The sequence below is a fragment of the Nocardioides luteus genome (assembly GCF_015752315.1).
GTDB lineage: Bacteria > Actinomycetota > Actinomycetes > Propionibacteriales > Nocardioidaceae > Nocardioides.
Map to the genome: position 1 here is coordinate 4,763,865 of NZ_JADOVJ010000001.1, position 113,256 is coordinate 4,877,120.

Here is a 113,256-nt window from a genome sequence, read left to right on the forward strand (position 1 = left end):
GAGCCACCCAGGGCCCGGTCCCCAGCGGGAAGGTCCCCGTAGCCCAGCTCGACCCGGCCGTCCTCGAAGAGGGTGACCGAGAAGTCGAGCGCGTCCGTCGTGCCGAGCAGGAGGATGTCCCGCCACTCGATGACGAACGCGTCCTCACCGTCGACGGTCGTCGCCCCGGTGAACACGTCCGCGTCGCCACGGGCGTCCAGGTCGTCCCAGAACGGGTAGATCGCCGCGTTCGGCACGCTCGCCGACGGGATCCCACCGTTGGCGTAGGCCGTGCTCGAGGCGAGGAAGTTCACGTGACCGTTCGAGGTGACGTACGCCTTGGCATAGCTGCCGCCGTAGAGCGGGAAGCTGAACGGCAGGTCCACCGAGGCGGCCACGTCGTCGCCCTCGAGCCCGAGAGCGGTGGTTCCCGAACGTACGCCGCTCGAGCCCTCGGAGCAGAAGTACCCGTAGTCGTCGTAGGAGAAGACCACCTTCACGTGGTGGGTCTTGTTGCCCGTGACCTCGATCTCCGAGCTCGTGGCCTCGGCACAGCCCGACCCCTCGGTGAAGATCGTGTACGTCCCCTCCGGGACGCCCGCGAACGAGTAGGTGCCGTCGGCGCCTGCGGTCGCGGACAGGTTGCCCGGCGACAGCTGGACCTCGGCCCCGGCGACCGGGGCATCGGTGCCGGCGTTGGTGACCGTGCCGCTGACCGTGTACTTCGGAGCCTCGGCGAGGTCGAAGTCGACGGTCGTGGTGGCGTCCTCGGTGACGGTCGCGGACCCGGTCTCGGTGATGAAACCGAAGGCCGAGGTGGTCAGCTCGTAGTCGCCGACGTAGACGTCGGCCGAGAAGTGACCCTCCGCGTCGGTGGTGAGGGTGCGGTCGAGGGTGTCACCGTCGAGCTCGACGGTCGCGCCCGCGATCGGGTCGCCGCCGCTGGTGACGGTGCCGGCGACCGTGCCGCCCTCGGCCGGGGCCAGGGCGATCAGGCGTGCCAGGTCGAGGTAGCCCTCGCCGTACACGTTGTTGTTCGCGGCGGTGCCGCCGCAGGTGGTGTCGTCGACGTCGGTCGCCGCCTCGTTGAGCAGGCGGCGGGTCTCCTCGACGTTGCCGATCAGGGTCGGGTTGTAGCTCCACAGCGCCGCGACGGCGCCGGCCAGGTGCGGCGCGGCCATCGAGGTGCCGTTGTAGCTGGCGTACCCACCACCCGGGACGGACGAGCGTACGTTCACGCCCGGTGCCGCGATGTTGGGCTTGACCAGACCGTCCTGCCCCGGGCCGCGGCCCGAGAACGAGGCGACCGTGCCGGAGGAGTCGACTGCGCCTACGGAGTAGGTGAGCGTGTTCGCGCCCGGCGAGGACGTCCCCTGGCACATGGAGCCCGGGTTGCCCGAGGCCCACGAGGAGAACTGGCCGGCTGCGTTCCAGGCGGCGTTCACGTCGTCGAAGAAGGAGTCGATGTAGCCGACGCCGTTCCAGCCCCAGGAGTTGTTGATGACGTGCGGACGCTTGGACACGTCCGGGTTCTCGCCGTCGGCGTCGGTCGGCTCCAGCAGCCACCAGCCCGACTCGAGGAGACCGGCGTCGGTGCCGCAGCAGCCGTTGGTCTCGATCCACTCGGCGTCGGGGGCGACACCGATCTGGTTGCCGGCGCCGTCGTCGCCGACCATGGTGCCCATGGTGTGGGTGCCGTGGCCGTCGAGGTCACAGGGACCGCTGGAGCAGTCGCCGTAGGCGTCGAACCAGTTGTAGTCGTGGGTGAAGGTGCCGTCGCCGTTGTTGCCGCGGTACTGGCCGACCAGGGCCGGGTGGGTGTAGTCGGTGCCGGAGTCGACGCTGGAGACGACGATGCCGGCGCCGGTCGCGCCCTGCGCCCAGGCCTCGGGAGCATGGATGAAGTCGATGCCCCACTCGGTGCCCTGCGGCGCCTTGGTGGCCGTCTCCTCCTTGACCGGCTCGACGAGCGAGAGCTTGGCCCGTTCGTGGACGGTCTTGATCTCGGGGTCGGCGGCCAGCTTCAGGGCCAGCTCCTCGGAGCCGCCCTTGACCAGGATCGCGTTCGAGATCGCGTACGTCGTGTAGCTGGCCTTGGCGGCGTCGAGCTGCGCGACGGCCCCGGCCTGGGAGGCCTTCGCCGTCTTCTCCAGCGCGTCGACGACGTACTGACCGCGCTCGGTCCAGTCCTTGATGGACGTGGCGGGCCCGAGGTTGGCCTTGTCGGAGAACCGGAGCCAGAAGTCGGTCGAGTCCGACTTCTCGAACTTCGACTCGAGGGTGGACGAGAGCTTGGCCGCGGGGGCCTTGTCGTCGGCTGTAGGGGTGCCGGCGAATGCGGGGGTGGCGGCAAGCATCGCAGCGGTTGCGGCGAGTATGCCCGTGGCTGCTACGGCCGATCGGCCGAGGCGTGAATATCTCAAGGTGGGTCTCCTTGCGGAAACCGTCGGCAAAGCCCGTGACAGATCGTGCGCGTTTCCCGGGTGATGCGGACGGATCGAATATTGCCGCCCGAAATCGTTCTCGGGATTTGTTACAGGTAAAGACACTCCGGCCACCTGAGCGCGGCAGATACCTGCCAATGTCGTAAAAGCGTCACGCAGACTAGACAGGTTGGCGAGTCAAATATGACACGGGCGCGTCATTGACACCGGGCCCGGTATCCACGCCGATCGAACGGCCCCTCGCTGACCGCGGGTCGTTGGGGCAGGTCCGCTTTCCGTTCGCTGTACGTTTTTGTGAAAGGAGGGGCATGTCTGCGATCAAGCGCGTGACGAACACGTCCGAGGCCGAGGCGCTGGCGGCGTTGCTCAACGGCGACACCCGCACCAAGCCGACCGTGGTGGTGACCGTCGCGTCCGGACACACCGATCCCTACGCCGACGTGGAGCGGATCGCCGCCGAGATCGGCGACCTCGCCGACCTCTACCTCGTCACGACCGGCGGCCACACCTGGGCCTTCTCCAACAAGATGACACCCGGCACGCAGGTCTACGGCGGCGCCGGGCGGGTCTACCCGATCGGCCTGGGGTGGAACGTCGACCTGAAGCAGGCGCCGCTGCGCTTCGCCTGGAACAAGTCCGAGGGCAAGAAGCTCACCGGGCAGCTCATCGACGACGCCCTCGACATGGCCGCGGCCGCCGGCCTCTTCGACAGCGCCCGCACCGCGTCCACCCGGGAGCGCCGTGCCGGCACCGTGCGCTCGATCATGAGCGAGCGTGCGCTGGTCGACCTCGTCGGTGGCGACATGGCGTCGATCCCGCCCCAGCTCGCCCAGGCCGGGGTGCCGATCGAGCGGGTTCTCGCCCCCGGGATGCACGTCGACGGCGTCCTGGAGAAGAAGTCACGCTGGCTCGACATCCGGGAGAGCCGCCCCACCGCGGACGAGGCACTGAAGACGTACGCCGCCGGGGACGTCGTCCCCGCGCAGGTGCGCTCGGTCCTCGCCGGCTCCGCGGATCTGCGCCTGCATCCCGACGTCACCGTCGAGCTCTTCCGCTCGGACGTGACCGGCGACCCCGACGACGATTTATCGGCGCTTCTCACTCCTGGTGAGGTCGTGCTCGCGCGCGTCATCGCGACCGGCCCCAAGTGGCGGCTGTCGCTGCGCGAGGTCCGCGAGCACGACACCGCGCGCGAAGCCCTTTCCCTGTACGCCGGTGGCCCGCCCTGGCTCGACCCGGATGCGCCGCCGCCCGCCATCGTCGAGCACGTCGAGACCGTGCCCTCGGCTCCGGAGCCCGACGAGAGCGTGCCGGACGCCGAGCCAGTTCCCGAGGCGCCGCCCAGGCCGGCGGTGCCGAGCCCGGCGATGATGCCGCGCCGCCGGGGCGAGCCGGTCCGGGCGGTCCGGCCCGCACCTGCGCCCTCGCCGGAGCCGATGCCCGCGAGGGAGCCCGCGCCGGCGAAGAAGGCGGCGGTGCAGTCGATGTCGCTGCAGGTCACCGCGATCAAGGCCGAGAAGGCCCATCTCGAGGCCGAGCTGGCCGAGCTCCGCGACCAGGTCTCCGGGCTGCGCAACGAGCGCGTGCAGTTCGCCAAGGACCTCGCCCGCGCCGCGCGCCAGGTCGAGACCCGCGACGCCGAGCTCGCCCGGATGCGCTCCCAGCTGCGCCGAGCCAAGCAGCGCACCGCGCCGCCCGACGTCGCCCTGCCCGTGTTCGCCGACCGCGAGCGCGGCTTCCGCCACCTGGTCGAGGCCGCCTGGGCCCGCCGGATCCCGGTCGGCGAGCAGCCCACCCGCCCGCTGCCCGAGTTCGCGATCGGCGACCGGTTCCTCGACAGCGTCGACGCGCTCGAGGGCATCACCGTCGACAAGATCGCCGACGTGGTCATGGAGGTGCTCACCGGCCTCGCGGAGCAGTCGACCGGGCGCGAGCTGCACCAGCTGCGTACGTCTGCCGGGGGTAATGCCGCGCCACAGTCCCGTCCCGACGGCGCGGTCTGCTACCGGGTCTCGATGCAGATCCACACGCCCAGCGCCCGCCGGCTGCACTTCTGGAAGTGCCCCGACGGCACCATCGAGCTCTCCCGGGTCGTCGTCCACGACGACATGGAGCCTTAGGTCAGCCCCAGCACCAAGTCAGCAGACCGACGAGCGGGTCCGGGATGTTCTCGATCTCGACGGCCTCGCCGAGGATCGTGCCGTAGCGGATCTTGCGTCCCGAGGCGGTGCCGAAGAAGCGGTGCAGCTGGTCGGCGACCTCCTCGCCGCGGTGCTCGGGCTGGTTCTGCAGCGTACGGAACTTGCCGCCCTCGCCGTTGGCCTCCAGGATCTCGACGATCCGCGCCGCACCGATCGCCCGGATCATCTCGTCCTCGAGATCGCGGCGGCACGCGAAGAACCCCTGCCCGGAGAGGTCCTCGCCGAGCTGGCGGCCGAGCGCGTTGGCGACGAAGCGCTCCTCGGCCTCGTCGTAGAGCCCGCCGACCCGGTGCCCCGCCGCCGTCGTCTCCTTGATGAACCGCCCGGCGTTCCCGGCACCGTTCATCGAGACGACCTCGATCCCGAGCTCGACCAGCTCGACCCCGTACCTCGGCGCCAGCGCCTCCACCAGAGCCTTGTCGGACTCCCCCTCGACGAGCAGCGTGATCGGTCGCGTCATGGCGGACACCTTAGAAGAACGTACGTCGGCACGCCTGTTCCATATATGCAACACCCTTTACTAGGGTTGCATATATGGAACAGGACGTCGGGCGGCTCGTCGCGGAGTGCATCGAGCGCTCTGGGCTGAGCGCTCGGCAGGTGGCCGCTCGCGCAGGCGTGTCGGCCTCGACGGTCCACCGGATCGTCAACGGCGTGGTCAGCCCATCGGTCGACACGCTCGACACCATCACCACGGCGTGTGGCGCGGGGCTGACGATCATCGCCGCTCCGCTGGCGACGCCGGCGGCCGCGGCAGGTGCGCGCGCGATTCTGGATCCGCTGTATCCGACCGAAGTTGCTCCTGACATCGAGCATTGGGCCGGCCGGCTCGACGCCTGGGCCGACGGCGACCCGGTCGAGATCGTCGAGGAGGCCGCGCGGGCCTCCGGCGTACTGCACCGGCCGGAGGCCGTCCGGCTCAGCGGGGAGACCACCATCGGCCGGCTCGCCTCCGCCGGCGACGCGTCGGGACAGCGGTGGGCGCTCTCCGGCGCGGCCGGCCTGGACCTGCCGTCCTTCGACGAGGCCGTCCCTGCGATCTCGGTGATGTGGTGCGAGGACCCGAGCGTTCTCGTACCCGTTCTCGTCGGCGGGGCCCTCCGCCCGGCGTCCGCCCCCGACGGTGCCACCGTGGTCGTCGCCGCCGCCGAACCGGACCTGTTCCTCGGTACGTTCGAGCGCGACCGGGTCGTCTACGCCGCCCCGATCCAGATCGCCATCGACGCCATCTCCGTCGGCGGCGACGCCGCGGACCGAGCCCGCGAGGAGATCCGGACGTGGTGACGAAGCAGCCCCGCTGGGCACCGGACCCCGAGACGTACGCCGCCCGCAAGCCGGCCACGGACGACACCTACCGCGTGGTCGCCGACCGCGAGGACCAGGTGCGCGACACCGGCGTCTGGTGGACCGAGGTCGACCTCTCCCGGATGCTCCCCGGCGACACCGAGCGGGCTTGGCGTCGGTTCCGCGCACACCTCCCCGAGCTGGTCTGGAACGCTGCGCGGCTCGAGGGCAACAGCTTCACCCTTCCCGAGGTGCGCACCCTCCTCGCCGGCATCACCGTCGGTGACCACCCGGCCGAGGAGGAGCAGCAGGTGCTGGCGCTCGGCGAGGCGTACGGCACCCTCCGCGACCTGGTCGGCTACGGCAGGTTCCATATCGACAAATCGACGTCCGACCGCCTCAACCGCATCCTCGCCCGCCACGAGACGCCCGACGCCGGAAGGTTCCGCGGCGAGGGCACCCTCCGCCGCGGTGGCAGCGAGCTGCTCCGGACCCGCTTCGCGGCGCTGCGGGAGCATGTCGCCGAGACCGGTGACCCCCGGCTCCAGGCGCTGATCTACTTCTGCTCCGCCGCCCGCACCCGGTTCTACACCGCCGGCAACAAGCGCACCGCCCTGCTGATGATGACCGGCATCCTGATCTCGAACGGCTTCGACCCCGTGACCGTCCCCCACGTACGACGCCTCGAGCTCGACCACGCCCTCGACACTCTTGTCACCACCGACGACGCCACCGAGCTGATGTCGTTCCTGGTCGACTGCGCCGCCTCCTCCGAGAACTGACGGCTCACAGCACGAGGTCCGCCCGATCCCGGGTCGCCCGCACCAGCGCGGCGTTGCGCAGATCGCTCTCGGCTATCTTCGCCTCGGCCTCCTCCCGCGACCTCCCGCCGGCGAGGAACCGCTCGAGCAGCCTCGGCACCAGGACCGCGTCCGGGACATCGAGGAACCAGACCTCATCCAGCAGACCGCGTACGTCCCGCCACGGCCCCTGGTCCAGCAGCAGGTAGTTCCCCTCGGTGATCACGATCGGCTCGTCCTCGATCACGACCCCGCCGGGCACCGGCTCGTCAATGACCCGGCTGAACGTCGGCCACTCGACCCGCCCCTGTCCCGCGCGAACCCGTCGCAGCGCGGCCACATATCCCTCGGCGTCGAAGGTGTTCGGCTCCCCCTTCCGCGCCCGCGCCCCCATCGCGTCCAACTCCGCGTTGCTCCGGTGGAACCCGTCCATCGGCGCCACCACCGCGATGTGTCCGTCCTCATTGAGCACGTCCCGCAGCCGCTCCGCCAACGTCGACTTCCCCGCCCCCGGCGGCCCGACAATGCCGAGCAGAACCCTGGCGCCGGCCGTTTCCTTCAGCTGCTCCGCCAGCCGACGGAGCCCACTCTCACTGAGAGCCAAAGTAAACCTCCACGACCCACCGAGCCGATCGGCAATCGGGCCTTTTACTAGACGATGACACTCTGCGGACGACTCACAGAGTGTCATCGTCTAAGTAAAAGGCATGGCGTAACCCCGCTCTCGCCGAGGGATCCCAGCCATACGTACATCACCTCAACCCCCAGGCCGAACGGCAACCGCTTGTGATCCCTGCATCCCCGATTCGGTGGATACCTTGCGACGCCGATCGCCCACGACTCGATCACGAGCGCCAATGGAAAACATGAGGTCCCGAAGGCCACTCACCCGATGAGCACGGCGCTCCTCATCGGCGCAGGTATCGGCTACCTGCTGGGCATCCTCGTCGGCGTGTGGATCGCCCACGGCCGCCGGACCGCTCACTAAGGCGCCTCAGCGCATTTGGAGAAGTACTCCGAGAGAGCTGCTCCCCACATTTGAGGACGAAATTTGCGAAGTTCCGACCATCCAGTGACACCGTTAGAGAAGCTGGACAGGTGTCAGACCTCGGATCGCATGATGGCCTCTACGAACTGCTCGTCACCAACGACCTTCATGACCAGCTCAGACGAGTAGCCGATCGCGACGTCGAGACCGGCCACGTGGACCAGGCCGACCAGCCACACGTACTTGCGCGCCACGTCTACCAAGCAGCCGTACGCAGCCTTGAGGCCGTGAAAGATCCCGAGCTTCGGGTGAAGGCCGCCAACCAACTCATCGCCCAGCTCGAGACCGGCGATGCGGACCACATCGTCACTCCCCCGACCGAGCTCCGGCGGATCAGCAGCCCACAGGCACCAGGCACGATCACCTACCTCAACACCCGCCCGAAAACCCCACTCACTGAGGCGGCCCTGCTCACAAACTCCAAGGAGGAGCCCAGCCTCGCCGCCGAGCTCCGCGCCGAGATCGACACCTCCGACGAGGTAGATCTGCTCTGCGCCTTCGTGCGCTGGTACGGACTCCGCCTCGTCGAGCCCGAACTGAGACGCCTCCGCGACCGGGGCGGACGGCTCCGAGTCATCACCACCACCTACACCGGATCAACTGAGCGTGACGCGCTCGACCGACTCGTTCGAGACTTCGGTGCCCAGGTGAAGGTTCAGTACGACGCTCAGCGCACCCGTCTGCACGCCAAGGCATGGATGTTCCGCCGCAACACCGAGTTCGACACCGCGTACGTCGGCTCTTCCAACCTCACCCGGACGGCCATGGTCGAGGGCGTGGAGTGGAACGTACGCCTGTCTCGCAAGGGAACGCCTTCCCTGTTCGACAAGTTCACGGCCACGTTCGATACCTACTGGAACCACGGCGACTTCGAACTGTATGACCCCGACCGAGACCGGGATCGGCTGGACGATGCGTTGGCCGAGGCATCCGGGCGGAGCCGTGGAGATCGAGTCACGATCTCGCTTTCGGGCCTTGAGGTCAGGCCATATCCGTACCAGCAGAAGATGCTCGACGACCTGGACGCGGAGCGTACGCTGCACGACCGGCATCACAATCTCGTGGTCGCTGCGACTGGGACTGGAAAGACCGTCGTCGCTGCACTCGACTACAGACGACTCACCGAGAACAACGCCGATGGAAAGCGGCCCAAGCTTCTGTTCGTGGCGCATCGCAAGGAGATCTTGCAGCAGTCTCTGCGGACCTACCGCGAGGTCCTCTCCGACGCGACCTTCGGCGAGCTCTACGTCGACGGAGCTCGCCCAGAGCGTTGGGAGCACGTCTTCGCCAGTGTGCAGTCACTGAAGTCGTATGGCGTCTCGCAGATTCCGTCGGAGGCATACGACATCGTCGTCATCGATGAGTTTCATCATGCCGAGGCGAAGTCGTACCGAGAGCTCATCGACCATCTGAGACCCGCAGAACTGATCGGGCTGACCGCGACGCCGGAGCGCGCGGACGGGGTGAACGTCGCTTCGTTCTTCGACAACCGCATCGCCACCCAGCTCCGGCTGTGGGACGCACTGGGCGCAGACCTCCTCTGTCCCTTCCACTACTTCGCTGTCTCCGACAACACCGACCTCCGAGCTGTGAAGTGGGTGCGCGGAAAGTACGACGACACAGCACTCTCCTCGCTATATACCGGTAACGACGCTCGCGCCCGGATCATCCTCAACGAACTCCGCGACAAGATGCCCGACGTGTCGCAGATGCGTGCCCTCGGCTTCTGTGTCGACGTCGCTCATGCCAACTACATGGCGGACGTCTTCAACAAGGCTGGGATCCCTGCCGGAGTGGTCACCGGCACCACTGCCTCCGCCGTACGCCGCGACTCCATTGCCGCTCTGCGAGAGCGACGACTCAACGTGCTGTTCTCCGTCGACGTCTTCAATGAAGGCCTCGACATCCCTGACGTGGACACCGTGCTGTTCCTTCGGCCTACCGACTCTGCAACGGTCTTTCTGCAGCAGCTTGGTCGCGGCCTGCGGCGCACCCGCGACAAAGCAGTTCTCACAGTTCTCGACTTCGTCGGCCATCAGAACAAGCAGTTCTCCTGGGACCGGAAGCTGCGAGCGATGACCGGACTGACCCGAGCCGCCCTACGCCGCGAAGTGGAACGCGGCTTCCCATTCCTGCCCGCCGGTTGCCAGATCGTCATGGACCGCGAGGCACAGGCGCTGATTGTCGACAACCTCAAGTCGCAGATCTCGAACCGCTGGCCCTCGATGGTTCAGGAACTGCGCTCATACGGCGACCTTTCCCTTTCTGAGTACCTCAACGAGTCGGGGATGGAACTGCCCGACGTTCTGCGCAAGGGCCAGCACTCATGGACAGAGCTGCGCCGCATGGCTGGCCTGCCAGTTCCGGACGGCACCTCTGCCGAGGCGAGATTGCTGCGTCGCGTACGCGCGTTTTCACACGTAGATGACCCGCTCCGTGCGGCCACCTTCTCTCGGCTGCTCGCCGACGATGCGCCGTCGTATTCAACGCTTTCCTCCGGCGAGCAACGATTGGCCAACATGCTCTTCTTCTCGCTCTGGCCCGATGGCGGCGGATTCGATTCGATCGATGCCGGCTTCAGGGCCCTCCGAGCAGAGCAGGCGACACGGTCCGAGATCAAGGCTGTTGTCGACCTCGCCTTCGACTCCGCGCGGCACCGCCTGTCCGACCTTTCCGGTCCTCTTTCCAAGGTGCCGCTTATGGTCCACGCGCGCTATCAGCGCGAAGAGATCCTGGCAGCCCTTGGCTACGCGAGCCTCGATCGCAAGCCGAACTCGATGCGCGAAGGGGTCAAGCACATCCCCGAGCTCAACGTGGATGCGTTCTTCATCAACCTCAAAAAGTCCGAAGCCGACTTCTCCCCCACCACGATGTATCGCGACTACCCGATCAGCCCGACGCTGTTCCACTGGGAGACGCAGTCCACGACCTCGGTGACGAGCAAGACCGGCCAGCGCTATCTGACCGGCGCAAGCAACGTGCTGCTCTTCGCACGCGAACAGGCCGACGGAGTTTTCGGAACGTCGCCGTACCTCTTCCTCGGCCCGGCCACCTACGTCTCCCACACAGGTGATCGCCCCATCGCGATCACCTGGCGCCTGGATCACGCCATGCCGACCGATTTCTTCACCGCAGCCTCAGTCGCCGCAAGCTAAGCCATTAAGGGCCTACCGGCCATCGAACCCGCTAAGCCGACGCTGTGCACCCTGCGCGCGAGATTCTTGGCTTGATTCGGTTTAGATGTCGGTGCACACGGGTAGAACACTTCACGTGAAGGCTGCTCGGGCGGCACCGAGAGATCAGGCAGGCAGGCGGGCGCTTAGCCGTCTGCTGGCCTTGGCGACTCTCCTGCTCGCGTCGCTCGTCGCGGTCCCGGCCACAGCGATCGACGTACCGTTCGACCCGTTGCCGATCCCGGGCGAGGACGCGTGCAACAACCTCGATGCGCCGATTCCGGCTTCACCTCATGGGTTTGGATCGTTCGTCGTCAAGCTCGACATCGATCGAGCGGGGTGGTCGGCAGATCCGTTTGCCGACGAGCACCCGGCGTCGATCGAATCGGTCTATGGAACTTCGCCGCAGTGGTTCACCTATGACAACGGCTGCACCGGGCAGTTCGTAGCCGAAGCCGGGACAGCGCTCAGCAACATCCTGCTTGAGCTCGCCGGCCTGCTGCCGAACTGGTCCCACGCCCTACTTCACTCAGTGCTCTCCCCCAGCTCGTGGCTCATCGCACTCGAAGAACCCGTCGTTGAGGCCACCACCGCGACCGCGCAGGGCGTGTGGTCGCCATGGCTGCCGATCGTCCTGCTTCTCGTCGTCGTGATCATCATCCTGCGGTCGCGAGCCGGTCGTTTCGCGGGCTCAGCCACTGCAGCGGCGTGGGCTCTCCTCGTACTCGGCCTCTCCTCCTGGCTGATGAACTACCCGTTGGAGGCCGTCCACCTCGTCGATGACGGCGTGCGCGGAACGACCGAGCTAATCGCCACGTCGTTCAACGACGACAAGGCTCTCCCGGAAGACGCCGAAGACCTCGGCGACGAGTCGGCGGTCGTCGCGGTGGACATTCAGTTCGACCACATCGTCCGAACGACGCAGTACCGCACGTGGGCCACTGGAGTCTTCGGCAATCCTGACTCGGCGACCGCCAAGGAGTACGGGCCGAAGGTCTTCGCCGCAACCCACTTCTCCTGGGACGAGTACGAGACCTACCGGAATGACCCTGAGGACGCCGGGGCGAAGATCGTCGAGAAGAAGGCCGACGACTTCAAGACGTACGCCGAGCAGATCAAGGAGAACGATGCGCTGGCGTACGACCACTTCAAAGGCGGCCATTGGTCACAGCGAGTCACGACATCACTGGTGAACCTAGCCATGATCTTGGTGACCTGCGGTTTCTTGCTTCTGGCCGCTCTCGCCACGCTGCTTGCGTACGCCCTGGTGCGGCTTCTCGTCCCGTTCTCTCCGGCGCTGGGTGTGCTCTTCATGATCGATCGCACCCGCGATGCGGCGGTCGCGATGCTCAAGCGTGTCGCCGGGCCGCTGGTGATGGGCCCGATCTGTTTCCTCGTGGGACTTCTGCTGCTGCGCTTCTTCGCCGCCATCCTTGCGACCGACGCCCTCTGGTTCGTCCTCAAGCTCGGCCTCATCGGCGTGCTGACGTACGTCGCCTGGAAACTGGTTCGACCGCAGGCCTACACCGTCGGGCCCGTCCTGAATAGCGTCTTCGCACCTCTTAGGGCGGCGTTGGCGGCTCGCATGGGCACCGCCACGGCCGACGTCGGGACGAGCCCATCGAACAGGACCGAGGTGGCTCCGACATCTGGGGCGTCATCCAGTTTCGTTCTCCCTTACATGTCGCCGACCGGATCAGCCTGGACTGATCCAGATGCAGCAACCTTCGTGCCGTACGTGCCCCGACAAGTCGAGGCGGCCTCAGCGGGTGCGGTCCCGTCCTGCGAGACTGCGATGCAATCAGCCCAACGTGTGCAGCGCACGCTCAGACTCTCGTCTACCGACCCGGCCCACAGAAAGACACTGGCGAAACCGCCGCCGGAATCTACGGTCCTGGTTGACGATCGCTTCTTGTACAGGACCGACGAGGTGAGTCGGGTTTGGCAGGCAGAGGCGACTCTGAGCGAGTACGACCCCAACCATCCGCGCAACGTAGCGGCGCAACGCAATCTCGAGGACAAGATCAAGAACGTCGACCACGCAGGCCACCTGTTTGCCCGGATCTTCAAGGGCCCTGGCGACCTGATCAACCTGGTCCCCATGCATGGCAGCAAGGTGAATCAAGGGCAATACCGACGGCTTGAGAATCTCTGGTCAGACCAGATTCAGGAGGGGAAGACGGTCGAGGTGACGATCGATCTCGACTACGACGGATCTAGCCGTAGACCAACCGACATCGTCGTCACGCACGTGGTCGACGGCGTTGAAGCGACTACATTTATCGAGAACGAAGAGCCCGATTCAGGAGGCACAGATGCTTGACACCAGTAACGAGTTGCTGGAGTCCATCGGGCATGTCGCCCTGGACTCGGCTCCAGCCAACTGGCAACGCATCACGATCACCATGTCGGGTATGGCGAACTCCACGACTGTGCGGGCCGAGGTCTCGACCCCGCAGGGCAGTCAGAGTCTTTCGTTGGGCGCGGCGGGGGCACGCAACGCACACAAGCTCAGAAAGTCTATGTACACCGACGATGCGGGCACTTGGTATCGCGCAACCATGACGATCGATGCGCAGCGGCACCTCGAGGCTGACTTCGACTACTACGGGAAGCCCTACGACGAGTCCGAAGAGGGCAAGGACTTCATTCGAGATCTCCTCCTGCAGGACCAGGCCAAGTACCCACGAACCCCCGATCTCCTGCCTGAGTGGCATCCGTCCAAGCAAGTCGTGTAAGGCGCCTGCCGCGACTCACCCCTCCCGGCGCCAACGGTCGGGGGTGGTGCCGTAGCGGGCCTTGAAGCGGCGTACGAGGTAGCCGGGGTCGGTGAGGCCGGTGCGGGTGGAGATGACGGACAAGGGGAGGTTGGTTTCGCGGAGGAGGCGGCGGGCTTCGGTGAGGCGGCGCTCGGTGAGCCAGTCGAGGAGGGTGCGGCCGGTGCGTTGGCGCAGGACGGTGGTGAGGTGGCCGGGGGTGTAGCCCAACGACCGGGCTAGGTCGCCGGCGGAGACCTTGGTGGCGTACGTCCTCTCGATCTCATCGAAGACGCGACTGACCAGCGGGTCGGGGGCGATGGGGGCGGTCGGGGCCAAACGGGCCGAGGCGACCAAAAGATTGGTGAGAGTGGCGGTGACGGCGTCGTGGGCGCCGAGGCGGTCGGGGTGGCGTAGCTCGTCGGCGAGCTCGACGAGCCAGGCCTGCCAGCGTGGGCGCTCCTCCTCGGGTACCACCGCATGACGACCGTCGGCGGCGAAGAGGGCGAGCAGGGGGTGGTGGGCCCAGGTGAGCGGGGAGATGGAGGCGAGGGCGGGGATGGCGTCGGGGGTGAAGGCGACCGACCAGGCACGCGCATGGGTGAGCTCGGCGAGCGACTCGGCGGCCACGACCTCACCGGGAGCGATCGCGTGGACCTCGCCGTCGCGCAGCGCCACCTGCCGGCCGTCGAGGCCGACGGCGCCTCCGCCACGCTCGACGTAGGCGAGCACCCAGAAGTCGTGGGCGTGCCGGTTGTCGGGAGGCAGGTGCTCGGTGTCGCAGTCGGGATCGAGAGGTACGACCCTGACCGCCGGCATCCCGGGGCTCTGCTCCCAACGGTAGATCGGGGTGCCGTCGGCCCGGACCGTACGCACCGAGCGCGACAGCGTCGCGGCCGAATCCGAAGAACGTCCCATCGCCCCCTACTTCCCTCCCACCGTAGATCCGCAGAATGTCCCATTGTGGAACCATGACCACGATACAGATCATCGACGGCCGCGCCGAGAGCGATCGGGACCGCGAGTTCCTCCCCGGCATGGGCCGCACCTGGCTCCTCCCGCTCTACGACCTCTTCACCCGGTTCGCCCGCGTGCGCCCGCTCCACGAACGGACGGTCGAGCTCGCCGGCATCCAGCCCGCCCAGACCGTCCTCGACGTCGGCTGCGGCACGGCCAATCTCTCCTTCGCGGTGCTTCGCGCCGTCCCCGGAGCCGTCGTCACCGGGCACGACCCCGACGCGAGCGCGCTGCGGCTGGCGGCCCGGAAGGCGGGTCGGCGAGGCGTACGTCTCTCGCTGGTGCAGGGGTACGCCGACCGGCTGCTCCCGAAGGACGGCAGCGTCGACCACGTCGTCTCCTCGCTCGCTCTGCACCACGTCGACGACGCCGGGCGCGAGGGGTTCGGGCGCGAGGCGTACCGGGTGCTCAAGCCCGGCGGGCGGGTGACCATCGTCGACTTCGGTGCCCCCGACCACGGCCACGGCGGTCACGGACACGGGAAGGGACACGAGGGTCACCGTCACCGCGGCATGAACGCCTACACCGAGCGCAACCTCGACAACGGGATCGTCACGATCCTGACCGACGCCGGGTTCACCGACGCCCGCGAGATCGACCACATCGAGCACCGGTTCGGCCCGATCACGATCGTGCAGGCGACCCGCTGACGACCGCGGAGGTTAGGCACGCGCCGCGCGGACGGGCAGTCTGGCCTCATGCACTTCATCGGAGTCGACCTCGCCTGGGGCGTGCGCAGGCCGACCGGCCTGGCCGTCCTGGACGAGGAGGGCCGTCTCGTCCACGTCTCGGCCGCGAAGACCGACGACGAGATCGTCGCTGCCCTGGAGCCGTACGTCGGCAGCGACTGCCTGGTCGCGATCGATGCTCCCCTGATCGTCACCAACCCGACCGGGAACCGTCCGGCCGAGGCGGCGCTCAACAAGGACTTCGCTCGCTTCGACGCGGGCGCGCACCCCACCAACACCAGCAAGCCGGAGTTCGGCGAACAGCCGCGCGGCGCCCGGATCGCAGCCCGGCTGGGACTCGACATGAACCCGAGGTCGGGCCGCCGGCGGCGGGCGATCGAGGTCTACCCGCACCCCGCGACGGTCGCCCTCTTCCGCCTCGGCCGGACGCTGAAGTACAAGCACAAGTCCGGGCGTGAGATCGACCAGCTCCGTGCCGAGCTGCTCGTACTCCTCGGCCTGCTCGAAGGTCTCCAGAGCTCCGAGCCGCCGCTGCTGCTCGACGACCCGGCCTGGCTCGCCCTTCGCACCGCCGCCGAGAACGCCGTACGCAAGAGCGAGCTGCGCGCGGTCGAGGACCAGGTCGACGCGGTGCTCTGTGCCTACATCGGCCTGTTCGCGACCCACGCACCCGACCGGACCACGACCTACGGGGACTTCGCCACCGGCTACATCGTCACGCCGACGCTGCCCGACGACCTCCGCCCCACACCGCGCGGGCAGGCCGGGGCGAAGATCCACGACCCCGGGACCGCGGTCCGCGAGTACGCCGCGATCCAGCCGACGCTGCAGGAGGCGGCCGACCAGTACGTACAGCTGGTGACCTCGATCCTCGACGAGGCGGGCATCAACTACCTGACCGTGACCTCGCGCGCGAAGTCGGTCGCGTCGTTCGCGGCCAAGGCGGCTCGCACCGTCGACGGACGGCCGGTCTACGCCGACCCGCTCCGCGAGATCACCGACCAGATCGGGCTGCGGGTGATCACCTACGTCCACAGCGACGTCCAGGCGGTCGCCGAGCTCCTCGACGACCAGGTGGTGGTCCTCGACGATCGCGACATGGGCGAGGAGACCGCGAGCGAGGGCCGGTTCGGGTACGCCAGCCGTCACCTGCTGGTCAGCCTCGACCCCGCTCGCGAGGGGCAGGCGGCGTACGAGCTGTTGCGCGGCCGCCAGGCGCAGATCCAGATCCGCACCGTGCTGCAGCACGCCTGGGCCGAGTTCGAGCACGACATCCGCTACAAGGGCACGATCCCCAGCGAGCACGTGCCCGACTTCGACCGCCGGTTCACGCTCGCCGCGGGCCTGCTCGAGCTCGCGGACCGTGAGTTCTCCACGATCAGGGACCGGCTGCGGCAGGGCGTCACCGGCGCCAGCACCGAGGCCGTCGACGACGACCCGCGCATCAGCCCCCGAGAGCTGGCGGCCTACCTCGCCGGGCAGTACGCCGACGCCGGCTGGTCGCGCACCGACCACTACGGCTGGATCTCCGGTGTCATCCTCGAGCTGGGCATCACCTCGCTGACCGAGCTCGGCGACGCGTTGCGCTCGGTGGACGAGGACACCCTGATGGCCCGGATGGACTACCGCTACCCGCCGGGTGCCGTGCGGCGGCTCGACGACGCCCTGCTCTGGGTCTACGGCGACGCCTACGTCGAGCTGCGCGCCAATGCGCACCGGGTGCCGGCGCTGCGGGCCAGGCTCGCCAAGATGCGCGACACCGACTGAGTCGGCCGCTCGCTGAAATCCGATCCGGGCGCGGGCGCGAATCCCCGCCATGAGACACCTGGATCGCCATACCCTCGCCCATGCCGCCGCCGGTGTGCTCGCCGGTGCCGTCGGAATGTCCGTCGCGCACCTCACGGCCGCGCTGCTGACGCCGGCCTCGTCCCCAGCGCTCGCGGTCAGTACCGCGGTCATCGACGCGACGCCCACCCCGGTCAAGGAGTGGGCGGTGCGCGAGCTCGGCAGCGCGGACAAGCCGATCCTGATCGGCAGCGTGCTGCTGGTCACGATCGCGTTCGCCGCCGTGATCGGCGTCATCGCCCGACGGCGGCTGAGACTCGGCGTCGGGCTCATCGCCGGCCTGGTCCTGCTCGCCGGAGCCGCCGTGGTCCGCCAGCCGCTCTTCCAGATCACCGACCTCGTGCCCACCCTGGTGGCGCTCGTCCTCGGGCCCGCCGTGCTGGTCCTGCTGACCCGCGCCCTGACCCGCGCCCTGACAGCTGAGCCCGCGCCGAGCCACCGGCGAGAGGTCCCGAACGACGGCGCGGCCACCCGCCGCAGCGTCCTGATCGGGTTCGGGGCCCTGGCCCTGCTCTCGGCCGCGGCCGCGACCGGCGGGCAGCTGATCGTACGCAGCCGCACGGCGCTCGCCGACCTGATGCTGCCGCGCGTCCGCGACCCGTTGCCCGCGCTCCCGGCCGGGCTGGAGGACACCCACCAGGGCATCTCCCGGTTCATCACCCGCAACCGCGACTTCTACCGGGTCGACACCAAGCTGGCCGTCCCGATCGTCGACCAGAACAGCTGGTCGCTGACCATCGACGGCGACGTCGAGCGCGAGCTGACCTTCAGCTACGACGACCTGCGCGAGCGCGAGAACGTCGAGCACGACATCACCCTGACCTGCGTCTCCAACGAGGTCGGCGGCAAGCTCGTCGGCGCGGCGCGCTGGACCGGCGTACCTCTCAAGGAGCTGCTCGAGGAGGCCGGCGTCGGCAGGAACGCCGACCAGATCCTCTCGACCGACGTCGAAGGCTTCACGATCAGCACCCCGCTCGAGGCGGCCCTGGACGGCCGCGACGCGATGGTCGCCCTCGGCATGAACGGCGAGGTCCTCCCCCGCGTCCACGGCTTCCCGGCCAGGCTGGTGGTACCCGGCCTCTACGGGTACGTCGGCGCCACCAAGTGGGTCACCAAGCTCACCCTGACCCGCTACGACGAGGCGACCGCCTACTGGACCGACCGCGACTGGGCCGTCGATGCCCCGATCAAGCTCTCCAGCCGGATCGACACGCCCCGGCCGCTGAGCAACATCTCCGCCGGCCGCACCGTCATCGGGGGTGTCGCCTGGGCCCAGCACCACGGCGTGGCCAAGGTCGACGTACGCATCGACGGCGGCCGCTGGCAGCCGGCCGACCTCGGCCCCGATGCCGGGATCGACTACTGGCGCCAGTGGTTCCTGCCCTGGGACGCCGAGCCGGGGAGCCATCAGCTGGCCGTGCGGGTCACCGACCGCGACGGCACCGTGCAGAGCGACGAGCGGGCCACCCCGTTCCCCGACGGGTCGAGCGGCATCCAGCAGATCGTCGTCACGGTCGCCTGAAAAAAGACGAAATCCGATCCGGCCACCGCGCCGAAGCCCTCATGACAGCAAGACGAACCATCCCTCGAAAGGCCAATCCATGAAGACCAACACGCTCACCCGCACCGGCGGCGCGGCTGCCACCCTGGCCCTCCTGATGGGTCTCGGCCTCTCCGCATGTGGCTCCGAGGACACCGAGTCCACGGACAACGGCGGCTCGAAGACCTCCGAGACCACCGAGGCCGCTCCCGAGGAGACCGAGGAGGCCGGCGCCCAGACCTTCGGCGAAGGCTGCAAGCTGATCCCCGCCGACGGTGCCGGCTCGTTCAACGGCATGTCGACCGCACCGGTCGCCTCGGCTGCGAGCGCGAACCCGCTGCTCAAGACGCTGGTCTCCGCCGTCGGCCAGGCCGAGCTCGTCGACACCCTCAACAGCGCCGACGCGCTGACGGTCTTCGCCCCGACCGACGACGCCTTCAAGAAGATCCCGAAGGCCGACCTCGACGCGGTGCTGGCCGACAAGGCCATGCTGACCAAGGTCCTCACCCACCACGTGGTGGCCGGACAGCTCGGCCCGGACGAGGTCGCCGGTGAGCACGAGACCCTGGCCGGCGACATGATCACCGTCGAGGGCTCGGACGAGGAGTTCACCGTCGGCAAGGAGAACGCCAAGGTGCTGTGCGGCAACATCCCGACCGCCAACGCCACGGTGTACGTGGTCGACACCGTGCTGATGCCCTGATCGGGACATCGGACCGGATATCCGCAAGGATCGACACATGAGATCGCTCAGCTCAGTTCCCTCCGGCGACCCGTCGCCGGAGGGAACCGGGTCGTCCCCGGGCCTGGCCGGGCTGCTCCGCAGCATCGCCCGAGGCGACGAGGCCGCCTTCGCCGCTCTCTACGACGCGACCTCCGCCCGCGTGCACGGCCTGGTGCTGCGGGTGGTGCGTGACCCGGCTCAGGCCGAGGAGGTCACCCAGGAGACGTTCCTGCAGGTGTGGCGTACGGCCAGCCGCTACGACGAGAGCCTGGGCAGCGCCCAGTCCTGGCTGCTGACGCTGGCCCACCGTCGCGCCGTCGACCGGGTCCGGTCCGCGGAGTCGGCCGGCCGCAACGACACGGCCTACCACGGCACCACCCAGACCCCACCTCACGACACGACGGCAGAGGCCGTGGAGGCCTCGCTGGAGGCCCGCCGCGTCCGGTCCGCACTCGAGACACTGACAGCAGTGCAGCGTGAGGCCCTACAACTGGCGTACTTCGGCGGTTACACCCACACTGAGGTCGCCACCATGCTCGACCTGCCGATAGGCACTGCAAAGACCCGTATCCGGGACGGGCTGATCCGCTTGCGCGACGCGATGGGAGTGAGCCGATGACCGCGCACGACATTCACGCCCTCTCCGGCGCCTACGCCGTCGACGCTCTCGACGACATCGAACGCGCTCGGTTCGAGGAGCATCTCGCCGTCTGCGCGGACTGCCGCGACGAGGTGGCCAGCCTGCGCGACAGCGCTTGGACGCTCGGCAGCCTGACCGACACCGCGCCGCCGCCCGAGCTGCGCGACCGGCTGCTGGCCGGCATCAAGGAGATCCGGCCGCTTCCGCCCGAGACCACGCCGAAGCACAGGGCCGTCGAGGCTCCTGAGCCCGCGGACGAGTCGCCCGGCCGTCGTCGGTTCGGGTGGCGTACGTTCGCCGCCGCGGCCGCGGTGCTGGCCGTCGTCGGCACCGGGACGGTCGCCGCGGTCGAGCTGATCCGCGACGACCCCAGCCAGACGATGACGACCGCGGAGCGGGTGCTGAGCGCGAGGGACGCGACGACCGTGGCCGTCGACCTGCCCGGCAAGGCCCGCGCCCGGGTGGTCCGCTCGGTCTCGGAGAACAGGGCGGTGCTGGTCACCTCCGGCATGCCGGCCGCTCCGACCGGCAAGGTCTACGAGCTGTGGCTCCAGCACGACGAGGTCATGGTCCCGGCCGGGCTGATGCCTGCCGGCAGCGACCAGACCTTCGTCCTCGAGGGCGACGCCGCGGATGCGAGCGCGGCCGGGATCACCGTCGAGCCCGAGGGAGGCTCCGACGAACCGACCTCGGCCCCGATCGCCCTGTTCGACTTCTCGCAGGCCACCTGACCTGCGAGAAGTCGAGACCGGCCGGGGTCAGGCGTACGGGGCGAGGGAGCCCCCGGCCGGCTTCCGACCAGCAAGGGCGTACTGTCGCAGGATGGAGCCATTCAGGCTTCCCATCAGAGAGATCCCCATGAGCGACAAGTCGCCGCGGCAGAAGATGTCCAAGAAGTCCGGGAAATCCATCAAGGCGAAGCGCGCCGAGAAGCGCAGCTCGGGGTCCACGGAGACCCTTGCCGACAAGATCCATCCGCCGAAGAAGAAGTGATGCACCTAGGGCTCGGTGTCATCGGCTCGTCGGCGAAGGAGAACGAGCACCGGCTGCCGCTCCACCCCGAGCACATCCCGAACCTGGACGCTGACATCCGGTCCGGAATCACGCTCGAGGACGGCTATGGCGCCCGGTTCGGGGTCAGCGACGAGGCTCTCGGGACGTACGTCGCCGGGTTCGCGTCACGTGACCAGATCTTGGCCGACTCGGACGTCGTGCTGCTCCCCAAGCCGCAGCTCGAGGACGTCGAGGCGCTGAGCCCGGGGCAGACGCTCTGGGGCTGGCCACATTGCGTACAGGACCCGGAGCTGACCCAGGTCGCCATCGACCGGCGCCTGACCCTGATCGCCTTCGAGGCGATGAACCACTGGACCCGCGACGGTTCGGTCGGTCTGCACGTGTTCCACAAGAACAACGAGATGGCCGGCTACTGCTCGGTCCTCCAAGCGCTCGAGCTGGCCGGGTTGACCGGCGACTACGGTCGCCGCCTGAGCGCGGTGGTGATCGGTTTCGGAGCCACCGCACGTGGCGCCGTGACCGCCCTCAACGCGCACGGTGTGCACGAGGTCGCGGTGCTCACCAACCGAGAGGTGGCCGCGGTCGGTTCGCCGATCCACTCGGTGCTGATTCGGCAGTTCGACCACGAGCCGGACGGCGAGCACCTCAGCCACGTGATCACCGAGCGGGGGCGCGAGCCGCTGGCGCCGTACCTGGCGGAGAACGACATCGTCGTCAACTGCACCCTGCAGGACACGGCCAACCCACTGGTCTTCCTCGAGGAGGAGGACCTCTCCGCCTTCCGCCCCGGCAGTGTCATCGTCGACGTCTCCTGCGACCTGGGCATGGGCTTCACCTGGGCCCGGCCCACCACCTTCGACGACCCGGCCTTCCTGGTCGGCGACAACGTCCTCTACTACGCGGTCGACCACAGTCCGTCGTACCTGTGGAACTCGGCGACCTGGGAGAACAGCAACGCGTTGATCCCGTTCCTGCGCCCGGTGCTCGAGGGACCGACCGCGTGGGACGCCGTCGAGACGCTGCGCCGAGCGATCGAGATCCGCGACGGCCGCGTGCTCAACCCCGCCATCCTCGCCTTCCAGGGGCGCGCGACGGAGGCGCCTCACGCTCTGGTGTGACCGTGGGTCAGGCGTACGGATCCAGAGTGACCGCGGCCGGCTTCCCGCCCGCCAGCGCGTTGCCGAAGCGGGCGTCGGTCAGCTTGAAGGTGGCGGCGCCGAAGTCGGCCGCGACGAGGCGGTCGCGGATGCCGGCCGGGTAGTTGTCCCAGCCGACCAGGCCCTTGACCTGCCAGACGCCCTCGTGGTTCTCGGGCGGCTCGTCCCCGCCACCGGTCTTCGGGAAGCGGAAGCAGTGGGTGCTGCCGCCGTCCTTGTGATAGACGGCCTTGGGGTGCGTACCGCCCTCGAACTGCAGCTCCGCCTCGGGCTTGATCTCGTAGCCGGAGTGCTGTGAGACCGACATGTAGCGCGCGTGGCCGTCCTGCACCCACACGATGATGTGCTCCCAGTCGTGCCGGTGGCCGGCCGACCCGGGCCCCCAGGAGACCTGGTCCTTCTCGAAGTAGTAGCCGTAGAGGTAAGCACACCAGCCGTTGTTGCACTTCGAGCGGGAGTACACGTTGGTGTTCTGCAGGTCCGAGAGGTCGCGGCACTGGCCGTTGACCGTGCCGCCCATCGCGAGACCGCCGTTGAGCGTGCCGTCCGGCCCGATCGCCGGGGTGCTGTAACAGCCGTCGGTGTCGAAGTCGAGCGCCGGCTGCCAGGTGCGGTCGGCCTCCGGCGCGGAGGCCGGCAGCGCCGGCGGCGGAGCCGCCCAGGCTGCCGCCGGAACGACGGAGAGAAGTGCGGCGAGCGGGAGCGCGAGGGCGAGCCTGCGCGTGAGTCGTTTCCCGAGAGTCATGTGGGGTCCCTTGTGAGTGGGGGAAGGGGGCGCACTGATGCAACCAGTGCCGCGATCGCGTGACAACCCCGTGCGCGTGAACGCGCCGGTAACGCTGCCCGCCGACCCTGGTTGGATGGGCGGGTGGACGCGACACAGTGGCAGCAACGGATCACCGCGGACCTCGCCGGCCTCGGGCAGCAGGAGTTCGTGATCATCAGCGAGCCCGAGCCTTCGGCGCCGGAGCCGACCGGCTTCCTGGCCCGGCTCCGGTCGAAGGCATCACGGTCGGTCGCGCCGTCGCGCTGGGGACAGGTGCTGTGCGAGGACGAGATGCTCTCCGCCGAGTTCGCAGGTACGCAGCACATCGGTGGCACCTGGGAGGCCTCCGCCGAGCAGCACGAGGCGCTTCGCGCGGCCGGCTGGCTGACCCCCGACGAGACCGACCCGATCGCGCCGGCGCCGGGGGTGCCGCACTACTGGCGCACCGTCCCCCAGGCCGACGCAGGCCGTGTCGCCGGCCTCCTCGTCGAGGCCTTCGGCATCCTCGGCGCCGACCTGGCGACCCTCACGCTCCGCCGGGATCAGTAGTCGCCGAGCTGCTCGCACAGCAGCCGGTAGAAGGCGGTGTTGGTGATCGGGGTGAGCCTGTCCTCGAGCGCCAGATGGAGACCGTCGGGTCCGTTGATGCCGGCGAGCTGCCACTCGCCGACCGTGATGGACCAGGCGGTGCGGGCGCTGAGCTCGTTCAGGGCCTCGTCGCGAGAGCGTTGGTCCTCACCCAGCAGCACGGCCATCCGGGCCGTCGGGAACGGGCGGACCGAGCCGGTGGCACCCTTGACCGGGCGGATCTTCAGGGTGCGGACCAGGCTCGGGACGAGGTGACCGCGCGGGGCGTCGAGGGGCTGCGTACGGGTGCCGTCGAGGCCGAGCTCGAGGTGGATTCCGGTGGGGTCGACCACGGCGCGGTGCTCCAGCCGTCCGCCCGGGCCGGCGAGGATCCAGCCGACCTCCGTCGCCACGGTCGTCGTCTCGGCGCTCATGCCGGGCTCCAGGTCGCGGCGGTGGCATCGAGCTGGGCCGCCCAGGTCGCATAGTCGCCCGTCGGCACGGTCGCGGTCAGGGTGTGGCCGACGCCGTCGATCGCCACGAACCACTGCTCCATGGTCAGCGCGGAGCCGCCCGGCCCGTCGTACATCGCCAGCCGCCGTCCCGCCTCCTGCCCGGCGATCGTGAGGCGCTCGAGGTCGATCGGCGTGTAGCCGGGCATCATCTGGGTGAACGCCATCTCGGAGCCGACCTGCCAGTCGCGGAACCCCAGGTCACCGTTGGTCTGGGCGGTCACGGTGATGTTGGCGCGGAACGTGCCGTGGGCCGGCGCGAGCGCCAGGAAGCGTACGCCCTCGGGCGGGTCGACGCTCTCCCAGCCGTCCGGGAGCGTCAGGGTCGTCCGAGCCTCAACCACGGTCACTTCTTTCCCGCGGTGCGCTTCTTCGGGCGCGACTCGCGATACCACTTCGGCTTGATGAACGACGGGGTCGGCAGGATGACCAACAGCGGGTAGACGACGCAGGTCAGCAGGAAGAGTCCGCCGATGATCGTCCACGCCACGGTCTGCTCCGGCACCAGCCCGAAGGCCGTCGAGCCCGTGATCGCCAGCGCGGAGATGCAGGGCAGGTGGATGAGCACGACGTCCTCGCCCACGCCGCCCCGATTCCACGCGTTCGCCCAGGAGCGGGCACGGGCCGAGAGCCCGAGATGTTGCCAGATGCTGACGCCGGCGCCGATGACGCCGACGGCCAGGATGAGTACGGCCCAGATCATGGTGGTCCTAGTCCCAGAAGGTGATGGCGTCGCCGACATCGGAGGCTACCTCGCCGGCGCCCTCCGCGAAGTCGCTGACCCCGTCGACCACGGCCTCACCCAGCTCACCGGCCTCGTCGACCACGAAGTCGGCTGCCTTGCCGGCCAGCCCGGAGCCGATCGCGCCACCGATCACACCGCCGACGACTCCACCGATGACCGTGCCCGGGCCGGGGAAGATGCTGCCGATCGCGGCGCCGGCCTGAGCCCCGGCCCACGCTCCACCCGCGGCACCGGCGGTCGTGATCGCTGACGTGCTCACGGTGCGGCTCACCCGCTCCGTCGTCGACAGCGACGGGTCGTCGGCGTCCTTCTGCCACTGCTCCCACGCCGAGCTGCCGGCCGTGACCACCCAGCCCGCGCGGGTCGCCCACTTGCCCGCGGTCAGCCACTTGCCGCGTACGGCTGCCTTGTTGGCCTTCGCGTGCCAGTTCTTGTCGCTGAGCACCTTCGCGGCACGCTCGAGCTTGGTCAGGCTCGCGGGGCTGGCGAACCGGCCGTTCACCCGCGGCTGGAACGTCCCGTAGCGACTCTTCACCATCCAGTCGACACCGGCGCCGGCTCCGAGACCGGCCAGCCCCAAGGCGTACGCACCGATCTGCATGCCGTCGGAGAAGTCCTTCGGCAGCAGGCCCAGGTCCTCGAGGCGGTCCTCGATCCAGCCGTCGCCGGTCGACTTCGAGATCGCCTTGCCGAGGTCCTCGTGGGCGTTGTCCTCGTCCTTGCGAGCGGTCTCGACCCGGCTGACCAGGTCGTTCCACTTCTCGACCTTGGTGTTGTGGGCGTTGACGTCGCTCTCGGACGCATCGTCGCCCGGGTCGGTGGGCGGCGAGATCATCGTGCCGCTGACCGTGAGCCCCGCACCGCTGGCCTCGTCGCGGATCGTGGACATCTTGGTCTCAACGGCCTTGAGGTCGCCCGAGAACGTCGTGAGTCCCTTGCCCATGGCCTCGATCCGCGACTCGAGCTGACGCAGGTCGCTCTTGCGCTTCTCCGCCTTCGACTCGAAGGCGGCGCCGGCCTGACCCTTCCAGGAGCCGGCGGTCTTGATCGCCTTGCCGAGATCGTCGAGAGCGTCCCCGACCGCGTCCTTGGCGGTCGTGCAGGCGTCGGCCGCGGTCTGCGCCGCGGCGGCGTCGCCGTAGACCTTCGTGTCCATCGCCTCCGGCATCAGCTGCCCCTCACCCTCTGCTCGTGGCGCCGACCCGCATCGCCGCTGGCGTCATCGGTCGTGGTCGCGTGGTCGAGCGCGTTCTGGACGCTGTCGCCGAGCGATCCCAGACCCTCGGACATCCCACCGACGGCCGCCGCCAACGACGCCAGCGCGGTCGCGACCTCGGAGGACGACTCTCCGACGTCTGGGGTCTTCTGCAGCGGCTCGGCCTGCTTGAAGAGGTCGCCGCCGGCGGTGTCGAGCGTGTTCTTGATGGACCTGAGATCGTCTGGATTGACGTGGATGTCATCGTCGGTCATGCCCTCGTCCTACCCGCTCTCGCGGATTTCAAACACGGACGAAAGTAAAAAGCCCTAGGAGGTGGCGCCGGCCGGGCTCAGGTCGGTCTCGCCCTCGACGATCTTGCGGGAGAGGACCGCGAGCGCCTCGTCGAGCTTGGCGTCGTCGGCACCCCAGTCCGCGAGCTCGGTGGCCAGCCACTCCTTGAACGCCGCGACCAGCTTGCCGAGCTCCTCCTTGCCGGCCTCCGTCAGCGCGTAGCCCGCCTCGTCCCCGTAGAGGTAGCCCTCCGCGGCCGCGGAGGCGAAGGCAGGGGCGAGCACCTCGCCCGGCATCCCGAGACGGTGGCCGATCGCGACCAGCGACCGCTCTCCGCCGACCCATTCGCGGATCCCGATCTGGCGTACGCACCAGGCGGTCGCCGCGTCGAGATCGACCGCCGACTCCCGGAGTCGGGTGAACGTCTCGGGCGGCTGGCGGCGCACCAGCTGGGCGACGGCGGCGTCGAGCCGGATGGCGCTGTCGGAGGAGTTGGGCATCGCGAACCCGTCGCCCGGGTCGGTCGCGGCCGCCCTCGAGGTGCCTCTCAGGGGCACCTCCTTGAGGAAGAGGGCGAGCAGGAACGCCAGCCCGGCGACCGGGACCGCGGCGAGGAAGACGACCTGCAGCGTCTCGGCGTAGGCACCGATGATCGGCTCGCTCTGGGCCTCGGCCAGCGTGTGCAGGAGCGCGGGTGTCGCGACGTCGTCGGCGGAGACGCCGGCCGCGGCGAGCGCCGCGGGCAGCCGGTCGGCCAGCTCGTTGGCGTAGACCGTGCCCATGATCGAGGCACCGAACGAGCTGCCCATCGTCCGGAAGAAGGTGACGCCGGAGGTGGCGACGCCGAGGTCCTCGTAGGCCGCGGTGTTCTGCACGATGATCGTCAGGATCTGCATGCTCAGGCCGACGCCCATCCCCATGATCAGCAGGAACAGCGACATCATCAGGGTGCTGGTGTCGGCGTCCATGGTCGAGAGCAGATAGAGCCCGAGCGCCATGATCAGCGCACCGGCGACCGGGAAGATCTTGTAGCGCCCGGTCCTTCCCACGATCGAGCCCGCCAGCGTCGAGGTCACGAGCAGGCCGATGACCATCGGCAGCGTGCGGATCCCCGACGATGTGGCGGAGACGCCGTGGACGTACTGCATGTAGGTCGGCAGGTAGGTCATCGCTCCGAGCATCGCGAAACCGACGATGAACGAGAGCACGACGCTGACCGTGAACACCCGGTCCTGGAACAGCCGCAACGGCAGGATCGGCGAGACCGCCCGTGACTCGACCCAGACGAAGATCGCGAACGCGACCGCGGAGCCGATGAACAGGCCGATGATGGTCGCCGATCCCCAGGCGTACTCCGTCCCACCCCAGCTCACCGCCAGCGTCAGCATCGAGGCGCCCAGGCCGACGAAGAGGATGCCGAGGTAGTCGATCGACGGACGCTTGCCGCGGGCGATCTGCGGCAGCGTCAGGCTGGCAATCGCGATCACGGCGATGCCGAGCGGGAGGTTGATGTAGAAGGCCCAGCGCCAGGAGAGGTGGTCGGTGAAGAGGCCGCCGAGGAGAGGGCCGAGGACGGTGGTGGCGCCGAAGACCGAGCCGAGCGCACCTTGGTACTTCCCGCGGTCCCGCAGCGGGATGACGTCGCCGATCAGTGCCGTCGCGGTCACCATCAGGCCGCCGGCGCCGATGCCCTGCACGGCGCGTGCCGCGATCAGCCAGACCATGTCCGTCGCGAAGCCGCAGGCGGCCGAGGCGAGGATGAAGAGCCCGGCGGAGACCTGCAGCATCAACTTGCGGCCGAAGAGGTCGCCGAACTTGCCGGCGAGGACGGTCGCGACGGTCTCGGCCAGGAGGTAGGAGGACACCACCCAGGACAGGTGGCCGGCACCTCCGACGTCGGCCACGATCGTCGGCAGCGCGGTCGACACGATCGTCTGGTCGAGCGCCGCGAGCAGCATGCCGAGCAGCACGGTGCCGAAGATGAGGTTGATCCTGCGCCGACTCAGCTGAGGCTCGGTCTCCGAAGCCGCCTGCGGTGCTGCCATTCCGACCCCCACGTCTCGACTGGGATCAAACTAAGCCAAACGGCACGTTTGAGCGAGAGGCGTCACGGAGTGTCAGGCGGCCTCCTCGTGGTGGTCGACCAGGTCGTGGATGAGGCTCGCCGCCGGCTCGTGGACGAACTCGGCGAAACCGACGAGCGCCGCACGACCCTCAGGCGGCAACCCGCGGCGCAGCGCAGTGATCGTCTGGGGACGGACCAGCCAGGCGGCGAGGCAGGCCGGGTAGTCGGCGGGATGGGTGAACAGCTCGGCGAGCTCTTCGTCATCAGGGTTGTGGAACGCGTGCAGGCCAGCATCCATCGCGAGGTTGATCAGGGTGTGCGGAATGTCGGTGAGCAGTCCGTAGTCCCGCAGTCCCCGCCTGACCCAGATCTCGTCCGGGTCCTCGGCACAGGCGTCCCGCAGCACCTCGGTCCATCTGTCGGGCTCGTCCGCGACTGCGTACGCCACCTCGTCCGGCACCCGTAACGGCGCCGTCTCGAACATCGCCGCGCTCTCCAGCGGCACGATCCGGCCGATCGCGCACTCGCCGTCCTCGACGAGCATGCCGGCGCCGATGTTGATCGTACGCACCTGCTCCCCGGTCTCGGGATCCTCCCACAGCAGGTGTCGGGGCTCCCGCTCCAGAAGTCGTACGCCGCGCATCGGCGCCCGCGCCCACTCCCAGATCCGGTCCGCGCCGGCGATGAGGGCGCCGGAGGCGTTGTGTCGCAGGAACGCCTCGAGCCCGCCGAGCTCGTAGAGGAACGACTGGCGATAGACCCAGTCGCGATCCATGATCCGGATCCGGTCGTCCTCCCGGTCACGATCGGGATCGGGGCCTCCGTGGACGTCCAACGCGACCTTGATCGCCTTCGCCATCCGCAACTGGTTGCGCGGGTGGGTCCCCTGCATCGCCTGCGCGACGATCCACCGCGAGTGAGCCCATCGCGGTAGGAGCGACCCGAGCAGCCGGATCTGCTCCAGCCGCTCGAGCCGCGAGGGATGCCAGAACTGCTCGTCGTCGAGCTGACGGGCGGTCTTGCAGACGATCTCCAACGCCGCCTCCACGTCTCCACGGGACTCGGCATCGTTCACAGCGAACATCGCTGGCCAGTAAGGACTGCCGACGACCTTCTCTGCGAACGACCGCCGCCGCGGGTCCCCGAACCTGTTCGGTGGTCGAGGTGATCTTCCGTGCTTCTTTGGTTTGGGCATACCCCCAGCAGACCCCGGGATCTCACGGTCCCGCCACCGTCATTCGCGAGACTGTGGACAACCCGGTCCCGAAGGTCGCCTGTGGACGGTAATCGGCCCGGCAGCTCAGGCCAGCGCGAGGAAGAGCTTCTCCATCTTCTTCGTGTCCACGCTGTCGCGGCCCCCCTCGGCCAGGCACTTCTCCAGCCCGGTCGCGACCAGCGCGTAGCCACCCCGGCTGATCGCCTTGTTCACCGCCGCGAGCTGGGTGAGCGCGTCCTCGCACTCCGAGCCCTCCTCGAGCATCCGGATCACCGAGGCGAGGTGTCCGTTGGCGCGCTTGAGTCGGGTGATGACGGCCTTGATCTCGTCAGGCTCGAGCTGCATCGTCGTCCTTCTTCTCTCCAGTGAGTGCTGCCAACATGCCGGTGAGGCGCTGGCGTGCGTCCGCCGCGACCTCGGCGACGCCGGCGTCCGAGCTGAACGAGGTCATCGCGGCCGGGTCGAAGATCTCGACCCGGGTCTCCTCCCCCTCGGCGGCGACCACGACGTTGCACGGCAGCATCGTCGCGATCCGCGGGTCCGCCTCGAGCGCGCGATGCGCGAGCTGAGGCATGCAGGCGCCGAGGATCACCTGCTGCGGGATGTCCACGCCGAGCTTGGCGTGCAGCGTGGCGGACAGGTCGATCTCGGTGAGGACGCCGAATCCGGCGTCGCCGAGGAGGTCTCGCACGCGCGCCAAGGTCTCCGCGTACGACGCGGGAACGGTGGCGCTCAGCGTGAAGCTGGTCATCGGTCTCCTTCTTTCCTTGACGATTCTATAACCCCCCGGGGGGTTATGCTACCGTCGACATCGTAACCCCCCGGGGGGTTATAGATGGAGATGCCACCCCATCACGGCAGCAGAAAGGAACCGACATGACCACGACGACCGACACCGACTCGCTCCACACCGACTCGCCCCACGGCAAGAGCGTCCTGCGGGAGCTCGGACCGCTCCACCAGGAACTGCGCCGCGCGATCCCCGACGTCTACAAGGGCTGGGGCGGGCTCTCCAAGGCCGCCTTCGCCGACGGGGCGCTCGACCGCAAGACCAAAGAGCTGATCGCGTTCGCCATCGGCGTGGTCGAGGGCTGCGACGGCTGCATCGCCTCCCACGGACAGGCCGCCGCCCGGGCCGGCGCCAGCCCTCAGGAGGCGGCCGAGGCCATCGGTGTCACGTTCCTCATGCACGGCGGCCCCGCCACCATCCACGGCGCACGTGCCTTCGACGCGTTCTGCGAGTTCGTCGACGCCCTTGACGCCGGCGAACCTCCGGCCTGAGCCCCGACCAAATCCAGAAGCAGGAACCGAAACATGTGTCGCCCCGTCCGCTGCAAGAAGTGCAAGAAGACCACGTGGGCCGGCTGCGGCCGCCACGTCGCCGACGTCAAAGCCTCCGTACCCACCGGGCAGTGGTGCTCGGGACACTCCGCCGACCCCAAGGACCCGAACGGCACTTGGCTGAGCCGCATCCTCGGCCACTGACTGTCGGCGGTCGCGCCTATCGTGCAGAGCGACCACCACTTTCGTACGACGCCGTTGACGTCGACAGGGCCCCAGGAGTTTTCGTGACCGCGCTCGTCGATCCAGAGCTCGCCGCGCGCGACCTGGAAGCGCGCCGAGCCTGGGTCGCGCGCGAGCTGGAGCTGCAGGACGGCGTGGCCAGCCGAGCACAGCTCACCTTCGGCGGCTACACCCCGAACGACGTCCGTCGCGCGATCAGGCGCCGCGAGATGCAGGCGGTCCATCGCGGTGTCTACGTCACCCACACCGGCCCTCTCACCTGGCCTCAGCGCGCCTGGGCGGCGGTGCTCTACGCCGAGCCCGCAGCACTGTGTGGCCCATCCGTGCTCGAGCCACAGCGCACCGGTGAAGCCGAGGCACCCATCCACGTGGCCATAGAGCACGCCCGCCGCCTCGACCCACCACCGGGTGTCGTCATCCACCGCGTCGTCGGCCTCTCCCGCCAGACCTTCGCCGCCGCTCGCCCACCCCGCCTCAAGCTCGAGGACAACGCCCTCCTCCAAGCACGAGGCGCCACCTCCGAGATCGACGTGATCGGCCTTCTCACCGACACCATCGGCCGCCGCGGCGTGACCACCGATGCCGTACGCGCCGCGCTGAAGCGCCACCCGCGACTCCCCCGCCGCGCGTTCATCCGCGACCTCCTCTCCGACGCGGATGCCGGCACCTGCTCAGTCCTCGAGCACGCCTATCTCGCCCGCGTCGAACGCGCTCACGGCCTTCCGGCGGGAACTCGGCAGAGCCAGAGGCTGACACCGACGGGCAAGGAGTTCCGCGACGTCGAGTACGAGGCGTACGGCCTCGTCGTCGAGCTCGACGGCCGCCTCAACCACGAGTCCTGGAGAGCCCAGGGACGCGACGCCGACCGGGACCTCGATGACCTGGCCCTCGGCGGCCGGGCCACCGCCCGCCTCCGCTGGCACCAGGTCTTCAGCACCTCCTGTCGAACCGCAGCCAGGATCGCCCAGATCCTGAAGGCCAATGGATGGAAAGGGGATCCGATCCCCTGCGGCGAGGGGTGTGACCTCTCGACGTGGGAGTCCTGAGGTCACCCAGTGGCACCAGAACTCCCACGTCGGCCTACACCTCCACGCGGACTGACCGGACATCCGGACCACATCGCCTGCCACCACGCCGTCGCTCACGCCCTGGCAGCGGCGGATCACCGCCCTCGGGTCGCGCTCGGCACGGTCCTGGACCACCGTCCCGTCAGGGCAGCCACCGAGACCGCCCGAGCAGTCACCGGCTGCCCCGTCGGGTCCGGGCGAGTCACCGAGGTGGCTCTCGACAACTCGGTCATCACGCTCACTGGGCCGCCCGGAACCGACGACCGCCGCAGGCGTGCCCTCGACGCGTACGTCCCGGCCTGGGGACCTCGAACGCGACCGCGGTCGACACCGAGCTCATGGGAACGGGCGACTCGGTCCTGCTCCGCTTCGTCTTGGACACCGACGGCTGGAGCCAAGACCGCTTTGTCCCCTACACCTCCCACGTCACCCCTGATCCAGGCGCCCGCCGCTGTGGATGTGGACGTGGAGGTGCATGGAGTCCTGGTAGGCACCCAGGTTGGTGAGGACTGCCGCAGCACCGTGCTCGCGCTCCACGTCCCGGGCAACTGTCTGGACAACGTCGAACAGCTCACGTACGTCGGTCTCGTCCTCGGCGCTCACGGTCGTGAGCGACCCGATGTGACGCTTGGGCACCACGACGATGTGGACCGCCCAGAACGGTCGCGTGTGGTGGAACGCCAGCACGTGTTCGTCCTCGTACACCACGTCCAGGCGGTCAGGGTGCGGTATCGCGACATCGCAATAGAAGTCCGTCCCCCGCATTTGCGACGTCAGCGCCATCTGACCTCATCCCGAAACCCTACGCTCCACCCGACGCGGGAGTCCTGAGGTCACCCAATGACACCAGGACTCCCAGGTCCTGAAAACGAGTCCGGTCCCGCGCCCTTCGGGCACGGGACCGGACTCAGTCAGTCGTCAGGTTCAGCTGCAACCAGAGGTCGAGCCGCAGCCCTCGCAGACGTAGCAGGAGCCGGCGGGGCGCATCTTGGTGCCGCAGGTGAAGCAGAGCGGGCTGTCGATGGCCATGCCGCTGATCGACTCGAGCAGCTCGGCGGTGGTGTGAGCCGTCTTGGGGGCCTCTTCCGCGACAGCTGCCTCGGCGGGAGCCTCCTCCTTGACGTCGGCCTCGACGACCTCGGTCTTCGCCTCGACCTTGCGCTCCGGAGCCGGCCTCTCGACGAGCTCGGCGGCGGTGGTGCCGTTGCCGAGCTGCTCGTAGGAACCGGTCTCGAGGTAGCGCTGACGCTCGTCGGCGGAGTAGATGCCGAGCGCGGCACGGTCCTCGAAGGACATGTAGTCCAGCGCCAGCCGGCGGAAGACGTAGTCCATGAGCGACTGCGCCATGCGTACGTCCGGGTCGTCGGTCAGGCCGGCGGGCTCGAACTTCAGGTTGGTGAACTTGGAGACGTAGGTCTCCAGGGGCACGCCGTACTGGAGGCCGACAGACACCGCGATGGAGAAGGCGTCCATGACACCGGCCAGGGTCGAGCCCTGCTTGCCGAGCTTGAGGAAGACCTCACCGAGCTCGCCGTCGGCGTGCGCGCCGGAGGTCATGTAGCCCTCGGCACCGCCGACCGTGAAGGAGGTGGTGCGCGAGACGCGGGACTTCGGCAGGCGCTTGCGGGTCGGGGCGTAGACGATCTTCTCGATGATCTTCTCGACGACCTCGGGCTCGACCTCGGCGGCCGGAGCCTCCGCAGCAGCAGCCGTGGAGAGACCCTGGTCCTTCTTGGCGTTCTCCGACTTGCCGTCGGCCAGCGGCTGGCCGACCTTGCAGTTGTCGCGGTAGATCGCGGTGGCCTTCAGGCCCAGCTTCCACGACTCCATGTAGACCTGCTCGATGTCCTCGACGGTCGCGGTCTCGGGCAGGTTGACGGTCTTGGAGATCGCACCGGAGAGGAACGGCTGGGTCGCCGCCATCATGCGTACGTGGCCCATCGGCTGCAGGGCGCGCTTGCCCATCGCGGTGTCGAAGACCTCGTAGTGCTCCTGGCGCAGGCCGGGGGCGTCGACGACGTGGCCGTGCTCGGCGATGTAGGCGACGATCGCCTCGATCTGCTCGGCCTGGTAGCCCAGCTTGGTGAGGGCCCGCGGGATCACCTGGTTGACGATCTGCATCGAACCGCCACCGACGAGCTTCTTGAACTTGACCAGCGAGAAGTCCGGCTCGATGCCGGTGGTGTCGCAGTCCATCATGAAGCCGATGGTGCCGGTCGGCGCGAGCAGCGAGGCCTGGGCGTTGCGGAAGCCGTTGACCTTGCCGATCTCGACGACGTCGGACCACACCCGGGTCGCCGCGTCGATGATGTTGCGGTCGACCGGGTTGATCGAGCGGACCGCGTCGTTGGCGGCCTGGTGCTTGCGCATGACCCGCTGGTGGGCCTCGGCGTTGCGGGCGTAGCCGGCGTACGGACCGACGACGCCGGCCAGCTCGGCCGAACGCTTGTAGCCGGCACCGGTCATCAGCGAGGTGATGGCGGCGGCCATGGTGCGGCCACCCTCGGAGTCGTAGCCCAGACCCATCGCCATCAGCAGGGCGCCGAGGTTGGCGTACCCGATGCCGAGCTGGCGGTAGTCGCGGGTGGTCTCGCCGATCGCCTCGGTCGGGAAGTCGGCGAAGCAGATGGAGATGTCCATCGCGGTGAAGACGATCTCGCAGGCCTGCTGGAAGCGGACCGCGTCGAAGGTGTCGTCGTCCTTGAGGAACTTCAGCAGGTTCAGCGACGCCAGGTTGCAGGAGGAGTTGTCCAGCGACATGTACTCCGAGCACGGGTTGGAGCCGGTGATCCGGCCCGTCTCCGGGTTGGTGTGCCAGTCGTTGATGGTGTCGTCGTACTGCAGACCCGGGTCGGCACACTCCCACGCCGCGATCGAGATCTTGCGGAACAGCTCGCGGGCGTCGATCTCCTCGATGACCTCACCGGTCGTACGCGCCCGGAGGCCGAACTTCTTGCCCTCCTCGACCGCACGCATGAACTCGTCGGAGACGCGCACCGAATTGTTGGCGTTCTGGTACTGCACCGACGAGATGTCCTTGCCGCCCAGGTCCATGTCGAAGCCGGCGTCGCGCAGCGCGCGGATCTTGTCCTCCTCGCGCGCCTTGGTCTCGACGAACTCCTCGATGTCGGGGTGGTCGACATCGAGGACGACCATCTTCGCCGCGCGGCGGGTGGCGCCACCGGACTTGATGGTGCCCGCGGAGGCGTCGGCACCGCGCATGAAGGAGACCGGGCCGGAGGCGGTGCCGCCGGAGGACTTCAGCAGCTCCTTGGAGGAGCGGATGCGGGAGAGGTTGAGACCGGCACCGGAGCCGCCCTTGAAGATCAGGCCCTCCTCCTTGTACCAGTTCAGGATCGAGTCCATGGAGTCGTCGACCGAGAGGATGAAACAGGCCGAGACCTGCTGGGGGGACTCGGTGCCGACGTTGAACCAGACCGGCGAGTTGAAGGCGAAGTGCTGGTTGACCAGCAGCCAGGTGAGCTCGCGACCGAAAAGGTCGGCGTCGGCCTCGGAGGCGAAGTAGCCGTTCTCCTTGCCGGAGGCGACGTAGGTGTTCACGACCCGGTCGATCAGCTGCTTCAGGCTCTGCTCACGCTTGTCGGTGCCGAGGGCACCGCGGAAGTACTTGGTCGTCACGATCGTCGAGGCGTTGATCGACCAGAAGTCGGGGAACTCGACTCCGGTCTGCTCGAAGACGGTCTCACCCGTCTTCCAGTTCTTCTGGACGACGTCGCGTCGCTCCCAGGTGATCTCGTCGTAGGGGTGGACGCCCTCGGTGCTGAAGATCCGCTCGATCTTCAGCCCGGCGCCCGCCTTCGACGATGCCTGTGCCTCTGCTGCCGTGTCTGTCATTTCGTTCCCCCTGTTGTCATCGATCGCTGTGCCGTACTGCTGGTCGGTGCTGATGGTGGAGTCTCCTGTTGCGCCCGTTCGGGCTTCGTGCGTCGTGCTGTGCTGTTTTCGCTGGATGGCCCGGACAGGTCGCTTCCCCACGGCCTGCCCGGGCCGGTCTGTGTGCCATCGTTGCGAATGGCCGTGGGATCTAGTCGCTGCCCACCGGGGCCTCGACCGGATGTTCTGCCTCGAAGTCCTGGACTTCCCGTTCCGTACGCAGCATCTGGATCTCGCGCTCGAAGTCGTCCGCCGAGCCGAAGGCCCGGTAGACGCTCGCGAAACGCAGGTAGGCCACCTCGTCGAGCTCGCGCAGCGGCGCGAGGATCGCCAGCCCCACCTCGTGGCTGGGGACCTCGGCCAACCCCTGGCTCCGCAGCGCCTGCTCGACCTCCTGGCCGAGGCAGGCGAGCTGGTCCTCGGTGACCGGACGCCCCTTGCACGCCTTGCGTACGCCGTGCACCGCCTTGTCGCGGCTGAACGGCTCCGCTGCGCCGGAGCGCTTGGCCACCATCAGCTGCATCTGTTCGACGGTCGTGAACCGCTTCCCACATTCCTGGCAGACCCGACGGCGCCGGATCTGGCCGCCGTCCTCGGCCACACGGGAGTCGAGCACCTTGGTGTCGCTGTGTCGGCAGAACGGACAGTGCACGGTCGAGCCCCTCTCGTGAAGCCTTGTGGATCCAGGCCGTCTCAGCGGCGGCCCGAGCCTGTGGAACCTGTGGAATTGAGCGTGAGTCCCTGTGGAACAACACCCTCGGGGCTGTGGGTCATCCGCCCGTTCATGTGAACTAGATGTGGATAACTACAGCGGTGTAACTACTAGATGTAGTGGTAACCGTACGCCCGCCCCCCAGCCGATGCAAGCGAGCGCCGCGTTTCCCCGTGCGCCCGGCGTGTCGCCGGTCAAACACCGAAAGATTCCGGTTCAGCGGCGACGGGCTGGCCCAGATGGGTAAGAATGACCCCGTGACAAACATCTCCGGAGGTAATCGCGTCGGGTCGCGGAGAGGCACGCGCCCCAGAAGCGGTCCCCGGCCACCGTTCATCTTGCCTGCGATCGCGACGCTGGCATTCCTCGTCATCTGGGGAGTGCTCGTGTGGGTCGCCGTCGGTTTCGGGGCCGACGCACGAGGAGGCGATTCCGGCGCCTGGGTGAAGCTCGCCATCGCGGCCGTCGTCGCAGTCGCCTGTCTCTTCCTGACCTTCACCTTCGCCGGGAAGGCCTGGCGGGCCCTCACCGGCTCCCCCACCCCACCGCCCGCCGACGACTACACCGGAAGCCACTCCAACGCCTACGTCGAGGAGCAGGACTACCCGGAGCAGCCCTACGGCGACCCGACCTACACCGAGCAGGACTACTACGGCACCGGCTCCTACGGCTACGAGGACACCAGCTCCTACGGCCGGCACAGCTCCGACACCGGGAGCCAGTCTCCGTACGACACCGGCAGCCAGTCTCCCTACGACACCGGCAACCAGTCTCTGTACGGCGACACCGGCAGCCGCTCGGCCTACACCGACACCGGCTCGCAGTCGCCCTACGGCTACACGAGCAGCTCCCCGGACTTCGGCAACACCGGGAGCCGGTCGGCCTACGGCGCACCGAGCTACCAGCCGCCGGCCCCGACACCGCCGAGTGCTCCGCCCTACTACACGAGCCCGCCGACGCCGACCTCCACGCCGACAAGCTCCCCGGCATACGGCTCGCAGGGCTACGGCACGGACAGCTACCCCACCCAGCAGGCCGGCTCGTCGCCATATCAGTCGGGCGCTTACCAGGCTCCGACCAGCTACGGCCAGACCGGCTCGAGGGCTCGGCTGACCCAGGACCCCGCGGCGACGCAGGCGATGCCCGCCCAGCGCCAGCCCCAGGACCCGCCGGCCGCCGAGCCGGACGACGAGTGGCCGCCGCGCCACAGCTCCCGCAACAAGCCGTGGCCGCCGGCCGAACCGGACACCCCCTACCGCGGGCGTCACTGACGACCGCCAGGACAGCGAGAGTGCTGCAGACGCTTCCCATCGTCTGCAGCACTCTCACTTTTCCCCGGTTGCCGGCTGCCAGGGTCGAAGGAGCAGCCGGACATCTGTGGGCGCCTCTACGGCGCGGTCGGAATGATCAAGGTCTGCCCGGACACGAGCATCGAGGACTCGAGACTGTTGAGCTCCTTGATCCTCTGCTCCATCTCCCGAATCGAGGCGTCTGTCCCAGCGACGGCTTCCGCCGAGATGTCCCAGAGCGTGTCGCCATCGCCGACGACCATCGTGTGGGCGGAGGGAGCGGGGCTTTTGTCGGCACCGTCCTCCACCGCGAAGGCCACCCGCGCCCCGATCAGCGCGATCCCGAAGAGCACCACGAGCGCGAACGCGAACACGACGATCCGGCCCCGCCGAGTGAGCCGCACGGTCGAGCGACGCACCTCCCGCACGGGCCGGGGCGGCTCGGCTACGGGCAGCACATAGACGGTTGCACTCATCACGGCCTCCAGTTCACAAGTCTCTCGATCACGTGTTCGATCGAGCACATGTTCGAAGGTAGATCACGTGTTCGAACAACGCAAGTAGCGACCCCAAGAATTTTCGAACGCCGACACGCACTACCGAAGAGATCGAACAGATGTTTGATGTAGTGGTGCCAGAGGGACTAATGTGATGACATGACCACGCAGAAGACAGGCACCGGATCAGGCGGTTCGAAGAGCCGCGTCCGCGAGCTGCCCGACGGGCCGCCGGACGCTACCGGGCTCACGCCGCGTCAGCAGCGCATCCTCGCTCACCTGCGCGACAGCATCGAGCAGCGGGGCTACCCGCCCAGCATGCGTGAGATCGGCGCCGCGGTCGGGCTGACCAGCACCAGCAGCGTCGCCCACCAGCTGCGGGCGCTGGAGCAGCGTGGTCTGATCCGCAAGGACCCGAAGCGGCCCCGCGCCCTCGAGGTCTTCCTGCCCGAGGTGATGGCCCACCGCAAGGCGATGTCCGGCGAGGAGACCGAGCCGACGATCACGGCCGAGGCCGTCGTCAACCCCAACCCCGACGCCGCCATGGTTCCCCTGGTCGGTCGGATCGCGGCCGGTGGCCCGATCCTGGCCGAGGAGACCTCGAGCCAGCAGAGCGTCGAGGACGTCTTCCCGCTGCCCAAGCAGCTGGTCGGCAACGGCGACCTCTTCCTGCTCTCGGTCTCCGGTGACTCGATGGTCGACGCGGCGATCTGCGACGGCGACTTCGTGGTCGTGCGCCAGCAGCCCACCGCCGAGAACGGCGAGATCGTGGCCGCGCTGATCGACGGCGAGGCGACCGTCAAGACGCTCTCCCGCAAGGACGGCAAGGTCTGGCTGCTGCCGCACAACGCGGCGTACGAGCCGATCGACGGCACCCACGCGACGATCCTCGGCAAGGTGACCGCGGTCCTGCGCAGCCTCTGAGTCCTGCCTCACACCTCCCGGAACCGGAGGGCATGTCTGGCAAATCCACGCCCGCTGCGCTGTCTTTCCCAGACATGCCCTCCCCGGGAACACTGCGTGAAATCCAGCCGCCGGCCCATGACAGGGCCGGCGGCTGCGTCGTTCCATACAGCGTGACTCAGACGCAGATCGACCGCCGCACCCTCATCGCCGCCGGACTGGCCACCGCCGCAGGAGCGGGAGCCGTGGCGCTGCCGGCACCCGCCGAGGCGGCCGGCGACACGCTCAACCACTTCCAGCACGGTGTCGCCTCGGGCGACCCGCTCCCGCACCGCGTGGTCATCTGGACCCGGGTCACACCCACGGCCGAGGCGACTCCGGGATCCGGCCTGGGCGAGGAGGTCCTGGTCCGCTGGGAGGTCTCGCCGACCGCGGACTTCGGTCGCGTCGTCGCCAAGGGCTCCCAGCAGACCGGCCCCGACCGCGACCACACCGTGAAGCTCGACGTCACCGGCCTCTCGCCCGAGAGCTGGTACTTCTACCGCTTCAGCTACAACGGCCAGACCAGCCGCGTCGGCCGCACCCGCACCGCTCCGGCCGCGGACGCGACCCCGGACAACGTACGTTTCGGGGTGGTCTCCTGCTCCAACCTGCAGGCCGGCTGGTTCGCCGCCTACCGCCACCTCGCCGCCCGCGACGACCTGCACGCGATCCTCCACCTGGGCGACTACCTCTACGAATACGGCCCCGGTGAGTACGGCTACGGCATGGCCAACGAGGACATCCGCTCGCACGAGCCGGCCCACGAGATGCACACCCTGGCCGACTACCGGATCCGGCACGCGCAGTACAAGCGGGACGTCGACCTCGCCGACGCCCACGCCCACCTGCCCTGGATCGTCACCTGGGACGACCACGAGTCCGCCAACGACGCCTGGCTGCTGGGCGCGGAGAACAACGAGCCCGGCGAGTACGACTGGATCGACCGCAAGACCAACTCCAACCAGGCCTACGACGAGTGGATGCCGCTGCGCGTCGACGGCACCGCCACGGTGGAGACCGACGACCACCTCCACGACACGATCTACCGGAGGCTCCGCTTCGGGACCCTGCTCGAGCTGAGCATGCTCGACCTGCGGTCCTACCGCTCCCAGCAGGTCGCCCGCACCGACCTGGCCGGGGCCGACGACCCGGACCGCACGATCACCGGCGACAAGCAGCTGGAGTGGCTCAAGGAGGGCCTGCTCACCGACGCCCGCTGGAAGATCGTCGGCAACCCGGTCATGATCGCGCCGGTCACCTTCGGAGCTCTTCCGAAGAGCCTGATCAGCCCTGTCAACGATGTCACCGGGCTGCTGCCCGACAACGGCATCGCCCTCAACGTGGACCAGTGGGACGGCTACACCGCCGACCGCACCGACCTCTTCGAGCACATCCGCAACAACGCGATCACCGACACCGTCTTCGTCACCGGCGACATCCACTCGGCCTGGGCCTGCGACCTGCCGTACGACTCCGCCGTCTACCCGCTCGGCAGGACGGCCGGCGTCGAGTTCGTCGCCACCTCGGTGACCTCGAACAACCTCAAGGACATCCTCGGCGCCCCACGCCGCACGGTCAGCGTGACCGTCGAAGAGATCATCAGGACCGCCAACCGCCACGTCCGCTACCTCAACTTCGACGACCACGGCTTCTCGGTCCTCGACGTGACCCGCAACCGCGCCCAGATGGACTGGTACGTCATCGGCGAGCGCAAGGACGCCAGGACCACGGCCACCTGGAGCAGGTCGTACGCCACCGCGACCGGGAGCAACCGGCTCCATCACGTCACCGAGCCCGTCTAGGCGTTTCACCGGTGTGGCCGAGTCGTCGTGCCCTTAGACTGCCCTGGTCTGCCTTCCCGAACGTCTGGTATCTCATGCGAAACATTGCCCGCCGGATCAACCGCAAACAACGCTCCTTCGTCTTGATCGCAGGGATGGTAGTGGCCACCTTCGCCGCCACCATGCCCGCAACCGGATCGACCCAGGCGAGCTCGGTGCGCACCGGCGGTGACACCAGCGCCGCGCAGCCGGTGACGGAGGAGGCGGCCCGGGAAGCTCTCGCCGAGGCCAAGAAGGTCAAGCGCAACCAGTCGGTCCGCGGCGCCCGCCAGGTCGTGCCGGGCCGGCACGTCGCGGGTCGGCCCGACGCGACCATCGCCCTGACCAACCTCTGGAACGCCAAGGACGCCCTGGACGGCTCCAGCCAGAAGGCCGCCCGCCAGCTGCTCGCCCGCCCGCGCACCGCGACCCAGACCTGCAGCGACGTCGTCTGCGTCCACTACTCGCCGGGCAAGGGCGGCGACAGCGCCTCGGTGGCGTACGCGACCCAGGTCCGTGACGTGGTCACGAAGGTCCACAACGTCTATGTGCAGGCGGGCTACCGCAAGCCGGCGGCCGACAAGACGGTCACCCCGGGCAAGGTCGACATCTACCTGGAGAACCTCTACGACGAGGGCTACTACGGCTACTGCGCGCCCGAGACGAAGGTCTCCAAGACCGCTGCGACGGCCTACTGCGTCCTGGACAACGACTACGCCACCGCTGAGTACGGCACGGCCAACACGCCCACCGAGAACCTCCGGGTCACCGCCGCCCACGAGTACTTCCACGCCGTCCAGTTCGCCTACGACGCCGGCGAGGACCGCTGGATGATGGAGTCCACGGCGACCTGGGTCGAGGACGAGGTCTACGACAGCATCAACGACAACCGGCAGTACCTGGCCTACGGTCAGCTCGAGGACCAGCGCAAGCCGCTGGACAACTCCAACGTCTCCAACCTCGGCATCTACGGCAACTGGATCTTCTTCCGCTACCTCTCCGAGCGCTTCGCCAAGGAGCGGGGCTCCCTGCCGGAGGTGGTCCTCGGCGTCTGGAACCGGGCCCCGTCGACCTACTCCACCGCTGCCATCCGACAGGCGCTCGCCGCGCGCGGCACCACGCTGAAGCTGCAGTACGCCCGCTTCGCCGCCGCCAACCTGGCCCCCTCGAAGAGCTACAGCGAGGGCGGGGCCTACTACCCGCCGGTCTACGACGGCCGCACCGCGCTGCCCGCCAAGCGACAGACCGTCGACGGCCAGTTCACCCTCAAGCACCTCACCTACGCCTCCCAGCGTCTGGTGCCGAAGAACGTCGGCAAGGGCTGGAAGCTGCGCATCAAGGTCGACGTCGCCCGACCCAACGCCAACGCCGCCGTCGTCAGCATCTTCCGCACCGACGGCACCCGCGGCGTCTACTACCTCAAGCCCAACAGCAAGGGCATCGCCACGAAGACGATCGAGGGCTTCTCGTCCAAGCGGATCCGCAAGGTCGAGGTCACCTTCGCCAACGCGAGCAGCAACTTCACGTGCGGCCAGGGCACCGCGTACTCGTGCCACGGCATCGCCACGCCCGACAAGGCCACCCACCGCTGGTGGGCCAAGACCTACCGCTGACCCGTTGAAGCACGCCGAGTCGGCTCGTCACAACGAGCCGACTCGGCGTGCTTCTCGGTCAGGCAGAGGCTGATTCGGAGAGCCGCTTCAGGGCCTGCCGCACGATGGCGGGGTCGGTGGTGGCCCACATCGGCGGCAGGCTCGCCTTGAGGAAGCCGCCGTAGCGGGCGGTCGCCAGGCGGGGGTCCAGCACCGCCACGACCCCGCGGTCGGTGGTGGTGCGGATCAGCCGGCCGGCACCCTGCGCCATGAGCAGCGCTGCATGGGTGGCGGCGACCTGCATGAAGCCGTTGCCACCGGCCTTGTCGGCGGCCTGCTGCCGGGCCGACATCAGCGGGTCGTCGGGCCGCGGGAACGGGATCCGGTCGATGATCACCAGCTGGCAGGTGTCGCCGGGGACGTCGATCCCCTGCCACAGCGACAGCGTGCCGAAGAGCACCGTGTGGGGGTCGGCGACGAACTGCGCGGCGAGCTCGGGCAGCTGCGCGTCGCCCTGGGCCAGCGTGGTCAGGTGAGGCAGCTTCTGGCGCACGACCTCGGCCGCCGCCTCGGCCGCGCGGCGGGAGGAGAAGAGCCCGAGCGTACGCCCGTCGGCGGCGTCGACCAGGTCGACGATCTCGTCGAGGGTCTTGGCGCCCATACCGTCGCGGCCGGGAGGCGGCAGGTGGCGGGCGACGTAGAGGATCCCCTGCCGGCCGTAGTCGAACGGGCTGCCGACGTCGAGCCCGACCCACGGCAGCACGTCGTCGGTACGCTGCGCCCCGGCGCCCAGCTCGGTGCGCTCCTCCGCCTTGAGCCCGAGGGATCCGGCCACGGGGCCGAAGTCGCCGCCGAGCTTGAGGGTCGCGGAGGCGAAGACGACGGTCTTCTCCCGCAGCAGCTTCTCGCGCATCTGCGCCCAGACCTGGAGCGGCGCGACGCAGAGTCGCGGCGGGATCCGGTCGCTGCCCTCGTTGAGCCAGATCACGTCGGACCCTGCCGAAGCGGAGCCCGAGGCATCAGGCGGAGCGGCCGCGGCCATCCGCTCGGCGGTCGTGAAGACCTCCTGGAGCCCGCCCTTGGCCTGCTGGAACCCGGGGTCGGCGCTGTCGGAGTCCTTCGGCTTCGGCAGCGCGGAGAGCGCGGACCGGGCGGCGTCGCGCACCAGCACGAGCGCGTCGGAGATCATCTCGGGGAGGGTCACGAACCGCCCCGGTGAGGACTCGTTGATCGCCGCCCGCAGCGCGTCGGAGGCGTCGGCCAGGTCGTCGGCCTCGGAGCCCTCGACGTGCTTCTGCGCCCGGCGGGCGGCGCGCTCCACCTCGGCGGCGGTCAGCTCGTCGGTCGCAGCCTGGGTCACCCGGGCGACCAGCTCGTGGGCCTCGTCGATCACCACCGCGTCGTACTCCGGGATCATCGGGACGCCCTCGATCGCGTCGATCGCGAGCAGGGAGTGGTTGGTGACGATCAGGTGGCTCTTCTGGGCCTTGTCGCGGGCGACCTCGACGAAGCACTCCTCGCCGAAGGGGCACTTGGCGGCGCCGAGGCAGTCACGGTGGTTGACCGAGACCTGCCGCCACTCGCGGTCGGTGTGGCGGGGCGCGGAGTCACGCTCGCCGCTGCCGCCCTTCTCCGCCTCCTTCTCCGCCCAGCTGCGCAGCTCGAGGACCTTCTCGGCCATCGGGCCCAGCGGAACGTCGACCAGGGTGCCCTGGTCGTCGGGCGCACCCTCGCGGACGCGGTGGAGGCAGGCGTAGTTGGAGCGGCCCTTGAGGACGGCGTAGGAGGCGTCCACGCCGGGGCGCGAGCCGATCGCTTTGACCAGGCGCGGCAGGTCGCGCTCGACGAGCTGGTGCTGCAGCGCCAGGGTGGCGGTGGCGACCACGACCCGGCTGTCGTGGAGCAGCGACGGGACCAGGTAGGCCAGCGACTTCCCGGTGCCGGTGCCGGCCTCGACGAGGAGGTGCTCCTCGTCGGCCAGGGCCTGCGCGACCGCATCGGCCATCTTCACCTGGCCCTCGCGGGTGGCCCCGCCGAGGGTCGCGACCGCATCCGCCAGGGCTTCACGTACGGGCGTCTGGGAGGCGATCTCGGTTGCGGTCACTCGGGCAACCTTAGCCGTGGGCGGGGACAGTCTCCGATCGGCTCTCCGCGATCCGGCGGGCGACGATCTCCCCGAACTGCATGTGGCCCGCGACCGTCAGATGGGTGTTGTCCTCGAGCATCGGCAGCTCGAGGTCGAAGACGTTGATGTACGTCACCCCGTACTCGGCAGAGACCCGCCGCATCATCTTGTTGACGACCTTGATCGCCTTGGCCCGGGAGTTCACCCTGGGCGCACTGAGCACGATGACCTCGTAGCCCTTGAGCTCGTCCAGCGTGGCCCGGAAGCCCTTCTCGACGTCGTCGATGTCGCTCTTGGAGTCGTTGATGCCGCCCTCGAGCACGACCAGGTCGGCGCCTTGCGCGATCACGTCCGGAACCCGCTCGGGGAAGGAGATCGGACCGCACGTCTCCATCGAGCCGGGCGCGTAGCCGGTGCCGCCGAAGCCGGAGACCCGCACCTCACCGTCGAGATAGCGAGGCCACGACAGACCGGGGTCGTCCAGACCGAAACCGGAGGCCCAGGAGTCGCCGATCACGACGACCCGCTCGCCGGCCCCGGTCACCACCGAGGCGCGGGTCACGGACTCGGCGGCCAGCCGGGTGCACAGGTCCTGGGTCACCTCGGTCCCGTGGCTCCCCTCCTGCCCCGGAAGCACACCGTCGCCCTCGCTGGCACAGCCCGCCAGCGTCGCCACGAGGACAGCACCGGCCAGCGCGCTCACGACCGTGGCGCGCGCCGCGTGGTGTACCTCTGTGCGCATCCGTGACCTCTCCCTCGACCGACCGTCCCCAAGTGTGAGGGACGAGCGTGGCATCGCCTGTGTCGAAACGCCGAAGCCGACCCCGGATCAGGCAGGGTGCGCGCTCCGCGCGCTTACTCCCTCGCTCGGCGCGAACGGACGAGCAAGCTCGCCGCTCGGCCTCGCTCAGTTCGTGTACGCCGCCAGCTCCCCCGCCAGGTCCGCGTTGGCGCGGCCCTTGACGACGGTGCCCTCGGCCGTGTGCTCGAGGTGGTCGATCTCACCGTGCTGGTGGATCCGGTTGACCAGGTCACCGCGCTCGTAGGGAACCAGCGCGGAGAACTCGACGCCCGGTCGCGGCAGGTCGTTCTCGACGGCCTTGATCGCCGCGTCGATGCCCTCACCGGTCTTGGCCGACACCGCGACCGAGTGCGGCTCGGCACGGAGCAGCCGGCTGATCACCAGCGGGTCGGCGATATCGGCCTTGTTGATCACGACCAGCTCCGGCACGTCGCCGGCACCGATCTCGGCGAACACCTCGCGCACCGCGGCCAGCTGGCCCTCGGGGTCGGGGTGGGAGCCGTCGACCACGTGCACGACCAGGTCGGCGTCGGCGACCTCCTCCAGGGTCGAGCGAAAGGCCTCGACGAGCTGGTGGGGCAGGTGGCGGACGAAGCCGACGGTGTCGGACATCGTGTAGACCCGCCCGTCCTCGGTGGTCGTACGCCGCGTGGTCGGGTCCAGGGTCGCGAAGAGGGCGTCCTCGACGAGCACCCCGGCACCGGTCAGCCGGTTGAGCAGGGACGACTTGCCGGCGTTGGTGTAGCCGGCGATCGCCACCGCGGGGATCTGGTGGCGCTTGCGGTCGGCGCGCTTGGTGTCGCGCGTGCCCTTCATCGCCTTCAGCTCACGGTTGAGCTTGGCGATCTTGGTGTTGATCCGGCGACGGTCGGTCTCGATCTTGGTCTCACCGGGACCACGGCCACCGATACCGGCACCACCGGCGACCCGGCCACCGGCCTGGCGGGACAGGTTGCCACCCCAACCACGAAGCCGCTGCTTCATGTAGTTGAGCTGGGCGAGCTCCACCTGCGCCTGGCCCTCACGCGACTTCGCGTGCTGGGCGAAGATGTCGAGGATCAGCGCGGTCCGGTCGACGACCTTGACCCCGGTGCGGTCCTCCAGGTTTCGCAGCTGCGAAGGGGCCAGCTCGCCGTCGGCGATCACGGTGTCGGCGCCGGTCGCGGCGACGATCTCCTTGAGGGCCTCGACCTTGCCGCGTCCGATGTAGGTCGCGGGGTCCGGAGCCTGGCGGCGCTGGTAGATCGCCTCGAGCACCTCGGAACCGGCCGTCTCGGCCAGCAGCGCGAGCTCGGCGAGGGAGTTCTCGGCGTCGGTCTGGGTGCCGCCGGCCCACACGCCGACGAGCACCACGCGCTCCAGGCGCAGCTGCCGATACTCGACCTCGGTGATGTCCTCGAGCTCGGTGCGCAGGCTGGCGACGCGCTTGAGCGCGTGCCGCTCGGCGAGCTCCATCGCACCGACGGTCGGATCCGTGTCCTCGGGATCCTCGTCGGCGTAACCACTCTCGAAGCTGTCGTCGAGCGCGTCCCAGTCCTCGGTGGCCTCGAGCTCGTCAGCGAGTGAAAAATCGTGTGCGTTGTTCGTCATATACCAACAAGGGTACGGCGCCACACCACCCGGGGGACAATGCTTATCCAGAAGCGGGCCTCAGCGCTGCGCGAGCGCCTCCCGCAGCACGGTTCCGACGTCCTCCGGACGCTCCGCGACGTACGCAGCTCCACCCGTCGCATCGGCGATCGCCTGCAGCGCGCCCAGATCGGCGTCGGCGGTGATCCCGATGCCCAGGACGCGGACCGGCCGGCGCGGGTCGGAGGCAGCCTCCAGCTGGCGTACGAGCTCGTCCAGGTCCATCGAGTCGGGGTCGTCGTTGGTGCCGTCGGTGAAGAGCAGGACGGTGTTGGAGGCGAGCGGGTCGTAGGCGGCGACGGCAGCCTGGTAGGCCGCGAGCGCGGTGTCGTGCAGGGCGGTGCCACCACCGGTGCGCGCGGTGAGACCGGCGATCGCCTCGGTCAGCTGGGCGCGCTGATCCTTCGTGGCCAGCTGACGGGTCGGGACGAGCACGGTGTGGTCCTCATCGAGCATGCCCGCGCTCTTCTCCGAGAAGGCCCACAGCCCGACCGCGGCGCCTCCCGGAAGGAGGTCGACGGCCTCCGAGGCCGCCGCCTGGGTGAGCTGCAGCCGCGTCGTCGCGCCGGAACCGGCCGGCCAGGCCATCGACCCGGAGACGTCGACGACCGCGATCGTCCGCGTCGGCCGCAGCTTGGCGTTCCACGCGGCGGCGGCGCTGGTCACGCTGGCCGCGTCGACCCGGGTGTAGGCACCGACGTTGGGCGACGGCTTGCCGGCGCCCGCGGTGCGGAACCCGGCCTGGGTCAGCGCGGTGTCGGCGGCGCCGCTGTCGAGCACGCGGGCGAGGCTGGTGATCGACTCGGCGATCGTGTTGCGCCGCGACGAGTCGGCCGTGATCAGGACCGGGTAGTCGAGGACGACCGTGCCCTCCTTGGGCGCGGCGGCCTTCAGCATCGGCGCGTACGTCGACCACTGCTGCTCACTGGTCGCCGTCACCCCGCTCATGACGGTCTGCAGCTCGGCCAGGCGCCCCGAGTCAGTCGGGGCGGCAGCCTCGTCGCCGGAGGCGATCCGCTCGCCGTACGCCTCCAGCCTGGCCTCTCTCGCCGGCTTCGCCTGGCTGGCGACCACCGTGCCGAGCGCGCTCATCATCCGCTGGGGATCGCCCATCAGCAGGTCGTCCTCGGCGAACGCCTCGGCGTAGGAGGTGCGGGTGAGCCCGTCGCCGGAGACGAGCACGACCGGCGAGGAGGCCATCGAGGCCCGCAGCGTCACCGGCTCGGTCGCAGGCGTGATCCGGTCGAGCCAGAGCGAGGAGTCGGGGATCCACACGTCGGGCAGCTCGCCGCCGAGCGCCATCGGCTGGAGGACCTGGTCGGCCTTGGCCGACTCGACCTCGATCTGGCCGCAGCCGGCGTCCTCGAGGATGTTGCCGACCACGGTCGCCGCCTCGGGAGCCACCGCGACCGTCATCTGCGGTCCCAGGCAGGTCCGGTCGCTGCTCGAGCCAGACTTGCCCTCGGCGACCAGCGCGGTGGCGAGCAGGCACAGCGCCAGGACACCGGCCGCACCGGCGATCACGCCGATCGTCTCCCGCCTGAACCGGGGCTGCTGCGCGGGCTCGGTCGGCCCGGTGGGCTCCTCGGGCTCGATGATCGCGAGCGCCTTCGACGTACTGGTGTCCGCCTTATCGGACATGCGAACTCCCCTAGCTCCGACGTCCGCGGAGCGGTCTGAACTGCCCGCGGCTGGCGCACACATTAGCGGTGCGCCAGCCGTCGGGGTACTACCTGCGTCCTGTTACCAGTTGCGTCCGGTCACTTCGGTGGCATCCGGATGCCGCCGTCGACCCGGATCGTCTCGCCGTTCATGTAGTCGTTGGTCAGGCACTCCACGACCATGCTCGCCAGCTCCTCGGGCACGCCGAGGCGGTGCGGGAACAGCACGCTCTCGCCGAGCTTGGCCTTGAACGCCTCGGACTCCGGGCCCTCGCCGTAGATCGGGGTGTCGATCAGACCCGGGGCGACGGTGTTGACCCGGATGCCGACCGCGGCGAGGTCGCGCGCGAGCGGGAGGGTGAGCCCGACGACGCCGCCCTTGGACGACGAGTAGGACACCTGCCCGATCTGGCCGTCGAAGGCGGCCACGCTGGCCAGGTTGACGATCGCGCCGCGCTGCCCGTTGGCGTCGGGCTCGTTGCGGCTGATGTAGGTCGCCGCCTGGCGGCACATGTCGAAGGTGCCGATCAGGTTGATCGCGATGACCTTCTTGTACGCGTCCAGGTCGTGCGCCGACCCGATCTGACCGTCACGCCCGATGGTGCGCTGCGCCCACCCGATCCCGGCCGAGTTGACCACCGCCATCAGCGGCGCGATCTCCACGGCCCTCTCCACGGCGTTGGTGATCTGGTCGGTGTCGGTGACGTCAACGGGCACGAACAGCCCCTTGATCTCCTCCGCCAGGGCCTCGCCCTTGTCCTTCTGCATGTCCGCGACGATGACCGTCGCACCCTTGGCCGCCAGTGCCCGGGCCGTCGCCGCCCCGATCCCGCTGGCCGCTCCGGTCACGATCGCTGTGCTGTCAGTCAACTCCATGGGCAGCACCCTAGACGTGACCACCCTCACGGTGGTGAATATCCGTTAACCGTCTCGCGGTCAGAGCGACGTCGTACCCTCAGCGACCAGGATCGCCGGTCCGGTGAGCAGAACGCGGTCGTCGGTCGTCCAGGTGACATGGAGCGTGCCGCCCGGCACGTCCACCCGGTACGTCACATCTGCATCGCGCGCGATGGCGAGACCGTCGGCCTCGGCCGCCGCGACCATCACCGCGCAGGCTCCGGTGCCGCAGGAGCGGGTCTCGCCCGCGCCGCGCTCGTAGACCCGCATGGCGAGGTGACGCTCGGCGACGCGTACGAAGAACTCGACGTTGACCCCGTGCGGATAGACGGTCTCGTCGAAGACCGGGGAGTCGTAGAGGTCACCGACGGGGCCGTGGGGATCGATCGACTCGACCTCGGCGGCGGCGTGCGGGTTGCCCACGTCGACGTTGCAGGCCGACCAGAAGTGGTGGGCGACGGTGACCTGGGTCGACCCGAGCAGCTTCGGCGAACCCAGGTCGGCGGTCCAGACGTCCCCCTCCGCGCGCAGGGTCTTGTCGCCGGCGCGCGTGGCGAAGGTGACCTCGTCACCGGCAAGCCCGGCCGAGCGCAGGTATTCCGCGAAGACCCGGGTGCCGTTGCCGCACATCTCGGCCAGGGTGCCGTCGGCGTTGCGGTAGTCCATGAACCACTCGGCGTCGCTCGCCGGCCGGTCCGCGCCGGTGTAGGCGGCGGTGCGGATCACCCGCAGGATCCCGTCACCGCCGATGCCGGCCCGGCGGTCGCACAGCGCCCGGACCCGCGCGGCCATCTCCTCGTCGGAGAGCGAGCCGTGCACCGACCCGTCGAGGTCCGGCAGCAGCACGAAGTCGTTCTCCGTGCCGTGGCCCTTCAGGTATGCGTAGGTCATCAGTAGAGGTACTTCGAGTAGACGTCGGTGCGGTAGTAGTCCTCCATCTCCGCCAGCGTGCGCGGGTCGTTCTCGACCTGCTTGGCGATGACCGCGCGCTTGGGGAGATGGTCGGGGTTCCAGGTCTCCGGGTCCCACAGGCCCGAGCGCAGGAACGCCTTGGCGCAGTGGAAGAAGATGTCGTCGATCTCGACGACCAGGGCGAGGATCGGCCGCTTGCCCTTCACGGCCATCTCGTCGAAGAACGGCGCGTCCGAGACCAGCCGGGCGCGGCCGTTGATCCGCAGCGTGTCGCCCCGGCCCGGGATCAGGAAGTTGAGCCCGACGTGCGGGTTCGAGAGCACGTTGCGGTAGCCGTCGACCCGCTTGTTGCCCGGTCGCTCCGCGATCGCGATCGTCGTGTCGTCGATGACGTGCACCAGCGAGCCGGCCGGGTCCCCCTTGGGCGAGGCGTCGCAGTTGCCGTCGGCGTCGGAGGTCGCGAGCACGCAGAACGGCGTCGCGGCGAGCCACTCCCGGTCGATGTCGAGGAGCGCCGGGCGCCCCTTGGTCACCGCGCGCTCGTGCGGCGTGCCGACCACGTCGACGAGCTCCTCGAGCGTGCTGATCTCAGTCCAGGTAGGGGTCACTGCCCCAGGGTACGAGGCGGCACCTCGCCGCGGCGAGCCCGCAGCCAGTCGATCGGGTCACCCCGGTCGACCTCGACACCGGCCATCCGGAGCATCATCCGGGCCAGCAGGCGCCGGTGGGCCGCGTACGTCAGGACGTGGGCGACCACGGACCCCATCTGGAAGCTCTCCGGCGGCTCGCACAGGGCGTCCACGAGCCGGTCCTCCCAGGCCCCGCGCCGCTCGATGTCGCGGACGACCGCGAGCCAGCGTGCCGCCACCGACTCGTGACGCTCGATCAGGGCGGCGACGTCGCCGGAATGGCGCCGGACGGGCATCGAGAGCCCCTCGATGGAGGCCACCCAGCACTCCTTGGCCCACACCGTCGCCTCCAGGACCTGGAGGAGGGACTCCTCCGGTCCGTCCCACGGCAGCACCTCGTGGCCCGGCAGCCGCACCCCGACGAGCACCTCCTCGGGCAGGCCCTTGGTCAGATCGAGCAGCGCCCGGGTGTCGTCGACGTCGTGCATCACCAGCTGCTCGGTCAGCGGCGCGAGCACCCGCTCCTGGGAGTCGACCCACAGCGACTCGGGCGGGTGGAAGTGGATCCCGTTCGGTGCGGGCAGCCAGTGGCTGACGGCGGCCGTGCTAGGCGGGTGCCCGAACGCCTTCGCGTAGGCCCGCGAGAACCCCTCGACCGACTCGTAGCCGGCGGCCCAGGCGGCGTCGGTCACGGTGCCGCCGTGCTGCAGCTGCCACGCGGCCCGCTCCAGCATCACCCGCCGTCGCATCGCGACCGGCGGCTCCCCCGCGCCCCGGGAGAGGAGCCGGTTGAAGTGGTAGGGCGAGGTGTAGGCGTCCCCCGCCATCTGTGCCAGCGTGCGCGGCTGCCCGTCGTCGGCGCCGTCGAGCACCGCGTCCAGCAGCTCCCGCAGTCGGTCGCGCACCTGCTCGCTCACATCATCACCCTCCGCACGGCCGCGACGGCCTTCTCGACACGGGACGGATCGTCATACGAGACCCACACGACCCGCGGATCCTTGCGAAACCAGGCGTCCTGACGCCGTGCGAACTGCCGGGTCCTGATGGCGGTCCGCTCCATGGCCTCCTCCAGGCTCAGCTCCTGGGCGAGGTACGCGGCGACCTCGTTGTAGCCGATGGCCTTCGCCGCGGTCCGCGACCCTCCCAGACCGGCCTCCAGGAGCCGGGCGACCTCGTCGACGAACCCGGCCTCGAACATCTCCGCGACTCGCTGCCGGATGCGTACGTCCAGGGCTTCGCGGGAGATGTCGACGCCGATCTGGATGGAGGCCGGGTCCTCGTAGACCTGCTCGGGCAGCCGGGCGCTGAACGGCTCACCGGTCAGCTCGATGACCTCCAGGGCGCGTACGACACGACGACCGTTGTCGACCTCGATCCGCTCGGCCGCCACCGGGTCCAGGGCTCGCAGCCGGTCGTGAAGTGCCTTCTCACCTGCGGTTTCGAGCTCCTTCTCCAGGCGCTCCCGCACCTCGGTCGAGGTCCCGGGGAACTCGAACCGGTCCAGGATGGCTCGGGTGTAGAGGGCGCTTCCGCCGACCAGCACGGGCGTCTTCCCGGCCTCGCGGAGCGTCGCGATCCGCTCGCGCGCCAACCGTTGGAAGTCGGCCACGGAGGCCGGCTCGGCGATGTCGAGGAGATCCAGCAGATGGTGCGGGATCCCGCGCCGCTCGGCGACCGGGAGCTTCGCGGTCCCGATGTCCATGCCGCGGTAGACCTGCATCGCATCGGTGTTGATGATCTCTCCGCCGAGGGTCTCGGCGAGGTCCAGGGAGAGTGACGTCTTGCCCGCCGCGGTGGCACCCACGACGGCCACGATCGGGGTGCTGGACCGAGGAGAAGATCCCAACCCGGGTAGCTCGTACGAGCTATCCGCGTCGCGTGTCCCCCTGTTGCTGTCGTACTCCATGTGGTTAGTCTGGCGGCTAGTTGGCTCATACGGGGAGCCACCGAACAAGAGGGGGGAAGCAATGAGCTTCTTGGACAAGGCGAAGGATCTCATCGGGCAGGGCGTCGACAAGGTCGGTGCCGACAAGGTCGGCGAGGGCCTGGACAAGGCCGGCGAGTTCGCCGACGAGAAGACCGGTGGCAAGTTCAGCGACCAGATCGACCAGGGCGTCGAGACCGCGAAGAACGAGGCGGAGAAGCTGGACGGCAACTGAGCCCACCCACGCATCGAGGCGGGGAGCAATCCATACCGGGTTGCTCCCCGCCTCGCGTTTCGCGGGCATTACACCCCGTCGACATTTTGCGTGGCTTTTTCCGAAACACTGTTACGGAGCTGTTGCCATCGGTGCCGTCACATGGAACGGTCGAGAGCGTCTCATTCGCGTGTCTCACCGAATGGGGCAGCCGGGGGGCGGACGTGCGATGCATGTTCCGAAGCCGGTCCGAACACAACTACTCGGAAGTGTGGACCAATATGTCTGAGAACTACGGCAACAGCGACGAGCAGCAGAACTACGGCCAGGAGGGCGGCTTCGGCGGCCAGGAGTCCAACGAGGGCTCCTCCTACGGCGGGCAGTCCGACGAGGGCGGCTTCGGCGGCCAGGAGGGCGGCCAGAGCGAAGGCGGCTCCTACGGCGAGCAGTCCGACGAGGGCAGCTCCTACGGCGGCGGCGAGCAGTCCGAGGGCTCGAGCGAGGGTGGCTACGGCGGCCAGGAGCAGTCCGAGGGCTCCTCCTACGGCTCCGAGGGTGGCCAGAGCGAGGGCGGTTCGTACGGCGAGCAGTCCAGCGAGGGCGGCTTCGGCGGCGGCCAGGAGCAGTCCGAGGGCTCCTCCTACGGCTCCGACGAGGGCTCCAGCGAGGGTGGCTTCGGCGGCGAGCAGGAGCAGTCGCAGTTCTGATCCAGCTCTGCTGATCGCACAAGGATCGAGCGCCGGGCCCGCGAGGGACCCGGCGCTCGGCGCTTTGTACGGAGATCGTCGAGCAGCGATCAGGCGCGGTACGCCACCCACCCGTCGATCATGCGCTGCACCTGTCCCGGCGTGAACTCGTCCATGCACGCGTCCTCGGTGTAGTCCATGAAGTTGTGGATCGGGTCGAGGCCCGGGGCCGTGCAGGTGTCGGAACCCTCCGGGCAGCCGAAGGCGGGCGCCGCCTCGGCCGGGGTGTCGGCGACCTGGTCGCCCTTGCCGCGACAGCCACCCTGGAAGGTGTGGTAGAGGTGCAGCCAGTGGCCGACCTCGTGGGTGGCGGTGTCGCCCTCGTCGTACGGCGCCGCGTCACCGCCCGGGAGCGACTCGCCGAGGATGACCACACCGTCCTGCGACCCGATGTTCTTGGTCGGGAAGGTCGCCCACCCGAGCAGGCCGTCGTCGATCTCGCCGATGTAGACGTTGAGCGCGTTGTCGCCGCCCTGGCGCAGCGTCGACTTCATCTCCCGCTCCCCGGCCGAGCCGGAGATGATCGGGTACCAGGCCGGGTTGATCGTGGTCTCCTGGCCGGCCACCTGGAACGAGAACGGCGTGCCGGCGTACGCCGCGTTGAGCACGTCGATCTGCGCGTCGATGTTCGCCTGCGGGACGACACCGGTGGTGGCGTCCTCCTGGATGACGTGGATGTAGGTCGGGATGGTCGTCGGGCCGAGGTTGGCGCTGCCGCCCTTCTTCCCATGCGCGGCCAGCGCGCTGGAGAGCGCCTTCTCCTTGGCGTCGGCCTGCTTCGCGCTCAGATGGTTCGTGTCGCGGACCTGCTTGGTGCCTTCGGCGACACGAGCCGCTCCGACCTCGTGCGGGTCGAAGCAGGCGCCGCCTCCTGCCTCCGCCTGCATCGCAGTCGCGGGAGCCGCGGCCGCCAGACCTGATGCCACGAGCACTCCGAGCGCGCCCATCGCCGCTGCTCTGCCGGCCAGCTTGGGAATCGACATGGGTATCCCTTCCTGAGACAAGTTGCCTCAGGCTAGGGCAGAAATACCCCAAGGGGAACCGCTCTACGGAGAATTTGCTGTTGGGGCGGCGGAACGCCGAACGATCAGCCGCAGGCCGGTGCGGCCGGCAGCGGAGCGGGCACGCCGACCGACGGCATACCCAGTCCCACCGAACGCCCCTCGGGCTCGGTCCGGCCCTGGCGCGCCTCCCAGGCGTCGCCGGAACGGGTGCGACGCACCTCGAGCACCGGGTTGTCGGCCACCAGGTGGTGCGGAGCCGCGTAGGTGATCTCGACCTTCACCATGTCGCCGGGACGTACGCCCTCGGCACCGGCCACGTTGAAGTGCACCAGTCGGTTGTCAGGAGCACGACCGGAGAGGCGGTGGGTCTCGGCGTCCTTGCGGCCCTCTCCCTCGGCGACCATCAGCTCGAGCGTACGTCCGACGTTCTTCTTGTTCTCCTCGTAGGCGATCTCGTTGACGAGGTCGACGAGCCGGCCGTAGCGGTCCTTGACGACCTCGGGCGAGATCTGGTCGGGGAGGTCGGCGGCAGGGGTGCCGGGGCGCTTGGAGTACTGGAAGGTGAAGGCGCTCGCGAACCGCGACTCGCGCACCACGTCGAGGGTGGCCTGGAAGTCCTCCTCGGTCTCGCCGGGGAAGCCGACGATGATGTCGGTGGTGATCGCCGCGTGCGGGATCGCCGCGCGGACGCGCTCGATGATGCCGAGGAACTTGGTCGACCGGTAGGAGCGCCGCATCGCCTTCAGCACACGGTCGGAGCCGGACTGCAGCGGCATGTGCAGCGAGGGCATCACGTTGGGGGTCTCGGCCATCGCCTCGATGACGTCGTCGGTGAACTCGGCGGGGTGCGGCGACGTGAACCGGACGCGCTCCAGCCCCTCGATCTCGCCACAGGCCCGCAGCAGCTTCGAGAAGGCCTGCCGGTCGCCGAACTCCACGCCGTAGGCGTTGACGTTCTGGCCCAGCAGCGTCACCTCGGTGACACCCTCGGCGACCAGCGCCTCGATCTCGGCGAGGATCTCGCCCGGTCGCCGGTCCTTCTCCTTGCCCCTCAGCGAGGGCACGATGCAGAAGGTGCAGGTGTTGTTGCAGCCGACGCTGACCGACACCCAGGCGGCGTAGGCCGACTCGCGCTTGGTCGGCAGCGTGGACGGGAAGACCTCGAGGGACTCCAGGATCTCGACCTGGGCCTCCTCCTGCACCCGGGCGCGCTCGAGCAGCACCGGGAGCGAGCCGATGTTGTGCGTCCCGAACACCACGTCGACGTACGGCGCCTTCTCGGTGATCGTCGCCCGGTCCTTCTGCGCGAGGCAGCCGCCGACGGCGATCTGGAGGTCGGGGTTGGCCTCCTTGATCGGGGCCAGGTGGGAGAGGTTGCCGTAGAGCTTGTTGTCGGCGTTCTCCCGGACCGCGCAGGTGTTGAAGACGACCACGTCGGCCTGCGTGCCCGCGCTCGCCTTGAGGTAGCCCGCATCCTCGAGCAGCCCGGAGAGGCGCTCGGAGTCGTGGACGTTCATCTGGCACCCGTAGGTGCGGACTTCGTAGGTGCGCACCGCCGAAGCGGAGCCAGAGGCGATCGACGTAGTCATAGCGCCTTCAAGCGTACGACCGCAGGGGCCGCGCGGAGGAATCCAGCGCGGACGGCGGTGGCGGCCCGGCGTACTGAATCTTGTTGGTTATCTGCTTGTAACCGATACCGGGGACCAAGTCATGGATGTGCAATGCAGGATGTGGTTAGGTCTGCGGCATGACCGTGCTTGACACAGATCCCACCAGCGCACCTTCGGGAGACGCCCTGGTGGTGCTCGACCATGTCGACAAGCACTACGGCGACCTGCACGTGCTCCAGGACATCAACCTGGAGATCAAGCGTGGCGAGGTCGTCGTGGTGATCGGGCCCTCGGGCTCCGGGAAGTCGACCCTCTGCCGCACGATCAACCGGCTGGAGACGATCGATTCGGGCACGATCACGCTCGACGGCAAGGAGCTCCCCGCGGAGGGCAAGGGCCTGGCCAAGCTGCGCGCCGAGGTCGGGATGGTCTTCCAGAGCTTCAACCTCTTCGCCCACAAGACGATCCTGCAGAACGTCACGCTCGGCCCGATGAAGGTGCGCAAGCTCAAGAAGGCCGACGCCGAGGCCGAGGCGAAGAAGCTGCTCGACCGCGTGGGCGTCGGCGCCCAGGCCGCGAAGTATCCGGCGCAGCTCTCCGGAGGCCAGCAGCAGCGCGTCGCGATCGCCCGGGCGCTGGCGATGAAGCCGCAGGTGATGCTCTTCGACGAGCCGACCTCCGCCCTCGACCCGGAGATGGTCAAGGAGGTGCTCGACGTCATGGTCAGCCTCGCCAAGGAGGGCATGACGATGATCGTGGTCACCCACGAGATGGGCTTCGCCCGCGTCGCCGCCGACCGCGTCGTCTTCATGGCCGACGGCCAGATCGTCGAGTCGAACACCCCTGCCGAGTTCTTCGACAACCCGCAGTCCGAGCGCGCCAAGGACTTCCTCGGCAAGATCCTCAAACACTGAACGTACGTCTCGGGTGAGCCGCTGAGCTCGCGAACCCTGCAATGCACCAACACTCATATCCCAGAAGGTGGATTCGATGAAGTTCAAGAAGATCGCCGCGGTCGTGGGCGCCCTTGCGCTCGCCGGCTCGCTCGCTGCCTGTGGCGGCAGCGACGACACCGGCTCCGACGCCGGCGGCGACAAGATCAAGATCGGCATCAAGTTCGACCAGCCGGGTCTCGGCTTCAAGGAGGCCGACGGCTCCTACTCGGGCTTCGACGTCGACATGGCGACCTACATCGCCGAGGGCCTCGGCTACGAGGGCGACCAGATCGAGTTCGTCGAGGCCGTCTCCGCCAACCGCGAGACCTTCCTCAAGGACGGCACCGTCGACATGATCCTGGCGACCTACTCGATCACCGACGAGCGCAAGGCCGAGGTCGACTTCGCCGGTCCGTACTACATCGCCGGTCAGGACCTCCTGGTCGCCGCCGACAACACCGACATCACCGGCCCCGACACGCTCGACGGCAAGAAGCTCTGCTCGGTGACCGGCTCGACCTCGGCCCAGAAGGTCAAGGACGAGTACGCCAAGGGCGTCCAGCTGCAGGAGTTCGACACCTACAGCAAGTGCGTCACCGCGATCGAGGGCGGCCAGCTCGACGCGATGACCACCGACGACATCATCCTCGCGGGCTACGCCCAGCAGGACCCGGGCAAGTTCAAGATCGTCGGCGCCCCGTTCTCGGAGGAGAACTACGGCGTCGGTCTGCCCAAGGGCAGCAAGGACCGCGACAAGATCAACGACCTGATCGAGCAGTCCTTCGAGGACGGCGCCTGGGAGAAGGCGTTCAACGACAACCTCGGTGAGTCCGGCTACGAGCTGCCGGAGCCGCCGGCGGTCGACCGCTACTGAGTGACCCACGGGGCAGGGGAGTCCGCTCCCCTGCCCCGTCGGCACGTCCAGCGCAAGAAATTTGGAAGGACCAATGGACCTCATCTCCGAGAGCGGGTCAGTCATCCTGACCTCGTTCGGGCTGACCTTGAGACTCGCCATCTTCAGCGGCATCTTCTCGCTGCTGCTCGGCGTGGTGCTCGCAACGTTCCGGGTCTCACCGGTTCCCGTGCTGCGCTGGATCGGCTCGGCCGTCGTCTACACGTTCCGCAACACTCCGCTGACCCTGGTCATGTTCTTCACGCTCTTCGGACTGAGCTACCAGCTCGGCGTCAGCTTCGACAAGGAACTGCTCTACCGGAACAACTTCTGGCTGGCAGTCCTGGCGCTCAGCGTCTACACCTCGACGTTCGTGTGTGAGGTGCTCCGTTCAGGCATCAACACGGTGCCGCTCGGACAGGCCGAGGCGGCCCGTGCGATCGGGCTGACCTTCACCCAGAACCTCCGCCTGATCGTGCTGCCCCAGGCGCTGCGGTCGGTGATCAACCCGCTCGCGAGCGTCCTGATCGCGATGACCAAGAACACGACGGTCGCCGTCACCATCGGCGTCACCACCGCCACCATGGTCAACGAGGCCTCGGGGCAGATGAAGTCGCTGATGGAGCGCAACTCCGACCAGATCCTGCTGATCTTCATCATCTTCGCGGTCGGCTTCATGATCCTGACCCTGCCCATCGGCTTCGTCGCCGGCTGGGCCGCCAAGCGATTCGCGGTGATCCGATAATGAGCGCCTCAGTTCTGTACGACACCCCCGGCCCGCGCGGCAAGGCGCTCAACTGGGTCTACTCGGCCTTCGCCCTCGTGGTCCTGGCCTGGGTGGCCTGGATCGTCTACTCCAAGTTCGACGAGACCGGCCAGTGGGCCGCCGACAAGTGGAAGCCATTCCTCGAGGCGCCGGTCTGGGAGAACTTCCTCATCCCCGGTCTCCTGGGCACGCTGAGCGCCTTCGCGGCCGGTGCCGTGCTCGCGCTCGCGTTCGGGTTCGTCTTCGCAGTCGGCCGCCTCTCGCAGAGCCGGCTCATCAGCGTCCCCAGTGCCGTGGTCGTGGAGTTCTTCCGGGCGATCCCGATGCTGCTGCTGATGATGTTCATCTACTTCGCCCAGAGCGGCATGCTCGGCCTCGAGACCAGCGTCTTCTGGGCGGTCGTCCTCGGTCTCATGCTCTACAACGGCTCGGTGCTGGCCGAGGTGATCCGGGCCGGCGTGAACGCCCTGCCGAAGGGGCAGTCGGAGGCCGGTGTCGCGATCGGGCTCTCGCCCGGCCAGGTGATGCGTACGATCCTGCTGCCGCAGGCCGTGCGCTCGATGCTGCCGGCGATCATCGCTCAGCTCGTGGTGCTCCTCAAGGACACCGCGCTCGGCTACATCCTCGCCTACGACGAGCTGCTCAACCAGATCAACAAGATCGAGGGCAACTACGACAACCTGATCCCCGCGGCGATCGTCGTGGCGCTGATCTACATCTCGATCAACACGATCCTCGGTCTCGTGGCCAACTTCGTCGAAGCCCGTACGCGGCGAGTCGCTCACACCGCCGGCCCCGTCGGCACCGCAGAGGACCCGGACGTGCAGACCGCGACGGCGGCCGGAATGCCGGGTGGCGCCGCCTGACGCGGTCATGGACAGACGCAACGGCCCGCTGCCCCTCGGGGCAGCGGGCCGTTGCGTACCTGCTGCTACTTCTTCTTCGGGGTCACCCAGAGGTTGATGGTGCCCTCGATGACGACAGTGCCGTCCTCCCGGATGCCCTTGACGCGGACGGCGAGGTCGCCGTCGGCGGTCTCCCAGTCCTCCTGGTCGGTCTCCGCGATGCAGGTGATGTCGGAGGTCGCCTTCGCGGTGTAGGAGACGGTCATCCCCTTGGGGATCCAGCGCTTGTCGCGCGGGATGGTGACCTCCGCAAGGGCACCCATCGCCATCTCGAGACCGTTGCACAGCGCGATGGCGTGAACGGTCCCGATGTGGTTGTGGTTGCCCTTGCGGTTGGGCACGATGACCTCGGCGTAGTTGGGCCGCAGCTGGTTGACCAGCGGGTGGATGGACCCGAAGTACGGCGCCTTCTTCGCGAATGCGACCGAGAATGCTCGCTTGCCCACAACCGGCACGCGGTTGAAGGACTTCCAGAGGTCGTAGAGCTGGCTCATGGCGGTCAGGTTACCCGAGGGTAACCCCCTCCCCTCTCCTGGCCCGAGATCAGGAGAGGGAGAGGAAGACCTTCTCGAGCTCCTCGATCTGCTCCGGGCGGTCTCCGTCGGCGTGCGCACGGCGCAGCTCGTTGGAGAGCAGCGCGAAGGCTGCCTTGTCGAGGGCGCGGGTCACTGCCTTGAGCTGGCCGACCACATCGGCGAGCTCGCGGCCGTCTTCGATCATGCGGAGCACGCCACCGAGCTGGCCCTGAGCCCGGCGGACTCGATTGACCACGCTCGTCGTCTCCGCGTCCCGAGGCTGGGGGACGGTCACGTCGTCAGTCAAAGTCTTGCCTTCCATCGTTTCTGGCATCGTTCCTGGCATCGTTGTTGTATCCCCCGGGGGACAACGGTCCAGACCAGTTGGCGTTACGGTTCTTTTTGCTTGATTCCAGTTTTCGCCTACATGGACCAGAAGTTCGTGCTAAACGGCGGTCGGCCACACGATCTCGACGCGGTTGCCGAAGGGATCACGGACGTGGAAGCGCTGGAACCCGTCGGCGTTGTGGCGCTGGCTCCAGTCGACGTCGAAGCCCAGCTGCGCGAGCTTCGCCCCCAGCGCCTCCAGCTCTGCCTCGGTCTCGACGGCCAGGGCGGGATGAGCCTTCACCGGCGGCCGGTGCGGATCCTCGACCCCGAGATGGATCTCCGCGCCGCCCGGCGATCGGAACCAGGCGCCCCCTCGCTTGGCCAGCTCGGCCGGCTTCGGCACCTCGGTCAGCCCGAGCCCGTCGGCGTAGAACGTCCTGGCCTCGTCCTCGCGGTCGGCGGGCATGCCGACCTGTACGTGGTGGATGCGCATCATGCCGCCAGCCTGCGGGCGACCACGAAGACGCGGCGGAACGGGAGCAGGACGAAACTGTTTCCTACGGAATCATTTCGTACGGGATAGGCCTGTGCCAGACGGTTCTTGAGCTCCTCGGCGAACGGCTCGAAGAGCCCGGCCTTCTCCAGCGCGGCCGCGGTGGGCCGCAGGCTCGTTCCGGCGATCCAGGTGAAGACCGGATCCTCACCGGTCAGCACGTGCAGGTAGGTCGTCTCCCAGGCATCGACCGCGAAGCCCTCGTTCACGAGCACGTCGTAGTAGTCGGCCGGATCGTGCGACCCGGGCGCCTCGAGGTGGCCGGCATGCTCGGCGTACGGCTCCTCCGCCGCCAGTTCCTCGCGGAGCCGGTGACTGGGCTCGTCGAAGTTGCCCGGGACCTGGAAGGCGAACCAGCCGTCGTCGCTCACGGCACGGGCGAGCGCCGGCAACAGCTCCAGGTGGCCGGGAACCCACTGCAGAGTCGCGTTGGAGAGGAGTACGTCGACAGACCCCGGCGCCGCCGAGTCGGCCCAGTCGCGAAGGTCCGCCACCGCGAAGTCGACACCGTCGACGGTCGAGCGCGCCTTGTCGATCATCGCAGAGCTGGAGTCCAGGCCGACGACCCTCGCTCCCGGCCAGCGTCCCGCCGCCAGGGCGGTCAGGTTGCCAGGACCGCAGCCCAGGTCGACCACCGACTTCGGCTGGTCCGCGGCGACCCGGCGGAGCAGGTCACCGAAGGGGCGGCCTCGCTCATCGGAGTAGGTCAGATAGCGCTCGGGATCCCATGCGGTCATGGCGTACGTCCTCTCAATTTCTCTTGATGTCAAGATATTCCGATCGTCCTCCCGACTTGTCTCGATGTCAAGATTCTCGATGAGGCGAACTTGGGCTACGCTCGACGCCATGCGCGACGAAGTCGACGACCTGAGCGAGGCTTGGGCACACGAGCGGCCCGATCTCGACCTGGGCCCTGTGGAGATCTTCTCTCGTCTCTCCCGCCTCTCGCGCCACCTCGACCTCGCTCGACGTGACGCGTTCTCCGGATCCGGGATCGAGTCCTGGGAGTTCGACGTGCTCGCCGCGCTGCGGCGTGCCGGCGACCCCTACGAGCTCTCCCCCGGCCGGCTGCTGCGCGAGACCCTGGTGACCAGCGGGACCATGACCAACCGCGTCGACCGGCTCGCCTCGCGCGGCCTGGTCGAGCGGCTGCCGGACCCGGCGGACCGCCGCGGCGTGCTCGTGCGCCTCACCCCCGACGGCAAGGCGACCGTCGACAGCGCCTTCGAAGCCCTGCTCGCAGCCGAGCGGGAGTTCCTCGACGGCCTCTCCGCCGACCAGCAGAGCCAGCTCACCGATCTGCTGCGCCGGCTGCTGGTCCCCTTCTCGTCCTGACCAAGGCCGCGAGCCGCCGACCAGCACTCCCCGAAGGGGCTACTCAAGCACCTCGGCCGCCTCGAGCCACTCCAGCTCGAGGTCGTCCTTCTCGGCGGCGAGCTGGTCCAGCTCGGCGCTGAGCTCGGCGAGGCGGGCGTAGTCGTTGACGGCCTCGGCCATCGCGAGCTCGAGCTTCTGCTGCTGCTCGCCGATCCGCTCGAGCTGCTTGTCGATCCGAGCGATGACCTTCTTCGCGGCTCGCTCCTCGGCCGAGCCGGGCTTCGCTTTCGCCGCGCCCGCCGGTGACGTCTCGGCCGACGCGAGCGACGCCTCGGCCTGCGGGGCCGACGCCTCGGCAGGGATCGGGAGGCGGCGCTCGAGATACTCGTCGACACCGCGCGGCAGCATCGAGATCTGGCCGTCGCCCAGGAGCGCCCAGATGGAGTCGGTGACGCGCTCGAGGAAGTAGCGGTCGTGGGAGACCACGATCAGGGTGCCGGGCCAGGCGTCGAGGAAGTCCTCGAGCACGTTGAGCGTCTCGATGTCGAGGTCGTTGGTGGGCTCGTCGAGCAGCAGGACGTTCGGCTCGGTCAGGAGCAGACGCAGCAGCTGGAAGCGGCGGCGCTCACCACCGGAGAGGTCGCCGATGCGGGTGACCAGCTTGTCGCCGGTGAAGCCGAAGCGCTCGAGCATCGAGGTCGCCGAGAGCTCCTGGCCGTCGGTCGTCTTCGTGACCCGCCTGATCGACTCCACCGTCGGCAGCACCCGGGCCTCGGGGTCGAGGTCGTCGAGCTGCTGGGTCAGGTGCTGGAGCGCGATGGTGCGGCCGTGGCGTACCTTCCCCGCCGCAGGCGCCAGGGACCCGTCCAACAGGGAGAGCATCGAGGTCTTGCCGGCGCCGTTGACGCCGACGATGCCGATCCGGTCGCCCGGACCGATCCGCCAGGTGGCGTGCGACAGCAGCTGCCGCTCACCGCGGTAGAGGTCGACGTCCTCGACGTCGATGACGTCCTTGCCGAGCCGCTGCGTGGCGAACTTCTGCAGCTCGAAGCGGTCGCGCGGCGGAGGTACGTCCTCGATGAGCTGGTTGGCGGCGTCGATGCGGAACTTCGGCTTGGACGTACGCGCCGGGGCGCCGCGGCGCAGCCAGGCCAGCTCCTTGCGGACCAGGTTCTGGCGGCGTACCTCGGAGGCCGCCGCCTGGCGCTGCCTCTCGGCCTTCGCCAGCACGAAGGCGGCATAGCCACCCTCGTAGGCGTCGACCTGGCCGTCGTGGACCTCCCAGGTGAACTGGCACACGGCGTCGAGGAACCAGCGGTCGTGGGTGACCACGACGAGTGCGGAGGTGCGCGCGGCCAGGTGGGAGGCGAGCCAGGCCACGGCCTCGACGTCGAGGTGGTTGGTGGGCTCGTCGAGCACGATCAGGTCGTGCTCCCCGAGCAGCAGCTCGGCCAGCGCACAGCGACGACGCTCGCCACCGGACAGCCCCATCACCGCCCGGTCGAGATCGATCCCGGCCAGCAGCTGCTCGACGATCTCGCGCAGCGCGGGTACCCCGGCCCACTCGTGGTCCGAGCGGCCACCGAGCACCGCCTCGCGGACGGTGTGGGAGTCGACGAGCTGGTCACCCTGGTGCAGAAACCCCACGAGCAGGCCACGCTGGCGCGAGACCCGGCCGGAGTCGGGCTCCTCCAGACCGGTCATCACCTGCAGCAGCGTCGTCTTCCCGTCACCGTTGCGGCCGACGATGCCGACCCGGTCGCCGGCGTTGATGCCGAGGGAGACGTCGTCGAGGAGGGGCCGGATGCCGTAGGCCTTGGAGACGTGCTCGAGGTTGAGGAGGTTCGCCATATCGCCTCCCATTGTCCCCGAGGGCGGTGAGGCGGCCTGCATCGCGGCGGCCATCCAGTGGCACACCGAGCGGACGAAGAGCCCCTGACCTGCCTAGACTGCGTGCAATGGTCGAGAAGACGCTCCGCGAGCACACCCACGGCTCGCGTCAGATGATCCTCGAAGCAGCGCTCCGCCTGGCGGCCGAGCGCGGCTATGTCGGCACGACGATGGCGCTGGTCCGGCGCGCGACCGGCCTCCCGCCGTCCTCCCTCTACTGGCACTTCCCCAACAAGGATCAGCTTCTCGCCGACGCGCTCGAGCACGGCTACACCCGCTGGCACCGGGCCGTGCCCCGATGGGAGGAGACGCCCAGGAAGGGCGACCTGCGCGAAGGGCTGCTGGCCAACCTGCGGCGTACGACCTCGGACACCCGCGACGCCAACGCCGACTGGTGGCGGATGGGCCTGATGCTCGCCCTCGAGTCCGGACCGACGGTCGGCGACGGCCCCCGTCAGCGCTTCCTCCAGATCCGCACGCAGACGCTGGCCGGCTTCGAGCTGTGGTGGTCCGGGGCGGTCGACCTTCCGCCCGCCCACATCGAGACCCTCGCGCGGCTGACCCTCGCCGCCCACGACGGCCTCTTCATCCACGTCCAGACCGATGCGTACGCCGCGCTCGACCCGCTCCGGCAGCGGCTCGCCGACGGACTGGCCGAGGTCGCGGACCACCTTCGGAAGCAGGACCCCGCGGCCGTCCCGGAGGACGTGGACCTGCCGCCGGCGACCTTCGAGGGCAGGAGCAGCAGCCGCGAGAAGCTCGTCGCGGCCGCGCTGGAGGTCGCTGCGGAGAGCGGCTACGAGGGCGCCTCGATCAGCCGGATCTGCGCCGCGGCGAAGCTGCCGGCCTCCTCGGTCTACTGGCACTTCGCGAACAAGGACGACCTGTTCTCGGCCGCGGTGGACGACTCCTACCGCGCCTGGAGCAGCGCCCAGTCCTCGTGGCTGCCGCCGAGCGCCGACTGCGACTGGTCGACCGAGCTCCCCCGGATGCTGAAGCCGCTGGTGGCCAGCCTCCGCCGGCTGCCGCCGTTCCTGCGGATCGGCCTGATGCTGGTGCTTCCCAAACGCCCCGAGCCGCTGCCCGGTCGCGACCGTTTCCTCGCCGTACGCCTCCAGTCGCGCGCCGACTTCGCCGGCTGGTTCCGCGGAGCCCTCGGCGACGACGCGGCGGAGCATGCCGAGGAGATGGCCTCGCTAGTGCTCGTGATCGCAGACGGACTCCTCTTCGCCGAGGCGCTCGACAGCGCCGACATGCCACCGGCCACGACCTCGGACCTGCTGGCGCGACTGGTCACGGCAACGCCGATTCATGCACAGATGAGCCACTGAGCTACTACCGTAGACCCACAGAGGGTTTACGAGGCTAACGGTCGAAAACGCATCGAAATGGGTGCTGTGTCATCTATTTCCGCAGGTCAGGAATGAGATTTATCCAACATTTCCGCCACAACCTCCGGAACGATCGTTACAGTGACTGCTGTCACAGAGAGTCGGGGCCACCAGATCCCCCCATCGCGGTGTGTCTTCGACTCAGTAAAGGAGATCCCCCCATGAGCGTCTCTGCTATCCCCACCCTGGCTAGTCAGCACGACCATGAAGGCGCCCCGAGGACGACCTCCTCGGCGACCCCGTCTGCGACGAAGGCCCTCCAGATCCTGGAGGCATTTCTCGGAGCCGGCCCGAAGCTCGGTGTCAGCGAGATCGCACGCACCGCGGGCCTACCCAAGTCGACCGCCTTCCGCCTCCTGCGTCACCTCGAGCAGAGCGGATACGTGGAGCGCACCGGCCGGCACTACGTGCTCGGACGTCGCCTCTTCGAGCTCGGCAACGCGGTGCAGATCTGCCGCCCGCAGGGCATCCGCGAGACGGCGATGCCGCATCTGGCCGAGCTCTACGTGGCCACCGGCAAGACCGTCCACCTCGCCATCCTCGAGGGCACCGACATCGTCATCCTGGAGAAGATCACCGGACGCGGTGGCATCCAGCCTGATACGTACGTCGGCGGGCGAGCGCCCGCAGCCTGCTCCGCCCTCGGCAAGGCGATCCTCTCCTTCAGCGACCGCAACCACATCGCGGCCGTGCTGGAGTCGGGCCTGGTGAGGCGCACCCGCCACTCGCACGGCGACCCGGCGAAGTTCCTCGCCGAGCTCCGCCGCGCCAACAGCGAGCGCATCGCCTTCGACCGCGAGGAGGCCCAGCTCGGCATCGTCTGCGCCGCGGTCCCGATCATGATCGAAGGCCGTGCGATCGCTGCCGTCTCCGTCTCCGGCAGCGCCGCCGGGTTCAACGCCGCCAGCATCACCCGACACCTGCGCCGCGCCGCCGCCGCGATCTCCGACGAGGTCGTCTCCAGCGCCGCCTGACCTCGGCCGAGGCGTCACGTACGTCGGCCGAGGCGTCGGCTAGGTCGGTCGAGGCGTCATGCGCTGACGTCTCGACCTGCCTACCTGACGTCTCGGCCGACGCGGCTGACGTCTCGGCAGGGTCGGGTCAATAGGTGACCACGTGGGCGCCGGCGACCGGGCCCGGGGCGGTCCAGACGCGGTCGTAGTCCTTGGCCTGCATCGCTCCGGCGACCTCGCGGGCATGGGCGGCGTCGCGGCAGAGCAACAGGATGGTCGGGCCGGAACCGGAGAGCTGGACGGCCAGTGCGCCGGCCTCCTCGCCGTCGGCGAAGGTATGGGCGAGGTCGGGACGCAGCGCGAGCGCCGGGGCCTGCAGGTCGTTGGTGAGCGCCTCGGCGAGGAGGTCGGGGTCGCCCTTCTCCAGCGCCATGAGCAGGCGCTCGGGCACCTGCGGGTCGCCGATCTCGGTACCGGCGTGCTCGTCGAACGCGCGGTAGACCGACGGCGTCGAGAGCCCCTGCTCGTTGCCGACCGCGACCCACCACCAGGCGCCGTTGTCGGTGACCGGCTCGACGATCTCGCCGCGGCCACCGCCGACGGCGGTCGCGCCGATGAGCGCGAATGGTACGTCGGAGCCCAGCTGCCCGGCCAGAGCCAGCAGATCCTCGTCGGAGGTCTCCAGCGACCACAGGCGGTCGAGGGCGACGAGCGTCGCGGCGGCGTCGGCCGAACCGCCGGCGAGGCCGCCGGCGACCGGGATGCCCTTGTGGATCTCGATCCTCGCCGCCTTGTCGACGCCATGGTGGGCGGTGAGAGCCTTGCCGGCCCGCACGACGATGTTGTCGTCGCCGGTCGGGACCTCCCCGAGCGCGATGTGGTCCTCAGCGGTGACCGCGACCTGCCACTCGTCGGCCTCGCTCACGGTGACGTCGTCATAGAGCCCGATCGCGTGGTAGACGGTCGCCAGCGGGTGGTACCCGTCCTCGCGGACAGGGCCCACGCCGAGGTGCAGGTTGAACTTCGCGGCCGCACGGACGGTGATCGTCATGAGGGAACCTTCTGGAGCGATTCGGTGATGCGTACGAAGTCCGCGATGGTCAGCGACTCCCCACGCGCCAGCGGGTCGATGCCGGCCGCGACGAGCGCCTTCTCGGCCGCGTCGGCGGAGCCGGCCAGCGGCTTGAGTACGCCGCGCAGCGCCTTGCGACGCTGCGCGAACGCGGCGTCGACGACCGCGAAGACCTCTTCGCGGGAGACCGCCGTCGACGGCGGCTCGCGGTGGCTCCAGTAGACGAGACCGGAGTCGACGTTGGGGGCCGGCCAGAAGACGTTGCGGCCGATCGCTCCGGCGCGGCGTACGTCGGCGTACCAGGCAGCCTTGACGGACGGGACGCCGTAGACCTTGGAGCCGGGCTTGGCGGCCAGCCGGTCGGCGACCTCGGCCTGCACCATGACCAGCCCGTGGCGCAACGACGGCAGCAGGGACATCAGGTGCAGCAGGACCGGGACCGAGACGTTGTAGGGCAGGTTGGCGACCAAGGCCGTGGGCGGCGGGCCGGGGACGGAGTCGACGCGGAGGGCGTCGGCGCGGATCAGGCTGAAGGCGTCGGCCTGGTCAGGGGCGTACTCCTCGATGGTCCGCGGCAGCCGCTCGGCCAGGACCTCGTCGATCTCGATCGCGGTGACCTTCGCGCCCGTCTCGAGGATGGCGAGGGTGAGCGACCCCAGGCCGGGGCCGACCTCCACGACGACATCGGAGGCGTCGACGCCGGACTCGCGCACGATCCGGCGCACGGTGTTGGCGTCGATGACGAAGTTCTGACCGCGCTGCTTGGTCGGGCGCAGATCGAGCTCGGATGCGAGCGACCGCACCTCCGCCGGGCCCAACAGGCGCGGCGGGGTGCGGTCGGTCATGGGTACAGACTATGGCCCGAAGGCCGAAACAGCCCTACTGCGGCAGACCGAGCTGCTGCGAGCAGTGCGGCCAGGAGCCGTAGCCACCGTTGGCGTCGCGGACCTTCGTCGCGATCGCGATCTGGGCCTCACGGCTGTTCTCGTGCGGGTAGCCCGAGCCGCCGTAGGCCTGCCAGGTCTGCAGGTTGAACTGCAGACCGCCGTAGTAGCCGTTGCCGGTGTTGGTCGCCCAGTTGCCACCGGACTCGCACTGCGCGAGCTGGTCCCAGACGGTGCTGCCACCGGCGAAGTTGGCCGCCGGGGCCTCCTTCTCCTTGGTGCCGACCTTGACGATGCGCGGCTCGGCCTCCTCGATCACGTTCTGCTCGAGGACCTTCTTGGAGACGGCCCGGCCGTTCTTGTAGAAGACGCGGTAGGTCACCGAACGGAGACCGTCGGAGCCTTCCTCGACGACCTCGGTCTCGCCCTCGTACATCGACGAGTCCTCGCGCTCCTCGACCGGCGCCTCGACCTTCTCGCGGGCGACCTTCTGGATCTTGGCGGAGAAGTCGGTGAAGACGATCTTCTGACCGGTCTTCAGGGCCTTGTCGGAGGCCGGGGAGACCTTGTCCCGGCGTTCGAGCTCGACACCGAGGTCCTCGAGCGCGTCGCCGACGGTCAGCGCGGTCACGCTGACCTTCGTGGTCTTCTTCCCGGCCAGCGCGACCGTGACGGTCTTCGGCGTGATGACGTCGAGCGACATCCCGTCGCGGCCGATGTAGGCACCGCGGCTGGTCGAGAGCTCGGCCCGGTCGTAGTCACGGCCGAGCTCGGCGAGAGCCCCGCCCACGGTCGTGGCGGTCACCCAGTGGTCCTGGGACTTGCCGTCGACCTCGAGGCTCAGCTGCCGGGCATAGCGGACGCTGATGGCGCTGCCGTCCTCGACCTCGGTGTCGACCGACGGGGCGACGGCGTCACGGTCGCCGATCTCGATGCCTTGCGCCTCGAGGACCTCTCCGACGGTGTCGGCGTGGACGCTGACGTCCTTGGCCTTGCCGTCGACCGAGAGGATGACGTCGGTCTGGGAGGACTTGACCCCGTATGCGGTGCCGCCTGCGGCGACGACTGCGGCGGCGAGTCCGCCGACCAACAGGGCCTTACGGCGACGGGTGGATGCGATGTTACGAACCCATGAGGTGGTGCTGCTGACGGGCACAATGCTCCGATGTTCGTGCTCCCCGGGCACGGGCGCACGGTGTTGCGAGATCTGGTGATCTACGCGCTGAGGCCCACCCCCAACACCGTCCGGATCTATCCCGACCCCGGCTTTCTCGCCGGACAGCGGAACAAATGCGGGCGGTCAAATGCAAGTCCTGTGCCCGCTCCGCAGGCAATATCAAGCATGCAATCTTGGCATCAAATGAGTGCCAGAGCGCCCTGTCAATACCTGTCGTAGCGAATGACAGCCGTGCGATTCATCACGTCGAAATCGCAGGTCAAGCGGGCTGATCACGGTCGCTGTCGTAATCCCGCCACGAAATATCGGGCCCACTGGCCAATAGGCGACAAATCCTTTACAGGTAACTCCGTTGCTTGGTGTTGTACTCCGAAGCCATCTCTGTCGTGATGGCCCGTCGTGCCGGTCAGTTCTCGGGGAAGGCAGATGTGCGCGATGTCACCAGACTCCGGAGGAACGATGAACAAGCGCGTTTTCAGCGCCCTCGCCGCAGTTGCGGTCGTGGGAGTGACGCCGGTTGTCCTCTCCCCCTCGACGGCCACCGCCGCCGAGGAGACCAGGACCCCGGCTTCCGCCAGCGTGAAGCAGAAGATCGACAACAAGCCCGATGCACTCCACACCAAGCGCACCGAGCTGAAGCAGGCCGCTGCCGAGGCCCTCGCCACGGGTGAGAAGAAGACCGTCACCAAGAACGGCAGTGAAGTCGTCAAGATGGGCAAGGGCGACAACACCCGCTGGGTCGAGCACCAGCCGACCGAGAAGTCCCAGCTGCTCAGCTTCCTGGTGGAGTTCGGCGAGGGCGGCAACCCGGCGTTCCCCGACAACACCTCGGGCCCGCTCCACAACGAGATCGAGGCTCCGGAGGATGGCGACAACTCCACCTACTGGGAGTCCGACTTCTCGCGGGCCCACTACCAGGACATGTTCTTCAACGAGGACGCGCACGCTGAGTCCTTCCACAACGTCTACAAGGAGATGTCGAGCGGCCGCTTCGACCTCCAGGGTGACACCAGCGACTGGGTGAAGCTCCCGCACGCCGCGTCCTACTACCAGAGCGAGACCGGCGACGAGACCGCCAGCTCGATGAAGAACTTCATCCAGGACAGCGCCAACGCCTGGTACGACGCCCAGAAGGCCGCCGGCAAGACCGACGCCGAGATCGTGTCCTACCTGAAGGACTACGACATCTGGGACCGCTACGACATCGACGGTGACGGCAACTTCAACGAGGCCGACGGCTACATCGACCACTTCCAGGCGATCCACTCCGGCGAGGGCGAGGAGGCCGGCGCCGACCCGTGGGCCATCTGGTCGCACCGCTGGGCCGCGAACGCCTCCGGCTCCGACGGTCCGGCGAACTTCCCGAAGGTCGGCGGCGTGCAGATCGGCAACACCGACATCTGGATCCGTGACTACACCACGGAGCCGGAGAACGGCGGCCTGGGCGTCTTCGCGCACGAGTTCGGCCACGACCTCGGTCTGCCGGACTTCTACGACACCGCCGGCGGCGAGAACGGCACCGGCTTCTGGACCCTGATGAGCTCCGGCTCGTGGCTGGGTCACGGTGACGGCGCGATCGGCACCACCCCGAACCACATGGGTGCCCCGGAGAAGCTCTTCCTCGGCTGGCTCAACTACGACACCGTCGAGGCCGGCACCGCCAAGAAGCTCGCGCTCGGCCCGTCGTACCACGACACCGGCGCCAAGACGCCGCAGGCGCTGATCGTCAACCTGCCCGACGGCGAGAAGACGTACGACGCCGGCGACGGTTCCTCCGGGCGCTCGTTCCTCTACTCGGGCAAGGGCGACGACCGTACGGCCACCGCTGTCAGCCCGTCGATCACCGTCCCCGCGGGCGGCACGCTGTCGGCGAAGGTGAAGTACGACCTCGAGGCGGAGTACGACTTCACCTTCCTGGAGGCCTCCACCGACGGCGGCACCACCTGGTCGACCCCGCTGGCGACGAACCTGTCCTCGGCCGAGTACAACAACGGCATCCACGGCACCTCGGACAGCTCCTGCACCGGCAACTGCGCGACCAAGGACCCGGTCGAGTGGACCAACCTGACCGCTGACCTGTCCGCGTACGCCGGTCAGAACGTGAAGCTCCGCTTCCGCACCGCCAACGACGGTGGCCTGCACTACTACGGCTTCGCGATCGACGACCTGGCCGTCGGCTCGGCCTACACGACCGACTTCTCGTCCTTCGACGGCTGGACGGTGAACAAGTACTTCGAGCTCACCGACGGCACCTACACCCTGCCGTACAAGCACTTCTACATCGCCGAGAACCGGCAGTACAAGGGCTACGACAAGACGCTGGCCGAGGGTCCGTACAACTTCGGCTACGCCGTCACCGCGCCGGACAAGGTCGACCACTACCGCTACCAGGACGGCCTGCTGGTCTGGTACCAGAACGGTCTCTACACCGACAACAACACCTCCGCCCACCCCGGTGGTGGCCAGGCACTGATCGTCGACGCCACGGCCGGCGTCCAGAAGTGGTCGAACGGCACCCTGTCCCGTAACCGGATCCAGGGCTACGACTCGACCTTCGACGTGGACCGCACCAACGCGCTCCACCTCGAGAGCGAGATCGCCGGCGCTCCGAACAACGTCCTCGACATTCCGTCGCGGAAGGGTGTCACCACCTTCTTCGACAGCTCGGAGACGGCCTACTGGAACGCCGACAACCCCCGCCACTCGACCAAGACGGCCGGTAGCGGCGTGAAGATCCAGGTGCTCTCCTCCGACGAGAGGGCCGGCATCATGAAGCTCAGCGTCTCCTGACCTGACTCAGCCGTGACAGAAGGGCCCGAGGCGATCGCCTCGGGCCCTTCTTCCGTCTGCCGGTCAGCGTCCGGAGATCACCAGGTGCCGCCGAAGGCGGTCTCGGTGTTGGTGTTGACGGCGTTGCAGAGCGCCTCGAGGTCGTCGCCGCGTACGTCGGCCATCACCCGCATCGTCGCCGGGATCATGTAGCTGGAGTTGATCGCGCCGCGGTGGGGGTGGGGCGTTAGGAAGGGCGCGTCGGTCTCGACCAGGATCCGGTCCTGGGGCACGATCGCCAGGGCGTCGCGGAGGTACTGGGCGTTCTTGAACGTCACCGTGCCGGCGAAGGAGAGATAGGCGCCGCGGTCCAGGCACTGCCGGGCGAACTCGGCGTCGCCGGAGAAGCAGTGCATCACCCAGCGCTCCGGCGGACCGACGCTGTCGATCACCTCGAGCACCGCCTCGTGGGCGTCGCGGTCGTGGATCATCAGGGTCTTGTCGAGGCGTTTGGCGATGTCGATGTGGCGCCGGAACGAGTACGCCTGGGTCTCGCGGCCCTCCTCGTCCGTGCGGAAGAAGTCCATCCCGGTCTCCCCCACCACGCGCACCTTGTCGTGCGCCCCGGCGAGCTTCTCGATCTCGTCGAGCGCCGCCTCGAGGTCGGGCTGGCGCGGAGCGTCGTTGGGGTGGAGCGCGACGCCGGCGACCATGTTGTCGTACGTCTCGGCCGCCTCGACCGCCCAGCGAGCCCCGGGCAGGTCGCAGCCGATCTGGACCACCCTGGTCACGCCGACCGCCGCCGCCTGGGCGAGCGCCTCCTCGACCGGGAGGCTCTCGTCGCCGCGGACGATGTCGAGGTGGGTGTGGTTGTCGACGACCGGTGCGGGAAGTGGCTCGGGTGCCGGGGCGAAGCTCATGCTCACCAGTCTTCTACACGCTCTTGTGGACGAGGTCGTAGACCTCACGTTTCGGTACGCCGGCGAGCCTGGCGACCTCGGCGATGGCCTCTTTCCTGGTGCGGCCCTCGCCCTCCAGGTCGGCCACGGCCTCGCGCAGGCTGCCCGGGTCGCTGCCGATCTCGGCGGACGGGTCGGCGCCGGTGACGACGATGGTGACCTCACCTCTCACGCCCTCGGCGGCCCAGGCCACCAGCTCAGCGAGGCCGCCGCGGCGTACTTCCTCGTGGGTCTTGGTGAGCTCGCGGCAGACGGCGGCGGCGCGGGTGTCGCCGAAGGCCTCGCGCATGGCCTCCAGGGCCGCCTCGGTGCGGTGCGGAGCCTCGAAGAAGACCATGGTGCGCTCCTCCTTCGCCAGGCTCGCCAGACGCCGCGAGCGCTCGCCCGCCTTGCGCGGCAGGAAGCCCTCGAAGCAGAACCGGTCGACGGGGAGGCCGCTGACGGCCAGCGCGGTCAGGACGGCCGAGGGTCCGGGCACCGCGGTGACGTGTACGTCCTTCTCGACCGCCGCCGCGACCAGCCGGTAGCCGGGGTCGGAGACCGATGGCATGCCGGCATCGGTGACCAGGAGGACCCGGTTGCCGTCGAGGAGATCGGCGAGCAGCGCCGGCGTACGTGCGCTCTCGTTGCCCTCGAAGTAGGACACGATGCGACCCTTGAGCTCGACCCCGAGATCGGTCGTCAGCCGACGCAGGCGACGGGTGTCCTCGGCGGCGATGACGTCCGCCGTGGCCAGCTCGGAGGCCAGGCGGGGCGGGGCGTCTTCGACACGTCCGATCGGGGTCGCCGCAAGTACGAGCACGCCGTCCTCTGGAACTACCACACCGATATTGTTGCAGGCTTATAAGGTTCCCTCGTGACGACGACGGTGACCGAGGAGCCGGAGCCCCTGGAGGGCCTGGCCAGCACCCCCTCGGGTCACCTCCTCCCGACCGCCTGGGAGCGCGCCCGGCGCCGCATCAGCGGCTCGCCGCGAGCCGGCTGGATGGCGACGATCGGGATCACCGCGCTCGCGTTCCTGCTGCGGCTGTGGCACCTGAGCACCCCGAAGGTCTTCGCCTTCGACGAGACCTACTACGCCAAGGACGCCTGGGCGCTGCTGGAGTTCGGCTACGCGCGCAACTTCGTCGAGGGTGCCGACGAGAACATCCTGGCCGGCCAGCTCGACGGGCAGTTCGCCGACGGACCGTCGATGATCGTCCACCCCGACGTGGGCAAGTGGCTGATCGCGATCGGCATCAAGCTCTTCGGGATGGACCCGTTCGGCTGGCGGATCGCCTCGGTCGTGGTCGGCTCGCTCCTGGTGCTGCTGACGATCCGGTTCGTACGCCGCATCTCCGGGTCCATGCTGCTCGGTCTCGTCGGCGGCATCCTGGTCACCTTCGACGGGCTCGCCTTCGTGCTCTCTCGGCTGGCCCTGCTCGACCTCTTCGTCGCCTTCTTCCTGCTGCTCGCGGTGCACCTGATGGTGATGGACCGCGACTGGTGCCGGCGCCGGTTCTCGGCGCTCGCGCCCACCCAGCTCTCCGCGCCCGGCGCCTGGGGGCCGGTCCGGCGGATGCTGTTCCGCCCGTGGCTGCTCTGCTCGGGCATCGCCTGGGGCCTGGCCATCGGTTGTAAGTGGGAGGCGCTCTACCCGCTGGCAGCCTTCGGCCTCCTCTATGTCGCCTGGTCCGCCGGGATGCGGCGCTCCTTCGGCGTACGTCTCTCCTGGCTGCGCGCCTGCGTGGCCGACGGGCCGACGGCGTTCGTGCACCTGGTGGGCGTCGCGCTCGCGGTCTACGTGATGACCTGGATCCCGTGGATGGCCCACGCCGACGTCTACGAGGGCGCGCTCTCGGCGACGCAGTACACCCGCTACACCGGCGAGGGGCACTGCGAGAACAAGTCGTACGTCCCCGAGAACCTCAACGACAACCGCTGGCCGACCGCGACCGAGCCGGACGCCTCTGGCCTCGGCGAGGTCAGTCAGTCGCTGCGGTCGCTCTGGTACTACCACCGCGACGTCTACACCTTCCACACCCACTTCCTGGAGTGCGCCGAGCACACCTACGGCTCGCATCCGATCGGCTGGCTCGTCCTGAACCGGCCGGTCGGGGTCGCCGCCGACACCGGGATCCTGTCGGGCTCGAAGTCGCGTGGCGAGATGTGCGAGGCGACACCCTCGGCCGATCCCGACGGCAACGGTCCCGAGGAGGCGGGGACGTGCCTGCGGCAGGTGCTCCTGCTCGGCACCCCGGTGCTGTGGTGGGGCGCGTTCGTCGCGCTGATCGTCTCGGCGTTCCTCTGGGTCGCCGCGCGCGACTGGAGGTTCGGGGTCGCCGTCGTCGGGGTGCTGTCGACGTGGCTGCCGTGGCTGCAGTACGCCGGGCGGCCGATCTTCTCCTTCTACATGATCATCGCGCTGCCGTTCCTCGTGCTCGGCCTGTGCCTGTGCCTGGGCAAGCTGCTCGACCGGCCGCCGTCTCCGGTCGGCGGCAGCTCCGGTCACCGCCGTCGGGTCGGCGGCGCCGTCGCCGGTGGCATCTTCGTGGTGCTGGTCGTCCTCAACTTTGCCTGGTTCTGGCCCATCTACACCGACGAGCTGCTCACCCGGCAGGAGTGGCTGACGAGGATCTGGTTCAAGCGATGGATCTAGACCATGTGGTACGCGGCCGGGTGCCGCGGCCGGGAGGCTTCGACGACCTCGTCGTGACCGTCTCCGCCGGAGTCGTCGCCGACGTGCGGACCGCCGTCGACGGCGATCCGGAATCGTCCGGGATCCTGCTGCCCGGTCTGGTGGACATCCACAACCACGGTGGTGGTGGCGCGTCCTTCCACTCCACCTCGTCCGACGAGATCGCCGTCGCCGCCGGGGTCCACCATGCCGCCGGTACGACCACGTTGCTCGCCTCGACCGTCACCGACGCGCCTGAGCGGTTGCTGTCGGTGGTCTCGGCCTTGGCCACCGCCGCGGAGGACGGTCTGATCGCCGGGATCCACATGGAGGGGCCGTTCCTGGAGCACTCCTGCCGCGGGGCGCACGATCCCGCGATGCTGCTCGCGCCGGACGCCGGTCTCGCCCGTGAGTTCGTCGAGGCCGGACGGGGTCACCTGCGGGTGATGACCCTGGCCGCGGAGCTTCCCTGGGCCGACGAGGTCGCCTCGGTGCTCACCGAGGCCGGGGTCGTGGTGGCACTGGGACACACCGCGGCGTCGGCTTCGCGGGCTCGTGCCTTCCTGTCCGGGCCCGGGAGCCTGGTCACCCATCTCTTCAACGGGATGCCGCCCGCGCACCATCGCTCGCCTGGGCCGGTGCTCGGCGCTCTCGGAGCCGCGGGTATCGGCGATGCCTGTGTGGAGCTGATCGCTGACGGCGTACACCTCGATGACGAGACGGTCCGGGCGGTGATGTCGATGGTGCCCGGCTCGGTCGTGCTCGTCACCGACGCGATGGCCGCGGCCGGGATGGCCGACGGCGACTACCAGCTCGGCCCGCTGTCCGTGGAGGTACGCTCCGGGGTCGCCCGAGTCGCCGACGGGACCGGCAACGGGTCGATCGCCGGTGGCACCTCGCGCCTCATCGACCAGGTACGCCGCCACGCGGCCGCCGGGATCGACCTGGCCATGCTCATGAAGGCTGCCGGGTTGCGGCCGGCCTCGGTGGTCGGGCTCGACGCGGGCCGCCTCGAGCCCGGTGCCCGCGCCGACCTGGTGGTCACCGACGAGTCGCTGCAGCCGACCCGGGTGATGCGCGGCGGGGCCTGGCTGTCCGCGTAGGCCGGGCTCGTATCCTGAGCACCATGTCCTCCACGGAGTCCTCCTCCCCACTCGTCGCCGGGCTCGTGCCGAAGTGGGCGGTCGCGGCCTTCGCGGTCGACGTCTTCTTCGTCCTCCTCTTCGCCTTCGCCGGGCGCCAGTCGCACGACTCCGGCCCGGCGCTCGTCGTGCTCCGCATCGCCTGGCCGTTCCTGGTCGGGCTCGTCGTCGCCTGGGCCGTGCTGGCCTGGCGCCGCTGGCCCGCGCTCCGCGCCTGGCCGGCGGGCGTGGTCGTCTGGCTGGGGACGTACGGCATCGGGATGGTGCTGCGCGGCCTCACCGGCGAGGGCCTCGCGCCGGCCTTCCTCGTCGTCTCGATCCTCTTCCTCGGCCTCACCCTGGTCGGCTGGCGTGGCTACGTCAGCGCCAAGCTCCACTACCGCTCGAGGCGCCTCGCCGAATAGGTGGTTGCGGCGGCCGAGACCGTAGAAGTGGCGGACGAAACTGTGGTTTCGTCGCCCAGAACTGCAGTCTCGGCTAGAGGGTGGCGGCAGCGGCGACGGGGTCGAAGCCGAAGGGGAGCTCCAGGCGGTGGGCGCGCATCAGGTCGGCGTTGGAGAGCACATCGACCGTACGGCCCTCGGCGGCCACGACGCCGCCGTCGAGGATGACGGAGCGCTCGCAGAGCTCGAGTGCGTACGGCAGGTCGTGGGTGACCATCAGGACGGTGACGTCGAGGTCGCGGAGGATGTCGGCGAGCTCGCGGCGGGAGGCCGGGTCGAGGTTGGAGGACGGCTCGTCGAGGACCAGGATCTCGGGGTCCATCGCGAGCACGGTGGCCACCGCGACCCGACGGCGCTGACCGAATGAGAGATGGTGGGGCGGCCGGTCGGCGAAGTCCTCCATGCCGACCTTCGCGAGCGCCTCGGCGACCTTCGCGTCGAGGACCTCCCCGCGCAGGCCGAGGTTGGCGGGGCCGAAGGCGACGTCCTCGCGGACGGTGCCCATGAACAGCTGGTCGTCGGGGTCCTGGAAGACGATGCCGACGCGGCGGCGGATCTCCTTGATGTTGGCCTTGGTGACGGGCAGGCCGCTCACCGCGACGGACCCGGCACCCGCGAGGTGGATGCCGTTGAGGTGCAGGACCAGCGTCGTCTTGCCGGCCCCGTTGGGCCCCAGCAGCGCCACCCGCTCACCGCGGTGGACGTGCAGGTCGACACCGAAGAGCGCCTGATGGCCGTCGGGGTAGGCGAAGGCGAGGCCGCGTACGTCCAGGACTGGAGTGGTCACCGGGGCATTCTCCCTGTGTAGCCGCGCGAGACCATGGCCAGGTGCACCCGCTCACCGCGCTCGAAGGAACGGATGAACAGCGCGCCGACCGAGCGGGCGAGCACCGGCCAGTGCAGCGGGTTGCGGGCCACGAAGCCTCGGGAGGCGCGCGCCACCGCCATCCGGCGCATCTCGTCGGTCACCACCTCCAGGTAGCGCACCATGAACGCCATGATCTGCACCAGCTGCTGAGGTAGCCGCAGCCGCTCCAGGCCGTGGACCAGCTCCTGCGGTGTCGTCGTCGCGGCCAGCAGCAGGCCCGCGATCACGCCGAGCGTGCCCTTGGCCAGCAGCCCCCACGCCGAGAGCAGCCCTGACTCGCTCAGGCTCAGCCCGAGCACCTCGATCCGCGGCCCGTGGGAGATGAACGGCATCAGCACCGCGAAGACCACGAACGGCGTCTCCACGACCATCCGCTTCAGCACCCATCCCGGACGCACCCGGCCCACCGCTCCGACCGTCACCAGGACGGCGAGAAAGAAGGCGTACGCAGCGAACCACTCCCGCGGGGTCGCCACCACCACGAGCATGAAGCCGACCAGGGCCAGCACCTTCACATGGGCGGGCACTGGCTCAGGCCTCGTCGGAATTGGCGGCGCGGCGGCGTACGACCAAGGCGAGGCCGCCGGCCAGCACGAGCACCACCACGGTGCCGATCACGCCGGCCAACCCGCCGGAGAGCCGCTCGTTGTCGACGCCCTTCGTGCCGTAGTCGGCCAGCGGGCCGTCGGCGGCGCCGTGGTCGGAGGCGCTGTCGAGGAAGCCGGTCTTGCCGGCGACGTACTCGAGGCCGTCGGGGTGGGCGGAGGCGTAGTAGGAGACCACGCCGGCCAGGAGCAGGGCGACGACGGCGATGCCGACGGCGACCCACCTGAACGGGACGTGCCTCTTCGTCGTCGTGCTCATGCCACCGACTCCTTGGGCTTGATGACCAGGTCGCGCTCGGTGATCACGCCTCGGGCGGCGTAGACGAGGTCGGGGCGTACGGACAGGATCGCGCCGACCGCGAGGAACGTGATCACGCCCTCGCCCAGGCCGATGAGGGTGTGCCAGCCGAGCATCGCGGTGGCCAGCGTCGTCAGCGAGATGTCGGCGGTGCCACCGACGGCGTAGAGCGCGGTGAAGACGAGGGCGGCCGCCGGGACGGAGACGAAGGCGCCGATCGCCGCGGCGGGCGCGACCAGGCCGACCCGCTTCGGCAGCAGCTTGATCAGCACCCGGCTCACCAGCCAGCCGACGACCACCGTGGTGACGGCCATGAGGAGGATGTTGGTGCCGAGGGCGGTGATGCCGCCGTCGGCGAAGAGCAGCGACTGCACGATCAGCACGACCGAGACGCACAGCACCCCGGTCCACGGCCCCACAAGCACGGCCGCGAGGGCGCCGCCCATCAGATGTCCGCTCGTGCCGGCCCCCACCGGGAAGTTGAGCATCTGGGTCGCGAAGACGAACGCGGCGACGAGGCCGGCCAGCGGAGCGGTCTTGTCGTCGAGCTCGCGGCGCGCGCCGCGCAGCGCGACGCCGACCGCGACGACGGCGACAGCGCCGGTGGCGATCGACGTCGGAGCGTCGAGGAAGCCGTCGGGGACGTGCATGGTCACCTCTGGGATCTGCGTGGGGTCGGTCGAAGGGGAGCCCGAGACATGGGAACTGCTAACGCGAACTTATCGCAATAGCCTCGCGCGCGCACTGTCCGGTCGGATAGTGGATCAAGACGTCAGAGGTGTCAATCGACGCCAAATGAATACTTCTCAAGTCATGACTGTCCGCGTAACGTCGAGGGCATGAGCAGTGCCGCCAACGACATCGTCATCTGCGAGCCCCTCCGCACCCCGGTCGGCCGCTTCCTCGGCGCCCTGGCGCCCCTGACCGCCACCGAGCTCGCCACCACCGTGCTGCGCGAGCTGGTCGAGCGCACCGGCCTGCAGGAGGGTGACGTCGACGACGTCATCCTCGGCAACGGCTACGCGAACGGCGAGAACCCCGCGATCGGCCGCATCGCGGCCCTCGACGCCGGCCTCGGCACCGGCGTTCCCGGCCTCCAGATCGACCGCCGCTGCGGCTCGGGCCTGCAGGCGATCCTGTACGCCGCGGGCTCGGTCGCCACGGGCGCCGCCAACCTGGTCATCGCCGGTGGCGCGGAGTCGATGTCCAACGTCGAGCACTACGCGCTCGGGCTGCGCGGCGGGGTGAAGCAGGGCGGCATCGAGCTGCTCGACCGCCTCGACCGGGCCCGCGAGACCGCGGGCGGCAAGGACCACCCGATCCCCGGCGGCATGATCGAGACCGCCGAGAACCTGCGCCGTGAGTACGGCATCTCCCGCGAGGAGCAGGACGAGTTCGCGCTGCGGTCCAACCAGCGCGCCGTGGCCGCCCACGAGGCCGGCAAGTTCGCCGACGAGCTGGTCCCGGTGACCGTCCCCGGCGGGCGCCGCAAGCCCGACGTGGTGGTCGACCGCGACGAGCACCCGCGCGCCGACATCTCCCTGGAGAAGCTCGCCTCGCTGCGCCCGGTCCGGCTGAAGATCGACGAGGAGTCGACCGTCACCGCGGGCAACGCCTCCGGCCAGAACGACGGCGCCGCGATGTGCGTCGTGACCACCCGCGCCGAGGCCGAGAGGCGCGGCCTGACTCCCCTGCTGACGCTCAAGTCGTGGGCCGTCAGCGGCTGCGAGCCCGAGCGGATGGGCATCGGCCCCGTCCTCTCCAGCCGCGCCGCGCTCGGCCGGGCCGGGCTCACCCTCGACGAGATCGACCTGATCGAGCTCAACGAGGCGTTCGCCGCCCAGGTCCTCGCCGTGCTGCGCGAGTGGAAGATCGACGCCACCGACGAGCGGCTCAACCCCAACGGCTCGGGCATCTCGCTGGGCCACCCGATCGGCGCGACCGGCGCCCGCATCCTCGCCACCGCTGCCTATGAGGCGCAGCGCCGCGAGGCCCGGTACGTCCTGGAGACGATGTGCATCGGTGGCGGGCAGGGGCTCGCGGCGGTGTTCGAGTCGGTCCGCTGAGCAGCCGGCACGCTTCGTACGGAAAATCTCGAGAGAGCAGAGAAGACATGGGTCTGGACAAGGTGGTCGGGTCGGCCGCGGAGGCGGTCGCCGACATTCACAGCGGGGCCAGCCTGGCCGTGGGTGGCTTCGGGCTGGTGGGCATCCCCTGGTTCCTGATCGAGGCGCTGCGCGAGCAGGGGGCGGACGACCTGATGGTCGTCTCCAACAACTGCGGCGTCGACGGTGCGGGGCTCGGGCTGCTGCTCGACGACCACCGCATCTCCCGCGTGATCGCGAGCTACATCGGCGAGAACAAGGAGTTCGGCCGCCAGTACCTGGCGGGCGAGATCACCCTCGAGCTCACTCCGCAGGGCACCCTCGCCGAGCGGATGCGCGCCGGCGGCAGCGGGATCGGCGCGTTCTACACCCCGACCGGCGTCGGCACGATGGTCTCCGACGGCGGCCTGCCCTACCGCTACAACCCCGACGGCACGGTCGCCGAGGCCTCCGAGCCGAAGGAGGTCCGGGAGTTCCACGGCAAGCAGATGGTGCTCGAGGAGGGCATCATCACCGACTTCGCGCTGGTGCGGGCGACCCGGGTCGACCGGGCCGGCAACGCCCAGTTCAACGCCTCCACGCGCAACTTCAACGTGCCCGCCGCGATGGCCGGACGGGTGACGATCGTCGAGGCCGAGGAGGTCGTCGAGGTCGGTGAGATCGCCCCCGCCGACGTACATCTCCCCGGGATCTTCGTGAAGCGGATCGTCGCCCTGACTCCCGAGCAGGCGGCACGGAAAGACATCGAGAAGCGTACGACGCGCGGCGAGCGCCCCACCGACACCGCATCGAGCAAGGAGGCCTGAGTCATGGCTTGGGACCGCAACCAGATGGCCGCGCGCGCCGCACAGGAGCTCCAGGACGGCGACTACGTCAACCTCGGGATCGGCCTGCCGACGCTGATCCCCGACTACATCCCCGAGACCTCGACGGTCGTGCTGCACGCCGAGAACGGCATCCTCGGCGTCGGCCCGTTCCCCTACGAGGACGAGGTCGACCCCGACCTGATCAACGCCGGCAAGCAGACCGTGACCGTGCTCGCCGGGGCGTCCTACTTCGACTCCGCCACCTCGTTCGCGATGATCCGCGGTGGCCACATCGACGTCGCCGTGCTCGGCGCGATGCAGGTCTCCGTCAACGGCGACATCGCCAACTGGATGGTGCCCGGCCAGATGGTCAAGGGCATGGGCGGCGCGATGGACCTCGTCTCCGGCGCCGGGCGCGTGATCGTGCTGATGGAGCACGTCACCAAGAAGGGCGCCCCCAAGCTGCTGGCGGCCTGCGACCTGCCGCTGACCGGCCGTGGGATCGTGAAGCGGGTCATCACGGACCTCGGGGTTCTCGATGTCACCGGCGAGGCGTTCGAGCTCGTCGAGCTGGCGCCTGGGGTGACGTACGACGAGGTCGTGGCGGCCACGGGCGCGCCGGTGGTCGACAAGACGACGGCAGCGGTCGCTTAGTCTCACTATCCAATATCGGAACACGGTTCCGTAACTCGCGTTTGCACTTCCTCGTTTCGGGGTGTGATACCCACCACACCCCTGGAGTGAGTCGTGAAACTCGGCAGACTGGCCTTCCTCGTTCCGTTCCTGGCTCTCCTCACGACCTTTCTGCCGCCAGCACTCTCCCCGCCCGCCGCCTCGGCGGTGCCTGCGGCCACCGCTCAGGCACCCCAGGCACGGGCCGGGACGTGGAACCCGCGGCCGGCGACGTACGGCGTGGTCGTGGAGAAGGACGTCGAGATCACGATGTCCGACGGCGTGGTGCTGCGCGCCGACATCCACCGCCCGGCGAAGGCCGACGGCACCGCGGCGGCCGGCCGGTTCCCGGTGATCTTGACGCAGAACCCGTACAACAAGAACGTCGCGGGCGGGGGCGGCGACTACTTCGTGCAGCGGGGGTACGTCTTCGTCCAGACCGACGTACGCGGCACCGGCTCCTCCGCCGGGCAGTGGGACGCGTTCGGCGACCGGGAGCAGAGGGACGGCCTCGAGGTGGCCAACTGGGCGACCTCGACGAAGCGTCCGTGGAGCAACGGCGAGCTCGGCCTGTGGGGCCCGTCCTACATGGCGATCAACCAGTTCTTCACCGCCGCCCAGCACCCGCGCGGGTTGAAGGCGATGTTCCCGATCGTGCCCGCCGGCGACGTCTACCGTGACGTCGTCGCCTCCGGCGGGCAGATCGACGCCGGCTTCATCCCGCTGTGGTTCGGGCTGGTCACCGGATCGGGACTGGTGCCGCCGGCCGTCAACAAGACCCGCCCGGAGGCCACGCTGACCACGTTGCTGCAGCACGTCGGCGGCGCGCTCGGGTTCCAGGTGCCCATGCTCGTCGGTGCGGCGCTGGGGAGCGACGCGGGCTACGACGGGCCGTTCTACACGAAGCGCTCGCCGCTGAGCGTGGTCGACGAGATCGATGTGCCGACGTTCGTCACGGCCGGGCAGTACGACATCTTCCAGCGCGGCACCCCGATGCTCTTCGACCGGATGCAGCGGAACGGGGTCGACACCAAGCTGCTCATCGGTCCGTGGACCCACGCCGAGGCCGCGACCGCAGCCGGTCTGGACGGCAGCGGGATCAACAGCCTCGACGAGATGGCGCTGCGGTGGTTCGACACACACATCAAGGACATCCCCGACGCGGCCCTCGACACGGACGTCGCCCCGGTGACCTATCACGAGATCGGGTCCGGAAAGTGGCGCACGATGAAGTCGTGGCTCGGGAGCGAGGTCCGGGCCAGGACGTACGCCCTCGGGTCGGACCTGAAGGCGGTCGGCGGCGACACCATCGTGCCGCTGCCGGTGCAGGGGCTGTGCTCGCGCAGCACCGCGCAGTGGACCGCGGGCGCCCTCGCGATCCCCGGCTGCGTGACCGACAACCGGATCAACGACGCGCTCGGGGTCTCCTACGAGACAGCTCCGGCCACCTCCCGCACGGCCTTCTCCGGGCCGCTCAACGCCGACCTGTCCGTCTCCACGACCGGCACCGACGGACTGATCTCGGTCTCGGTCGAGGACGTCGCTCCCGACGGCTCCGTCGACCGCATCACCGGCGGCTGGCAGACCCTGCGCCACCGCGCCGTCATCCCGTCGAGGTCGCGGACGCTGAACGGCCAGGTCGTCCAGCCCTGGCACCCCTTCACCCGGGAGGCCGAGCAGGCGGTCGTGCCGGGCCGGATCTATCGCGTTCCCGTCGAGGTCTTCCCGACCGGCGCGGTGATCGAGAAGGGCCACCGCCTCCGGGTCACCGTCCACTCCTACGACGTCCCCCACCTGCTGCCCAACGTCAAGCAGCTGGTCCGGGGCGTGGCCGGCGTGGTCACGGTCCATCACACGGCGGCGAACCCCTCGACGCTGGTCCTCCCGGTCCGGAGGTAGCGCCGAGGGGCACGGCCCTGGCATCGGGAGCTCAGCGACTGGCTTCTTCCGGCACGCGCTCGGAGACCTTCGGGTCCCGGGCGCGTGCGGCGTTCACGAGCAGGTACGCCGCGACCGCCGCCCCCACGGCCAACGCGATCGCCGCCGAGGCGTAGGCGGCGCCGTAGCCGGAGGTCGTGACCAGGCCCGCGGCGATCAGGGTGCCGATGAACCCGCCGGCCTGCTGGGTGGTCGTGGTCAGGCCGGAGCCGATCCCGGCGTGCTCCGGCGCCAGCGCGCCCATCGCCAGCGCCGTGACCTGCGGCATCGCGAGTCCGAAGCCCAGGCCCATCACGACCGCGCCGGGAAGGACGTCGAACGCGAAGCTGCCGGCCTCCGGCAGGCGAACGAGGTAGACCATGCCGGCGACGAAGCCGAGCACACCGGCGACCAGGACCCGCTCCGAGCCGAACCGCTCGGCCAGCGTGGCGCTGAAGCCCAGGCTCGCGACCGCGATCACCGCGCTGACCGGGAGGAACGCCAGGCCGGTCGCGAGCGCCCCGAAGCCGAGGACGTCGTGAAGGTAGAGCGTGGTGACGAACTGGAAGGTGAACCCGGCGAAGGTCAGGGTCAGCAGGATCAGATTCGCGAGGGCGAACCGGCGCTCGGCGAACAGGCCGCGTGGGAGCAGGCCACCCTTGGCACCGGTGCGCGGCGTACCTTCCACCGCGCGGAGCGCGACGAGCAGCGCGACGATGCCGACCGGCACGTTGATCAGGAACGCCCAGCGCCAGGACGCGACCTCGGTGAGTACGCCACCCAGGACCGTCCCCACCGAGGCACCGATCGAGCCGACGAAAGCGAGCACGGCGAAGGCACGGAGGCGGTCGCGGGTCTCGGAGTAGAGGCCCGCGATCATCCCGAGCACCACGGCCGAGGCGATGCCGCCGCCGAGACCCTGGACGAACCGGGCGGCGACCAGGGACGCCGGGTCCCAGGCGAGACCGCACCATGCCGACGCGAGCGTGAAGATGCTCAGCCCGGCGAGGAAGACGGGGCGGGTCCCGAAGGCGTCGCCGGCCCGGCCTGCCGGGAGCAGGACGAGCGCGAAGGCGAGGAGGAAGCCGTTGACGATCCAGGCCAGCGAGGTGTCGCCGAAGCCGAGGTCGTCACGGATGGCAGGAAGGGCGACGGTCACGACCGTGCCGTCGAGGATCACCATCAGCTGAGTTGCTGCGAGGGTCGCGAGCGCGACTGTCTTGGTCGTCATAGATACGACCATAGAAGATTGTTTGTTATGAAACAATCTATTTCTGGATATTCGCTTGTTAGACCTATCTCAGCGGGCCGATGCAGGCGCACGGCGCCGCAGCGTCATCGTGTGCGACGGCGTGGCCCAAGGCCCCTCGACCAGGTGCTGCAGCGCCTCGAGGAACGCCTCACCCTCGCTCGGCGCCAGGCTCTCGAGGGCCTTGGCGACGGTCGCGTTGTAGACCTTCGAGGCCTCCTTGAGCGCCTTCGCGCCGGCCGGGGTGAGCGCGACGATGCGAGCCCGGCGGTCGGTGCTCGAGACACGTCGCTCGGCGAGGCCGCGGCGCTCCAGGTTGTCGAGGGTGGTGACCATCGTGGTCTTGTCGAGCATCGCCATCTCGGCCACGGCGTTCTGGGTGTACTCCCCCTCGGCGGCCTTCATCAGCACGCAGTACTCCCGCACCGAGAGCTCCAGGCCCGCCAGCGCCTCGCCGACCTGGGCCGCGAAGGCGTGGGCCGACTGGTTGAGCAGGAACAGCAGGTCAATACGTGGTCCGGTCATGAACCAGATCTTAACGAACCATCTGATACGGAACTATCTTCTGATCAACTATCTATGCAGAACGGCGCCCGACCCCGGCATATCGGGGTCGAGCGCCGTCCGGCATCGCCTCAGAGATACTGGACGAGGTCCGCCTGGATCTCTTCAGGCGTCACCTGCGGCTCGTAGCGCTTGACGACCTCGCCCTCGCGACCGATGAGGAACTTGGTGAAGTTCCACTGGATGTCGCCCGGCGCCTCGGCACGAAGGAACTCGTAGAGCGGAGCAGAGTTCTCCCCGTTGACATCGATCTTGGAGAGGACCGGGAACGTCACGTCGTAGGTCGTCTTGCAGAACTCCTGGATCTCGTCGTCGGTGCCGGGCTCCTGACCCATGAACTGGTTGCACGGGAACCCGATGACCTCGACGCCGGAGTCGCTGGTGGCGCGATAGAGCGCCTCGAGACCCTCGTACTGCGGCGTCAGACCGCACTTGCTGGCTACGTTGACGATCAGCAGCAGCTTGCCCTTGTAGTCACCGAGCGAGACGGTGCTGCCATCAGCGGCGGTCACTTCGAAGTCGTACGTGGTGGTCACAGGTCTCTCTCCTCGATCGAGTTGCGGTGCAGGGGGACAACCTTGCTCGCCCCGAGGTTATGCCCCGCGCTGATGCGGGACCGACGAGGCCTCCTCGGCCAGGCGGCGGTCGCGCGCGACCGTCATGATCGCGGCCGACATCCACTCGAGCGCCTCGGGCATCTCGAAGGCGATCTCCTCGAGCAGCGTCGGCATGTCGTGACGCCCGACCGAGAGCAGCATCTCGCTCAGCGATCCGTCGGGCGCGGCGACCATGAACCGGAACTCGATCGCCTCGGGGGTCACCGTGGCCGCGCACCGGCTGGTCTCGAACGTCCACGGCGCACGGCGGGCCTGGCCCTGGGTGCCGGGAGTCGTCATGACCGCGCATCATATTCAGGTTGCCGCCCCGCCCGCACCCCTTTCACGCCTCGGATCACCCCTCGAACAGTGATTCGAATCTCGCCACGAGACACACCACCCCAACGCACGCGGAAGACGCCGACGACCGGTACGTTCATCCGCGGTCATACGGCGGGGGAACACTGGAGAGGGACACAACTTCACATGATGGGCGGGCATCACGCGGCCTCCGGGGCTGCCGCGTGGATCGCAGTGACATCGTCGGCACCGATCGCGTTCGGGTGGTACCCGGGCGTATCGGACGTGGGCGTGATGACCGGCACCCTGGTGTGCGCCGGCGCCGCGCTCCTTCCGGACGCGGACCACCACAACGGCACGATCGCCAACTCGCTGCCACCGGTCTCCGACGGCGTGACGAGGATCGTCGGACAGGTCTCCGGCGGCCACCGCAACGGCACCCACTCGATCCTCGGCGTGCTCGCCTTCACCGGCCTCGCCTGGGGCGCAGGCACGCTCTCCCTCCAGACCGAGCGCTTCGGCAGCATCCTGATCGGCCCGGGCATCATGTGCGTCCTGCTGGTCGCCTTCGCGATGAACGCGCTGAAGCTCACCCGCAGAGGGTTCGTCTGGCCCTGGGTCTCCGCGGTGACGCTGGCGACGGTGATCGCGATCTTCGCGCCCGAGGAGTGGTGGTGGATGCCGTTCTCGGTCGCGCTGGGCTGCGTCGTCCATCTCCTCGGCGACTTCGTGACCACGATGGGGATCCCGCTGTTCTGGCCGATCGCGCCCAAGCCACCCAGGTGGGTCCGCCGCAACAAGTGGCTGCCCTTCGACAACATGTGGACCCGGGGCGGCAACTTCGCCCTCCCGATCCTCGGCGACGCCGGCTCCATCCGGGAGTGGGTCGTGATGACGCCGATCAGCCTCTACGCGATCGTCGGCTTCGGCTGGGCGCTGCTGAGCCAGATGGGCTTCGACGTGGAGAGCCGCTGGGACGTCCTGGTCTCGAACCTCAGCACCCTCGTCTGACCGACGGCCCCGCCGACCGGTACGTCGAGGATCAGGCCTCGACGTACCGCCGCCGCCCGCGGAGCGGGCGCACGACGAACATCCCGGCCAGCAGCGCGAGCCCGGCGAGGAGGGCGACGACGGCGAGGATCCCGCTCAGGACGACCTTCGTCTGGATGCCCCGGTGCTCCTCGCCGACATCGTCGGACACGATCAGCGTCATCGCCACGATGGTGTCCTTGAGGAGCTGGATGAAGCGGGTCATGTCCTCGGCCCAGACCTGCGCGGCCGGCCTGCCCACGCCGTGGGTCTCCAGGTCGGGGACGACACCCTCGAGCGACCCGTCGTTGATGACCTGGACGACGGCGTTCTGCGACACCACGCCCCGGGAGCCGTCCGCGAAGGTGCCGTCGGAGATCTTGTCGAGTGCCTTCTGGGTCGCCTTCGGGGCATCGGCGTAGAAGGAGCGCGAGTTGAGCTGCCAGGACGTACGCGCCTCGCTCATCGCCTCCATCGACTCCTCGTCGATCCGCCCGGTCATCAGCGCGGGCACCATGATCGCGCGCTCGATCCCCAGCGACTCGGCCGCCGACCTGACGTACTTGAGGTTGGTGACCTGCTTGTAGATCTTCTCGTTGCGGATGTTGGGCATCTCGGTCGCGAAGTCGAGCAGCTCGTAGGCGGTGTCGGTGTAGGCGGCGATCGCCGCGTCCGTGCTCGCCTTGTCGCCCTCCTCGAGGTCCTTGCGATAGGCGTCGATGCCCTTGAGGACGGTGTAGGTGCGCTCGACCCGCTCCCGCAGGCTCGGGGTGTCGGCGAGGTCGATCTTGGTGATGTCGGCGTGCCAGGCCTCGATCGAGTCGTCGGTCACCTGGCGGTAGGCCTGCCGGACCGCGTCCGGGACCTGGTCGGAGCCCAGCGCGTCCCGCTCGAAGATGAGGTCCATCCCGAGCTCGTAGCTCTCCGGGAGAGCACCCGCGATCGTCATCGCCCGGCTGGAGACGGCCCGCTCCTCGAACGCGTCGGCGAAGGTCAGCCCGCCCAGGACGAGGGCGATCACGACCGGGACCAGGAGCGCGCCGAGCACCCGGGTGCGCAGAAACCACGGCTTCGGGGCGGCATGGGACCGAGGCGTACGTTGCCCCGACTCCACCACACCGGCGATCGCCGTCACCGGCGAGGCCAGCGACGGCGAGGAGGAGGACGAGGACGCCTTGGGGGCCATGATCGCCGCGGGCTTGGGCGGGGCGGACAGCTCCCGGCTGCCCGCCGCGATCGCGGGCACGACGCCGGGTCTACGCGCGAAGGCGACGACCTCGCCGGCGGTGGGCCGGCGGGAGGGGTCCTTGTCCATCATCGACGCCACGAACTCGTCGACGTGGGCCGGCACGGTGACGACGTCGTTGACGTGCGGAACCGGAGCGGTCACGTGCTGGTAGATCATCGAGACGGGCTCTGAGCCGGCGTAGGGTGCCCGCCCGGTGAGCAGCTCGAACGCGACGCAGCCGAGCGCGTAGATGTCGCTCGGCGGGCCGACCACGGTGTCGGCGGCCTGCTCCGGAGAGATGTAGGGCAGGCTGCCCATCACGTGGCGGGTCGAGGTGAGCCGCTCGGCCTGATGGTTGGCCAGCTGGGCGATGCCGAAGTCGAGCACCCGGATCCGGCCGTCGCCGTCGTAGACGAGGTTGGACGGCTTGATGTCGCGGTGGATGATCCCGGAGGCGTGGACCGCGCCGAGGGTGCGCGCCACCTGGACGATCACCTCGCCGGTCTCCTCCATGGTGAACCGCCCCTGCTTCTCGAGCCGGTCGGCGAGCGTCGGGCCGGGAAGCAGCTCCATGACGAGGTAGACGATGCTGCCGTACTCGGTCTGCTCGACCCCGACGTCGTGCACCTGCACCGTCCCGGGGTGGCTCGCCGCCGTCGTCGAGAGCGCCTCACGCCGGAACCGCTCGGTCACCTTCGGGTCGGCCGAGGTCTCCACGACCTTCACGGCGACCCAGCGTTCGAGCCTGATGTCGGCGGCCTGCCAGACCTCGCCCATCCCGCCGCGGCCAAGCAGTCGGTGCAGGCGGTAGCGGCCTGCGATCGGGGGGCGCGTTCGCATGCGCATATGGTGTCGGACTCACACCCCGTGCGTCTCGTGTACGCACCGATGAATTCCGCCGATCTTCGCTGAAGTCGCCGGTTTACGCATCAACCGTTCGCTTTCGTGCTCGCAGCAGAGCGATGCCGAGCCCGGCGAACAGCGCCAGCAGGATGCCGCTGAAGATCCCCCAGCCGATCGTCTGGTTCTTCGCCTCCCGATGCTCGCGGTCGACGTCCTCGGCGAGCTGTCGGGCGGAGTCCACGACCACCTTCTTGAGGTCCTGGACGTAGCTGGCCGCATCGGCCAGCCAGATCTGGTCGACGGGCCTGCCGTCGGCGCCGTCCCCGAGCTGCCGGATCACGTCCTCGACGTCACGAGCGTTGAGCACCCGGATGACGGCACGCTGGGACGAGACCGCGTAGGACCCGAACTCGAACGACTGACCCGAGATCCTGTCGAGCGCCTGCCGCATCGCCGGATCAGCTCGGGCGTGGATCGACGCCGAGTGGGTCGCCCAGGAGTCCTGTGCCGCGCTGAGATCGGCGATGCCGTGGTCGCTGATCCGCTCGTTCCGCAGCGCGTTCGCCATGATCCTCCGCTCGAGTCCGAGCACCTCCGAGACGGACCCGATCAGCTCGAGGTTGCGCGCCTGCCTGGCCAGCGAGTCGTCCTGGAACGAGGGCAGCTCGGCGGCGAGGTCGAAGAGCCCGTTGACCGCGTTGGTGTACATCTCGACGGCCGCCAGCTTCCCGGACCGGTCGCCCGCCCGGGCGGCCGTGCGGATATCCGAGAGCCGCTCGATGGCGGCCGCCGTCCTCTCCGTACGCCGCCGCAGCCCCGGGTCTTCGGCGGTGTCCAGGTCCTTGATCTCGGTGGCCCAGGCCTCGATGGACCTGTCGGTGACCTGCAGGAAGTCCTCGGTCAGCGCCGCGTCGGTCCGCAGCGCGTCGCGCTCGATCGAGAGGTCGAAGGCGAGCTGGAAGCTGGTCGGCAAGATGTTGGCCAGCGGCCTCGCACTCCCGACGGTCGACGTCGTGTCGCCAGCCCGGAGGGTGCCCCAGCCGCCGAAGACCAGCCCGGGCAGGACCAGAAGCATCAGCACACCCAGAAGCGTGGGCGAGAGGCGTGGGCCGGTGATGCCGGCCGGGCGCACGATCCGCTTCGGTGGGGCAGCGACCCCGCTCTCGAGCACCGCCGCGACCTCCTCGGCCCGAGGGCGCTTGGTCGGGTCCTCGGCGAGCATCGCGGTCGTGATGCCGTCCAGGTGGCCGGGCACGGTCACCAGCGTGCCGACCCGCTCGGGCTCGATGCCGGCGTACGGCGGACGGCCGGCGAGCAGCTCGAAGAACACCGCGCCGAGCGAGTAGACGTCGCTGGCGGGAGTGATCCGTCGGCGGTCGATCTGTTCGGGCGACATGTAGGGCAGGGCCTCACCGCCGCGCGGCGGGACCGCACCGATCAGGGCGACCCGGCCGCCAGGTGCGTACCCGATGGTGGCCGGCCGGACGTCGCCGTGCACCTGCCCGACGGCGTGACCCGAGTCGAGGATGCGCGCCACCTGCGCGACGACGGCGGAGGCCTCATCAGGAGAGAAGCGGTTCGCCTGGGCAAGCCGGTCGGCAAGGCTCTGACCGTTCAGAGCGGGTCCGCCCTGTCCGGTCAGATGGTTCAAATGCTGGCGACCGGCGCGTGGGGGACGGATACGCATGGGTACATGGTCCCTGTTGAGCGCCGTTCCAGCCCGGGATCAGCCGAGAGTTTTCCTGGGCGTGGCCAAGAGTTCCACTTGCCCGGCGCGTCGCCCCAGGTACGCCAGGCAGGCGACGGCGAGCGCCACGCCCCACACCGGCCAGAGCATCTCGGGGGCCCATGCAGCCCAGTCCGAGGTGGCGCCGGGGACGGCCCAGAGGTCGCCGGCGACCACCATCCGCCAGAAGGACAGCCCGGCGGAGGTGACCGCGGCGGCGACCAGGATCCCGGGCACCAGCGCCATCGCCACCGGCACCGGACGGCCGCCGAACCGGGGCACCCAGGCCCAGAAGACCTCGCCCCAGCGGGCGACCAGACCCCAGGTCAGCACCGCCCCGACGACCGCGAAGAGCGCTAGCCCGAGGCCGGCCCATCTCCCCGAGCCGAGCTCGTCGAGCATCTCCTGCCTGATCCCGAGCGGCACGCCCACCGCCCAGGCGATCCGGGTGACGGCGTAGAGAAGGGGTACGACGACCGCGACCGTGACGGCCGGGCGACCCCAGCGCGCCCAGCGACCCCAGTCGATCCGGCCCTCCGGTGCGGCCCGTTCGAGCAGACCGATGCCGGTGACCACGCTCGCGATCCCGCCGACCGCGTGCGCGAGCGCCGTGCCCGAGTCGAGGAAGATCGCCCAGTTCAGGTGGCCGGCGGCCGGACCGACGCCGACCAGGGCGAGCAGCGTCTGCGGCAGATAGCCCAGGAAGGACAGCGCGCGGACGTCGGAGACGACCAGCGCCACCACGAGCCCCACCCCGACCAGCAGCCAGCCGGCCCGCCGCTGCGTAGGACGCTCCCGGCCGACGGCTCCCGCGACCCCGGCGGCCAGCACCAGGAGCGCGGCGACGGTGACCACCCAGGACATCTGGGTGCCGCTGAGCCCGCCGAGCGGCGAGGCGGGCTCGGGCGCCCACGGGTCGGACGTCCGGCCCACGAGCGCGAGCCCGGACAGCGCGCCGTAGGCGAGCGCCCAGGCACCGGCCACCCAGGGCGCCGCGCGGCGAACGGACGATCGGGGCTGCGTACGTTGCATCGTGGTCGTCATCTCGACAAGCTCGATACATCGCATCGGGCCACCCCCTGAGCGTTCTCCCAGCGACGGCCGACCGTGCGCAGCAGCGCTGGGTAGACGACGAGGTAGCGGAACGGCTTGATGAGGGCCATGTAGGCCTCCCCGAACAGCCCGTTCGGCCGCACCAGCACGCTCAGCTGCGCGCTGTAGCCGTCGGGCGCGGTCTCGTCCTCGACCCAGCCGAGGTGCAGGACACCGTGCATCGTGCGGTTGGCGATCTCCGCGGCGTACTCCCGGTCCGTCAGGTAGAGCGCGTGGAACGGGCTCGCGTCGCGCTCGGGTCCGGGATGGTCCCGGAGGTCGGCCGGGAGCCGGTCGACCAGCGAGGCGACGCGGCGCCCGAGGCCGTGCTCGTCCTGCTCGGTGCCGAGCATCCGGCCGAGCGCCCAGCGGACCGCGAAGAGGAAGCGGTACGCCGCCGGGAAGTCACGCTCCTCGCCGCTCATCATCGACTCGACGAAGCGGGGAAAGTCGTCGGCGCCGCCGTGGACGGGCAGGGCCCAGACGTCCTCGAGCTCGAAGTCCTCGGTGATCTGGTGGATCCGCCATGACTGCCCGGAGTAGGCGCCGGTCGGAAGCGGTCTGGTTCTGATCGGGGCGGGCCCGACGGGTGCGTGTGTGGTCATGTCTCCACACTCGTGCGCGCGCGGCCGCGGTTCGTCGCCCTCAGGTCGCGGGCCTCTCATCCTCCAGGATGAGGCTCAGCTCCGGGGTCCGACCAACCCGGTCTCGTACGCCAGCACGACCGCCTGCACCCGGTCGCGCAGGCCGAGCTTGGCGAGCACATGGCCGACATGCGTCTTCACCGTCGCCTCGGAGAGATGGACGCGACGGGCGATCTCGGCGTTGCTGTCGCCGGTGGCGAGCTCGAGCAGCATGTCGAGCTCGCGGGGCGTGAGCGTCGCCCGGATGTCGGCGGCCCGCCCGTTGTCCGGAGCCGGAGCGGTCGCCACGTGCTCCAGCAGCCGGCGCGTCGTCGACGGTGCGACCACCGCGTGACCTGCGTGAACGGTCCGGATCGCCTCGACGATCTCCTCGGCCCGGGCGTCCTTGAGCAGGAACCCGCTGGCACCGGCGCGGATCGACGGGAACGCGTAGTCGTCGAGGTCGAACGTGGTCAGCGCGATCACGCGCGTCGCCGGCTGCTCGCCGGTGATCGCTGCCGTGGCCTGGATCCCGTCGAGGCGCGGCATCCGCAGGTCCATGAGGACGACGTCGACCCGCTTCGTACGCACCAGCGCGAGCGCCTCGTGCCCGTCGGCCGCCTCACCGGCGAGCTCGAGGTCGGGCTGGCTCTCCACCATCATCCGGAGGGCCGAGCGCATCAGCTCCTGGTCGTCCACGATCGCGACCCGAATAGGGGTCTCTGGTTCCGTCACAGCGGCATCATGGCGCGGACCCGCCACCCCTCGCCGCTCGGCCCGGCCTCGAGCGTGCCGCCCACCGCGGCCACCCGCTCGCGCATCCCGCTCAGCCCTCGGCCGGGCGGACTCTGGATGCCCGCGCCGTCGTCGCTGACCTCGACCCGCAGCTGGCGCCCGGTGCGGGTCACCGACACGGTCGCGACGGCTCCGGGACCCGCATGGCGGGAGACGTTGGTGAGCGCCTCCTGTACGACGCGATAGGCGGTCAGACCGACGGCAGGAGCGACCGGCCCCGGGTCGTCCGCCTCGAGGTGGACCCTCAGACCGGCCTCGCGCATCCGGCCGACGAGGTCATCGACGTCGGCCAGCCCCGGCTGCGGCTCTGTCGAGGCGATGTATCGAGCTTGTCGAGATGACTCGCCACCGAGCACACCGAGCAGCCCGCGCATCTCCGCGAGGGCCTCCCGACCGGTGGTCGCGATGGTGTCGAGGATCCCGGAGGCCCGCTCCGGCTGCTGTCCGACGACCATCCGGCCGGCCTCGGCGTGGCTCACCACGACCGCCAGCGAGTGCGCCACCACGTCGTGCATCTCCCGCGCGATGCGCTGGCGCTCCTCGGCGGCCGCACGGTCGGCGAGCTGGTCGATCCAGGCGGCCCGGGTCGCCCGGAACCGGCCGAGCGCCCAAGCCGCCACCGTCGCACCAAGCGTCGCGGTGGCCACCATCAGCCACCACGTCCACCCCTGCAGCCCGGTGCCCTCGAACCCCGACAGACGTACGACGGTCACCAGGCAGCCGACCAACCCGATGCCGAGCGCGATCCCTGGCCACGGCCTCCGGTCGCGCGCGCTCACCGCGTAGAGCAGCACGAAGAAGCACAGGCTGCTGGGCAGGAGCACCGGCCCGTAGTCGCTTCCCGCCGCCTCGGCCGTGGGCCCGCTCAGGTCCGGGGCCGCGACCATCACGAGCTCGGCCACCGACCCGGCCGCGAAGGAGACCAGCGGCCAGCGACGGGCGGTGGCCACGGCGGTGTGGAGAACCACCAGCGCGGCGACGAGCGCGATCTCCCAGCCTCTGGCGATCTCACCCTCGAGCACCGACGTCCAGCCGACCGGCAGCAGCACCAGTGCGAGCGCCCCCGCCAATGCGACCTGCCCCAGGTCACCGAGCCAACGGGGACCTGGGGCAGGGACTGAAGTCATGACCTCAGCGTAGGGCTTACATGCTGCGCGGGCCGGTGGCTTCGTCGCGCTCCTTCTCGGTCATGCTGCGCGACTTGAGCAGGCTCAGGATGGTGGTGATCGCCAGGATGCCGACGATGACGCTGAGCGAGACCTCGATGGAGACCTCCGGGGCCCACTCGACGTGGTGGCCACCGTTGATGAAGGGCAGCTCGTTCTCGTGCAGCGCGTGGAAGACGAGCTTGAGACCGATGAACCCGAGCAGGATCGCCAGGCCGTAGGACAGGTAGACCAGGCGCTCGAGCAGGCCGCCGATGAGGAAGTAGAGCTGGCGCAGACCCATCAGCGCGAAGATGTTGGCGGTCAGGACCAGGTAGGCCTCGTTGGTCAGACCGTAGATCGCCGGGATCGAGTCGAGGGCGAACAGCAGGTCGGTGGTGCCCAGGGCGCAGATGACCACGAACATCGGGGTCGCGACCCGCTTGCCGTTCTCCCGGATGAACATCTTCGCGCTCTCGCCCCACTGCGAGGTCAGCGGGATGTGGCGCTCGAGGAACTTCACCACGGCCGGCTCTTCGTACTCGTCCTCGTCCTCGCCGCCCTCCAGGGCCAGCTTGACCGCGGTGTAGATCAGGAACGCACCGAAGAGGTAGAAGACCCAGCTGAAGTTCTCGATCGCGGCCGCGCCCACGGCGATGAAGATGCCGCGGAAGACCAGCGCCAGGATGATGCCGATCAGCAGCGCCTTCTGCTGGAACTGCCTCGGCACCGCGAACTTGGACATGATGATGATGAAGATGAACAGGTTGTCGACCGAGAGCGAGTACTCGGTCAGCCAGCCCGCGAAGAACTCGGTGCCGTACTTCGGACCGGAGAACGCGAAGACACCGATGCCGAACAGCACGGCCAGGCCGATGTAGACGCTCAGCGCGATGATCAGCTCGCGACGCGAGGGCTCGTGCGGCCGCCGGCCGATGACGAGTACGTCGAAGAGCAGCACGGCACTGGCGATGCCGATGGTCAACCACCAGATGAGCGGGGAGACGTCCACGAAGGGACTCCTTAGATCGTGAGGCAGAGCGTTTCTTTGGGAAGGTTAGGCGACCGACGTCCAAGCTTCGAAGTCGTAGCGGCCGCAGCCCGTCGACGGCATCGGCGACGGCGCTGGAATCGGCGGACTGCGCCATCCCAACCGGAGTTGTATAACAAGTGCTTAGCTAAACTAACAAGTAACACCTCCGGCTGGTCCCATGATCTCAGGCGCGGAAAGGCAGATGAGGCCTCGATCACACCATGGATCACTGGACCTCAACTGGACTTGATGTTTTAGCGTCGCTGCGAAAGAGAGAGGAGGGGGTGTGAGCGACACACTCACCGACCAGTTCAAGGCCGGCTTCCGTCGATACCCCACCGGCGTGGCCGTCGTCGCCACCTCGACCGACACCGGGCCCGTCGGGGCCACGGTCTCGAGCGTGGCCTCAGTGAGCGCGAACCCGCCGATGCTGTCGTTCTCGGTCTCGCGGTCCGGCCGGTCCGGGCCCGCACTCACCGGGAGCGACCGTCTCGCGGTGCACGTCCTGACCGATTCCCAGGCCGACGTGGCTGCGGCCTTCGCCGACCGCACCGCACCGCGGTTCACCGTGGCGCAGGGCTGGACGCTCCAGCACGGCGAGCCACCGGTCCTGGACGATGCCGCAGCGAGCTTCTACGGGCAGGTGGTGCGCGTCGTCCCCGCCGGTGAGGCCTGGCTGGTGCTGCTCGAGATCGACGCGGTCAGTCTCGACGAGACCGCCGAACCGCTCCTCCACCACGACCGGCACTACTGGTCGCTCGGCCCGTCCGCCAGCACCGTACCGCTCGACCGCATCCTGCCCGAGAAGGCTTCCTGACCGTCGGGCTCGACGGTCTCTTCACCACATCATCGAGAGGATCCACCATGCGTCTGTTCGCTCCCACCATCGAGGTCTCGGCCCACTGCGACCTGCCCTGCGGCGTCTACGACCCTGCCCAGGCCCGCATCGAGGCCGAGTCCGTCAAGGCGGTCATCCAGAAGGCCCTGGACAGCGACGACCCCGACTTCCGCACCCGCGCCATCATCATCAAGGAACAGCGCTCCAACCTGGTCAAGGAGCACCTGTGGGTGCTGTGGACCGACTACTTCAAGCCCCCGCACTTCGAGGCCTACCCCCAGCTCCACACCCTCGTCAACGAGGCCACCAAGCTCGCCGGCGCCTCCGGCACCAAGGGCACCCTCGACCTCGAGACCGCCGACAAGCTCCTCGCCAAGATCGACGAGATCGCCGAGATCTTCTGGGCGACCAAGAAGGCCTGAGGAACGAAGTCCGACACGAGAAGCCAGGTTCCGGCAGCCAGCCGGGGCCTGGCTTCGTCGATTTCTCGACGCGCTCGAGGCGATAGGCGTACGACAGTTCCGTCACCAGCGTGACCAGCGCCCTGTCCCCATTACGTACTCACACCAACAGTTAAAGGCTGAACAACAGCCAGGTGTTACCAGGGTGTTGCAGCCACCCCGAATCGCTGAACACCAGCGTTAAGAACACTTCACTCAGCACTTTTCGTTGTTACAGGGGGCATGCGCATGCGTAACTGCTCCGGAACCGGTCTGAGTTCAACTATAAGTGCCAGATTTTCGGCGCTAACGACATACACATTGCCGTGCGCGTTCGCGAACACAGAATGGGCATTCACCATCCCGATCCCATTCGTCCTTCGCCACCGGGCACTGAGGCCATAGATGGCGCACGACACGTGGTGCTGCGCTCTCATGCGCGGGCCCGGTGTCGACTGAGCCAGGACCCCCTAGTTCGATGACTCGAGACTCGCTCAGGTGAAAGCAATGTCGAATTCTTCCACACGCGGATCGCGGCGACTCGCGACGACGTTCGCAGCGATGATCTTCGCGCTCTCGTTCCTGACTCCCACACTATTCACAGCGGCCCCAGCGTCCGCGCACGCCCACTTGGTCGAGAGCCTTCCGCAGGCCGGCGCCGTGCTCGCCGCCGGCCCGTCGGAGGTAGTGCTCACTTTCGACCAGCCGGTCCAAGCGTTCCCCGGCGCAAACGGCGTAGTGGTGACCGGCCCAAAGAGCAGCCACTGGGCGTGCGGTCGTGCTCGCATCAACGGGAACACCCTGACCGCCTCGATGAGTGAGGTGGGGCCCCCAGGCCGCTACCAGATCCACTACCGGGTGCTCGGAGCGGACGGTCACCCGATCACAGGGTCGGTGCCGATCGACATCCGGCGGTCGGCGTCCGCCGCGTACACCGCTTCCACAGCGTCCGCCGCGTCCGCCGCCGCAGCGATGACGGCGTTCAACGTGGATCAGCCGCGTGGTCTGGCAGCGATGCCCGCGTGGCTGTGGATCGCGCTGCTGTCCGCGATCGCGGTGTGCGTCGGGGCTGTCGGCCGCCGGACCGTACGCCGAACGGATGCGATATGAACGACCGTGCCTGGCTCCTGCAGGTATCGGCGCTTGTCGGCGCGAGCCTCGTCGTGCTTGCCTTCGGGATACTGGTCACGCTGCCCCACCCGGTCGTCGGCATTCCCGAGCCGTCGGTGGTGGTGCGCACCGGAATCCCGCTGCTCCGTTGGATCGCGAACGTGTGCGCGATCGGCGCCGTGGGCTCCGTGCTGGTGCTGGTGCTTCTCGGTGAGGCTGGTCGCGACCGTGCTCCTGCCCTGGCCCGACGTACGTCAACGGCGGCGGTGTGGACCGCAGCAGTCTGGACGGTCGCGGCGCTGCTGGGTCTCTGGTTCAACGCGGCGGAGATCTCGCTCCGCCAGCTTCGGCTGCCGGTCGGCGGCGTGCTCGGCTACGGCGGAAACGTCAGCCTGGGTCTCGCACTGCTGATCAGCGCCGGGTCGGCGGGAGCGTTGACCGCCTATTCGGTTGCCCGCTTGCGGCGGCCGTCACTGCCGCCGGACGTGGGCTTTCTGATCGCGCTGTCGGGCCTGACGGCCGTGTCGATGAGCGGGCACCCTTCGCAGGGTGAACCACCATTGCTGCTGATGACGGCGAGCGCCCTCCACGTGACCGGAGCGGCACTCTGGGTGGGCGGACTGGCGATCACCTCCCTGATCATCGGCGCCGACCGCCAGGCGCTGGCTGTCGTCCTTCCCCGGTTCTCGCGGGTCGCCGAGGCGAGTTTCGCGCTGGTGGGGGTCAGCGGCCTGTTGTTGGCCGCGACCCGGCTGACCGGCGACGTGACGCCGCCCCTCGGAGACGTGGTCGACGCATTGACACAGACCGGTGCCGGCTGGCTGGTCATGGGCAAGCTCGCCTGCATGGTGCTACTGGGCTGCTCGGGGGCGTACATCCGTTCTGCCGTCGTCGACCGCGTGGCGCGCCAGCAGCCCACGCCACTCACCGCGTGGGCCGGGCTCGAGCTGGCCGTGATGGCGGTCGCGGTCTCGCTGGCCACGGCGCTCGGCCGTCCCCTCTGACACGTAACGGCCTCTGGTCAAGGCAGGTTGACGCGTTGCCGAGGCTCCAACCGCTTCGGCGGCGCCTCTGCTTCTCTGAGGCCTCAGAGAACGGTCACACGGGCACGGCGCCGCCGCAGTGCATTCACGGTTCCGTCGAGGACGACGAAGGCGACGAGGGTGACACCGAAGACCGGCATCGCCCAGCCAAGGGCACCCGCCATGAGAAGCACCACGACCAGCATCGGCACCGACAGGTTGGGCCACACCGGCGCCGGGGCGGAACGCCCGGACCGAGTCGGCCTGCGCTGCCACCACATCCGGTATCCCAGCCCCAGGAGCACGAGCGACCCCAAGGCCAGCAGGGCGAGCGCGAGCTGGTTGGCCAGACCAAACAGAGTGCCGCTGTGGGCGGCGATACCGATGCTGGTGAGCTTGGCCATCAACGGGTAGTCCTCCCAGCCCTGGCGGGCAGTGACCTGCTCCGTGTAGGGATCGATGACGACGGAGGTCTTGCGGATCGGCAGCCCATCGGACGACTCCTTGACGGTGAAGGGCTCTTCGGCAGCGTGCGGTGGGACGAGAGTGAGTTCACCCTGCAGACCTTCGGACCTGGCCACCTCGACGGCACGGTCGAAACTGATCGGCTCAGCCCTGTCCGCGGGCGTCACCTCCGGCATGGAAAGCCAAGGTGTCTTACCGTTCAGGGCTGTGATCGCGGCGTCGACGCGTCCCCCCGCATAGTTCGACCAGGTCAGGCCGGTGATGCTGATGCCGAGCAGCCCGACCGCCAGCCAGAGACCCAGGACCCCGTGCCAGGACCGATTGCGTCCACGTCCCTTGGCCGTGAAGGACGGAACCAGCAAGGCCCGCAGGGATCGGCCACGGGCGCGCTTACTGAGCCACAACACCAGGCCACCGAGCACGATCAGGGGCAGCCAGCTGGCAACGAACTCGGAATAGAGCCGACCTGGGTCACCCAGGTGCAGGTTGCCGTGGAACTCGCGCAGCCACACCTGCGCGGGTGGGCGGTTGTCCACGGTGACCAGCTCCCCGTTGACGCCACCGGTGTACGGATCGACGTACACGGTCAGCGACTCCGAGGAGAAGTCGCTCCCGGTCTGTTTCAGGCCTTCGATGCCCCCGAGCACGACCTCGGTGGTTCGGTCAGGGTTCTCCGCCGGAATGACTGACGTGACATGTGCGTCAGGATGGACGGCGAGGGCCGCCGCGACCTGCTCCGACAAAGGTCGGGGGCTTCCGGTCTGCGCCTCGACATACAGTTTGTCGCCGTACAGCACATCGTTGATCTGGGGGCTGAAGGCGTAGGCCATGCCGGTCAACGCCAACACCGCAAGGAACGGCGCGACCAGAAGGCCCGCCATGAAGTGCACGCGTCGCGCGAGCAACCACAGCAGGGCGCTGGAGCGCTTTCGGTCGGGCGTGCCGGGACCAGTCCGGGGCTGTGAGGGTTCGGTGGGGATCGTGGTCATGCCAGCACCCGCTTGCATGCAGCGCCGGCGACGACCACTCGGATCTTCCCTCCAGCGCCGTCCTGGTAATCGTAGGTAAAACCAGACATGACCCCTCCTTCTTTACTTTTCACCTCGAATACCCAACTGGTTGCGGATGTTTCAGAGGTTTGTTTTGGATGTTTCAAGGCTTCACAGAAGCGCTATTCAGGCTCAGATAGTCAGTAGGCCGACCAGGTATGTCTGCTTCGTCGCTGTGATGTAACGCGGCAGTAAAAAGAGGACGAGGGCGCCCAATTCTTCCTTTTCAGGCGGCCACCCGCGGCGCGCATTAGAGGTCCCGGAATAAACACCCCGGGGTATTATCGAGGTGAAACCACCCGGGGTATTATCGAGAACATCGCGCCTGGTTTTTACCTCATCACATCCCGGTTTTTAATGCCGCTCGTGAGGCTGTGAGGTCCCATTAACGATGAGATTTCGCCCAGGGTTCTGGGGCCTTAATGCGCGCAGGATTTAGTGGATCACACTCCTCGGAATCCCAAAATCTTCACCTTGGAGCTCACATCAATGCGCGAAAAGGAGATGCGTTCTATGTCTGAATTAGCTCCCCAAGGCTTCTTGGGGCTCAAGAAGCGACGGCGACGGCTCGGTGCAGTCGCCGTGGCGGCGGCCTCGGCGATCACAGCAGCGAGCCTGACCACGATGCCGGCGGTGGGCCAGCAGCCGGTCGGGGTGGGCCCGCTCCCCATCACCTTCGACCTGACCGACGAGAACGGAGGATGGTTCGACGCCGGGCTCAACCTCTTCGGCAGCAAGTCCCTCGCGGTCGGCGTCCTCCCCCGGGTCGCCGTACCTTCTGGCGGCCTGCCCTCCGTCGGTGGCCCGGTGCTGCCGGCTGACGGGTCGTTGGTGGAGAACCTCCTCGGTGGGCTCGGTGCTGCCGGCGGGGCGGGTGCCCCGACCGACCCGCTGGCCCTCGACACGACCCTGGCCACCGTGAAGGGCATCGCGAAGTCCTCGCCGGAGGCGGCTTCCAAGGCCGCCGAGGCCGAGAAGCTGATCGGCGAGCTCGAGACGACCGTCGCCGACATGCCGGCGGACGAGCCGGTCGACCTGACCTCGCTGCCGGTCGGCGTCGACCTGGCGGGTGTCCTGGACTCCCTCCAGGAGTTCGCGGTCGAGGGGCCTCCGGTCACCGTCACCTTCAACGTGGACCCGGCCAAGTCGCAGGGGATCCGCAACCCGATCGGGCTGATCGCCCCGGAGGGGGCGGACGAGTTCCCGTACATGGATGCCAAGGGCGCCTTCTTCGGCGAGAAGACGATCCAGCTCACCGAGCCGGGGCTGTACGCCTTCACCGACTCGGTCGCGCCGTACATGCTCGGCGCGGTCGTGGTCGACGACCCGCTCACCTTGGGTCTCGACTTCGGCGAGAAGCTGGTGGTCAACGGCAAGCCTGAGGCCGTTCCGTCGAACGCCGACATCATCCAGCGGCTGGTGAACGCCTTCTTCACCATCACCAACCCGAACAACTGGCAGCAGTTCAGCAGCACCAAGGAGGTGTCCTGGAACCCGGTCCAGCCGCCCGCCCCGATCCTGCAGTACGACGCGGACGGCAAGCCGGTGCTGATCCCGAACCTGGACGCGTACTACGACCAGAAGTTCGAGTACCCGAGGAAGCTGCCTGCGCTGAAGAAGCCGACCACCCCTGGCGTGGGTGAGGTCTGGATGGCCACGCAGATGGAGGACTACGCAGGGAAGGAGAAGCACGGCTCCATCACGAAGATCGACGTGGAGAACTGGACGATCGATCGGAAGATCGCGGCCCCCGAGATCAACATGAACAACGTCCACAACATGTGGTCGGACAAGAACTACAAGTACGTGTACGGGAACGAGTGGTTCGACAACGAGACCGACGTGTTCGACCGGGAGACCGGCAAGTTCGTGCGGAGCCTCGAGGTCGGGCCCAACCCGGCACACGTCATGACCCGTCCGGGCAACGACAACCTCACGATCGGCATCAACGCCGGGACGGACATCGTCGAGGCGGCACCAGGCGCCACGAAGGTCGTCAAGCGCATCCACGCCGACCCGGAGAGCGGCATGACCCCGCACCCGCACGCGCACTGGACCAGCCATGACGGCAAGACGGTCGTCGCGCCGAACACGATGACCGAGGAGGCCGTCATCGCCGACTTGGACTCGGGCACCGTCAGGCACGAGCCCGTCGGGGCGTTCCCGATCGCAACGTCGATGACGCCGGACTCGAAGAAGGCGTACCTGTCCAACTTCCTGGGCATGAGCGTGTCGTGTGTGTCGCTGAAGGAGGACGCGTGTGCGACCCCCGACGGCGGTGTGGCGAAGAACTCCACGATCGACCTGTGGCAGAACTACGACCCGCAGTCCGGCCCTGAGAAGGGCAAGTCGTGGGGCGGACTGACCATCCAGCTCCCGGTGAGCCCGGACGGTAAGGCGCTGCTGGCGGTGAACACCCTGTCCCAGACGGTCAACGTGATCGACCCGAAGACGCACAAGTTGATCAAGGATCTGCCGTGCAACGCCGGTTGCCACGGCGCCAACTTCGGCGCCAAGCAGGGTGGCGGCTACTACGCCTACGTCTCCAACAAGTTCTCCAACGCCATGCAGGTCATCGACGTCGACCCGAACAACGATGGCGACATCTCGGATGCCGCCATCGCCGGCCAGCTGCCGCTGGGACCGACGTCGGACACCAAGATGGACGACGAGCTCGTCGCCCACCCCGGTGTGGGTGGACAGGGCGTCCTGGCCCTCCCGCTGGTCTACAACGGCTGGTCACAGGAGATCCCGGCGGCCTGGCGAAAGGGTCTGACCTGCGAGCAGATCAACCCGATCGACGAGTCGGCCTGCTGATCACCATCTGACACCACCGACGGTCCGGGGCTGGGCAGCGCAGCCCAGCCCCGGATCGTCTCTGCCGGGCGCCGGCACTTTCCCCAGATTCCGACTCATGCAGGAGGTCCGCCGATGACGGCGCAGAAGATTCGCCCACAGGCTGTCACGACCCCATCGCACCCCGGGTTCCGTCGGCGCGTGATCGGCCTGGTCGTGTTGGTTGCAGTCTGCTGGGGCGTGTTGCTCACGGTGCTGCCGTCGCCAACCGGTGACCCGGTGCTGGTCGCGCTGAGCCCGAAGGACGGCGAGACGGTGAGGTCCCCCGACGAGGTCCGGATCACGTTCGACCGGCCGGTCCCCGCGGAGCTCGCGACGGTCCAGATGACGGATCCCGCAGGCGAGCGCATCGTGTCGACCCGGCCGTACAACCCGCCAGATGCCGACGACACGGTTGCCGTGCCGATGCCGAAGACCCGCTACGAGGGGATCTACTCGGTCGTCTGGTCGGTGCCGTCCAGCGCCCTCGAACCGATGGTCGGGTCGTCGACATTCTCGGTGTTCTCCGCGGCGAGGCTCACCGCTGTCCCCGGGCTCGTCGTCGACCGTGACCCGGTCGTCGTCACGGTCTACACAGTCGCGGGAGCCCTCGCGACAGCCGCCCTGGTGCTCGGCGTCGGCACCGTGTTCGTGCTCGGGGTCGTCTGGCCCGAGGGCATCCGTCGCCCGGGATCGCGCCGTCTTCTCGGGTACACATGGGCGACCTTGGTGCTGGCGACGCTCGTGTCCCTGCTCTCGTTCGGCGGTTACGCCGCCCGGACCTCGCTCGGGGACGCGTTCGATCCGGCACTCCTCGCCGGGACGTTCAAGTCGGACATCGGGGCAGCGCTCATGGCCCGGCTGCTCATCCTGGTGCCGATCACACTCGGCTTCTGGCAGCTCCTGCGAAGCGCGCCCGCCCGGACCCCGGTCGAGCGCTGGACGTCTGCCGCCACGGTGCTCGGGGCCGCCTCGGCGTTGGCGGCCACCTGGGTCTTCGCCCGCCCGCACGCACCGGCGGGACCGGGGCCGCTCACCGTGGCTGCGGGCACCGCTCTCCTACTTGCGGCTGCGGTCGTCGTCGGCGTCGCGGTGATGCAGTGGACGATCCTGCGTCGAGCCGGTGGACAGGCGGCGCCCGCCAAGCGGCTGCTCGCCCAGATCATGCCGGTGGGCGGTGCGGTGCTGCTGCTCGCGGCGACCGCGACCGGTGGCTGGCGGCTGATCGCCTACGGCGCGCTGGCGGTGGTGATCTTCGGCACGGGGGTGGCACTTCTGATCCGGGAGCGGCGCCGCAGATCCGACCCCGTGAAGAGCCGCGGCCGGCGGGACAAACCCGCTCGCCGGCGGCTGCAGGAGGTGGCCGCGGTGTCGGCCTCGGCCACCGTCGTGGTGCTCGCGGCGCTGCCCGGTTCGGCCCTCCCCGGTTAAGACGCGGCTCACACGAGAGGTACCCATGCCTACGTACCACCGCCCTCTCGGGCGATCCAGCATCACCATCGCCGCGACGTTCACGCTCGTCCTCACGCTCGCCGCGTGCGGAAGCGCCGACGAGGACACCGCCCCATCGGCCGAGTCGACCGATGCGACGTCCTCCGTGACCCCTTCGGTTACCACATCGCCAGCAGCTCCGGTCAGCCCCACGACCGCGTCAACCGATCTCGGTCCGACTCTCACGGTCACGATCGACGGCGACGAGGTGTCGCCCAATGCGGAGGAGATCCATCTCGGCACCGGAGAGAAGCTTCTCGTGGAGATCGACTCCGACCGAGCCGGCGAGCTGCACGTCCACTCCGCCTCCGAGCAGCTCATCGAGTTCGCCGAGGGGACCACGAACAGCGAGATCGTCGTGAGCACCCCTGGCACCGTCGAGGTCGAGGACCACGACACCAGCGCAGTCGTCGCCCTCATCGAGGTGCACTGACTTGTTCCCCATGATCCTGCCCATGCATGGCTTGGGCGGGGGCGCCGACCTGCCCATTCCTGCCCCCTTCGCGATCGCCGGCGGCACCGCCGCCCTCGCGCTGTCATTCGTCGTCCTGCTCCTGGCGTGGCGTACGCCTCGGTTCGCGACGGCAGGCGGCGAGCGAACTGTCCACGTGGGTCTGGCAGGTCTCCTCGACAGCCGCGGCTGGACCATGAGCATCCGCACACTCGGGATGACGTTCTTCTGCTTCATGCTCTGGCCCGCGCTGTTCGGGCCGGACCTGCTGAGCAACCCCACCTTCGGCGTGGTCTACGTCTGGCTCTGGGTCGGCATCGTCCCGGCTTCGCTGCTGTTCGGCCGCTTCTACCGCGCTGTCAGCCCGGCCCGTACCCTCCACTCGATCCTCGCGAAGGTCGCCGGGCGACCACCTGGCGAGGGCCAGCGCCGATATCCGGCCCACCTGGGGTACTGGCCCGCAGCGATCGGTCTGTTCGCCTTCGTCTGGCTCGAGCTGGTCTCACCCCAAGCGACGTACCTGGGCTCGGTTCGCGCGTGGTTCGCGTGCTACCTCGCTGCGATGTTGATCGGCGGCGCGATCTTCGGCGAACGATGGCTCGAGCGGGCCGACCCGTTCGAGGTCTACTCCACCCTTCTGGCCCACCTCTCACCCTGGGCACGCAACGACGAAGGTGACCTCGTCTGGATCAGTCCACTGCGGCACATCGCCCGCGTGCCTGGCGAAGCTGGACTGGTGGCCACGGTCGCCGTCCTCCTCGCAAGCACCGCATACGACAGCTGGCGCGAGAGCGTGACCTGGATCCGGTTCGTGCAGTCCAGCGGCATCGATCAGACCGTGCTGGGAACAGCCGGTCTGCTGACGGCGGTCACCGTCGTCGGAGTCGTCTTCATGGCGGCGTCGATGGCAACAGGGGCGGATGGGAAGGTCGCTCGCTGGCAGATCCCACGTCGGCTGGCTCACTCTGTTGTTCCGATCGTCGTCGGCTACATGGTGGCGCACTACCTGAGCTTCTTCGTACAGGTCGGCTCACAGACTCTGATCCAGATCAGCGATCCCATCAGAACCGGGGCGAATCTGTTCGGGACCGGCGACTGGGAGGTCAACTACTGGTTCTCCCAGCATCCGACCTTCCTGGCCACGACCAAGATCGTCGCCATCGTGACCGGGCACGTCTTGGGCGTCATCGCAGCTCACGACCGTGCCTTGGAGTTCCTCCCCCGCCGTCACCATGTCGCAGGTCAGTTTCCGCTACTCATCGCGATGGTGCTCTACACCTACATGGGCCTCTACCTGCTGTTCGGAGCCTGACACGGTCAGCCGACATCTTCGACCCTGTCCACCAGCTCAGCGGATCAGGTCGTCGACGCACCGGTTCCAGGCCACCAGGTCGAGCCGACCCACGCCGTTCACCGTGCACAGCGTGATCGCCTGGGTCAACGTCACGACTTGATCGACAGGTTCGCTGACAGGGGCTGGAAGTGGCTCGGTGACCTTCTCGAGAGTCCCCTCGTCCTCGTCCTGGCCCTGCTCGGGCGGCGAAGACGGCTCCGGAGCAGGTGACTCGGGTCTGGTCTCAGGCTCGTCTTCCGTGCTTGCCTGACCACCGCGATCCCGGTCCGGAGCGGAGGCCGGGCGATCCGTCGCGCCGTTGTCAGCCCCCGGGAACCGCCCTGTGTTCGGTGCCCCATTCTCGCCGTTCGCAGCAGCGTCAACCCGCCGATAGGAGCCGGACATGGCGGTCGCCGGCCCGATGTGGTCGGGAACGGCGGCGTAGTCACCCTTCAGGTACGCCACTCGAGTCCGCAGCACCTGGTCGGCGTAGGACCGCGACCGGTTGTAGCGGAGGAGCGCTTCGCGGCGGCCGGCCTCGCTACCGAGATCAAAGGGCCCTGAGCACAGGTACACCGCTGCTGCCAGCGCGGCGTCATTGATGTTCTGTGGGTTCCTCTGCCCGTCGCCATCGGCGTCCACCCCGACGGCCGACCACGTGGCAGGGACGAACTGCATCGGACCGACAGCACGATCCCAGACCTTGTCCCGGTCGTACTGCCCGGCGTCGGTGTCTTCGATCGCCTGGGTGTCATTCGTACCGTCAAGCGGGATGCCGTAGACGCCTGGACGGGAGACACCGTCAGGGCCCAGGGTGCTGCCGCCGAAGCGGCCGTGGTCCGACTCCACGTGACCCACAGCCCCGAGCAGCTGCCAGTCGATGTTGCACGTCTCGTCGGCAGCGTTGATGACGGTCTCAGCGCGCTGGTACGCGGCAAGTGCAGCTCTCGGGATTCCACTTGCCGAAGCGGCCGACGCAGCCTGCACGACACGCCGTTGTGGCACTCCGGCCCCGACGACCTCGGGTAGGGAGTAGCTCGCCGGTGCCTGCGGCGCCTCCACCGGCACCGAGATACGGCTGGAAGGCGTGGCGCCCAGCCCGCTTGCGCCAGCGAACGCGTATGGACCCATCAGGTGCGCGCTCCATACGAATGACAGGGCGGCCAGATGGACGTGGGCGGCAACGCGCCGCTTCGTGCTCGACGTCGGCATCTCGGCACTATCCGTGGCAAGCATGGCACCTCCGCAGGGTCCACAGTGATGACGCTGGGGCGAAGGATCGCGCCTTTGCGACCGGAGACAGACGGGTCCTACCAAGCGGGGGCCGCATCCGTCGCGGCTCTGATACGAGCTGGGCAACGGGGGACACCGGACCTCTTGACCGTCAATACTGGCGAGGCCGATCGCACCTCCAGACCACGTCGGCGTAAACATGCGGGACGCCTAGGTCTCACAACCTCACATCACGATCGCCCCGCTCCCGGCCATCGCCGAGCACACCGGCCCCGTGACCGCCTTCGCGGGCAGCTAGGACCAGTCCGGCCATCCAGCCGGGAGCGCGACCGCCGTCCGGCGGCCTGATGCTCACGGTGTCGTGCCCGCTCGCGGCGAGCAGCCAGGAGATCAGCGAGTTGGAGTTCCACATCTCTCCGGCGCCCAGCTCGTCCCGACCCCAGGTGGCTGTGGGAAACGACGGTACGAGCTCGAGGAGCCGCGTCGTACGCCCCAAGTCGGTCGCCACCGGGACCGGACCACCGACGGCGGCGGAGACGTCCGGGATGACTCCGTCGCGCCAGCAGCGGACCTCGTAGCGGAAGGCGCGGGAACGCCCCAGGACGCGCAGGCCGACGGACCCCTCGGACACCGCACCCTGGCCGGCGCCGACGCTCCACACCGGCGCCATCTCGATCACGTAGCGCGCTCCTCCCAGCGAGACGTCCAGCGCCGAGTGGTAGAGGTCGCACCGGTCACGTCGCTCGATGAGCGCGACCAGCGTTTCGTAGGCCCGGCCGTTGACGCGTACGCAGTGCGTGTTGTCCCCGGCGCCCAACGGCAGCCAGTAGAGGTCGATGCGCGGTTCGGGCTCCACACCTCCACGCTGCCCCTCCCGACGCGCGGCGGCGAGGGCCCTTGTTCCCTGCCTGAGGGTCCGTTGGGCGGTTCACCCTGCCCGGAGGTTCTCGCCGGCCCGGGTCAGCTCGGACTGGGAGTGGCCATGGTGGCTGCGTACGTCTTGGGGCAGGTGCTTCCCGAGCAGGCACGGTACTTCGCATCGAGCGCCCTCAGCTGGGCGACGACCTGGGTGTACCTCGGGTCGCGGGCCAGGTTGCGCGTCTCGTACGGATCGACGGCGCGGTCGTAGAGGACGGGCACGCCGGTCGCGGTGAGGGTGATGTAGGTGTAGCGCCCGTAGCGGATGCCGCGGTACTTGCTGGTCGTTCCGCCCTGGGTCGGCCAGGCGGCGATCGGGATCGGGCGGTAGAGCGTCCTGCCGGCCTTCACGCTCGACGCGAGCACCCGGGTGATGTCGACGCCGTCCTGGGTCCGCCCCGGCGTCGCCCGCCCGAGCGCGGCGACCGTGGTCGCGATGTCAGGGTTGCCGACCGCGGAACCGACCTTGATGTTCTTCGGGATCCCCGGTCCGACCATGATCAGTGGGATCCGCATCGACTGCGAGAACTCCCACAGCTTGCCCTGACGGTTGTGATGGCCGGTGGTGTAGCCGTTGTCGCCGGAGAAGATGATGACGGTACGCCAGTACTGCCCGCTGTCCTTCAGGTGAGCGATCGTGCGGGCGACCGCCCGGTCGACCGACTGCGCCGCTTCGATGCGCTGCTGGTAGACGTAGCGCATGACCCGCTTCTGGGCCGTCGTGTAGGGCTTCCCGGCCGTCACCTGGCCCGGCCCGGCGTAGAACATGTCGGGTGTCTTCGGCAGCTCGAGGCCGCTGAAGCGTCCCTTGTCCGCACCCATCGGCCGGGTGTTCTCCAGCCACAGCGACGGCTGGTCGGGGTAGCGCTTCTTCGGGTCGCTGGCCTCGACCGGTCCGCCCGCATGCGGCGCGACGTAGTTGACCCACAGGAACCACGGCTTCCTGCCGCCCACGTTGGTGCCGGCGTGCTTGATCATCCTGATGCTGCGGTTCTGCAGGGCGACCGAGCTGTAGATCGCCGGCGACTGGAGCGTCCCGTTGCTGTTGAACGTCGGACTCAGCAGGTTGTAGGTCGAGGGATCGACCGTCGCCTGCCAGTCATCCCACCCCGGCTCACCGCTGGAGTAGCGCTCCGAGCCCTTGCCGTAGTTGTTGAGGTACTTCCCCAGGAACATCGTCCGATAGCCGGCCTTGTCCATCCACACCGGAAGCGTGTTCCGACGCCCTGTGAAGCCCGCGTAGCCGCCGTTGGTCCCTGTGATCGACCAGTTCTTGTGGTTGTGCGCGTACTTCCCGGTCAGCAGACTCGCCCGCGCCGGCACGCACAACGGCGTCGGCGCCACCCCATCGGTGAACGTCGTCCCCTGCTGCACCAGCAGCCTCTGCACGTTCGGCATGTACTTGATGTCGGTCGCCGCCAGATCGTCGACGTTGATCATCAGCACGCTCGGCCGCCCCGACTCCAGCCGACCCGGCAGCGCGGCCGCCTCCGCCGTCGACGTCGGACCGCACAACACCCCGACCGTGCTCGCCACCGCCACCGTCGCGATCGCAAGCCGTCCGCGCCGAAGAATGCCACCCAGACTTGCTTCAGAACTCAACGTCCGACCCGCTTCAGAAGACAGACAGCGACCATGCGACGGCATGGGAGATTCAACGAGACTCCTGGCAAGAATCGGACAGCTGGAACGCTTCTCCGATCCCGAGCCGGCGAGCAAGGCCGAACTTAGCCTCCGGAGGCATTTTTCGCAGAGGATTCAGGGCACTGTTAACCACGTGTCCATCAGCCGGCCTCGCCCCTCTTGACCTCTGACGGACATGGCCGAGCGAAGCGCTCGCGACGACCGCACAGCGACGACCTCA

The 113,256-nt window shown here is 68.9% G+C and carries 107 protein-coding genes (2 of these 107 running past the window's edge); 48 read left to right on the top strand and 59 right to left on the bottom strand.

What is annotated here, in order from left to right:
- Positions 1 to 2,402: the 5' portion of a carboxypeptidase regulatory-like domain-containing protein gene (locus HD557_RS22790; RefSeq protein ID WP_231380418.1), read on the bottom strand. 1,639 nt of this gene lie to the left of the window's left edge; 2,402 of the gene's 4,041 nt are visible here — the first part of the coding sequence; it begins with the start codon at positions 2,400 to 2,402; its stop codon lies off the left edge, out of view.
- A gap of 329 nt (positions 2,403 to 2,731) precedes the next feature.
- Here HD557_RS22790 and HD557_RS22795 point away from each other — a divergent pair, with 329 nt between their 5' ends.
- On the top strand, positions 2,732 to 4,543 hold the full coding sequence (locus tag HD557_RS22795; protein WP_196875568.1) for a hypothetical protein: 1,812 nt from the start codon (positions 2,732 to 2,734) through the stop codon (positions 4,541 to 4,543).
- 1 nt (position 4,544) lies between these two features.
- Here the strand turns inward: HD557_RS22795 and HD557_RS22800 are convergent, their stop codons facing one another.
- Positions 4,545 to 5,084: a TOPRIM nucleotidyl transferase/hydrolase domain-containing protein gene (locus HD557_RS22800; RefSeq protein ID WP_040756864.1), complete on the bottom strand. Its 540-nt coding sequence runs from the start codon at positions 5,082 to 5,084 to the stop codon at positions 4,545 to 4,547.
- Positions 5,085 to 5,158: 74 nt separating this feature from the next.
- Between HD557_RS22800 and HD557_RS22805 the strand changes: the two genes are divergently transcribed.
- Positions 5,159 to 5,908 carry a helix-turn-helix domain-containing protein gene (locus HD557_RS22805; protein WP_196875570.1) on the top strand — a complete coding sequence of 250 codons (750 nt, stop codon included), beginning with the start codon at positions 5,159 to 5,161 and terminating at the stop codon, positions 5,906 to 5,908.
- Positions 5,905 to 6,690 carry a Fic family protein gene (locus HD557_RS22810; RefSeq protein WP_196875571.1) on the top strand — a complete coding sequence of 262 codons (786 nt, stop codon included), beginning with the start codon at positions 5,905 to 5,907 and terminating at the stop codon, positions 6,688 to 6,690. Before HD557_RS22805 ends, HD557_RS22810 begins: the two co-directional genes overlap by 4 nt.
- Before the next feature lie 4 nt (positions 6,691 to 6,694).
- On the opposite strand, the gene HD557_RS22815 is transcribed toward HD557_RS22810, so the two are convergent.
- Positions 6,695 to 7,312: a nucleoside/nucleotide kinase family protein gene (locus HD557_RS22815; protein ID WP_196875572.1), complete on the bottom strand. Its 618-nt coding sequence runs from the start codon at positions 7,310 to 7,312 to the stop codon at positions 6,695 to 6,697.
- Between the two features lie 494 nt (positions 7,313 to 7,806).
- Between HD557_RS22815 and HD557_RS22820 the strand changes: the two genes are divergently transcribed.
- From HD557_RS22820 to HD557_RS22830, 3 genes are all read left to right on the top strand, one after another.
- Positions 7,807 to 10,911: a DUF3427 domain-containing protein gene (locus tag HD557_RS22820; protein WP_196875573.1), complete on the top strand. Its 3,105-nt coding sequence runs from the start codon at positions 7,807 to 7,809 to the stop codon at positions 10,909 to 10,911.
- 181 nt (positions 10,912 to 11,092) lie between these two features.
- A complete protein-coding gene (locus HD557_RS22825; RefSeq protein WP_196875574.1) occupies positions 11,093 to 13,252 on the top strand; it encodes a DNA/RNA non-specific endonuclease in 2,160 nt (719 codons plus the stop codon).
- The gene (locus HD557_RS22830) at positions 13,245 to 13,667 is read left to right on the top strand and encodes a hypothetical protein (RefSeq protein ID WP_196875575.1); all 423 of its coding nucleotides are present in this window, start codon (positions 13,245 to 13,247) and stop codon (positions 13,665 to 13,667) included. The genes HD557_RS22825 and HD557_RS22830 overlap by 8 nt, the downstream gene beginning before the upstream one ends.
- 15 nt (positions 13,668 to 13,682) lie before the next feature.
- Here HD557_RS22830 and HD557_RS22835 read toward each other — a convergent pair whose 3' ends face one another.
- A complete protein-coding gene (locus HD557_RS22835) occupies positions 13,683 to 14,603 on the bottom strand; it encodes a helix-turn-helix transcriptional regulator (protein ID WP_196875576.1) in 921 nt (306 codons plus the stop codon).
- A 53-nt stretch (positions 14,604 to 14,656) separates the two neighbouring features.
- Between HD557_RS22835 and HD557_RS22840 the strand changes: the two genes are divergently transcribed.
- From HD557_RS22840 to HD557_RS22870, 8 genes are all read left to right on the top strand, one after another.
- On the top strand, positions 14,657 to 15,352 hold the full coding sequence (locus HD557_RS22840) for a class I SAM-dependent methyltransferase (protein ID WP_196875577.1): 696 nt from the start codon (positions 14,657 to 14,659) through the stop codon (positions 15,350 to 15,352).
- 48 nt (positions 15,353 to 15,400) lie between these two features.
- Positions 15,401 to 17,158, top strand: a complete 1,758-nt coding sequence (locus tag HD557_RS22845; RefSeq protein WP_196875578.1) for a DUF429 domain-containing protein — start codon at positions 15,401 to 15,403, stop codon at positions 17,156 to 17,158.
- Between the two features lie 49 nt (positions 17,159 to 17,207).
- Positions 17,208 to 18,758 (top strand): molybdopterin-dependent oxidoreductase, encoded by a 1,551-nt coding sequence (locus HD557_RS22850; RefSeq protein ID WP_196875579.1) that lies wholly within the window; start codon positions 17,208 to 17,210, stop codon positions 18,756 to 18,758.
- 79 nt (positions 18,759 to 18,837) lie between these two features.
- Positions 18,838 to 19,479, top strand: coding sequence for a fasciclin domain-containing protein (locus HD557_RS22855; protein ID WP_008362509.1), 642 nt, complete (start codon positions 18,838 to 18,840; stop codon positions 19,477 to 19,479).
- 37 nt (positions 19,480 to 19,516) lie between these two features.
- Positions 19,517 to 20,119 (top strand): ECF RNA polymerase sigma factor SigK, encoded by a 603-nt coding sequence (gene sigK, locus HD557_RS22860; RefSeq protein ID WP_196875580.1) that lies wholly within the window; start codon positions 19,517 to 19,519, stop codon positions 20,117 to 20,119.
- Positions 20,116 to 20,871 carry an anti-sigma factor gene (locus tag HD557_RS22865; protein WP_196875581.1) on the top strand — a complete coding sequence of 252 codons (756 nt, stop codon included), beginning with the start codon at positions 20,116 to 20,118 and terminating at the stop codon, positions 20,869 to 20,871. Before sigK ends, HD557_RS22865 begins: the two co-directional genes overlap by 4 nt.
- 127 nt (positions 20,872 to 20,998) lie before the next feature.
- Complete coding sequence (locus HD557_RS28825; RefSeq protein WP_256206805.1) at positions 20,999 to 21,133, top strand: hypothetical protein; 135 nt, start codon at positions 20,999 to 21,001, stop codon at positions 21,131 to 21,133.
- Entirely contained in the window at positions 21,133 to 22,272 is a 1,140-nt protein-coding gene (locus tag HD557_RS22870; protein WP_231380420.1) for a N(5)-(carboxyethyl)ornithine synthase, read from the top strand. Before HD557_RS28825 ends, HD557_RS22870 begins: the two co-directional genes overlap by 1 nt.
- A 7-nt stretch (positions 22,273 to 22,279) precedes the next feature.
- On the opposite strand, the gene HD557_RS22875 is transcribed toward HD557_RS22870, so the two are convergent.
- A complete protein-coding gene (locus HD557_RS22875; RefSeq protein WP_196875583.1) occupies positions 22,280 to 23,056 on the bottom strand; it encodes an NPP1 family protein in 777 nt (258 codons plus the stop codon).
- A 123-nt stretch (positions 23,057 to 23,179) separates the two neighbouring features.
- On the opposite strand from HD557_RS22875, the gene HD557_RS22880 reads away from it, so the two are divergent.
- On the top strand, positions 23,180 to 23,626 hold the full coding sequence (locus HD557_RS22880) for a TY-Chap domain-containing protein (protein WP_196875584.1): 447 nt from the start codon (positions 23,180 to 23,182) through the stop codon (positions 23,624 to 23,626).
- Here HD557_RS22880 and HD557_RS22885 read toward each other — a convergent pair.
- From HD557_RS22885 to HD557_RS22925, 9 genes are all read right to left on the bottom strand, one after another.
- The gene (locus HD557_RS22885) at positions 23,620 to 24,078 is read right to left on the bottom strand and encodes a hypothetical protein (protein ID WP_196875585.1); all 459 of its coding nucleotides are present in this window, start codon (positions 24,076 to 24,078) and stop codon (positions 23,620 to 23,622) included. The two genes, HD557_RS22880 and HD557_RS22885, sit on opposite strands and share 7 nt — an antisense overlap.
- The gene (locus HD557_RS22890; RefSeq protein ID WP_196875586.1) at positions 24,075 to 24,500 is read right to left on the bottom strand and encodes a hypothetical protein; all 426 of its coding nucleotides are present in this window, start codon (positions 24,498 to 24,500) and stop codon (positions 24,075 to 24,077) included. The genes HD557_RS22885 and HD557_RS22890 overlap by 4 nt, the downstream gene beginning before the upstream one ends.
- A 2-nt stretch (positions 24,501 to 24,502) precedes the next feature.
- Positions 24,503 to 24,859 (bottom strand): hypothetical protein, encoded by a 357-nt coding sequence (locus HD557_RS22895; protein ID WP_196875587.1) that lies wholly within the window; start codon positions 24,857 to 24,859, stop codon positions 24,503 to 24,505.
- Positions 24,860 to 24,866: 7 nt separating this feature from the next.
- Entirely contained in the window at positions 24,867 to 26,069 is a 1,203-nt protein-coding gene (locus HD557_RS22900) for a hypothetical protein (protein WP_196875588.1), read from the bottom strand.
- Positions 26,069 to 26,371, bottom strand: coding sequence for a hypothetical protein (locus HD557_RS22905; RefSeq protein ID WP_008362526.1), 303 nt, complete (start codon positions 26,369 to 26,371; stop codon positions 26,069 to 26,071). The genes HD557_RS22900 and HD557_RS22905 overlap by 1 nt, the downstream gene beginning before the upstream one ends.
- Positions 26,372 to 26,425: 54 nt before the next feature.
- Positions 26,426 to 28,435 carry an MDR family MFS transporter gene (locus tag HD557_RS22910; RefSeq protein WP_231380421.1) on the bottom strand — a complete coding sequence of 670 codons (2,010 nt, stop codon included), beginning with the start codon at positions 28,433 to 28,435 and terminating at the stop codon, positions 26,426 to 26,428.
- Between the two features lie 72 nt (positions 28,436 to 28,507).
- Positions 28,508 to 29,539, bottom strand: coding sequence for a hypothetical protein (locus HD557_RS22915; RefSeq protein WP_040756880.1), 1,032 nt, complete (start codon positions 29,537 to 29,539; stop codon positions 28,508 to 28,510).
- A gap of 216 nt (positions 29,540 to 29,755) precedes the next feature.
- Positions 29,756 to 30,016 carry a metal-sensitive transcriptional regulator gene (locus HD557_RS22920; RefSeq protein WP_008362532.1) on the bottom strand — a complete coding sequence of 87 codons (261 nt, stop codon included), beginning with the start codon at positions 30,014 to 30,016 and terminating at the stop codon, positions 29,756 to 29,758.
- Positions 30,000 to 30,422 (bottom strand): DUF302 domain-containing protein, encoded by a 423-nt coding sequence (locus tag HD557_RS22925; RefSeq protein WP_008362535.1) that lies wholly within the window; start codon positions 30,420 to 30,422, stop codon positions 30,000 to 30,002. The genes HD557_RS22920 and HD557_RS22925 overlap by 17 nt, the downstream gene beginning before the upstream one ends.
- 125 nt (positions 30,423 to 30,547) lie before the next feature.
- Between HD557_RS22925 and HD557_RS22930 the strand changes: the two genes are divergently transcribed.
- From HD557_RS22930 to HD557_RS22940, 3 genes are all read left to right on the top strand, one after another.
- Positions 30,548 to 30,952, top strand: a complete 405-nt coding sequence (locus tag HD557_RS22930) for a carboxymuconolactone decarboxylase family protein (RefSeq protein ID WP_008362537.1) — start codon at positions 30,548 to 30,550, stop codon at positions 30,950 to 30,952.
- Positions 30,953 to 30,985: 33 nt separating this feature from the next.
- Entirely contained in the window at positions 30,986 to 31,156 is a 171-nt protein-coding gene (locus HD557_RS22935) for a hypothetical protein (protein WP_196875590.1), read from the top strand.
- A gap of 83 nt (positions 31,157 to 31,239) precedes the next feature.
- Positions 31,240 to 32,241 carry a hypothetical protein gene (locus HD557_RS22940; protein WP_008362539.1) on the top strand — a complete coding sequence of 334 codons (1,002 nt, stop codon included), beginning with the start codon at positions 31,240 to 31,242 and terminating at the stop codon, positions 32,239 to 32,241.
- Positions 32,242 to 32,688: 447 nt separating this feature from the next.
- Here the strand turns inward: HD557_RS22940 and HD557_RS22945 are convergent, their stop codons facing one another.
- The 3 genes from HD557_RS22945 to nrdR form a co-directional block, all read right to left on the bottom strand.
- Positions 32,689 to 33,045: an HIT family protein gene (locus tag HD557_RS22945; RefSeq protein ID WP_008362540.1), complete on the bottom strand. Its 357-nt coding sequence runs from the start codon at positions 33,043 to 33,045 to the stop codon at positions 32,689 to 32,691.
- A gap of 141 nt (positions 33,046 to 33,186) precedes the next feature.
- Positions 33,187 to 36,117, bottom strand: a complete 2,931-nt coding sequence (locus tag HD557_RS22950) for a vitamin B12-dependent ribonucleotide reductase (RefSeq protein WP_008362542.1) — start codon at positions 36,115 to 36,117, stop codon at positions 33,187 to 33,189.
- Positions 36,118 to 36,307: 190 nt separating this feature from the next.
- Positions 36,308 to 36,808, bottom strand: coding sequence for a transcriptional regulator NrdR (nrdR, locus tag HD557_RS22955; protein WP_008362544.1), 501 nt, complete (start codon positions 36,806 to 36,808; stop codon positions 36,308 to 36,310).
- Positions 36,809 to 37,206: 398 nt separating this feature from the next.
- On the opposite strand from nrdR, the gene HD557_RS22960 reads away from it, so the two are divergent.
- A complete protein-coding gene (locus tag HD557_RS22960) occupies positions 37,207 to 38,139 on the top strand; it encodes a hypothetical protein (protein WP_196875592.1) in 933 nt (310 codons plus the stop codon).
- A gap of 116 nt (positions 38,140 to 38,255) precedes the next feature.
- Here HD557_RS22960 and HD557_RS22965 read toward each other — a convergent pair whose 3' ends face one another.
- The gene (locus HD557_RS22965) at positions 38,256 to 38,633 is read right to left on the bottom strand and encodes a LysM peptidoglycan-binding domain-containing protein (protein ID WP_008362548.1); all 378 of its coding nucleotides are present in this window, start codon (positions 38,631 to 38,633) and stop codon (positions 38,256 to 38,258) included.
- A 180-nt stretch (positions 38,634 to 38,813) separates the two neighbouring features.
- Here HD557_RS22965 and lexA point away from each other — a divergent pair, with 180 nt between their 5' ends.
- From lexA to HD557_RS22980, 3 genes are all read left to right on the top strand, one after another.
- Complete coding sequence (gene lexA / locus HD557_RS22970; protein WP_008362550.1) at positions 38,814 to 39,578, top strand: transcriptional repressor LexA; 765 nt, start codon at positions 38,814 to 38,816, stop codon at positions 39,576 to 39,578.
- Between the two features lie 152 nt (positions 39,579 to 39,730).
- A complete protein-coding gene (locus HD557_RS22975; protein WP_196875593.1) occupies positions 39,731 to 41,401 on the top strand; it encodes an alkaline phosphatase D family protein in 1,671 nt (556 codons plus the stop codon).
- Positions 41,402 to 41,541: 140 nt separating this feature from the next.
- On the top strand, positions 41,542 to 43,032 hold the full coding sequence (locus HD557_RS22980; RefSeq protein WP_196875594.1) for an MXAN_6640 family putative metalloprotease: 1,491 nt from the start codon (positions 41,542 to 41,544) through the stop codon (positions 43,030 to 43,032).
- Between the two features lie 58 nt (positions 43,033 to 43,090).
- On the opposite strand, the gene HD557_RS22985 is transcribed toward HD557_RS22980, so the two are convergent.
- The 9 genes from HD557_RS22985 to miaA all read right to left on the bottom strand — a co-directional run bounded on the left by HD557_RS22985 (position 43,091) and on the right by miaA (position 53,470).
- Positions 43,091 to 45,115, bottom strand: coding sequence for an ATP-dependent DNA helicase (locus tag HD557_RS22985; RefSeq protein ID WP_196875595.1), 2,025 nt, complete (start codon positions 45,113 to 45,115; stop codon positions 43,091 to 43,093).
- Positions 45,116 to 45,125: 10 nt separating this feature from the next.
- Entirely contained in the window at positions 45,126 to 45,878 is a 753-nt protein-coding gene (locus tag HD557_RS22990) for an SGNH/GDSL hydrolase family protein (RefSeq protein ID WP_196875596.1), read from the bottom strand.
- Between the two features lie 165 nt (positions 45,879 to 46,043).
- Complete coding sequence (gene hflX / locus HD557_RS22995; protein WP_008362561.1) at positions 46,044 to 47,528, bottom strand: GTPase HflX; 1,485 nt, start codon at positions 47,526 to 47,528, stop codon at positions 46,044 to 46,046.
- 60 nt (positions 47,529 to 47,588) lie between these two features.
- Positions 47,589 to 49,208, bottom strand: coding sequence for a VWA domain-containing protein (locus tag HD557_RS23000; RefSeq protein ID WP_008362563.1), 1,620 nt, complete (start codon positions 49,206 to 49,208; stop codon positions 47,589 to 47,591).
- Between the two features lie 119 nt (positions 49,209 to 49,327).
- A complete protein-coding gene (locus tag HD557_RS23005) occupies positions 49,328 to 50,104 on the bottom strand; it encodes an SDR family NAD(P)-dependent oxidoreductase (RefSeq protein ID WP_196875597.1) in 777 nt (258 codons plus the stop codon).
- Positions 50,105 to 50,164: 60 nt separating this feature from the next.
- Positions 50,165 to 51,016 carry a diaminopimelate epimerase gene (dapF, locus tag HD557_RS23010; RefSeq protein WP_196875598.1) on the bottom strand — a complete coding sequence of 284 codons (852 nt, stop codon included), beginning with the start codon at positions 51,014 to 51,016 and terminating at the stop codon, positions 50,165 to 50,167.
- Entirely contained in the window at positions 51,016 to 51,645 is a 630-nt protein-coding gene (locus HD557_RS23015; RefSeq protein ID WP_008362568.1) for a pyridoxamine 5'-phosphate oxidase family protein, read from the bottom strand. Before HD557_RS23015 ends, dapF begins: the two co-directional genes overlap by 1 nt.
- Entirely contained in the window at positions 51,642 to 52,583 is a 942-nt protein-coding gene (locus HD557_RS23020) for a helix-turn-helix transcriptional regulator (protein ID WP_307785691.1), read from the bottom strand. Before HD557_RS23020 ends, HD557_RS23015 begins: the two co-directional genes overlap by 4 nt.
- Positions 52,580 to 53,470, bottom strand: coding sequence for a tRNA (adenosine(37)-N6)-dimethylallyltransferase MiaA (gene miaA, locus HD557_RS23025; protein WP_374221689.1), 891 nt, complete (start codon positions 53,468 to 53,470; stop codon positions 52,580 to 52,582). The genes HD557_RS23020 and miaA overlap by 4 nt, the downstream gene beginning before the upstream one ends.
- Positions 53,471 to 53,633: 163 nt before the next feature.
- Between miaA and HD557_RS23030 the strand changes: the two genes are divergently transcribed.
- Positions 53,634 to 53,825: an antitoxin gene (locus HD557_RS23030; RefSeq protein ID WP_040756889.1), complete on the top strand. Its 192-nt coding sequence runs from the start codon at positions 53,634 to 53,636 to the stop codon at positions 53,823 to 53,825.
- Between the two features lie 260 nt (positions 53,826 to 54,085).
- Positions 54,086 to 54,511 (top strand): hypothetical protein, encoded by a 426-nt coding sequence (locus tag HD557_RS23035; protein WP_196875600.1) that lies wholly within the window; start codon positions 54,086 to 54,088, stop codon positions 54,509 to 54,511.
- A gap of 89 nt (positions 54,512 to 54,600) precedes the next feature.
- Here HD557_RS23035 and HD557_RS23040 read toward each other — a convergent pair whose 3' ends face one another.
- Complete coding sequence (locus HD557_RS23040) at positions 54,601 to 55,533, bottom strand: zinc metalloprotease (RefSeq protein ID WP_196875601.1); 933 nt, start codon at positions 55,531 to 55,533, stop codon at positions 54,601 to 54,603.
- 104 nt (positions 55,534 to 55,637) lie between these two features.
- Complete coding sequence (miaB, locus tag HD557_RS23045; protein WP_196875602.1) at positions 55,638 to 57,143, bottom strand: tRNA (N6-isopentenyl adenosine(37)-C2)-methylthiotransferase MiaB; 1,506 nt, start codon at positions 57,141 to 57,143, stop codon at positions 55,638 to 55,640.
- Positions 57,144 to 57,301: 158 nt separating this feature from the next.
- Here miaB and HD557_RS23050 point away from each other — a divergent pair, with 158 nt between their 5' ends.
- From HD557_RS23050 to HD557_RS23065, 4 genes are all read left to right on the top strand, one after another.
- Entirely contained in the window at positions 57,302 to 58,078 is a 777-nt protein-coding gene (locus HD557_RS23050; RefSeq protein WP_374221690.1) for an amino acid ABC transporter ATP-binding protein, read from the top strand.
- A gap of 76 nt (positions 58,079 to 58,154) precedes the next feature.
- Complete coding sequence (locus HD557_RS23055) at positions 58,155 to 58,973, top strand: glutamate ABC transporter substrate-binding protein (protein WP_008362584.1); 819 nt, start codon at positions 58,155 to 58,157, stop codon at positions 58,971 to 58,973.
- Between the two features lie 73 nt (positions 58,974 to 59,046).
- Positions 59,047 to 59,736, top strand: coding sequence for an amino acid ABC transporter permease (locus HD557_RS23060; protein ID WP_008362586.1), 690 nt, complete (start codon positions 59,047 to 59,049; stop codon positions 59,734 to 59,736).
- On the top strand, positions 59,736 to 60,623 hold the full coding sequence (locus tag HD557_RS23065) for an amino acid ABC transporter permease (protein WP_196875603.1): 888 nt from the start codon (positions 59,736 to 59,738) through the stop codon (positions 60,621 to 60,623). Before HD557_RS23060 ends, HD557_RS23065 begins: the two co-directional genes overlap by 1 nt.
- 65 nt (positions 60,624 to 60,688) lie before the next feature.
- Here HD557_RS23065 and HD557_RS23070 read toward each other — a convergent pair whose 3' ends face one another.
- The 4 genes from HD557_RS23070 to HD557_RS23085 all read right to left on the bottom strand — a co-directional run bounded on the left by HD557_RS23070 (position 60,689) and on the right by HD557_RS23085 (position 62,797).
- Positions 60,689 to 61,156, bottom strand: coding sequence for a hotdog fold domain-containing protein (locus tag HD557_RS23070; RefSeq protein ID WP_008362589.1), 468 nt, complete (start codon positions 61,154 to 61,156; stop codon positions 60,689 to 60,691).
- 49 nt (positions 61,157 to 61,205) lie between these two features.
- Positions 61,206 to 61,472, bottom strand: a complete 267-nt coding sequence (locus HD557_RS23075; protein WP_008362591.1) for a metal-sensitive transcriptional regulator — start codon at positions 61,470 to 61,472, stop codon at positions 61,206 to 61,208.
- Positions 61,473 to 61,622: 150 nt separating this feature from the next.
- Positions 61,623 to 62,003: a VOC family protein gene (locus tag HD557_RS23080; RefSeq protein WP_196875604.1), complete on the bottom strand. Its 381-nt coding sequence runs from the start codon at positions 62,001 to 62,003 to the stop codon at positions 61,623 to 61,625.
- Positions 62,000 to 62,797 carry a methyltransferase domain-containing protein gene (locus tag HD557_RS23085; RefSeq protein WP_196875605.1) on the bottom strand — a complete coding sequence of 266 codons (798 nt, stop codon included), beginning with the start codon at positions 62,795 to 62,797 and terminating at the stop codon, positions 62,000 to 62,002. The genes HD557_RS23080 and HD557_RS23085 overlap by 4 nt, the downstream gene beginning before the upstream one ends.
- 109 nt (positions 62,798 to 62,906) lie before the next feature.
- Between HD557_RS23085 and HD557_RS23090 the strand changes: the two genes are divergently transcribed.
- A complete protein-coding gene (locus HD557_RS23090) occupies positions 62,907 to 63,395 on the top strand; it encodes a MarR family winged helix-turn-helix transcriptional regulator (RefSeq protein WP_008362597.1) in 489 nt (162 codons plus the stop codon).
- Positions 63,396 to 63,434: 39 nt separating this feature from the next.
- On the opposite strand, the gene HD557_RS23095 is transcribed toward HD557_RS23090, so the two are convergent.
- The gene (locus HD557_RS23095) at positions 63,435 to 65,228 is read right to left on the bottom strand and encodes an ABC-F family ATP-binding cassette domain-containing protein (RefSeq protein ID WP_196875606.1); all 1,794 of its coding nucleotides are present in this window, start codon (positions 65,226 to 65,228) and stop codon (positions 63,435 to 63,437) included.
- Positions 65,229 to 65,335: 107 nt separating this feature from the next.
- Here HD557_RS23095 and HD557_RS23100 point away from each other — a divergent pair, with 107 nt between their 5' ends.
- Both HD557_RS23100 and HD557_RS23105 read left to right on the top strand, forming a co-directional pair.
- Entirely contained in the window at positions 65,336 to 66,598 is a 1,263-nt protein-coding gene (locus tag HD557_RS23100; RefSeq protein ID WP_196875607.1) for a TetR/AcrR family transcriptional regulator, read from the top strand.
- 221 nt (positions 66,599 to 66,819) lie between these two features.
- Entirely contained in the window at positions 66,820 to 67,632 is an 813-nt protein-coding gene (locus HD557_RS23105) for an IclR family transcriptional regulator (protein WP_008362600.1), read from the top strand.
- 127 nt (positions 67,633 to 67,759) lie between these two features.
- Here the strand turns inward: HD557_RS23105 and HD557_RS23110 are convergent, their stop codons facing one another.
- Genes HD557_RS23110 through HD557_RS23120 form a run of 3 tightly spaced genes read right to left on the bottom strand, consistent with a single transcriptional unit; the run spans position 67,760 to position 70,657 of the window.
- Positions 67,760 to 68,662 (bottom strand): 4-(cytidine 5'-diphospho)-2-C-methyl-D-erythritol kinase, encoded by a 903-nt coding sequence (locus HD557_RS23110; protein ID WP_196875608.1) that lies wholly within the window; start codon positions 68,660 to 68,662, stop codon positions 67,760 to 67,762.
- A complete protein-coding gene (gene rsmA / locus HD557_RS23115; protein ID WP_196875609.1) occupies positions 68,659 to 69,528 on the bottom strand; it encodes a 16S rRNA (adenine(1518)-N(6)/adenine(1519)-N(6))-dimethyltransferase RsmA in 870 nt (289 codons plus the stop codon). Before rsmA ends, HD557_RS23110 begins: the two co-directional genes overlap by 4 nt.
- Positions 69,529 to 69,562: 34 nt before the next feature.
- Positions 69,563 to 70,657: a resuscitation-promoting factor gene (locus HD557_RS23120; RefSeq protein ID WP_269210660.1), complete on the bottom strand. Its 1,095-nt coding sequence runs from the start codon at positions 70,655 to 70,657 to the stop codon at positions 69,563 to 69,565.
- Positions 70,658 to 71,203: 546 nt separating this feature from the next.
- Here HD557_RS23120 and HD557_RS23125 point away from each other — a divergent pair.
- Entirely contained in the window at positions 71,204 to 73,534 is a 2,331-nt protein-coding gene (locus HD557_RS23125) for an immune inhibitor A domain-containing protein (protein WP_196875611.1), read from the top strand.
- 77 nt (positions 73,535 to 73,611) lie between these two features.
- On the opposite strand, the gene HD557_RS23130 is transcribed toward HD557_RS23125, so the two are convergent.
- Both HD557_RS23130 and rsmI read right to left on the bottom strand, forming a co-directional pair.
- Positions 73,612 to 74,433 carry a TatD family hydrolase gene (locus HD557_RS23130; RefSeq protein WP_040756893.1) on the bottom strand — a complete coding sequence of 274 codons (822 nt, stop codon included), beginning with the start codon at positions 74,431 to 74,433 and terminating at the stop codon, positions 73,612 to 73,614.
- Between the two features lie 13 nt (positions 74,434 to 74,446).
- Complete coding sequence (rsmI, locus tag HD557_RS23135; protein WP_196875612.1) at positions 74,447 to 75,295, bottom strand: 16S rRNA (cytidine(1402)-2'-O)-methyltransferase; 849 nt, start codon at positions 75,293 to 75,295, stop codon at positions 74,447 to 74,449.
- 33 nt (positions 75,296 to 75,328) lie between these two features.
- Between rsmI and HD557_RS23140 the strand changes: the two genes are divergently transcribed.
- From HD557_RS23140 to HD557_RS23150, 3 genes are read left to right on the top strand one after another with little or no spacing between them, the layout of a single operon-like run.
- The gene (locus HD557_RS23140) at positions 75,329 to 77,110 is read left to right on the top strand and encodes a dolichyl-phosphate-mannose--protein mannosyltransferase (RefSeq protein ID WP_196875613.1); all 1,782 of its coding nucleotides are present in this window, start codon (positions 75,329 to 75,331) and stop codon (positions 77,108 to 77,110) included.
- On the top strand, positions 77,101 to 78,231 hold the full coding sequence (locus HD557_RS23145) for an N-acetylglucosamine-6-phosphate deacetylase (RefSeq protein ID WP_196875614.1): 1,131 nt from the start codon (positions 77,101 to 77,103) through the stop codon (positions 78,229 to 78,231). The genes HD557_RS23140 and HD557_RS23145 overlap by 10 nt, the downstream gene beginning before the upstream one ends.
- A 23-nt stretch (positions 78,232 to 78,254) precedes the next feature.
- Complete coding sequence (locus HD557_RS23150; protein ID WP_008362609.1) at positions 78,255 to 78,674, top strand: DUF3054 domain-containing protein; 420 nt, start codon at positions 78,255 to 78,257, stop codon at positions 78,672 to 78,674.
- A gap of 73 nt (positions 78,675 to 78,747) precedes the next feature.
- Here HD557_RS23150 and HD557_RS23155 read toward each other — a convergent pair whose 3' ends face one another.
- From HD557_RS23155 to HD557_RS23170, 4 genes are read right to left on the bottom strand one after another with little or no spacing between them, the layout of a single operon-like run.
- A complete protein-coding gene (locus HD557_RS23155; RefSeq protein ID WP_196875615.1) occupies positions 78,748 to 79,500 on the bottom strand; it encodes an energy-coupling factor ABC transporter ATP-binding protein in 753 nt (250 codons plus the stop codon).
- A complete protein-coding gene (gene cbiQ, locus HD557_RS23160; protein WP_196875616.1) occupies positions 79,497 to 80,108 on the bottom strand; it encodes a cobalt ECF transporter T component CbiQ in 612 nt (203 codons plus the stop codon). The genes HD557_RS23155 and cbiQ overlap by 4 nt, the downstream gene beginning before the upstream one ends.
- A gap of 4 nt (positions 80,109 to 80,112) precedes the next feature.
- Positions 80,113 to 80,445: a PDGLE domain-containing protein gene (locus HD557_RS23165; RefSeq protein WP_196875617.1), complete on the bottom strand. Its 333-nt coding sequence runs from the start codon at positions 80,443 to 80,445 to the stop codon at positions 80,113 to 80,115.
- Positions 80,442 to 81,134, bottom strand: coding sequence for an energy-coupling factor ABC transporter permease (locus tag HD557_RS23170; RefSeq protein WP_196876522.1), 693 nt, complete (start codon positions 81,132 to 81,134; stop codon positions 80,442 to 80,444). The genes HD557_RS23165 and HD557_RS23170 overlap by 4 nt, the downstream gene beginning before the upstream one ends.
- A 189-nt stretch (positions 81,135 to 81,323) precedes the next feature.
- Between HD557_RS23170 and HD557_RS23175 the strand changes: the two genes are divergently transcribed.
- From HD557_RS23175 to HD557_RS23190, 4 genes are all read left to right on the top strand, one after another.
- Positions 81,324 to 82,550, top strand: coding sequence for an acetyl-CoA C-acetyltransferase (locus tag HD557_RS23175; RefSeq protein ID WP_196875618.1), 1,227 nt, complete (start codon positions 81,324 to 81,326; stop codon positions 82,548 to 82,550).
- Between the two features lie 47 nt (positions 82,551 to 82,597).
- Positions 82,598 to 83,395 carry a CoA transferase subunit A gene (locus tag HD557_RS23180; protein ID WP_196875619.1) on the top strand — a complete coding sequence of 266 codons (798 nt, stop codon included), beginning with the start codon at positions 82,598 to 82,600 and terminating at the stop codon, positions 83,393 to 83,395.
- A gap of 3 nt (positions 83,396 to 83,398) precedes the next feature.
- Entirely contained in the window at positions 83,399 to 84,049 is a 651-nt protein-coding gene (locus HD557_RS23185; protein ID WP_196875620.1) for a CoA transferase subunit B, read from the top strand.
- 93 nt (positions 84,050 to 84,142) lie between these two features.
- Positions 84,143 to 85,966, top strand: coding sequence for a CocE/NonD family hydrolase (locus HD557_RS23190; protein WP_196875621.1), 1,824 nt, complete (start codon positions 84,143 to 84,145; stop codon positions 85,964 to 85,966).
- Positions 85,967 to 85,997: 31 nt separating this feature from the next.
- Here HD557_RS23190 and HD557_RS23195 read toward each other — a convergent pair whose 3' ends face one another.
- From HD557_RS23195 to HD557_RS23210, 4 genes are all read right to left on the bottom strand, one after another.
- Positions 85,998 to 87,215, bottom strand: a complete 1,218-nt coding sequence (locus HD557_RS23195; protein WP_196875622.1) for an MFS transporter — start codon at positions 87,213 to 87,215, stop codon at positions 85,998 to 86,000.
- A gap of 69 nt (positions 87,216 to 87,284) precedes the next feature.
- Complete coding sequence (locus HD557_RS23200; RefSeq protein ID WP_196875623.1) at positions 87,285 to 87,758, bottom strand: MarR family winged helix-turn-helix transcriptional regulator; 474 nt, start codon at positions 87,756 to 87,758, stop codon at positions 87,285 to 87,287.
- A gap of 110 nt (positions 87,759 to 87,868) precedes the next feature.
- A complete protein-coding gene (locus tag HD557_RS23205; RefSeq protein WP_196875624.1) occupies positions 87,869 to 88,333 on the bottom strand; it encodes a glutathione peroxidase in 465 nt (154 codons plus the stop codon).
- Positions 88,334 to 88,390: 57 nt separating this feature from the next.
- Positions 88,391 to 88,693 (bottom strand): hypothetical protein, encoded by a 303-nt coding sequence (locus HD557_RS23210; RefSeq protein WP_008362630.1) that lies wholly within the window; start codon positions 88,691 to 88,693, stop codon positions 88,391 to 88,393.
- A gap of 189 nt (positions 88,694 to 88,882) precedes the next feature.
- On the opposite strand from HD557_RS23210, the gene HD557_RS23215 reads away from it, so the two are divergent.
- On the top strand, positions 88,883 to 89,704 hold the full coding sequence (locus HD557_RS23215; RefSeq protein ID WP_196875625.1) for a metal-dependent hydrolase: 822 nt from the start codon (positions 88,883 to 88,885) through the stop codon (positions 89,702 to 89,704).
- A 31-nt stretch (positions 89,705 to 89,735) separates the two neighbouring features.
- Here HD557_RS23215 and HD557_RS23220 read toward each other — a convergent pair whose 3' ends face one another.
- The 7 genes from HD557_RS23220 to HD557_RS23250 form a co-directional block, all read right to left on the bottom strand.
- Positions 89,736 to 91,790 carry a protein kinase domain-containing protein gene (locus tag HD557_RS23220; RefSeq protein WP_196875626.1) on the bottom strand — a complete coding sequence of 685 codons (2,055 nt, stop codon included), beginning with the start codon at positions 91,788 to 91,790 and terminating at the stop codon, positions 89,736 to 89,738.
- Positions 91,791 to 91,872: 82 nt separating this feature from the next.
- A complete protein-coding gene (locus HD557_RS23225; RefSeq protein WP_196875627.1) occupies positions 91,873 to 93,480 on the bottom strand; it encodes a serine/threonine protein kinase in 1,608 nt (535 codons plus the stop codon).
- 39 nt (positions 93,481 to 93,519) lie between these two features.
- Complete coding sequence (locus HD557_RS23230; protein WP_196875628.1) at positions 93,520 to 94,563, bottom strand: hypothetical protein; 1,044 nt, start codon at positions 94,561 to 94,563, stop codon at positions 93,520 to 93,522.
- Entirely contained in the window at positions 94,560 to 95,216 is a 657-nt protein-coding gene (locus tag HD557_RS23235; protein ID WP_196875629.1) for a DUF2867 domain-containing protein, read from the bottom strand. Before HD557_RS23235 ends, HD557_RS23230 begins: the two co-directional genes overlap by 4 nt.
- A 75-nt stretch (positions 95,217 to 95,291) precedes the next feature.
- Positions 95,292 to 95,969 (bottom strand): response regulator transcription factor, encoded by a 678-nt coding sequence (locus HD557_RS23240; protein ID WP_196875630.1) that lies wholly within the window; start codon positions 95,967 to 95,969, stop codon positions 95,292 to 95,294.
- The gene (locus HD557_RS23245; protein ID WP_196875631.1) at positions 95,966 to 97,156 is read right to left on the bottom strand and encodes a sensor histidine kinase; all 1,191 of its coding nucleotides are present in this window, start codon (positions 97,154 to 97,156) and stop codon (positions 95,966 to 95,968) included. The genes HD557_RS23240 and HD557_RS23245 overlap by 4 nt, the downstream gene beginning before the upstream one ends.
- A 16-nt stretch (positions 97,157 to 97,172) precedes the next feature.
- Complete coding sequence (locus tag HD557_RS23250) at positions 97,173 to 98,186, bottom strand: TerC/Alx family metal homeostasis membrane protein (protein ID WP_196875632.1); 1,014 nt, start codon at positions 98,184 to 98,186, stop codon at positions 97,173 to 97,175.
- A 307-nt stretch (positions 98,187 to 98,493) separates the two neighbouring features.
- Here HD557_RS23250 and HD557_RS23255 point away from each other — a divergent pair, with 307 nt between their 5' ends.
- The 4 genes from HD557_RS23255 to HD557_RS23270 all read left to right on the top strand — a co-directional run bounded on the left by HD557_RS23255 (position 98,494) and on the right by HD557_RS23270 (position 101,599).
- On the top strand, positions 98,494 to 99,024 hold the full coding sequence (locus HD557_RS23255) for a flavin reductase family protein (RefSeq protein ID WP_196875633.1): 531 nt from the start codon (positions 98,494 to 98,496) through the stop codon (positions 99,022 to 99,024).
- Between the two features lie 47 nt (positions 99,025 to 99,071).
- On the top strand, positions 99,072 to 99,467 hold the full coding sequence (gene sodN / locus HD557_RS23260) for a superoxide dismutase, Ni (protein WP_008362648.1): 396 nt from the start codon (positions 99,072 to 99,074) through the stop codon (positions 99,465 to 99,467).
- Between the two features lie 579 nt (positions 99,468 to 100,046).
- The gene (locus tag HD557_RS23265) at positions 100,047 to 100,595 is read left to right on the top strand and encodes a copper resistance CopC family protein (RefSeq protein ID WP_008362650.1); all 549 of its coding nucleotides are present in this window, start codon (positions 100,047 to 100,049) and stop codon (positions 100,593 to 100,595) included.
- Positions 100,592 to 101,599, top strand: a complete 1,008-nt coding sequence (locus HD557_RS23270) for a copper resistance D family protein (protein WP_196875634.1) — start codon at positions 100,592 to 100,594, stop codon at positions 101,597 to 101,599. Before HD557_RS23265 ends, HD557_RS23270 begins: the two co-directional genes overlap by 4 nt.
- Before the next feature lie 83 nt (positions 101,600 to 101,682).
- On the opposite strand, the gene HD557_RS23275 is transcribed toward HD557_RS23270, so the two are convergent.
- Positions 101,683 to 103,071, bottom strand: a complete 1,389-nt coding sequence (locus HD557_RS23275; protein ID WP_196875635.1) for a PepSY-associated TM helix domain-containing protein — start codon at positions 103,069 to 103,071, stop codon at positions 101,683 to 101,685.
- A gap of 573 nt (positions 103,072 to 103,644) precedes the next feature.
- Between HD557_RS23275 and HD557_RS23280 the strand changes: the two genes are divergently transcribed.
- The 4 genes from HD557_RS23280 to HD557_RS23295 all read left to right on the top strand — a co-directional run bounded on the left by HD557_RS23280 (position 103,645) and on the right by HD557_RS23295 (position 109,220).
- On the top strand, positions 103,645 to 105,948 hold the full coding sequence (locus tag HD557_RS23280) for a YncE family protein (protein WP_196875636.1): 2,304 nt from the start codon (positions 103,645 to 103,647) through the stop codon (positions 105,946 to 105,948).
- Positions 105,949 to 106,167: 219 nt separating this feature from the next.
- Positions 106,168 to 107,397, top strand: coding sequence for a copper resistance CopC family protein (locus tag HD557_RS23285; protein WP_196875637.1), 1,230 nt, complete (start codon positions 106,168 to 106,170; stop codon positions 107,395 to 107,397).
- Positions 107,398 to 107,422: 25 nt separating this feature from the next.
- Positions 107,423 to 107,890 carry a hypothetical protein gene (locus HD557_RS23290; RefSeq protein ID WP_196875638.1) on the top strand — a complete coding sequence of 156 codons (468 nt, stop codon included), beginning with the start codon at positions 107,423 to 107,425 and terminating at the stop codon, positions 107,888 to 107,890.
- A 22-nt stretch (positions 107,891 to 107,912) separates the two neighbouring features.
- Positions 107,913 to 109,220 carry a hypothetical protein gene (locus tag HD557_RS23295; RefSeq protein WP_231380422.1) on the top strand — a complete coding sequence of 436 codons (1,308 nt, stop codon included), beginning with the start codon at positions 107,913 to 107,915 and terminating at the stop codon, positions 109,218 to 109,220.
- A 36-nt stretch (positions 109,221 to 109,256) separates the two neighbouring features.
- Here HD557_RS23295 and HD557_RS23300 read toward each other — a convergent pair whose 3' ends face one another.
- The 4 genes from HD557_RS23300 to HD557_RS23315 all read right to left on the bottom strand — a co-directional run.
- Positions 109,257 to 110,477, bottom strand: coding sequence for a lytic transglycosylase domain-containing protein (locus HD557_RS23300; RefSeq protein ID WP_231380423.1), 1,221 nt, complete (start codon positions 110,475 to 110,477; stop codon positions 109,257 to 109,259).
- 214 nt (positions 110,478 to 110,691) lie between these two features.
- Entirely contained in the window at positions 110,692 to 111,330 is a 639-nt protein-coding gene (locus HD557_RS23305) for a hypothetical protein (RefSeq protein ID WP_307785692.1), read from the bottom strand.
- Between the two features lie 104 nt (positions 111,331 to 111,434).
- Entirely contained in the window at positions 111,435 to 112,934 is a 1,500-nt protein-coding gene (locus tag HD557_RS23310; RefSeq protein WP_196875640.1) for a sulfatase-like hydrolase/transferase, read from the bottom strand.
- A gap of 319 nt (positions 112,935 to 113,253) precedes the next feature.
- Positions 113,254 to 113,256, bottom strand: the end of a protein-coding gene (locus HD557_RS23315; protein ID WP_008362667.1) for a trypsin-like serine protease. It continues 822 nt past the right edge of the window; only the last 3 of its 825 coding nucleotides appear in the window; its start codon lies off the right edge, out of view; the stop codon is at positions 113,254 to 113,256.

Excerpts from the sequence above, each read along its gene's own strand:
- HD557_RS22795 (WP_196875568.1), top strand. The coding sequence starts at position 2,732 with ATGTCTGCGATCAAGCGCGTGACGAACACGTCCGAGGCCGAGGCGCTG.
- HD557_RS22800 (WP_040756864.1), bottom strand. The coding sequence starts at position 5,084 with ATGACGCGACCGATCACGCTGCTCGTCGAGGGGGAGTCCGACAAGGCT.
- HD557_RS22805 (WP_196875570.1), top strand. The coding sequence starts at position 5,159 with ATGGAACAGGACGTCGGGCGGCTCGTCGCGGAGTGCATCGAGCGCTCT.
- HD557_RS22830 (WP_196875575.1), top strand. The coding sequence starts at position 13,245 with ATGCTTGACACCAGTAACGAGTTGCTGGAGTCCATCGGGCATGTCGCC.
- HD557_RS22835 (WP_196875576.1), bottom strand. The coding sequence starts at position 14,603 with ATGGGACGTTCTTCGGATTCGGCCGCGACGCTGTCGCGCTCGGTGCGT.
- HD557_RS22840 (WP_196875577.1), top strand. The coding sequence starts at position 14,657 with ATGACCACGATACAGATCATCGACGGCCGCGCCGAGAGCGATCGGGAC.
- HD557_RS22845 (WP_196875578.1), top strand. The coding sequence starts at position 15,401 with ATGCACTTCATCGGAGTCGACCTCGCCTGGGGCGTGCGCAGGCCGACC.
- HD557_RS22850 (WP_196875579.1), top strand. The coding sequence starts at position 17,208 with ATGAGACACCTGGATCGCCATACCCTCGCCCATGCCGCCGCCGGTGTG.
- HD557_RS22855 (WP_008362509.1), top strand. The coding sequence starts at position 18,838 with ATGAAGACCAACACGCTCACCCGCACCGGCGGCGCGGCTGCCACCCTG.
- sigK (WP_196875580.1), top strand. The coding sequence starts at position 19,517 with ATGAGATCGCTCAGCTCAGTTCCCTCCGGCGACCCGTCGCCGGAGGGA.
- HD557_RS22865 (WP_196875581.1), top strand. The coding sequence starts at position 20,116 with ATGACCGCGCACGACATTCACGCCCTCTCCGGCGCCTACGCCGTCGAC.
- HD557_RS28825 (WP_256206805.1), top strand. The coding sequence starts at position 20,999 with ATGAGCGACAAGTCGCCGCGGCAGAAGATGTCCAAGAAGTCCGGGAAA.
- HD557_RS22870 (WP_231380420.1), top strand. The coding sequence starts at position 21,133 with ATGCACCTAGGGCTCGGTGTCATCGGCTCGTCGGCGAAGGAGAACGAG.
- HD557_RS22875 (WP_196875583.1), bottom strand. The coding sequence starts at position 23,056 with ATGACTCTCGGGAAACGACTCACGCGCAGGCTCGCCCTCGCGCTCCCG.
- HD557_RS22885 (WP_196875585.1), bottom strand. The coding sequence starts at position 24,078 with ATGAGCGCCGAGACGACGACCGTGGCGACGGAGGTCGGCTGGATCCTC.
- HD557_RS22895 (WP_196875587.1), bottom strand. The coding sequence starts at position 24,859 with ATGATCTGGGCCGTACTCATCCTGGCCGTCGGCGTCATCGGCGCCGGC.
- HD557_RS22900 (WP_196875588.1), bottom strand. The coding sequence starts at position 26,069 with ATGCCGGAGGCGATGGACACGAAGGTCTACGGCGACGCCGCCGCGGCG.
- HD557_RS22905 (WP_008362526.1), bottom strand. The coding sequence starts at position 26,371 with ATGACCGACGATGACATCCACGTCAATCCAGACGATCTCAGGTCCATC.
- HD557_RS22910 (WP_231380421.1), bottom strand. The coding sequence starts at position 28,435 with ATGGCAGCACCGCAGGCGGCTTCGGAGACCGAGCCTCAGCTGAGTCGG.
- HD557_RS22915 (WP_040756880.1), bottom strand. The coding sequence starts at position 29,539 with ATGTTCGCTGTGAACGATGCCGAGTCCCGTGGAGACGTGGAGGCGGCG.
- HD557_RS22920 (WP_008362532.1), bottom strand. The coding sequence starts at position 30,016 with ATGCAGCTCGAGCCTGACGAGATCAAGGCCGTCATCACCCGACTCAAG.
- HD557_RS22925 (WP_008362535.1), bottom strand. The coding sequence starts at position 30,422 with ATGACCAGCTTCACGCTGAGCGCCACCGTTCCCGCGTCGTACGCGGAG.
- HD557_RS22930 (WP_008362537.1), top strand. The coding sequence starts at position 30,548 with ATGACCACGACGACCGACACCGACTCGCTCCACACCGACTCGCCCCAC.
- HD557_RS22935 (WP_196875590.1), top strand. The coding sequence starts at position 30,986 with ATGTGTCGCCCCGTCCGCTGCAAGAAGTGCAAGAAGACCACGTGGGCC.
- HD557_RS22945 (WP_008362540.1), bottom strand. The coding sequence starts at position 33,045 with ATGGCGCTGACGTCGCAAATGCGGGGGACGGACTTCTATTGCGATGTC.
- HD557_RS22950 (WP_008362542.1), bottom strand. The coding sequence starts at position 36,117 with ATGACAGACACGGCAGCAGAGGCACAGGCATCGTCGAAGGCGGGCGCC.
- HD557_RS22965 (WP_008362548.1), bottom strand. The coding sequence starts at position 38,633 with ATGAGTGCAACCGTCTATGTGCTGCCCGTAGCCGAGCCGCCCCGGCCC.
- lexA (WP_008362550.1), top strand. The coding sequence starts at position 38,814 with ATGACCACGCAGAAGACAGGCACCGGATCAGGCGGTTCGAAGAGCCGC.
- HD557_RS22990 (WP_196875596.1), bottom strand. The coding sequence starts at position 45,878 with ATGCGCACAGAGGTACACCACGCGGCGCGCGCCACGGTCGTGAGCGCG.
- hflX (WP_008362561.1), bottom strand. The coding sequence starts at position 47,528 with ATGACGAACAACGCACACGATTTTTCACTCGCTGACGAGCTCGAGGCC.
- HD557_RS23000 (WP_008362563.1), bottom strand. The coding sequence starts at position 49,208 with ATGTCCGATAAGGCGGACACCAGTACGTCGAAGGCGCTCGCGATCATC.
- HD557_RS23005 (WP_196875597.1), bottom strand. The coding sequence starts at position 50,104 with ATGGAGTTGACTGACAGCACAGCGATCGTGACCGGAGCGGCCAGCGGG.
- dapF (WP_196875598.1), bottom strand. The coding sequence starts at position 51,016 with ATGACCTACGCATACCTGAAGGGCCACGGCACGGAGAACGACTTCGTG.
- HD557_RS23030 (WP_040756889.1), top strand. The coding sequence starts at position 53,634 with ATGAGCTTCTTGGACAAGGCGAAGGATCTCATCGGGCAGGGCGTCGAC.
- HD557_RS23035 (WP_196875600.1), top strand. The coding sequence starts at position 54,086 with ATGTCTGAGAACTACGGCAACAGCGACGAGCAGCAGAACTACGGCCAG.
- HD557_RS23040 (WP_196875601.1), bottom strand. The coding sequence starts at position 55,533 with ATGTCGATTCCCAAGCTGGCCGGCAGAGCAGCGGCGATGGGCGCGCTC.
- miaB (WP_196875602.1), bottom strand. The coding sequence starts at position 57,143 with ATGACTACGTCGATCGCCTCTGGCTCCGCTTCGGCGGTGCGCACCTAC.
- HD557_RS23050 (WP_374221690.1), top strand. The coding sequence starts at position 57,302 with ATGACCGTGCTTGACACAGATCCCACCAGCGCACCTTCGGGAGACGCC.
- HD557_RS23055 (WP_008362584.1), top strand. The coding sequence starts at position 58,155 with ATGAAGTTCAAGAAGATCGCCGCGGTCGTGGGCGCCCTTGCGCTCGCC.
- HD557_RS23060 (WP_008362586.1), top strand. The coding sequence starts at position 59,047 with ATGGACCTCATCTCCGAGAGCGGGTCAGTCATCCTGACCTCGTTCGGG.
- HD557_RS23065 (WP_196875603.1), top strand. The coding sequence starts at position 59,736 with ATGAGCGCCTCAGTTCTGTACGACACCCCCGGCCCGCGCGGCAAGGCG.
- HD557_RS23070 (WP_008362589.1), bottom strand. The coding sequence starts at position 61,156 with ATGAGCCAGCTCTACGACCTCTGGAAGTCCTTCAACCGCGTGCCGGTT.
- HD557_RS23080 (WP_196875604.1), bottom strand. The coding sequence starts at position 62,003 with ATGATGCGCATCCACCACGTACAGGTCGGCATGCCCGCCGACCGCGAG.
- HD557_RS23085 (WP_196875605.1), bottom strand. The coding sequence starts at position 62,797 with ATGACCGCATGGGATCCCGAGCGCTATCTGACCTACTCCGATGAGCGA.
- HD557_RS23090 (WP_008362597.1), top strand. The coding sequence starts at position 62,907 with ATGCGCGACGAAGTCGACGACCTGAGCGAGGCTTGGGCACACGAGCGG.
- HD557_RS23095 (WP_196875606.1), bottom strand. The coding sequence starts at position 65,228 with ATGGCGAACCTCCTCAACCTCGAGCACGTCTCCAAGGCCTACGGCATC.
- HD557_RS23100 (WP_196875607.1), top strand. The coding sequence starts at position 65,336 with ATGGTCGAGAAGACGCTCCGCGAGCACACCCACGGCTCGCGTCAGATG.
- HD557_RS23105 (WP_008362600.1), top strand. The coding sequence starts at position 66,820 with ATGAGCGTCTCTGCTATCCCCACCCTGGCTAGTCAGCACGACCATGAA.
- HD557_RS23110 (WP_196875608.1), bottom strand. The coding sequence starts at position 68,662 with ATGACGATCACCGTCCGTGCGGCCGCGAAGTTCAACCTGCACCTCGGC.
- rsmA (WP_196875609.1), bottom strand. The coding sequence starts at position 69,528 with ATGACCGACCGCACCCCGCCGCGCCTGTTGGGCCCGGCGGAGGTGCGG.
- HD557_RS23125 (WP_196875611.1), top strand. The coding sequence starts at position 71,204 with ATGAACAAGCGCGTTTTCAGCGCCCTCGCCGCAGTTGCGGTCGTGGGA.
- HD557_RS23130 (WP_040756893.1), bottom strand. The coding sequence starts at position 74,433 with ATGAGCTTCGCCCCGGCACCCGAGCCACTTCCCGCACCGGTCGTCGAC.
- HD557_RS23145 (WP_196875614.1), top strand. The coding sequence starts at position 77,101 with ATGGATCTAGACCATGTGGTACGCGGCCGGGTGCCGCGGCCGGGAGGC.
- HD557_RS23150 (WP_008362609.1), top strand. The coding sequence starts at position 78,255 with ATGTCCTCCACGGAGTCCTCCTCCCCACTCGTCGCCGGGCTCGTGCCG.
- HD557_RS23165 (WP_196875617.1), bottom strand. The coding sequence starts at position 80,445 with ATGAGCACGACGACGAAGAGGCACGTCCCGTTCAGGTGGGTCGCCGTC.
- HD557_RS23170 (WP_196876522.1), bottom strand. The coding sequence starts at position 81,134 with ATGCACGTCCCCGACGGCTTCCTCGACGCTCCGACGTCGATCGCCACC.
- HD557_RS23175 (WP_196875618.1), top strand. The coding sequence starts at position 81,324 with ATGAGCAGTGCCGCCAACGACATCGTCATCTGCGAGCCCCTCCGCACC.
- HD557_RS23180 (WP_196875619.1), top strand. The coding sequence starts at position 82,598 with ATGGGTCTGGACAAGGTGGTCGGGTCGGCCGCGGAGGCGGTCGCCGAC.
- HD557_RS23185 (WP_196875620.1), top strand. The coding sequence starts at position 83,399 with ATGGCTTGGGACCGCAACCAGATGGCCGCGCGCGCCGCACAGGAGCTC.
- HD557_RS23195 (WP_196875622.1), bottom strand. The coding sequence starts at position 87,215 with ATGACGACCAAGACAGTCGCGCTCGCGACCCTCGCAGCAACTCAGCTG.
- HD557_RS23200 (WP_196875623.1), bottom strand. The coding sequence starts at position 87,758 with ATGACCGGACCACGTATTGACCTGCTGTTCCTGCTCAACCAGTCGGCC.
- HD557_RS23210 (WP_008362630.1), bottom strand. The coding sequence starts at position 88,693 with ATGACGACTCCCGGCACCCAGGGCCAGGCCCGCCGTGCGCCGTGGACG.
- HD557_RS23215 (WP_196875625.1), top strand. The coding sequence starts at position 88,883 with ATGGGCGGGCATCACGCGGCCTCCGGGGCTGCCGCGTGGATCGCAGTG.
- HD557_RS23220 (WP_196875626.1), bottom strand. The coding sequence starts at position 91,790 with ATGCGAACGCGCCCCCCGATCGCAGGCCGCTACCGCCTGCACCGACTG.
- HD557_RS23225 (WP_196875627.1), bottom strand. The coding sequence starts at position 93,480 with ATGCGTATCCGTCCCCCACGCGCCGGTCGCCAGCATTTGAACCATCTG.
- HD557_RS23230 (WP_196875628.1), bottom strand. The coding sequence starts at position 94,563 with ATGACGACCACGATGCAACGTACGCAGCCCCGATCGTCCGTTCGCCGC.
- HD557_RS23235 (WP_196875629.1), bottom strand. The coding sequence starts at position 95,216 with ATGACCACACACGCACCCGTCGGGCCCGCCCCGATCAGAACCAGACCG.
- HD557_RS23245 (WP_196875631.1), bottom strand. The coding sequence starts at position 97,156 with ATGACTTCAGTCCCTGCCCCAGGTCCCCGTTGGCTCGGTGACCTGGGG.
- sodN (WP_008362648.1), top strand. The coding sequence starts at position 99,072 with ATGCGTCTGTTCGCTCCCACCATCGAGGTCTCGGCCCACTGCGACCTG.
- HD557_RS23265 (WP_008362650.1), top strand. The coding sequence starts at position 100,047 with ATGATCTTCGCGCTCTCGTTCCTGACTCCCACACTATTCACAGCGGCC.
- HD557_RS23270 (WP_196875634.1), top strand. The coding sequence starts at position 100,592 with ATGAACGACCGTGCCTGGCTCCTGCAGGTATCGGCGCTTGTCGGCGCG.
- HD557_RS23275 (WP_196875635.1), bottom strand. The coding sequence starts at position 103,071 with ATGACCACGATCCCCACCGAACCCTCACAGCCCCGGACTGGTCCCGGC.
- HD557_RS23280 (WP_196875636.1), top strand. The coding sequence starts at position 103,645 with ATGTCTGAATTAGCTCCCCAAGGCTTCTTGGGGCTCAAGAAGCGACGG.
- HD557_RS23290 (WP_196875638.1), top strand. The coding sequence starts at position 107,423 with ATGCCTACGTACCACCGCCCTCTCGGGCGATCCAGCATCACCATCGCC.
- HD557_RS23295 (WP_231380422.1), top strand. The coding sequence starts at position 107,913 with ATGCATGGCTTGGGCGGGGGCGCCGACCTGCCCATTCCTGCCCCCTTC.
- HD557_RS23300 (WP_231380423.1), bottom strand. The coding sequence starts at position 110,477 with ATGCTTGCCACGGATAGTGCCGAGATGCCGACGTCGAGCACGAAGCGG.